Source organism: Rhizobium ruizarguesonis (assembly GCF_017357285.1).
GTDB lineage: Bacteria > Pseudomonadota > Alphaproteobacteria > Rhizobiales > Rhizobiaceae > Rhizobium > Rhizobium ruizarguesonis.
Genome location: NZ_CP071679.1, coordinates 343,692 through 459,034, shown reverse-complemented (window position 1 = coordinate 459,034; position 115,343 = coordinate 343,692). Strand labels below are relative to the sequence as shown.

At 60.9% G+C, this 115,343-nt stretch carries 105 protein-coding genes and 1 pseudogene (2 of these 106 cut by a window edge); 38 read left to right on the top strand and 68 right to left on the bottom strand.

The features are described from left to right. The 15 genes from J3P73_RS26665 to J3P73_RS26595 all read right to left on the bottom strand — a co-directional run. A protein-coding gene (locus J3P73_RS26665; protein ID WP_130687326.1) for an ABC transporter permease crosses the window boundary here: on the bottom strand, positions 1-562 show its 5' portion. 287 nt of this gene lie to the left of the window's left edge; only the first 562 of its 849 coding nucleotides appear in the window; its start codon is at positions 560-562; its stop codon lies off the left edge, out of view. Between the two features lie 5 nt (positions 563-567). Next, positions 568-1,674 (bottom strand): quaternary amine ABC transporter ATP-binding protein, encoded by a 1,107-nt coding sequence (locus tag J3P73_RS26660; RefSeq protein WP_397465652.1) that lies wholly within the window; start codon positions 1,672-1,674, stop codon positions 568-570. Positions 1,675-1,812: 138 nt separating this feature from the next. Then, positions 1,813-2,664, bottom strand: a complete 852-nt coding sequence (locus tag J3P73_RS26655; RefSeq protein ID WP_027687961.1) for a glycine betaine ABC transporter substrate-binding protein — start codon at positions 2,662-2,664, stop codon at positions 1,813-1,815. A gap of 79 nt (positions 2,665-2,743) precedes the next feature. Further along, positions 2,744-4,090 carry an NAD(P)/FAD-dependent oxidoreductase gene (locus tag J3P73_RS26650; protein WP_207580018.1) on the bottom strand — a complete coding sequence of 449 codons (1,347 nt, stop codon included), beginning with the start codon at positions 4,088-4,090 and terminating at the stop codon, positions 2,744-2,746. Then, positions 4,087-5,604: an aldehyde dehydrogenase gene (locus J3P73_RS26645; protein WP_130687327.1), complete on the bottom strand. Its 1,518-nt coding sequence runs from the start codon at positions 5,602-5,604 to the stop codon at positions 4,087-4,089. The genes J3P73_RS26650 and J3P73_RS26645 overlap by 4 nt, the downstream gene beginning before the upstream one ends. Beyond that, a complete protein-coding gene (locus J3P73_RS26640) occupies positions 5,597-6,508 on the bottom strand; it encodes a dihydrodipicolinate synthase family protein (protein WP_018071452.1) in 912 nt (303 codons plus the stop codon). The genes J3P73_RS26645 and J3P73_RS26640 overlap by 8 nt, the downstream gene beginning before the upstream one ends. Beyond that, the gene (locus tag J3P73_RS26635) at positions 6,505-7,221 is read right to left on the bottom strand and encodes a GntR family transcriptional regulator (protein WP_024322964.1); all 717 of its coding nucleotides are present in this window, start codon (positions 7,219-7,221) and stop codon (positions 6,505-6,507) included. Before J3P73_RS26635 ends, J3P73_RS26640 begins: the two co-directional genes overlap by 4 nt. A gap of 400 nt (positions 7,222-7,621) precedes the next feature. Continuing rightward, positions 7,622-8,194 carry an S-(hydroxymethyl)glutathione synthase gene (gene gfa / locus J3P73_RS26630; protein ID WP_018494240.1) on the bottom strand — a complete coding sequence of 191 codons (573 nt, stop codon included), beginning with the start codon at positions 8,192-8,194 and terminating at the stop codon, positions 7,622-7,624. A 54-nt stretch (positions 8,195-8,248) separates the two neighbouring features. After that, positions 8,249-9,085, bottom strand: coding sequence for an S-formylglutathione hydrolase (fghA, locus tag J3P73_RS26625; protein WP_131619124.1), 837 nt, complete (start codon positions 9,083-9,085; stop codon positions 8,249-8,251). Between the two features lie 3 nt (positions 9,086-9,088). Then, positions 9,089-10,216, bottom strand: coding sequence for an S-(hydroxymethyl)glutathione dehydrogenase/class III alcohol dehydrogenase (locus J3P73_RS26620; RefSeq protein WP_018071448.1), 1,128 nt, complete (start codon positions 10,214-10,216; stop codon positions 9,089-9,091). 152 nt (positions 10,217-10,368) lie between these two features. After that, positions 10,369-11,064: a dimethylsulfonioproprionate lyase family protein gene (locus J3P73_RS26615; RefSeq protein ID WP_024324051.1), complete on the bottom strand. Its 696-nt coding sequence runs from the start codon at positions 11,062-11,064 to the stop codon at positions 10,369-10,371. A gap of 15 nt (positions 11,065-11,079) precedes the next feature. Continuing rightward, positions 11,080-12,009 carry an electron transfer flavoprotein subunit alpha/FixB family protein gene (locus tag J3P73_RS26610; RefSeq protein ID WP_207580017.1) on the bottom strand — a complete coding sequence of 310 codons (930 nt, stop codon included), beginning with the start codon at positions 12,007-12,009 and terminating at the stop codon, positions 11,080-11,082. Between the two features lie 23 nt (positions 12,010-12,032). Further along, positions 12,033-12,782: an electron transfer flavoprotein subunit beta/FixA family protein gene (locus tag J3P73_RS26605; RefSeq protein WP_130688748.1), complete on the bottom strand. Its 750-nt coding sequence runs from the start codon at positions 12,780-12,782 to the stop codon at positions 12,033-12,035. A 34-nt stretch (positions 12,783-12,816) separates the two neighbouring features. Beyond that, positions 12,817-13,419, bottom strand: a complete 603-nt coding sequence (locus tag J3P73_RS26600) for a dimethylsulfoniopropionate lyase (RefSeq protein WP_018071444.1) — start codon at positions 13,417-13,419, stop codon at positions 12,817-12,819. A gap of 48 nt (positions 13,420-13,467) precedes the next feature. Beyond that, positions 13,468-15,504, bottom strand: coding sequence for an NADH:flavin oxidoreductase (locus tag J3P73_RS26595; protein ID WP_018071443.1), 2,037 nt, complete (start codon positions 15,502-15,504; stop codon positions 13,468-13,470). A 146-nt stretch (positions 15,505-15,650) separates the two neighbouring features. Here J3P73_RS26595 and J3P73_RS26590 point away from each other — a divergent pair, with 146 nt between their 5' ends. The 7 genes from J3P73_RS26590 to J3P73_RS26560 all read left to right on the top strand — a co-directional run bounded on the left by J3P73_RS26590 (position 15,651) and on the right by J3P73_RS26560 (position 23,417). Next, positions 15,651-16,280: a TetR/AcrR family transcriptional regulator gene (locus J3P73_RS26590; RefSeq protein WP_018071442.1), complete on the top strand. Its 630-nt coding sequence runs from the start codon at positions 15,651-15,653 to the stop codon at positions 16,278-16,280. Positions 16,281-16,291: 11 nt separating this feature from the next. Then, on the top strand, positions 16,292-17,086 hold the full coding sequence (locus J3P73_RS26585; protein ID WP_018071441.1) for a pyrroline-5-carboxylate reductase family protein: 795 nt from the start codon (positions 16,292-16,294) through the stop codon (positions 17,084-17,086). Between the two features lie 67 nt (positions 17,087-17,153). Beyond that, positions 17,154-18,155 carry an ABC transporter substrate-binding protein gene (locus J3P73_RS26580; protein WP_018071440.1) on the top strand — a complete coding sequence of 334 codons (1,002 nt, stop codon included), beginning with the start codon at positions 17,154-17,156 and terminating at the stop codon, positions 18,153-18,155. Positions 18,156-18,363: 208 nt separating this feature from the next. Then, positions 18,364-19,251: an ABC transporter permease gene (locus tag J3P73_RS26575; RefSeq protein WP_018071439.1), complete on the top strand. Its 888-nt coding sequence runs from the start codon at positions 18,364-18,366 to the stop codon at positions 19,249-19,251. Next, positions 19,244-20,323: a quaternary amine ABC transporter ATP-binding protein gene (locus tag J3P73_RS26570; protein ID WP_018071438.1), complete on the top strand. Its 1,080-nt coding sequence runs from the start codon at positions 19,244-19,246 to the stop codon at positions 20,321-20,323. The genes J3P73_RS26575 and J3P73_RS26570 overlap by 8 nt, the downstream gene beginning before the upstream one ends. A 104-nt stretch (positions 20,324-20,427) precedes the next feature. Continuing rightward, positions 20,428-22,413 (top strand): oxidoreductase, encoded by a 1,986-nt coding sequence (locus J3P73_RS26565; RefSeq protein WP_018071437.1) that lies wholly within the window; start codon positions 20,428-20,430, stop codon positions 22,411-22,413. Then, positions 22,413-23,417 carry an Ldh family oxidoreductase gene (locus tag J3P73_RS26560; RefSeq protein ID WP_018071436.1) on the top strand — a complete coding sequence of 335 codons (1,005 nt, stop codon included), beginning with the start codon at positions 22,413-22,415 and terminating at the stop codon, positions 23,415-23,417. The genes J3P73_RS26565 and J3P73_RS26560 overlap by 1 nt, the downstream gene beginning before the upstream one ends. Positions 23,418-23,938: 521 nt before the next feature. Here the strand turns inward: J3P73_RS26560 and J3P73_RS26555 are convergent. Beyond that, positions 23,939-24,076, bottom strand: coding sequence for a hypothetical protein (locus J3P73_RS26555; protein WP_157629673.1), 138 nt, complete (start codon positions 24,074-24,076; stop codon positions 23,939-23,941). Between the two features lie 285 nt (positions 24,077-24,361). On the opposite strand from J3P73_RS26555, the gene J3P73_RS26550 reads away from it, so the two are divergent. Beyond that, positions 24,362-25,360 carry an AraC family transcriptional regulator gene (locus J3P73_RS26550; protein WP_018071435.1) on the top strand — a complete coding sequence of 333 codons (999 nt, stop codon included), beginning with the start codon at positions 24,362-24,364 and terminating at the stop codon, positions 25,358-25,360. A gap of 27 nt (positions 25,361-25,387) precedes the next feature. On the opposite strand, the gene J3P73_RS26545 is transcribed toward J3P73_RS26550, so the two are convergent. From J3P73_RS26545 to J3P73_RS26515, 7 genes are all read right to left on the bottom strand, one after another. Continuing rightward, positions 25,388-25,672: a hypothetical protein gene (locus tag J3P73_RS26545; protein WP_018071434.1), complete on the bottom strand. Its 285-nt coding sequence runs from the start codon at positions 25,670-25,672 to the stop codon at positions 25,388-25,390. Then, positions 25,669-27,963 carry an FdhF/YdeP family oxidoreductase gene (locus J3P73_RS26540; protein WP_130687332.1) on the bottom strand — a complete coding sequence of 765 codons (2,295 nt, stop codon included), beginning with the start codon at positions 27,961-27,963 and terminating at the stop codon, positions 25,669-25,671. Before J3P73_RS26540 ends, J3P73_RS26545 begins: the two co-directional genes overlap by 4 nt. A gap of 81 nt (positions 27,964-28,044) precedes the next feature. Further along, positions 28,045-29,973: a diguanylate cyclase gene (locus J3P73_RS26535; RefSeq protein WP_024321415.1), complete on the bottom strand. Its 1,929-nt coding sequence runs from the start codon at positions 29,971-29,973 to the stop codon at positions 28,045-28,047. A gap of 447 nt (positions 29,974-30,420) precedes the next feature. Further along, the gene (locus tag J3P73_RS26530) at positions 30,421-31,860 is read right to left on the bottom strand and encodes a coniferyl aldehyde dehydrogenase (protein WP_130687333.1); all 1,440 of its coding nucleotides are present in this window, start codon (positions 31,858-31,860) and stop codon (positions 30,421-30,423) included. Between the two features lie 21 nt (positions 31,861-31,881). Next, complete coding sequence (locus J3P73_RS26525) at positions 31,882-32,988, bottom strand: NAD(P)-dependent alcohol dehydrogenase (protein ID WP_130687334.1); 1,107 nt, start codon at positions 32,986-32,988, stop codon at positions 31,882-31,884. 56 nt (positions 32,989-33,044) lie between these two features. Further along, positions 33,045-33,869: a p-hydroxycinnamoyl CoA hydratase/lyase gene (locus J3P73_RS26520; protein WP_018071429.1), complete on the bottom strand. Its 825-nt coding sequence runs from the start codon at positions 33,867-33,869 to the stop codon at positions 33,045-33,047. 41 nt (positions 33,870-33,910) lie between these two features. Next, positions 33,911-35,497, bottom strand: coding sequence for an AMP-binding protein (locus J3P73_RS26515; protein ID WP_130687335.1), 1,587 nt, complete (start codon positions 35,495-35,497; stop codon positions 33,911-33,913). Positions 35,498-35,698: 201 nt separating this feature from the next. Here J3P73_RS26515 and J3P73_RS26510 point away from each other — a divergent pair, with 201 nt between their 5' ends. Further along, positions 35,699-36,184, top strand: coding sequence for a MarR family winged helix-turn-helix transcriptional regulator (locus J3P73_RS26510; RefSeq protein ID WP_018071427.1), 486 nt, complete (start codon positions 35,699-35,701; stop codon positions 36,182-36,184). A gap of 73 nt (positions 36,185-36,257) precedes the next feature. Here the strand turns inward: J3P73_RS26510 and J3P73_RS26505 are convergent, their stop codons facing one another. Beyond that, complete coding sequence (locus J3P73_RS26505; protein WP_018071426.1) at positions 36,258-36,602, bottom strand: ArsR/SmtB family transcription factor; 345 nt, start codon at positions 36,600-36,602, stop codon at positions 36,258-36,260. A 107-nt stretch (positions 36,603-36,709) separates the two neighbouring features. Here J3P73_RS26505 and J3P73_RS26500 point away from each other — a divergent pair, with 107 nt between their 5' ends. Further along, positions 36,710-37,456: a glucose 1-dehydrogenase gene (locus J3P73_RS26500; RefSeq protein ID WP_018071425.1), complete on the top strand. Its 747-nt coding sequence runs from the start codon at positions 36,710-36,712 to the stop codon at positions 37,454-37,456. A 210-nt stretch (positions 37,457-37,666) separates the two neighbouring features. Here J3P73_RS26500 and J3P73_RS26495 read toward each other — a convergent pair whose 3' ends face one another. After that, the gene (locus J3P73_RS26495) at positions 37,667-38,566 is read right to left on the bottom strand and encodes a helix-turn-helix transcriptional regulator (protein ID WP_018071424.1); all 900 of its coding nucleotides are present in this window, start codon (positions 38,564-38,566) and stop codon (positions 37,667-37,669) included. Between the two features lie 248 nt (positions 38,567-38,814). Here J3P73_RS26495 and J3P73_RS26490 point away from each other — a divergent pair, with 248 nt between their 5' ends. The 12 genes from J3P73_RS26490 (at position 38,815) to J3P73_RS26435 (ending at position 49,742) form a co-directional block, all read left to right on the top strand. After that, positions 38,815-40,278, top strand: a complete 1,464-nt coding sequence (locus J3P73_RS26490; RefSeq protein WP_024321420.1) for an aldehyde dehydrogenase — start codon at positions 38,815-38,817, stop codon at positions 40,276-40,278. A 68-nt stretch (positions 40,279-40,346) separates the two neighbouring features. After that, positions 40,347-41,666 (top strand): ABC transporter substrate-binding protein, encoded by a 1,320-nt coding sequence (locus J3P73_RS26485; RefSeq protein ID WP_018071422.1) that lies wholly within the window; start codon positions 40,347-40,349, stop codon positions 41,664-41,666. Between the two features lie 6 nt (positions 41,667-41,672). Next, positions 41,673-42,428, top strand: coding sequence for an ABC transporter ATP-binding protein (locus J3P73_RS26480; RefSeq protein WP_024321421.1), 756 nt, complete (start codon positions 41,673-41,675; stop codon positions 42,426-42,428). Further along, positions 42,425-43,153, top strand: a complete 729-nt coding sequence (locus J3P73_RS26475; RefSeq protein ID WP_018071420.1) for an ABC transporter ATP-binding protein — start codon at positions 42,425-42,427, stop codon at positions 43,151-43,153. The genes J3P73_RS26480 and J3P73_RS26475 overlap by 4 nt, the downstream gene beginning before the upstream one ends. Next, positions 43,150-44,064 (top strand): branched-chain amino acid ABC transporter permease, encoded by a 915-nt coding sequence (locus tag J3P73_RS26470; protein ID WP_024321422.1) that lies wholly within the window; start codon positions 43,150-43,152, stop codon positions 44,062-44,064. Before J3P73_RS26475 ends, J3P73_RS26470 begins: the two co-directional genes overlap by 4 nt. Continuing rightward, positions 44,061-45,098, top strand: coding sequence for a branched-chain amino acid ABC transporter permease (locus tag J3P73_RS26465; protein WP_130687336.1), 1,038 nt, complete (start codon positions 44,061-44,063; stop codon positions 45,096-45,098). Before J3P73_RS26470 ends, J3P73_RS26465 begins: the two co-directional genes overlap by 4 nt. 40 nt (positions 45,099-45,138) lie before the next feature. Beyond that, positions 45,139-45,924 (top strand): coniferyl-alcohol dehydrogenase, encoded by a 786-nt coding sequence (locus J3P73_RS26460; protein WP_027687985.1) that lies wholly within the window; start codon positions 45,139-45,141, stop codon positions 45,922-45,924. A 23-nt stretch (positions 45,925-45,947) separates the two neighbouring features. Then, positions 45,948-47,393, top strand: coding sequence for an aldehyde dehydrogenase (locus tag J3P73_RS26455; RefSeq protein WP_027687986.1), 1,446 nt, complete (start codon positions 45,948-45,950; stop codon positions 47,391-47,393). Positions 47,394-47,643: 250 nt separating this feature from the next. Further along, positions 47,644-47,991 carry a DUF488 domain-containing protein gene (locus J3P73_RS26450; protein WP_024321426.1) on the top strand — a complete coding sequence of 116 codons (348 nt, stop codon included), beginning with the start codon at positions 47,644-47,646 and terminating at the stop codon, positions 47,989-47,991. 141 nt (positions 47,992-48,132) lie between these two features. Continuing rightward, on the top strand, positions 48,133-48,654 hold the full coding sequence (locus J3P73_RS26445) for a DUF4142 domain-containing protein (RefSeq protein ID WP_024321427.1): 522 nt from the start codon (positions 48,133-48,135) through the stop codon (positions 48,652-48,654). A 9-nt stretch (positions 48,655-48,663) separates the two neighbouring features. Beyond that, entirely contained in the window at positions 48,664-48,984 is a 321-nt protein-coding gene (locus J3P73_RS26440) for a cupredoxin domain-containing protein (RefSeq protein ID WP_018071414.1), read from the top strand. 44 nt (positions 48,985-49,028) lie between these two features. After that, complete coding sequence (locus tag J3P73_RS26435; RefSeq protein ID WP_130687337.1) at positions 49,029-49,742, top strand: RNA polymerase sigma factor; 714 nt, start codon at positions 49,029-49,031, stop codon at positions 49,740-49,742. Here J3P73_RS26435 and J3P73_RS26430 read toward each other — a convergent pair. Both J3P73_RS26430 and J3P73_RS26425 read right to left on the bottom strand, forming a co-directional pair. Next, a pseudogene (locus J3P73_RS26430) lies at positions 49,711-50,091 on the bottom strand (aconitate hydratase AcnA); the annotation flags it as partial. The gene J3P73_RS26435 and the pseudogene J3P73_RS26430 overlap by 32 nt on opposite strands. Further along, the gene (locus J3P73_RS26425; protein WP_245002745.1) at positions 50,061-50,336 is read right to left on the bottom strand and encodes a hypothetical protein; all 276 of its coding nucleotides are present in this window, start codon (positions 50,334-50,336) and stop codon (positions 50,061-50,063) included. The gene J3P73_RS26425 and the pseudogene J3P73_RS26430, both read right to left, overlap by 31 nt. A gap of 1,120 nt (positions 50,337-51,456) precedes the next feature. Between J3P73_RS26425 and J3P73_RS26420 the strand changes: the two genes are divergently transcribed. Next, complete coding sequence (locus tag J3P73_RS26420) at positions 51,457-52,410, top strand: sulfonate ABC transporter substrate-binding protein (protein WP_207580036.1); 954 nt, start codon at positions 51,457-51,459, stop codon at positions 52,408-52,410. 50 nt (positions 52,411-52,460) lie between these two features. Continuing rightward, a complete protein-coding gene (cysE, locus tag J3P73_RS26415; RefSeq protein WP_018493616.1) occupies positions 52,461-53,309 on the top strand; it encodes a serine O-acetyltransferase in 849 nt (282 codons plus the stop codon). 108 nt (positions 53,310-53,417) lie between these two features. Here the strand turns inward: cysE and J3P73_RS26410 are convergent, their stop codons facing one another. The 6 genes from J3P73_RS26410 to J3P73_RS26385 are packed head-to-tail and all read right to left on the bottom strand — an operon-like array spanning position 53,418 to position 58,448. Further along, positions 53,418-53,714 carry a YciI family protein gene (locus J3P73_RS26410; protein WP_018071408.1) on the bottom strand — a complete coding sequence of 99 codons (297 nt, stop codon included), beginning with the start codon at positions 53,712-53,714 and terminating at the stop codon, positions 53,418-53,420. Continuing rightward, positions 53,711-54,559: an intradiol ring-cleavage dioxygenase gene (locus J3P73_RS26405; protein WP_130663167.1), complete on the bottom strand. Its 849-nt coding sequence runs from the start codon at positions 54,557-54,559 to the stop codon at positions 53,711-53,713. The genes J3P73_RS26410 and J3P73_RS26405 overlap by 4 nt, the downstream gene beginning before the upstream one ends. Before the next feature lie 18 nt (positions 54,560-54,577). Next, a complete protein-coding gene (locus J3P73_RS26400) occupies positions 54,578-55,636 on the bottom strand; it encodes a maleylacetate reductase (RefSeq protein WP_024321433.1) in 1,059 nt (352 codons plus the stop codon). Position 55,637: 1 nt separating this feature from the next. Next, positions 55,638-56,618 carry a gamma-resorcylate decarboxylase gene (gene tsdA, locus J3P73_RS26395; RefSeq protein ID WP_130656457.1) on the bottom strand — a complete coding sequence of 327 codons (981 nt, stop codon included), beginning with the start codon at positions 56,616-56,618 and terminating at the stop codon, positions 55,638-55,640. A 47-nt stretch (positions 56,619-56,665) separates the two neighbouring features. After that, a complete protein-coding gene (locus J3P73_RS26390; protein ID WP_130663168.1) occupies positions 56,666-57,898 on the bottom strand; it encodes a flavin-dependent monooxygenase in 1,233 nt (410 codons plus the stop codon). Positions 57,899-57,908: 10 nt separating this feature from the next. Continuing rightward, the gene (locus tag J3P73_RS26385; RefSeq protein WP_130663169.1) at positions 57,909-58,448 is read right to left on the bottom strand and encodes a flavin reductase family protein; all 540 of its coding nucleotides are present in this window, start codon (positions 58,446-58,448) and stop codon (positions 57,909-57,911) included. Positions 58,449-58,648: 200 nt separating this feature from the next. Between J3P73_RS26385 and J3P73_RS26380 the strand changes: the two genes are divergently transcribed. Both J3P73_RS26380 and J3P73_RS26375 read left to right on the top strand, forming a co-directional pair. Continuing rightward, a complete protein-coding gene (locus J3P73_RS26380; protein ID WP_207580016.1) occupies positions 58,649-59,101 on the top strand; it encodes a MarR family winged helix-turn-helix transcriptional regulator in 453 nt (150 codons plus the stop codon). A 182-nt stretch (positions 59,102-59,283) separates the two neighbouring features. After that, positions 59,284-60,585: an MFS transporter gene (locus tag J3P73_RS26375; protein ID WP_197726925.1), complete on the top strand. Its 1,302-nt coding sequence runs from the start codon at positions 59,284-59,286 to the stop codon at positions 60,583-60,585. Between the two features lie 193 nt (positions 60,586-60,778). On the opposite strand, the gene J3P73_RS26370 is transcribed toward J3P73_RS26375, so the two are convergent. The 7 genes from J3P73_RS26370 to ligD form a co-directional block, all read right to left on the bottom strand. Next, the gene (locus tag J3P73_RS26370) at positions 60,779-61,678 is read right to left on the bottom strand and encodes a carbohydrate ABC transporter permease (protein WP_020397497.1); all 900 of its coding nucleotides are present in this window, start codon (positions 61,676-61,678) and stop codon (positions 60,779-60,781) included. A gap of 40 nt (positions 61,679-61,718) precedes the next feature. After that, positions 61,719-62,651: a carbohydrate ABC transporter permease gene (locus J3P73_RS26365; protein WP_130687340.1), complete on the bottom strand. Its 933-nt coding sequence runs from the start codon at positions 62,649-62,651 to the stop codon at positions 61,719-61,721. An 85-nt stretch (positions 62,652-62,736) separates the two neighbouring features. Further along, on the bottom strand, positions 62,737-64,041 hold the full coding sequence (locus J3P73_RS26360; protein ID WP_130687341.1) for an ABC transporter substrate-binding protein: 1,305 nt from the start codon (positions 64,039-64,041) through the stop codon (positions 62,737-62,739). A 148-nt stretch (positions 64,042-64,189) separates the two neighbouring features. Further along, the gene (locus tag J3P73_RS26355; RefSeq protein WP_128403326.1) at positions 64,190-65,257 is read right to left on the bottom strand and encodes an ABC transporter ATP-binding protein; all 1,068 of its coding nucleotides are present in this window, start codon (positions 65,255-65,257) and stop codon (positions 64,190-64,192) included. A 162-nt stretch (positions 65,258-65,419) separates the two neighbouring features. Continuing rightward, on the bottom strand, positions 65,420-66,406 hold the full coding sequence (denD, locus tag J3P73_RS26350; RefSeq protein ID WP_130687342.1) for a D-erythronate dehydrogenase: 987 nt from the start codon (positions 66,404-66,406) through the stop codon (positions 65,420-65,422). Between the two features lie 94 nt (positions 66,407-66,500). Then, positions 66,501-67,229 carry a FadR/GntR family transcriptional regulator gene (locus J3P73_RS26345; protein WP_130687343.1) on the bottom strand — a complete coding sequence of 243 codons (729 nt, stop codon included), beginning with the start codon at positions 67,227-67,229 and terminating at the stop codon, positions 66,501-66,503. Positions 67,230-67,351: 122 nt separating this feature from the next. Then, entirely contained in the window at positions 67,352-69,997 is a 2,646-nt protein-coding gene (ligD, locus tag J3P73_RS26340) for a DNA ligase D (RefSeq protein ID WP_207580015.1), read from the bottom strand. 177 nt (positions 69,998-70,174) lie between these two features. Between ligD and J3P73_RS26335 the strand changes: the two genes are divergently transcribed. After that, positions 70,175-71,941 carry an SLC13 family permease gene (locus tag J3P73_RS26335; RefSeq protein WP_130687345.1) on the top strand — a complete coding sequence of 589 codons (1,767 nt, stop codon included), beginning with the start codon at positions 70,175-70,177 and terminating at the stop codon, positions 71,939-71,941. Positions 71,942-72,002: 61 nt separating this feature from the next. Here J3P73_RS26335 and J3P73_RS26330 read toward each other — a convergent pair whose 3' ends face one another. The 7 genes from J3P73_RS26330 to araD form a co-directional block, all read right to left on the bottom strand. Further along, positions 72,003-73,064, bottom strand: a complete 1,062-nt coding sequence (locus J3P73_RS26330; protein WP_130687346.1) for an Ldh family oxidoreductase — start codon at positions 73,062-73,064, stop codon at positions 72,003-72,005. 70 nt (positions 73,065-73,134) lie between these two features. After that, positions 73,135-74,655 carry an ABC transporter substrate-binding protein gene (locus J3P73_RS26325; RefSeq protein WP_024321444.1) on the bottom strand — a complete coding sequence of 507 codons (1,521 nt, stop codon included), beginning with the start codon at positions 74,653-74,655 and terminating at the stop codon, positions 73,135-73,137. Positions 74,656-74,840: 185 nt separating this feature from the next. Continuing rightward, entirely contained in the window at positions 74,841-75,746 is a 906-nt protein-coding gene (locus tag J3P73_RS26320) for a 5-dehydro-4-deoxyglucarate dehydratase (protein WP_130687347.1), read from the bottom strand. 17 nt (positions 75,747-75,763) lie between these two features. Then, positions 75,764-77,281 (bottom strand): aldehyde dehydrogenase (NADP(+)), encoded by a 1,518-nt coding sequence (locus J3P73_RS26315; RefSeq protein WP_130687348.1) that lies wholly within the window; start codon positions 77,279-77,281, stop codon positions 75,764-75,766. A 179-nt stretch (positions 77,282-77,460) separates the two neighbouring features. Further along, positions 77,461-78,171: a ribonuclease activity regulator RraA gene (locus tag J3P73_RS26310; RefSeq protein ID WP_130687349.1), complete on the bottom strand. Its 711-nt coding sequence runs from the start codon at positions 78,169-78,171 to the stop codon at positions 77,461-77,463. Positions 78,172-78,193: 22 nt separating this feature from the next. Further along, on the bottom strand, positions 78,194-79,384 hold the full coding sequence (locus J3P73_RS26305; protein ID WP_130687350.1) for an L-talarate/galactarate dehydratase: 1,191 nt from the start codon (positions 79,382-79,384) through the stop codon (positions 78,194-78,196). 9 nt (positions 79,385-79,393) lie between these two features. Continuing rightward, entirely contained in the window at positions 79,394-81,130 is a 1,737-nt protein-coding gene (gene araD, locus J3P73_RS26300) for an L-arabinonate dehydratase (protein WP_130656443.1), read from the bottom strand. Positions 81,131-81,273: 143 nt separating this feature from the next. On the opposite strand from araD, the gene J3P73_RS26295 reads away from it, so the two are divergent. Then, positions 81,274-81,993, top strand: a complete 720-nt coding sequence (locus J3P73_RS26295) for a GntR family transcriptional regulator (protein ID WP_018480299.1) — start codon at positions 81,274-81,276, stop codon at positions 81,991-81,993. 26 nt (positions 81,994-82,019) lie between these two features. Here the strand turns inward: J3P73_RS26295 and J3P73_RS26290 are convergent, their stop codons facing one another. The 8 genes from J3P73_RS26290 to J3P73_RS26255 all read right to left on the bottom strand — a co-directional run bounded on the left by J3P73_RS26290 (position 82,020) and on the right by J3P73_RS26255 (position 89,008). Beyond that, positions 82,020-82,967, bottom strand: coding sequence for a 2-hydroxyacid dehydrogenase (locus J3P73_RS26290; protein ID WP_024321451.1), 948 nt, complete (start codon positions 82,965-82,967; stop codon positions 82,020-82,022). Then, the gene (locus J3P73_RS26285) at positions 82,964-84,598 is read right to left on the bottom strand and encodes an ABC transporter ATP-binding protein (RefSeq protein WP_130687351.1); all 1,635 of its coding nucleotides are present in this window, start codon (positions 84,596-84,598) and stop codon (positions 82,964-82,966) included. Before J3P73_RS26285 ends, J3P73_RS26290 begins: the two co-directional genes overlap by 4 nt. Further along, positions 84,591-85,517, bottom strand: a complete 927-nt coding sequence (locus J3P73_RS26280; protein WP_197726881.1) for an ABC transporter permease — start codon at positions 85,515-85,517, stop codon at positions 84,591-84,593. Before J3P73_RS26280 ends, J3P73_RS26285 begins: the two co-directional genes overlap by 8 nt. A 3-nt stretch (positions 85,518-85,520) precedes the next feature. Further along, positions 85,521-86,435 (bottom strand): ABC transporter permease, encoded by a 915-nt coding sequence (locus tag J3P73_RS26275; RefSeq protein ID WP_130687353.1) that lies wholly within the window; start codon positions 86,433-86,435, stop codon positions 85,521-85,523. A 160-nt stretch (positions 86,436-86,595) separates the two neighbouring features. Then, positions 86,596-87,438 (bottom strand): DMT family transporter, encoded by an 843-nt coding sequence (locus J3P73_RS26270; protein WP_130687467.1) that lies wholly within the window; start codon positions 87,436-87,438, stop codon positions 86,596-86,598. A 461-nt stretch (positions 87,439-87,899) separates the two neighbouring features. Beyond that, positions 87,900-88,181 (bottom strand): hypothetical protein, encoded by a 282-nt coding sequence (locus J3P73_RS26265; protein ID WP_026238468.1) that lies wholly within the window; start codon positions 88,179-88,181, stop codon positions 87,900-87,902. Between the two features lie 170 nt (positions 88,182-88,351). Next, complete coding sequence (locus tag J3P73_RS26260) at positions 88,352-88,816, bottom strand: NUDIX hydrolase (protein ID WP_027688013.1); 465 nt, start codon at positions 88,814-88,816, stop codon at positions 88,352-88,354. 24 nt (positions 88,817-88,840) lie between these two features. Next, positions 88,841-89,008, bottom strand: a complete 168-nt coding sequence (locus J3P73_RS26255) for a hypothetical protein (RefSeq protein ID WP_165418050.1) — start codon at positions 89,006-89,008, stop codon at positions 88,841-88,843. Positions 89,009-89,206: 198 nt separating this feature from the next. On the opposite strand from J3P73_RS26255, the gene J3P73_RS26250 reads away from it, so the two are divergent. Next, positions 89,207-89,887, top strand: a complete 681-nt coding sequence (locus tag J3P73_RS26250; protein ID WP_130687354.1) for a redoxin domain-containing protein — start codon at positions 89,207-89,209, stop codon at positions 89,885-89,887. 99 nt (positions 89,888-89,986) lie between these two features. On the opposite strand, the gene J3P73_RS26245 is transcribed toward J3P73_RS26250, so the two are convergent. From J3P73_RS26245 to melA, 9 genes are all read right to left on the bottom strand, one after another. Continuing rightward, the gene (locus tag J3P73_RS26245) at positions 89,987-91,057 is read right to left on the bottom strand and encodes an ABC transporter ATP-binding protein (protein ID WP_027688015.1); all 1,071 of its coding nucleotides are present in this window, start codon (positions 91,055-91,057) and stop codon (positions 89,987-89,989) included. 67 nt (positions 91,058-91,124) lie between these two features. Next, positions 91,125-92,423, bottom strand: a complete 1,299-nt coding sequence (locus tag J3P73_RS26240) for a D-tagatose-bisphosphate aldolase, class II, non-catalytic subunit (RefSeq protein WP_130687355.1) — start codon at positions 92,421-92,423, stop codon at positions 91,125-91,127. After that, positions 92,420-93,373, bottom strand: coding sequence for an SIS domain-containing protein (locus J3P73_RS26235; protein WP_027688017.1), 954 nt, complete (start codon positions 93,371-93,373; stop codon positions 92,420-92,422). The genes J3P73_RS26240 and J3P73_RS26235 overlap by 4 nt, the downstream gene beginning before the upstream one ends. A gap of 11 nt (positions 93,374-93,384) precedes the next feature. Further along, positions 93,385-94,218 (bottom strand): carbohydrate ABC transporter permease, encoded by an 834-nt coding sequence (locus J3P73_RS26230; RefSeq protein ID WP_024321462.1) that lies wholly within the window; start codon positions 94,216-94,218, stop codon positions 93,385-93,387. Between the two features lie 23 nt (positions 94,219-94,241). Beyond that, positions 94,242-95,159: a carbohydrate ABC transporter permease gene (locus J3P73_RS26225; RefSeq protein WP_018493585.1), complete on the bottom strand. Its 918-nt coding sequence runs from the start codon at positions 95,157-95,159 to the stop codon at positions 94,242-94,244. After that, positions 95,156-96,412 (bottom strand): ABC transporter substrate-binding protein, encoded by a 1,257-nt coding sequence (locus J3P73_RS26220; protein WP_130676365.1) that lies wholly within the window; start codon positions 96,410-96,412, stop codon positions 95,156-95,158. Before J3P73_RS26220 ends, J3P73_RS26225 begins: the two co-directional genes overlap by 4 nt. Positions 96,413-96,443: 31 nt before the next feature. Further along, complete coding sequence (locus tag J3P73_RS26215; protein ID WP_130687356.1) at positions 96,444-97,403, bottom strand: N-acetylglucosamine kinase; 960 nt, start codon at positions 97,401-97,403, stop codon at positions 96,444-96,446. Further along, positions 97,400-98,194, bottom strand: coding sequence for a DeoR/GlpR family DNA-binding transcription regulator (locus tag J3P73_RS26210; RefSeq protein WP_024321466.1), 795 nt, complete (start codon positions 98,192-98,194; stop codon positions 97,400-97,402). The genes J3P73_RS26215 and J3P73_RS26210 overlap by 4 nt, the downstream gene beginning before the upstream one ends. Positions 98,195-98,385: 191 nt before the next feature. Beyond that, complete coding sequence (melA, locus tag J3P73_RS26205) at positions 98,386-99,702, bottom strand: alpha-glucosidase/alpha-galactosidase (RefSeq protein WP_207580035.1); 1,317 nt, start codon at positions 99,700-99,702, stop codon at positions 98,386-98,388. A gap of 99 nt (positions 99,703-99,801) precedes the next feature. Between melA and J3P73_RS26200 the strand changes: the two genes are divergently transcribed. Continuing rightward, complete coding sequence (locus J3P73_RS26200; protein WP_130687358.1) at positions 99,802-100,668, top strand: helix-turn-helix domain-containing protein; 867 nt, start codon at positions 99,802-99,804, stop codon at positions 100,666-100,668. Between the two features lie 43 nt (positions 100,669-100,711). Here the strand turns inward: J3P73_RS26200 and J3P73_RS26195 are convergent, their stop codons facing one another. The 3 genes from J3P73_RS26195 to J3P73_RS26185 form a co-directional block, all read right to left on the bottom strand. Next, positions 100,712-100,921, bottom strand: coding sequence for a hypothetical protein (locus J3P73_RS26195; protein WP_130656971.1), 210 nt, complete (start codon positions 100,919-100,921; stop codon positions 100,712-100,714). 28 nt (positions 100,922-100,949) lie between these two features. After that, positions 100,950-101,909 (bottom strand): HD-GYP domain-containing protein, encoded by a 960-nt coding sequence (locus J3P73_RS26190; protein WP_171481059.1) that lies wholly within the window; start codon positions 101,907-101,909, stop codon positions 100,950-100,952. Positions 101,910-101,993: 84 nt separating this feature from the next. Then, positions 101,994-103,808, bottom strand: a complete 1,815-nt coding sequence (locus tag J3P73_RS26185; RefSeq protein WP_130687359.1) for a putative bifunctional diguanylate cyclase/phosphodiesterase — start codon at positions 103,806-103,808, stop codon at positions 101,994-101,996. Positions 103,809-104,170: 362 nt separating this feature from the next. Between J3P73_RS26185 and J3P73_RS26180 the strand changes: the two genes are divergently transcribed. The 8 genes from J3P73_RS26180 to J3P73_RS26145 all read left to right on the top strand — a co-directional run bounded on the left by J3P73_RS26180 (position 104,171) and on the right by J3P73_RS26145 (position 112,817). Next, on the top strand, positions 104,171-105,706 hold the full coding sequence (locus J3P73_RS26180; protein WP_130687360.1) for a sensor histidine kinase: 1,536 nt from the start codon (positions 104,171-104,173) through the stop codon (positions 105,704-105,706). 173 nt (positions 105,707-105,879) lie between these two features. Next, positions 105,880-106,203 carry an antibiotic biosynthesis monooxygenase family protein gene (locus J3P73_RS26175; protein WP_024321472.1) on the top strand — a complete coding sequence of 108 codons (324 nt, stop codon included), beginning with the start codon at positions 105,880-105,882 and terminating at the stop codon, positions 106,201-106,203. A gap of 146 nt (positions 106,204-106,349) precedes the next feature. After that, complete coding sequence (locus J3P73_RS26170) at positions 106,350-107,360, top strand: LacI family DNA-binding transcriptional regulator (protein ID WP_018493574.1); 1,011 nt, start codon at positions 106,350-106,352, stop codon at positions 107,358-107,360. 42 nt (positions 107,361-107,402) lie between these two features. Beyond that, entirely contained in the window at positions 107,403-108,677 is a 1,275-nt protein-coding gene (locus J3P73_RS26165) for an ABC transporter substrate-binding protein (protein WP_130687361.1), read from the top strand. 72 nt (positions 108,678-108,749) lie between these two features. Next, positions 108,750-109,601, top strand: a complete 852-nt coding sequence (locus J3P73_RS26160; RefSeq protein WP_130687362.1) for a carbohydrate ABC transporter permease — start codon at positions 108,750-108,752, stop codon at positions 109,599-109,601. Further along, positions 109,598-110,455 (top strand): carbohydrate ABC transporter permease, encoded by an 858-nt coding sequence (locus tag J3P73_RS26155; RefSeq protein WP_018071360.1) that lies wholly within the window; start codon positions 109,598-109,600, stop codon positions 110,453-110,455. The genes J3P73_RS26160 and J3P73_RS26155 overlap by 4 nt, the downstream gene beginning before the upstream one ends. A 13-nt stretch (positions 110,456-110,468) precedes the next feature. Next, positions 110,469-111,527 carry an ABC transporter ATP-binding protein gene (locus J3P73_RS26150; RefSeq protein ID WP_130665658.1) on the top strand — a complete coding sequence of 353 codons (1,059 nt, stop codon included), beginning with the start codon at positions 110,469-110,471 and terminating at the stop codon, positions 111,525-111,527. A gap of 21 nt (positions 111,528-111,548) precedes the next feature. Beyond that, positions 111,549-112,817, top strand: coding sequence for an MGH1-like glycoside hydrolase domain-containing protein (locus J3P73_RS26145; protein ID WP_130687363.1), 1,269 nt, complete (start codon positions 111,549-111,551; stop codon positions 112,815-112,817). A gap of 12 nt (positions 112,818-112,829) precedes the next feature. On the opposite strand, the gene J3P73_RS26140 is transcribed toward J3P73_RS26145, so the two are convergent. Beyond that, positions 112,830-115,343, bottom strand: the 3' portion of a protein-coding gene (locus tag J3P73_RS26140) for an AAA family ATPase (protein WP_130687364.1). 114 nt of this gene lie beyond the right edge of the window; the window shows 2,514 of its 2,628 coding nt (coding positions 115-2,628); its start codon lies beyond the right edge, outside the window — the gene reads right to left on this strand; its stop codon occupies positions 112,830-112,832.

The following is a 115,343-nucleotide window of genomic DNA, read 5'->3' as shown; positions in this document are numbered from 1 at the left end:
CTCCGAGTTCGATGAACTCCTTGGGCGTCATCCGGATACCCAGAGAGGTCAGGCGGATCGCCGGCGGCACGGCGACGATCACCGTCGCGATCAGTGCCGTCGCCGGTCCATAGCCGAGCAGAGCGATCGCCGGCAGCAGGTAGATGTATGGCGGAAGCGTCTGGATGAGATCGAGGCCGGGTTCCATGAAGCGGTCGAGGCCGGTGAAGAAGCCGGCGGCGATTCCGATCGGGATGCCGATCGCCAGGGCGAGCGCGGTCGCGGTCAAGACCAGCGCGAGCGTGCTCATCGTCTCCGGCCAGAGTCCCATGGAAAAACAAAGCGCCAGCGCTGCGCCGCTCAGCACGGCGAACCAGACATTGACCAGCCGCCAGCCGATAAGCGCTACGATCAGCGCGACCAGGTAGAATGGTGGAAGCTCGAGGAGCCATAAGATCCCGTCATAGAGCCCTTCGAGAACCTGTCTGATGGTATCGAAGAGGAATTCGCCATTGTCGCTCACCCACTCAAGCGCGGCGTCCGTCCATTCGTCAAAAAGATCGGTGAGGCCTGAACTATCCATGTCAATCAGCTCCAGTTGTGGGACGCCGCCGTCAGATCGTGGGTGGACGTCCCCTTGACGCCCATAAGCAGGCTGCGTGGCGTGACCACGCCGACGACCTGATCGTTATCGACGACGGCGATGGCGTCGCGCTCCGATTGCATCGTCAACGTGATGAGTTCGTCGATGTCGGCGTCCGGCGTCGTGCGCGCCAGCGACGCGATGTCGGAATTCGGCTGGCTCTGCTGGAATTCGGCGACGCTGCGCATGACGGAGTGCGCCTTGATCAGATGGAGGCGGGATATGCCGGCGACGAATTCGGCGACATAGGCATCCGCCGGGTTGAGGATGATTTCCTCGGCCGTGCCGGTCTGGATGATGACGCCGTCCTTCATGATCGCAATGCGATCGCCGATCCGGATCGCCTCGTCGAGATCATGGGTGATGAACACTGCAGACTTGCCCAAGGCCTTCGTCAGCTGGCGGAATTCGTCTTGAAGCTGGCGCCGGATGAGTGGATCAAGAGCGCTGAACGGCTCGTCCATCAGAATGATCTCGGGGTCGGAAGCGAGCGCGCGGGCGAGCCCGACGCGTTGCTGCATGCCGCCGGAAAGCTCGTTCGGATATCGGCTCACCCAGTCGGCGAGACCGACCTTCTCGAGCGCCGCAGCAGCGGTCTTGTTTCGCTCCGGCTTGGCAATACCCTGAACCTCGAGGCCGAAGGCCGCATTTTCCAGGACTGTGCGATGCGGCAAAAGAGCGACGCTCTGAAACACCATGCCGATGTTCCTGGCGCGCATCTGCCGGAGATCAACCGGCGACAGGGCGGCGAGGTCGCGTCCCTTGACGAGGACTTTCCCGGAGCTCGGCGTGATCAGCTTGTTGAGAAGGCGGATGAGCGTCGATTTTCCGCTTCCCGACAAGCCCATGATGCAGAAGATTTCACCGCGCCGAACCTCAATGCTCGCATCGGATACGCCGACGACGCAGTTGAACTCCTTCAAGACCTCTTTTTTGCCGAGGCCGCGTTCCTTGATCGACTTCATTGCCGCTGCGGACTTGTCACCGAAGACTTTCCAAAGGGATTGGCAGTCGATCAGGACATCATTGATATCGGCATTTACGGTTTTCATAGCGATCCCCTTGAGCCAATCGGCGCTGGCTTCTCTCATTATGCAGCCATTCAAAGTGCGACAGCGTCTCCTTTGCGCATCTGAAAGACGAGCGGCGCTGCAGGTGGCCGCCCGACGGATCGGACGGCCACGACGCGTTTAGTTCTTCTTGATGTTTTCCCAACGCTTGATCAGTTCGGCATGGGCGCCGATCCAATCCTGCACGGCCTGGTCCATGGTCTTGCCTTCATTGACTGCGCCGTTGATGGCAGTGATGTCGGCGATCGGCACGTAGACGCTGGCCATCACTTCACGCGCATGCGGGTTCTCTGCGGAGAAGCCCTTGTGGCCGATCCAGTAGTAGCTCTGCGGCGGCGGGAACACGCCCTTCGGATCCTTGAGGTACTTGACCTCGTACTTCTGGACCATCCAGGACGGCTCCCAGATCGTCACCGCAATCCACTCCTTGCGATCATAGGCGGACTTCAGCGCCGCCGTCATCGCGGCGGTGCTGCCCTCGACGAGCTGGAGCTTGAGACCGTAGTCCTTGACCGCGTTCGAGGTATCGCGCATCAGGCCGGAACCCGGTTCGATACCGATGATCTTGCCGCCGAACTTGTCGGCGTTTTCATTGAGCTGTTCCAGCGAGTCGATCGGGACATATTTGGGAACCGCGACACCCTGATAGAGGCCATGCGAAACGGGTGAGATCTTCTCGAGCCGGTTCTTGTTCTTGTCCCAGTAGTCCTGAGCGACGTAGTCCGTCTGCGAAGTGAGAGCCTGGATATCGCCCTTGGCGAGAGCGGCATAGGCGATGCCCCATTCGGAGAACTCGGTCACCTTGACGGTATAGCCGGCGTCTTCGAGAACCTTCTTGGTAATGCCGGTGATGGGTGTCAGGTCCTCCCACGACATCGTGCCCAGATTGATCGTCTTTTCTTCCGCGCGAGCAGGAAGGATGCTGACCCCGATCATCGCAGCGGCGCAGAGCGCCTTCCACAAAGTCTTCATTGTTCTTACTCCTGTTTTTCGTTCCCATTCTCATTGAAGTCTGCAAGCGGGCAGTCTTCATATTGCGCGGGCCGAGGGATCATCCCTCGCGGCCTGCACGCAATTCCTGTAGGCGGATGACCGAGTTGACGCCGAGCCACGCGATGGGCTCGGGCGGCAATCTCACCGGTTCCGGCTGGTTCTTGTATTTGTCGAGTTCGGGGCTTGCGGCTCCTGTGGCGAGATCGGCTGCCATCATTCCCGCAAGCGTGCTCTTGACCGTGCCGAGACCATTCTCGCAGCAGGCAGAAAAAAGCCCCTCTTCGACTTCGCCGAATGCCGGCACATGGTTTCGGCTGAGGCAGAGAGCACCCGCCCAGCTATATTCCATCGGCAGGCTTTCCAGTCCGGGAAACCGCGCCTCGAACGACCGGCGCTGCTCGGCCGCCACGCCGGCGACCCGCCTCTCCGACACCTGGAGGCTCGGGTCGTAGGTGAACCTCGTCCTGATGACGATTCTCGAACGACCATCGGTGGTGATCTTTCGGACCGTCGCTCCCATCGGGTCGGCCGGCAGCAGCGCCCAACGATCTGCGCCGGTCACATCGCCGCCGAACTCATTCTGGGAAAAGGCTGATGTCATCGACGCGTAGGTAAAGATGTGCATCAGCCGTCCGCGAAAATGGCCGAAGCTTTGAATATGGCCGTTCACACCCAGAATGACCTTCGGCGCGGAAACAGATCCGCGGCCGGACTTCGCCTTCCAGGACATGCCCTCGCGCGAAAGCTCCAGCACCGGCGAGTGCTCGTGGATGGCGACCTTTGAGCTAAGTCCGCGCGCCAGTCCGCGGATATAGTCTGCGGGCTGGATCATCACGGCGCCTGGCGTATAGAGCCCTCCGCGATAATAGCGCGAGCCGGTCATCTCCCGCATCTGATCGGCATCGAGAACGCGATGCTCCTCGCCGATCTTTTCGAGCGACTTCCTGTAGTTGTCGTTGAGCCCGAGCCCCCGCTCGGAGGCGGCCGCATTCACCTTGCCCGACGGATCGAAGGTTTCCTTGGACAGGCCGTATTCCGCCGCGACATCGGCTGCGAAGGAAATCGCCAGACGGTTCTGTCTGATCTCGTCCTTGGTCGCCTCTTCGTCGGCCACCGAATATTCGCCCGAGGACAGATTGTGCGGCACGTCGATCATGAAGCCGGAATTCCTCCCGGCCGGTCCCTTGGCGACTTCGCGAGCCTCGAGGACGACGATCTTGTCCTCAGGGCGCAATTGCGAAAGGCGGCGCGCCGCCGACAGGCCGGCGAACCCCCCGCCGACGATTAACCAGTCCGCGGTAATGTCGTGCTCAAGCGCTGTTGCGGGAAAGGCGCGTTCGCTGATCGCCTCCCATCCCGAAACGCCGGTGTCGATCGGCAAGCGCTTGATCACATGGCGGGTCATCGGATGGTCTCGTCGACCGAGCGTTCCGAGACATCGATCCAGATGGTCTTGAGTTCGCAATAATTATCGTGGGCGAAGACCGACTTGTCGCGGCCGCCGAAGCCGGACTCCTTGTAGCCGCCGAACGGCGTGGTGGCGTCTCCTTCGCCGAAGCAGTTGACCGTGACGACGCCGGCGCGGATCTCGCGCGAGAGCTTGATGGCGTTTCTCAGGCTGCCGGTATAGACGGACGCCGTGAGACCATAATTCGTGTCATTGGCAAGAGCGATTGCTTCGGCAAGCGAATTGAAGGTCGTGACCGAAAGCACCGGCCCGAAGATCTCTTCCTGGAAGAGGCGGCTGGCGGGCGTCACGCCATCGACCACCGTCGGCTCGATGAAGATGCCGTTATAGGTTTCGCCGCCGTGGGCGACCGACAGCTTCTCCTTCCTGGCGTCGTCGAGGAAGGATTTCACCTTCTCGAAATGGGCCTTGCTGACAAGCGCGCCGATGCGGTTTGCCGGGTCGAGCGGATCGCCCGTCTTCCATTCGCGCATATAGGCGCCGATGCGCTTCAGCAGCTCGTCCTTGACCTTGGAATGAACGATGAGACGCGACGTGGCCGAGCAGTTCTCGCCCATGTTCCAGAAGGCGCCGTTGACGACCTGCTCGGCAACGAGGTCCAGGTCTTCGGCATCGTCGAGAACGACCGCGGGGTTCTTGCCGCCGCATTCGAGCACGATTTTCTTGAGGTTCGAGTCCGCGGCGTAACGCAAGAAACGGCGGCCAGTCGGCGTCGATCCGGTGAAGGCCACCATATCGACATCCATGTGCAGGCCGATCGGCTCGCCGACCTCCTTGCCGCCACCGGTCACGACATTGAACACGCCGGCTGGAATGCCCGCTTCATGGGCAAGCTCGGCGACGCGCAACGTGGTGAGCGTCGTTTCCTGCGCAGGCTTGACGATGACCGAGCAGCCGGCAGCGAGCGCCGGGCCGATCTTCCAGGCCAGCATCAGCAGCGGGAAATTCCACGGCAGCACGCATCCGACAACACCGATAGGCTCGCGCACGATCATCGTCAGCGCGTTGGCGCCGACCGGAGCCGTGTTGTCATAGAGCTTGTCGATCAGTTCGGCATGCCAGCGGAGCGTATGAATGGTATCGGGAACATCAACCGTCTGGCATTCGCGGACCGGCTTGCCGCTGTCGAGGCTTTCCATGACGGCGAGCTCATGCCTGTTGCGCTCCAAGAGTTTGGCGAGCTTCAGAAGCACTTCCTTGCGCTCATTGGGAGAACGAAGCCGCCAACGGCCGTCGTCGAAGGCTTGCTTTGCCTTGGAGACGGCGGCATCGACATCGGTGGCATCGCATGCGGCGATCTCGGCGAGAACCTCGCCCGTCGCGGGATTCGTCGAGGTGAAAGTCTTGCCGGAATTTGCCGGACGAAATGCGCCATCGATGAAGGCATTTGTCGGAAACTGAAGCTCGGCGGCGATCGCCTTGTATTCGGCGACGGTCAAGGGTTCATGCATGATTGGCTCCCGACGTGATCTGGGCGACCGTGCGCTTCAATGTGGCGACGACGGTCTGAAGGGTTCGCTTTTCTTCGGAGTTGAGCGGACGCAGCGGCGCGCGGACCGATCCGACATTCAGCCCGATCAACTCGCATCCGTGCTTGATCGATTGGACGAACTTGCCGCATTCCAGGAAATCCATGAGCGGCAGCATCGCCATCATGATGGCGCGGCCCTTGTCGAAGTTCTTTTCGAGGACGCAGGCTTCGTAGAGGGCGACATGTTCGCGCGGGAGGAAATTGGAGCCGGCGCAGACCCAGCTCTTTGCGCCCCATGCGAAGAATTCGAGCGCCTGGTCGTCCCAGCCGCAGGACAGCGCGATGTGCGGAAATTTACGGGCGAGCAGGTGAAGATTGCCCATGTCGCCGGAGCTCTCCTTGATGGCGATCACGTTCTTCGACTTGCCGACGCGGGAGAAATACTCTTCACCCATCACGACACCCATGCGGGCGGGATAGTTGTAGAGCATGATGGGCAGGTTCGCCGCGCGATCGACCGTCAGGGCATGGACCGCATTCTCGCGCTCGGTCGGCAGCGCGTATGGCGGTGACGACACCAGGATCGCATCCGCGCCGATTTCCTTCGCCGCCTTGGCGTATTCGACTGAATCTTCGGTGCGCGTGGCGCCGGTCCCGATAATGAGCGGCAGCCGCGTACCGATCACTTCTTTCGCATAGGTCGCGAGCTCGAAACGCTCCTGACTGCTCTGGGCGTAGTACTCGCCCGTCGAGCCGCCGACGATGATGCCGTGAACACCCGCCTCGATCAGCGACTCGAGCACGGCGGCAAATCCAGCCCGGTCGATCTGGCCATTTTGATCAAGCGGCGTCACCGCCGGCGTATAGATCCCCTCAAACTTCACGACGATTTCTCCAAGAGTTGCGTGGCGGGGCCGCCGAGGAAGGCGTCCGCCTTGAGGCCTTGTGGGGCGATGAACATTTCCATGTTCTCGCGGGACAATTCCCAGTGTTCGAAGACGAGGTCGACGACGGCATTCTCGTCGTGGGCGCCGAGCGCATCGATGAATCCGTCATGATGGTCGGCAGCCACTTGAAGCCGCCGCTTCATGTCCTCGTTCCTCGGCCGGAAGAAGGTGTGGCCGATGCGCGCGTGGTCGATCAGCAGCCGGCCAAGACTCGGCTGCAGATAGACGTTGCCCGACATCTCGCCGAAAATTTCGTGAAAGCGGTTGTTCTCGAGAACCATCGCCAGAGGGTCCATGTTCTCGCTGGCAGCGCGGAACCGCTCCTGGGTCTGCTTCAGGTCTGAAAGCTGGGAGGGTTTGAAGTTCTGTACGGCGAGACGACCGATCGCCGCGTAGATCATCGGCGCGACGAGAAAGAAATTTCGCAGGGTGGAGTGGTTCATCGGGATGACCCGCGCGCCCCTGTTCTCGCGGATGTCGATATAGCCCTCACCGGCAAGGCGACGGAATATGTCGCGAACCGGCGTCCGGGAGAGCCCGTATTTTTCGCTCAGACTGGCCTCGTCCAGATCGGCGTCCGGATCCAGCTCCATCGTCAGAATCTGCCGTTTCAGGTCTTCGTAGAGATTGCTCTTGGGGGTCTTCGCCATCGTCGCTCTCCGGCCGCTCGTTGCTCTACGCCGTGAAGATGGCACGCCTCTGGGGGCGAGTCAACAATTGTGTACTTTGCGTACACAATTGGTATTTCTTAAATACACCATTGCATCGAGCAAAGCGGCCTGGTGCCCGCAAGGCGTCATTTCAAAGCGCTGTCCAGGATCGGGCGTCCCGCGGCGGCGGCCATCGCGGAGTTTCTTTCCAAGCGGATTGTCGTGGCAGGTCGGTGAGGATTTCTCGGCAGTCGAGGCTGATGCGGTGCGCATCGACATTGATCATCAGGCGTCGGAAGCCTGGCCGCCCGCAAGCCGGTGCGCGGCCATCACGGAAAGCTCGATATCCGGTGGCGGCGGTTTTGTCGGGGAGCGCCGGCTCGGCGCTCCCCGGGATCGATCACGCGGCCAGGACGCCGCTCTTCTTGGCCATCCAGGTTGCGATGTAGTCCATCAGGCCGGGGTTTAGGCAATCGTAAGGCTCGATGCCGGACGTCCTTAGCTGCGCTCTGACGGCGTCCATCTTCGCGGGGTCGAAGCCGCTCTCGATGATCGACGACACGAAGGCTGCAAAGCCAGGCTTCGCCCAGCCGCTTTCCTGAAAGCGCTCCGGATGGACGAACGACAATCCCTGGAACGGATGTTCGCGCACGACCGGCCCGTACATATGGACGCCGCATTCCTTGCAGGCGTGGCGCTGGATCAAGGCTGTGGAATCGACGACGGCGAGCTTATCGCCATTCTCCAGGACTTCGACGCTTTCGGTCGGAGCGACGGCCACGACCGAAAAGACTGCGCCCTCGGGCTTCCAGCACTTCGTGCAGCCGCACGCGTGATTGTGGGCGATATCGCTCTTGATCCTCACCTTCACAGGATTGCTGGCGCACTTGCAGACGAGCGTCCCGCCTGCGAAAGCAGCGTCAGTCGCCCGAAAGCCTGAATCCACTGCCGGATGTATGGCTATGCTGGTCATGGGTTTCTCCTCCCCTTCTGGGCCGTTTGCGATATGCCCGGCCAAGCTCTGCAATCAGTCTCCCAATCTCCGCGCGTGCCAGCGCAGATGGTCTTCCATGAATGTCGAAATGAAGAAGTAGGAGTGGCCGTAGCCTTCCTGCATGCGAAGCCGCAGGCTGATGCCGGCCGTCTCGCAGGCTTGCCTGAGCTCTTCGGGGCGCAATCCATCCTCCAGGAAGCTATCCGCTGTCCCTTGGTCGACCAGGAATTCCGGGAAACGGTGCCCGTCTTCGATCAGCGAGCAGGTATCATATGCCCGCCAGCGCGCTTCATCCGATCCGAGGTATTTCTGGAATGCCGGCTTTGACCAGCCGGAGACCGAGGGATGGCTGATCGGCGCGAAGGCCGAGCAACTGCCGAAGCGTTCGGGGTTCTTGAGCGCGATCGTGATCGCGCCATGTCCCCCCATCGAGTGACCGAAAATTCCCTGTCGCGTCATGTCGACCGGAAACTCGGCCGCGATAAGCTTCGGCAATTCATCGACGATGTAGCTGTACATCCGATAGTTCTGTGCGAACGGCGGCTCGGTGGCGTCGACGTAGAAGCCGGCACCCTTGCCAAACTGCCAATTATCCGGTTCGTCCGGGATGGCATCGCCCCGCGGACTGGTATCGGGGCAGACAATGATAATGCCGAGTTCTGCGGCAAGACGCCGATACTCGCCCTTGTCCATGACGTTCGCATGGGTGCAGGTCAGACCGGAAAGGTACCATAGAACTGGCAGCTTGCGTCCTTTGGCCTGCGGCGGCAGGAATACCGCAAAGGTCATGTCGCAGTCGCAGACATCCGAGCGATTGACGTAAACGCCCTGTGTGCCGCCGTGAGAATTTTCGGTCGAGATCGTTTTCATGGCTCAGTACACCACGACGCCGCGGATGCTCTTGCCCGAATGCATCAGCTCGAAGCCCTTGTTGATGTCTTCGAGCGGCATGGTGTGGGTGATCATCGGATCGATCTGGATCTTGCCTTGCATGTACCATTCGACGATCTTCGGCACGTCGGTGCGGCCGCGGGCGCCGCCGAAAGCGGTGCCCATCCAGTTGCGGCCGGTGACCAGCTGGAACGGACGGGTGGAGATTTCCTGGCCGGCACCGGCAACGCCGATGATAACCGACTTGCCCCAGCCGCGGTGCGAGGCTTCCAGTGCCTGGCGCATCACCTTGGTGTTGCCGGTGCAGTCGAAGGTGTAGTCGGCGCCGCCGATCAGGTCGCCGTTGCGTTTGGTCAGGTTGACGAGGTAGGGCACGATGTCGTCACCGACCTCCTTCGGATTGACGAAGTGGGTCATGCCGAACTTTTCGCCCCAGGCCTTGCGATCAGGGTTGATATCGACGCCGATGATCATGTCGGCACCGGCAAGCTTCAAGCCCTGAAGCACGTTGAGACCGATGCCGCCGAGACCGAAGACGATCGCCGTGGCGCCGATCTCGACCTTGGCGGTATTGATGACCGCGCCGATGCCGGTGGTCACGCCGCAGCCGATGTAGCAGATCTTGTCGAACGGCGCGTCCGGGTTGACCTTGGCAAGGGCGATCTCCGGCAGCACGGTGAAGTTCGAAAAAGTCGAGCACCCCATATAGTGGTGGATCTTGTCCTTGCCGATCGAAAAGCGGCTCGTTCCATCCGGCATCAGCCCCTGGCCCTGGGTTGATCGAATCGAGGTGCAGAGATTGGTCTTGCGGGAAAGGCAGGAATAGCACTCGCGGCATTCCGGGGTGTAGAGCGGAATGACATGGTCGCCCTTCTTCACCGAGGTGACGCCGGGGCCGACATCGACGACGATGCCGGCGCCCTCATGGCCGAGAATGGCCGGGAAGAGGCCTTCGGGATCGGCGCCCGACAAGGTGAAATCGTCGGTGTGGCAGATGCCCGTCGCCTTGACCTCGACCAGCACTTCGCCGGCCCGCGGCCCCTCCAGCTGCACGGTCATCACTTCCAGCGGTTTTCCTGCCTGAACGGCAACGGCGGCGCGAACGTCCATCTTGATATCCTTCCTCTTAAATTGAATTCTGATGCTACATATTCGAAGGGACCGGCTTCTCACCGATCTGCTTTGCTGCGTCACAGCCGAGATTTTATGCTCTCGCCGTCGCGCTTTTCGTTCATCTCATGCTCATCGTCGCCAAAGATCCATCAGGTCTCCGGCTCAACCTGGCACCAGACCGCAAGCAGCGGCCGCGCCGTGCATCTTATCGCGAAGGATTGGCCGGCATCGTTCGCAAAGACCGTCCCGATAGCGGCAGAGAACCACTCGGAATCGCCAAGGCGGATTTCGCCCGGCGAAAGCAGAATGAAGGCGCGGGGCTGGGTCTGAACATGATCGGGGAACCGGGTGTAGCGATCCATGTAGATCACGCCGACCCTCAGATCGGCGCGCTCCTCCATGCCGCTGGGGCCGACCACGACCGCATGGGAATGCGTATCGCCGAAATTCAGGCTTGCAAACGGACCGGAGCGGCCGCGTCTCCACAGCAGCTTGTCGGCGAGACTACGGAACTGGCTGGCGATCGCCTCGTATTTCCGTCCCGACTTCGCAAGATGGTTGATGGCGTCATCAAGCCCTTCCGGCGCGCCGGGAAGAGACCCGCCCTCCGGGCGCACCTTGCCGGTCTTGAGCAGTCTCTGGAGAACCTTGCCCGCGACGAAGCTGGCAACGGCAGGAGCCTCCGCCGACAACATCAGTCCGCCGACATCGTTGAGGAATTCCTGCAACGGTCGCGAACGTCTTTCCCTCCCGATGTCGTGCAGCCGTATGTATGCCGGCTTCTCGTCATCGTTCAGAAGAAGGTCGGCACCAGGTTTGATTGGACGTCCCACGACGCGCGCCACGTTCGGTCTCCCTCGCTAGAGCGCCTTTTGCAATTCCGGCAGGGCGTCGAAGAGATCGGCGACCAATCCGTAGTCGGCGACCTGGAAGATCGGTGCCTCTTCGTCCTTGTTGATGGCAACGATCACCTTCGAATCCTTCATGCCGGCCAGATGCTGGATGGCGCCTGATATGCCGCAGGCGATATAGAGCTGCGGCGCCACCACCTTGCCGGTCTGGCCGACCTGCCAGTCGTTCGGGGCATAACCAGCATCGACGGCAGCTCTGGATGCGCCGACGGCAGCCCCCAGTTTGTCGGCGAGCGGCAGGATGACCTCCTTGAATTTTTCCGCTGAGCCGAGCGCGCGGCCGCCGGAGATGATGATCTTGGCAGAGGTCAGCTCCGGCCGGTCGGAGTTGGAGAGCGCGTCCCTGACGAAGGTCGACAGCCCCGGATCGGAAACCGCCGGGATCGCCTCGACGGTGGCCGAGCCGCCTTCGGGCGCAGCAGCAAAGGAGGCGGTGCGCACGGTGATGACCTTCTTGGCGTCCGTTGCCTGCACCGTCTGGATGGCATTGCCGGCATAGATCGGCCGCTTGAAGGTGTCGGACGAGATCACCTCGATGATCTCCGAGACCTGGGCGACATCGAGAAGGGCTGCCACCCGCGGCAGCACGTTCTTGCCGACCGAGGTGGCGGCAGACAGGATCGTGTCGTAGCTTCCCGCCAGCGAGACGATCAGATCGGCCAGCGGTTCGGCCAGATTGTTGGCGAGTTCATCGCTTTCGGCCAGCAGCACCTTGGAGACGCCGGCAAGCTTGGCGGCGGCATCGGCGGCAGCCTTGGCAGCCTTGCCGGCGACGAGAACATGAATATCGCCGCCGATCTTGGTGGCGGCCGTCAGCGCTTTGGCGGTCTGATCGGACAGGCTGGCATTGTCGTGGTCAGCCAGAAGAAGAATGGCCATGATGATATCTCCCTAGTTCTGGCTTAAAGCACGCCGGCTTCGTTCTTGAGCTTGTCGATGAGTTCGGCGACCGACTTGACCTTGACGCCGGCCTTGCGGCCGGACGGCTCTTCCGTCTTCAACACCTTGAGGCGCGGCGTGGTGGAGATGCCGAAGTCTGTCGGGCTCTTCTTGTCGAGCGGCTTCTTCTTCGCCTTCATGATATTCGGCAGCGAAGCATAACGCGGCTCGTTCAAGCGCAGATCGGTGGTCACAACAGCCGGCAGCTTGATCTCGATCGTCTGCAGGCCGCCATCGACTTCGCGGGTGACCTGAGCCTTGCCGTCGCCGATCTCGATCTTCGAGGCGAAGGTCGCCTGGGGCATGCCCAGCAGTGCTGCCAGCATCTGGCCGGTCTGGTTGCTGTCGTCATCGATCGCCTGCTTGCCGACGATGATCAGACCGGGCTGTTCGGCATCGGCCACAGCCTTGAGGATCTTGGCGACGGTGAGCGGCTCGATTTGATCGTCGGTCTCAATGAGGATCGCCCGGTCGGCGCCCATGGCGAGTGCCGTCCTCAGCGTCTCCTCGGCCTTGGCAGGACCGATCGAGACGACCACCACTTCCTCGCACTTGCCGGCTTCCTTCAGCCGCAGCGCCTCTTCCACCGAGATCTCGTCGAACGGGTTCATCGACATCTTCACATTGGCAAGCTCGACACCCGTGCCATCCGGCTTCACCCGGATCTTCACGTTGTAGTCGACAACCCGTTTGACGGGCACGAGAATTTTCATGGGCAACCCCCCTTTATTTCTAAACTGCTGGCCGTCAGTTCGGCCGTTCGGCAAGCAATGCCCAGAAGGCGAAGAACGGCGTGTCAAGCGACCTCATCGCATGCTTGATGCCAGGGACATTGTAGAAGGATCCGCCGATACCTGGCGAAAACCAGTCCCCTTTCCCCTGCTGGAACTCTCCCTCGGAAAGCACGAGATAGACTTCCTCGGGCGCATGGTCGTGATCGGGATAGCGCACGTGAGGCGCCATCAACGTCACGCCGATCCACAGGTCGCTCCGCTCCTCCAATCCTCCCGGGCCGATAATCATGGCGTTGGCATGCCCATCGACAAAATTGTCGCTGGCCGTGTGGTCATACTTGGTGCGCCGATGCCATTCAAGCATTGGCTCGATGCCTTTGAACCCCTCGATCAAACGCGTCAGCGAAGGATAGGACGTATCGACGGAAAGCGCCACATCAAGGAGAGCGCACACAGGCAATCGGCTTCCCTCCCCCGCACGCGCGGTTCCCGGGCGCTCCAGCGCCGCAGAAATCTGACGAATCGAGCGGCGGGCCTCCGGGGCATTCGCGAACTGGTCGAAAGCCACGAAAACCGCATCCAGGAAAATCTGGAGGCTTTCATTGCGTAAACTCATGTCATCACCTCCCGAGACGATCGGCCGACAAGCGGTCCACTCGTGCGATCAGATATCTTTCGCGATGCGCAGCCCGTCATAGATGGCTGCATGCGTGTTGCGTGCGGCGACCGCATCGCCGATCCGGAACAGCTGGAACTTGCCGTCCGGATTGCGGATGATGGACTGGGGTTCTCCGGAAAGAAGCTGGTCGTGCGACATTTCGCCGAGATTGCTCGAGCCGGGTTTCAGTTCGAAATAGAGCTCGTCGAGCGGAATGGTCCCGTGATTGACGACGATCTGGTCGAAGCTGTGCTGCCTGGCAATCCCGCCGTAATCGCTGCCAACATGGGCAACGAGCTGGTTGCCGCTCTTTTCGACGGCTTCCAGACGGTAGGTGACGGTGAAGGTCACGTCATGCTTTTGGAGAGACCGCATATAGGGCACGAGATTCATGGCCATGACCTCGGGCGCGAAGGAGCGGTCCGGCGTCATGATCTCGACCTTGGCGCCTGCCTTGGCGAGAAACTCCGCCGCCTGAAGGCCGGCATGGTCGCCGGCATCGTCGAAGATCAGCACGTTGGTTCCAGGTTTCACGTCGCCGGAGATGATGTCCCATGAAGAGACCACTAGCTCGTTGCCGCTGGCGAGAACCTCGGTATGCGGCAGGCCGCCTGTCGCGATGATGACGACATCGGGATTCTCGGCCTCGATGGTATCGGCTTCCGCCCAGGTGTTGAAGTGGAAGGTGACGTCGTATTTCTCGCACTGGCTCATGCGCCAGTCGATGATGCTGATCATTTCCTTGCGGCGCTCGCTCTGGGCGGTGAGGCGGATCTGACCGCCGGGATGGTTCGCCGCTTCGAAAACCACGACCTGGTGGCCGCGTTCTCCGGCGACGCGCGCCGCTTCCAGACCGGCCGGGCCGGCGCCGACGATGACGACCTTTTTCTTGGCGTCGGCCTTCGCCACGATATGCGGCATGGTCAGTTCGCGGCCGGTGGCGGCATTGTGGATACAGAAGGCGGCCCCGCCCTGGTAGATGCGATCGAGACAGTAATTGGCGCCGACACAGGGACGAATATCGTCTTCCCGCTTTTCGATGATCTTGCGGACGATATGCGGGTCGGTCATGTGGGCGCGGGTCATGCCGATCATGTCGACCTTGCCGGAGGCGATCGCATGGCGCGCGGTGGCGACGTCCGGGATTTTCGCCGCGTGGAAGGTCGGGAAGTTGGTCGCGGCGCGAATTTCGCCGGCGAAATCGAGATGCGGTGAATTCGCCATGCCCTGGATCGGGATCACGTCGGTGAGACCCGCATCGGTATCGATGTGACCGCGAATGACGTTGAGGTAATCGATGAGGCCGCTTTCCTTCAGGCGCCTGGAGATTTCCAAGCCTTCGGCCTTGCCGGTGCCGCCCGGAAGACATTCGTCGGCGGTGTAGCGCACGCCCAGAATGAAGTCGTTCCCCACTCTTTGCCGGATCGCTTTGAAGACATCGAAACAGAAGCGCAAACGGTTATCGAGCGAGCCGCCATAAGGACCGTCGAGCTCGTTGGTGAGCGGAGACGTGAACTGGTCGATCAGATGGCCGTAGGCTTCCAGCTCGACGCCGTCCATGCCGCCCGCCTTCATGCGCTCCGCAGCGTCGGCAAAATCCTTGATGATGCGCTCGATATCCCAATCTTCCATCTTCTTCGGGAAGGAGCGATGGGACGCCTCGCGATGATGCGATGGCGCCACGACCGGCAGCCAGTCGCCCTTGTCCCAGCGCGTGCGCCGGCCGAGATGGGTGAGCTGGATCATGATCGCCGCACCCTCTTCATGCACGGCGTCGGTCATTTCCCTGATCCAGGGTACGATCTCGTCCTTATAGGCAAGCAGGTTGTTAAAGACCGGCGGGCTGTCCCTGGACACCGCGGCCGAGCCGGCCGTCATCGTCAAGGCCACGCCGCCCTTTGCCCGCTCCACCGTATAGGCGCGATACCTCTCCTTCGGCATGCCGTCTTCCGGATAGGCCGGCTCGTGGGAGGTCACGATGATACGGTTGCGCAGCGTCAGATGCTTGAGCTGATAGGGCTGAAGAAGGGGATCGTTCGACATGGGCCGTGGTTCCGGATTAAAACATCGGAGGGAACGCTAAGCATAATGTACATATGTGTCAACATTGAAAACAACTGGGTCGTTACTTTAGACACAGATGTACATTTTTCTTGTGCGCGGCTGCGCAATTTGATAGGAGATTATCCATGGATCAGGCTTTGAATGACACTGGCTGGCGCGGATCGCAGGAGGGATGGCTGGAAGCAGCTTACCACTCGCTGCTGGATTCCGGCGTGGATTCGGTGAAAATTCTGCCGCTGGCGAAGAAGCTCAACCTTTCGCGCACGAGCTTCTACTGGTTCTTCAAGGACCGGGAGGAACTGCTGGCCGGGCTCGTGGCGCGGTGGCGCGACAAAAACACCGGCAACATCATCAAGCAGTCCGAAGCCTACGCGGAATCGCTTGCCGAGGCGATGCTCAACGTCTTCGACTGCTGGCTCAACAATGATCTGTTCGACGCCCGGTTCGAATTCGCCGTGCGCAGCTGGGCGCTGCAGTCCGACGAGATTCTCGCCGAGGTCCGGCAAGCCGATCAGCTTCGACTGGAAGCCCTCAAGCTGATGTTTATCCGGTTCGGGCTACCAGAAGCGACATCGGATGTCCGAGCGCGAACAACTTACCTCGTGCAGATCGGATATATCTCCATGCAAGCTAGGGAGGAACTCGCCGTCCGCATGAAACGGATCCCCGAATATATCGCGATCTACACCGGCGAAGTGCCGCAACAGAGGGAGCTCGATCGCTTCTTCTCGCGGCATGGCTACAGGCCGGGTTAGGGAAGGATGGGATGAGCGTTTCCTTGAGGATCGGTATCATCGGCGGCGGCGGTTGGCTTGGCGGAGCAATCGCCGGCTCGATCCTTGATGCCGGCCTGGTCGAACCTCGAAATCTCTCCCTCTCCTATCGTAGTGAAGAGCCGCGCCGTTTCCCGAATTCTTTCCTGACCACCGACAGTCAGGCGCTTGCCGACCGCTCGGACGTGATCGTTCTTTCCGTCCGTCCTGATGACTGGCGTGCTCTTGATGTCGATGCCGGCGGCAAGCTGGTCATCTCGGTCATGGCGGGCATCCGCCTGGACGCACTTTCCGAATGCCACAACACCAGTCGCGTCGTGCGCGCTTTGCCGAATGCCGCTGCCGACGTCGCCAAGTCCTATACGCCGTGGATTGGCGCGAGCGACGTCACCGAAGACGACCGGGCGCTCGTCCGCGCGATTTTTCAGGCATGCGGATCTGAGGACGAGGTCGCAAGGGAAAGCGACATCGATTACCTCACCGGCCTTTCCGGGTCTGGACCGGCATTCCCGGCGCTGCTCGCCGCCGCCATGATGCGCGACGCCGTCGCCAATGGCCTGTCGGCGGAGATTGCGCGCCGCGCCGTCAACACGGTGATCACGGGCGCCGGCCGCCTGCTGGAGCGCCAAGACGAATCTCCTGACGATGTCGTTCAAACCTTTCTTGCCTATCGCGGCACCACTGCGGCGGCCATTGAAGGCATGCGCGCTGCCGGGTTCGACGCTTCGGTTGCGGAGGGACTATCGGCAGCATTCAAGAAATCGGTGAGTATGGGAGACGCTTCCTGACAACCGTTGGAGTGGGTCCTGCGGCGCCCCGCTCAGCAAAACCGGCCGCTAAACAGAGGGAACGAGAATGAAAAAACTACTCGCATCGACATGTCTGACGTTCGGCCTGATTGGCGGGGCGTCTTTCGCCAGCGCCGCCGAATGCGGCACGGTGACCATCGCCAGCATGAACTGGCAGAGTGCAGAGGTTCTCTCCAACCTCGACAAGTTCATCCTGAACGAAGGTTATGGCTGTGATGCCGAAATCACCGTCGGCGATACAGTACCGACGATTACCTCGATGGCCGAAAAGGGCCAGCCTGATATCGCGCCGGAAGCCTGGATCGACCTGCTGCCCGATGTCGTCAAGAAGGGAACGGATGAAGGCCGGATCGTCCAGGTCGGCTCGCCGCTGCCCGATGGCGGCGTCCAGGGCTGGTGGATTCCCAAATATCTGGCCGACGCCCATCCCGACATCAAGACCATCGGCGACGTGCTGAAGCATCCGGAACTCTTCCCCGCTCCTGAGGATGCGAAGAAGGGCGCCATCTATAACGGTCCGCAGGGCTGGGGCGGCACCGTGGTGACCACGCAGCTCTACAAGGCCTTCGAAGCCGACAAGGCGGGCTTCACCCTCGTCGATACCGGTTCGGCTGCCGGCCTCGATGGTTCAATCTCCAAGGCTTACGAACGCAAGGAAGGCTGGGCCGGCTATTACTGGGCGCCGACCGCTCTGCTCGGCAAGTACCAGATGGTCAAGCTGGAAGCCGGCGTGCCGAACGACGCCGCCGAATGGAAGCGCTGCAATACCGTCGCCGATTGCCCCGATCCGAAGCCGAATGCATGGCCGGTCGATCACGTGGTGACCCTGGTTGCCAAGCCTTTTTCGGAAAAGGCCGGGCCGGAGGTCATGGACTACCTGACGAAGCGCTCCTGGAGCAATGAGACGGTCAACAAGCTGATGGCGTGGATGACCGACAACCAGGCGACCGGTGAGGACGGCGCCAAGCACTTCCTCAAAGAAAACAAGGACCTGTGGACCAAGTGGGTCTCGCCTGAGGCAGCCACGAAGATCGAAGCTGCTCTCTAGAACAGGATGATTTCAGGCCTGTTCGGCCTAAAATCTGAATCTTGTTCTGAGTTAAATAGTGAGAGCATGATGTCGTCCGAAAACCGTTCACACTTTTCGGCATCATGCTCTAACGCCGACCACTGCGGTGCGCTTAATGCGCACCGCCTCTCGCTGCCGATAAAATCAAAAAGACTGCCACGGCTCTTTGAAGAAAAAGGGGAACCGAATGGAATGGTTTTATAAATTCCCGCATATGGATGACGATGCCCTTCGCAATCTGAAGAAGGCGATCGATGACGGCTTTCGCACATTTACCCGCACCTATGGCGACGCGATCGAAAGCCTCTTCTCCCCGCTGCAGCATTTCCTGATCGCCGCCGACCGCTTCATGACGCAGACGCCGTGGCCGATAATTACGGCGATCATCCTTGTCATCGCATGGTTTGCGAGCCGCAGCCTGAAGATCGTCTTCGGCTGTCTCGTCACGCTGCTGCTGATCGGCTATTTCGACATGTGGGACGATACGATGCGGACGGTCTCGATGATCTTCGTCTGTACCGTGCTCTCCATCGCCATCGGCATCCCGATGGGGATATTCATGGCGCGTTCCGACCGGCTGCAACGCGTCATCAATCCGATCCTCGACGTCATGCAGACCATGCCGAGCTTCGTCTATCTCATCCCTGTCGTCATGCTGCTCGGCATCGGCAAGGTGCCTGGACTGATCGCCGTTGTCATCTATGCCATCCCGCCGATGATAAGGCTGACCGACCTCGGCATCCGTCTGGTCGACAAGGACGTGCTCGAGGCGGCCGACGCCTTCGGGACGTCGAGCGCGCAGAAGCTGTTCAAGGTCCAGCTGCCGCTGGCGCTTCCCACCATCATGGCCGGCATCAACCAGACCATCATGATGGCGCTCGCCATGGTGGTCGTCGCCTCGATGATCGGCGTCCAGGGCCTGGGCCAACCGGTTCTGAAGGCCATCGCCAACCAGTACTTCACCCTGGGTATTTTCAACGGCCTTGCCATCGTCGGCATTGCCATCATCTTCGACCGGGTCAGCCAGGCCTATGGCAAGCGGCTCCAGAAGCATCGGGAGATCGTCCATGGCTGATCATCGGTTCGGCGGCATCAAGATCCGCAATCTCTATAAGATCTTCGGTCCCAATCCCGGCGCTCATGTCGATGCCGTCCAAAAGGGATTGTCGAAGACCGAGCTCAACGCAAAGCACGGCCACGTGCTGGGCTTGAAGGATATCAATATCGAGATACCCTCGGGCCGCATCCAGGTCATCATGGGCCTTTCGGGTTCGGGCAAGTCGACGCTCATCCGCCACATCAATCGCCTGATCGATCCGACATCAGGCGAAGTGCTTGTCGACGGCGTCGATGTGGTGAAAATGAATGAGACCGAATTGCGGACGTTTCGCCGGCACCAGACGGCCATGGTGTTTCAGAAGTTCGCGCTTCTGCCGCACCGGAATGTTCTCGACAATACCATCTTCGGCCGCGAAGTGCAGGGCATGGAGCGCTCGAAAGCCGTCGACGTCGCCATGGGCTGGCTGGAGCGGGTCGGCCTGAAAGGCTTCGAGAGCAAATATCCCAACCAGCTGTCGGGCGGGATGCAGCAGCGCGTCGGGCTGGCACGCGCCCTCTCGAACGATGCGCCGGTTCTGCTGATGGACGAGGCCTATTCGGCGCTCGACCCTTTGATCCGCACCGATATGCAGTCGGTCCTTCTCGACATTCAGAAGGAGATCAAGAAGACCATCGTCTTCATCACCCATGATCTCGATGAGGCCCTTCGGCTGGGCGACCAGATTGCGATCCTGCGCGATGGCGAAGTCATCCAGCAGGGCACCAGCCAGGACATCGTTCTGCGTCCGGCAGACGCCTACATCGCCAACTTCGTCAAGGAGGTCAATCGAGGGCGGGTCATTCAAGTCGATGCCATCATGACATCCCTGCACTCCGGCGCGGTCCCAGGCGGATTGACGATCGCATCAGGCACGACCGTCGAAGACGCCGTCCGGATCCTGGCATCGGCGGCGCACGACGATGCCAGAGTGGTTTCACCATCCGGGGAAGCATTGGGGCTTGTCACGTTCCGCCAGCTCGCGGGCGCAATGGTCAACTCGCAGGAGGTGGCTCCCCGACGCGACAGCGCCCTCTCGGTCGCACTTTGAAGCTCCAAATGCGGCCGACTTTCCGGTTCGTTGGCGACACCGATATCAGGCACGTCGCCATCTCTGGAACTGGAAAGTCCGCCGCCTGACGCCTGTGGATCACCATGTCAAAACTCTTCCCGCGTCTGTTTTCGCCGATCGGCCTGCGCGGACACACCTTGCGCAACAGGATCGTCTTCGGAGCGCATACGGCAAACATGGCGAGCGACGGTGTACCCGGCGAACGCCACGTCGCCTATTATGCCGAGCGCGCGATCGGTGGCGCCGCAATGATCGTGGTCGAACCGATGCCGGCGCATCCCGCGGCCGTGCTGACGCGCGGAAATTTTCTTCCCGGCGACGACAGCGTGATCCCTCACTTCAGCAAGGTCACGACCGCGATCAAGGAAAACGGTGCGGTCGCCATCCAGCAGCTCTACCATGTCGGCGCGCATGGGGATTCCGATAATTCATACCACCCGCATTGGTCTCCTTCCGGCTTGCCCAGTTATCACGACAGCGATGGCTCGCATTCCATGAGCGAGGCTGAGATTTGGGAAACCATCGACGGCTTCGTGCAGGCGGCGCGGCGCTGTCGCGAGGCCGGTTTCGATGGCGTCGAAGTCTGGGCGGCTTATCTCGGCCTGATCGAGCAGTTCTGGACGCCTTGGTCGAACCGGCGAGAGGATCAATGGGGTGGTTCGCTGGAGAACCGGACCCGCTTCTCACGGGAAATCATGAGCCGCATCCGGGCAGTGTGCGGTCAGGATTTCATCATCGGGCTTGCGATCAGCGATGAGCCCGATCATAGCGTTGCGCTGACGCGGGACAAGCTTGCCGAGATCCTCGCTCTCCATGACGATCTCGGCCTCGTCGACTATGTGACCTGCGGTTCGGGCGGCTATCTCGACTTCCACAAGCTGATGCCGACATTCCTCTACCAGGAGAAGCTCGGCGCCGATCTTGCCGCAACGATCAGGCGATCCGTCAAACATGCGCTCGTCATTGCCGAAAGCCATATCAGAACGCCGGAGAACGGCGAGACCGTTCTTGGAGAAGGAGCGGCGGACCTCGTCTCAATCGTGCGCGGCCAGATTGCCGATCCGCATCTGGCTCGAAAAGCCGGCGAGGACCGCCCCGACGATGTTCGTGGCTGCATTTCGTGCAACCAGATGTGCTGGGGCCGGCGTTCGCGCGATTATTGGATAAGCTGTCTCATCAACCCATCGGCCGGACGGGAATACCAGTGGGGCGGCGACCGCTTCGCACCGGCCGGCCAGCCGAGGACGGTGCTGGTGGTCGGCGCCGGGCCTGCTGGCCTGGAAGCCGCCCGCGCCGCCGCTGAAAGGGGCCACCGGGTCATCCTCGCCGAAGCATCCAGCCGGCTCGGCGGCAATTTCCTGCTTGCTGGAAAGCAGCCTCGCCGGGCGCAGATCCTCGAGCTCATCGGCTGGTACGAGCGGCAGCTGACGAAGCTCGGCGTCGATATCCGGCTCAACTCTTATGTCGAAGCATCGGATGTCGAAACCATCGGCGCAGACGCCGTCATCCTGGCAACGGGTTCCTATTCACCCGAAACCGGCTTCCAGAAGGCTCTGCCCTCAGTCGCGACGCTGCCCGGCATCGAAAAAGGAAACGTCTTCACCGTCGAGGCCGTCATGGCGCGGCAGTCAAGGCCAGGGAAGAGAGTTCTGCTGCTGGACGAGGGCGGCGGCTGGCGCGGCTGCGGAACCGCCTGGAAGCTCGCCGAAGATGGGCACCTGGTGACGATGCTCTCGCCCGACCCGTTCATCGGCAAAGAACTTCAGCGCACCACCGCCGACGTCCCGCTGCGCCGGACGTTGAAGACGCTGGGCGTCAAATGGCTTCTGGAGGTCAGCGTGCTGGAATGGCACGGCAATGGCGTCACCCTGCTGGATCACAATACCGGCGAGCGTTTCTTCGAGGAAGGCGACAGCCTGGTGCTCGCCACCACCAATGCGGCAGCAAATTGGTTGGGTGATGAACTGCGTTCAAACGATCGTCAGGTGGTGGAGATCGGGGACTGCGCTGCGCCGCGCCAGGCGCCTTATGCCTTCTATGAGGGCAGACGAGCGGCATTGGAGCTGTGATGGCCGGGCAGAGGATAAGAATGCCAATCGACGAACTCCGTCACCTGGCGCACGACGCCTGCCTTGCCTGCGGCAGCAGCCCGGCCATGGCGAAAGCGCTCGTCGATGCAACGCTGTCGGCCGCCTGCTTCGGTCGCACCGAGCTTAGTTTTCCGCATTTCGTCGATTATCTCACCAGCCTGCGCGATAGGCGGATCAACGGAGATGCCAAGCCCCGGTTCGACCATGTGCTGCCGGCCCTGATTCGAGCCGATGCGGATGGCGGCATAGCGCAACTCGGGTTTGATCTCATTTACGACGACTTCGTAAAGTGCGTGAAAACCTTCGGCATCTCAGTCCTCACACAAAGAAACAGCTATACCGCCGGGGAATTGGGATATTACGTCCGACGCCTGGCCCAGGACGGGTTGATGTCCGTCGCCGCCGCCAACGGACCGGCATTGATGGCCGCCGCCGAGGGCGGGGAGCGCGTCTACTGCACCAATCCGCTCGCTTTCGGCGTGCCCCTGCCGGAACCCTTGCCGCCTGTCGTCATCGACCAGGCGACGAGTGCGACGGCGTTCATAACGCTTGCCGAGGCGGCAAAGGCGCAGTCGCCGATTGCTCACGGCATAGCCATCGACGAGACGGGCGCCATCACCACCGATCCGGTCAAGGCAATGCTCGGTGCTCTCCTGCCCTTCGGCGGTTATAAAGGCGGCAATATCGCCCTTATCGTCGAGATGCTGTCCGCGGGTCTTTCGGGGGCCGCCTGGTCGCTCGATGCCGGCCACTTTCTCTCGGGCGAGCACCCGGTGAATGCGGGAATGACCGTGATCGCCCTCTTTCCCGCGGCTGCGGATTCGGAATTCCCGGAGCGCGCCAAGGCCCAATTGCAACGGCTGCGTTCCAAGGGAGTCCGTATCCCCGGAGACAGAGCGATGTCCGCGAGTGTCGCGGAAGCAGATCATCTTGACGTCGACATAGGCGTGTTGGAAACGATCCGTCGCTTGTGCCTTCAGTAAGAAAATCATTGCTCAGCCCAAACCGAATGCATCGCACCCGGCAGCATCATGCCGGCGTTCATTGCGCGCAACAGGCGGCTTCAGCGGGGCCGGTTGATGTACATTTTGCGCAAGGTCAGTCCAGACTGCGTCACGAAAAGCCGATTGGTCGACAATATCGGGGCCCGACAATTGCTCCATAGCTAAGGAACAGTAAGATGAAATCCGACCAAGACCATGATGGTTTGCGGTCCCAAAGCCAAGCCCGTCCATCCCATGACCCCCCAAAGGATGGAAGGGATCGTACATACGCACTCCATCCCGTGCGTATGCTTGCATGCCTGTCTGCCTGCCGAAGGCCATCTTTAAGCGGTCCACTAAGACCCTTCGGCAGGCGACTGCGCGGCTTTCGAACTGGGGGCGCTCTCGACAAGCTTCAGATGAATGCATCTCGGCAGGATCGCCGCGGTTGAACCTGTGGCGTGGCGGATACAGCCGTAAAATCGCTCTTTCAGCGTAATCGTTTTATCAGCGGGTTGTCGTCATAACCGGTAGCGTGACGTCTTGCCAATGGCCGCGGATTCTGTCAGTTCCTGATCTGGATGGGAACTAATGCATTCAACGGGCTGGTCTTTTTGCTGTTTACCACGCCCGGCTTCGGCCTGCATCAGCTGGCGCATGCCGCCGATCTCGATGCCGATACCACGCGGAGATTCACCTGCTCCGCTGCAAGCAGCTGCACACTATCCAACAATCGTCTAATATACGTCCAAGCCCCGCTCACCCATTCCGTCTGCAGGCTCTGATGAAGCCCCGCAGCGCAGGACGACTATCCATGACGACTGGCAATGCTGGCACAGGTACGTGCACCAATCCGACACTCTCGCCGGCCGCGCGTCGCGCTGGCACCTGCGAGCGGCGGAGAAGAACATGTCGAAACAGCCGCATCGAACTATGGGAGCAGGATGACAGAAAATAGCACTGCGCCATTTTCATTTCGATTTAGCGGTTCGTCCTTCGACAACATGGTCGAAACGCTGGGCGGCGCTTTTGGCGCATTTGATGCCGAGCCTGTCGGCCGCGCCAAGGACTTCCATTGGGGACTGGATTTCTCGGTAGGTGACAACGCCGTCCTGCTCACCGGTTATCATGAGGCGGAGTTTCAGTTCAATATCGAGCCGACGGTCGATACGGCGGAGTATCTGTCGATCGTCGTGCCGCGCAGCGGCGGCATGGGGGTCACCTATGGGTCCCGCGTCGCCGAGGCCGGGCAAGGAAAATTGCTTCTCTATAACAATTTCGAACCCAACAGCGTTATCATGCATGGGCAATCGAACGTCATCGACGAGTTGCTGATCAACTGGCCTCTCATCCTGCAGACGATCGGCCAGACTTTCGAGATGCCGTTCAGCGGCTCCCTCGACCTGCTGCCGGAACTGGATCTGTCGAAGCCGGAAGGCCAGCTGATCGGCAACCTTACGGAAACGATCATCCTAGGCATGCGCGACGATGGCCCCTTGCTGCAGTCGCCGATCGCCATGGCGCATATGACGCAGGCGCTCACCGATCTGGTCGTGCGCCTAGTACCGCACCGGCTGTCGCATTTCCTGGAGAATAGGCCCGCCCTGATCGCGCCCCGGCATGTCCGCAGGGCGATCGAATTCATGCATGCCAATATTGATCAGCCGATTACCATGCCGAAGGTGGCCGAAGCCGCCGGCGTATCCAGCCGGGCGCTCGAGACCGGTTTTCGTGCGTTCAGGGGAACCTCTCCCGCCGTCTATCTGCTGACGCTTCGGCTGCGTGCCGCGCGCCAGGATCTGCTCGATCCCGAGAGCAAGGAGACCATGAAGGCCATCTGCCTCAAATGGGGCTTCTTTCATTTCGGCCGGTTTTCCGCAGTCTATAAAACCACCTACGGAGAATACCCTTCCGACACCAGGAAGCGCGTGATCCGCCGCTAGCGGCCGTGGCTTGCGGCGCAGGGGTGTTTACGCCTCGTCCCGCGGCGGCAATGTGTAATGCACTCTCATCGTGCTTAGATCCCGCTTCACGATCTGCAGCACCCCTTCGCGTTCCGCTAGGACGTTGAGTTCCCTGAGCACGAGAGAATGCGCGATCCCCAGCAGGCGCGCAAAGGCGCGGCTGTCACGGGCAATCCCCAGATCCGCGGCGACCAGGAGACCGGCCTGTATGGATGTCAGCCTGATATCCCTGACTTGCGCCGCAGCGACGAGAGCGAGAAAGCGATCGGCGTCGGAGGCCTCTTCGCTCACGCGGCTTTTCGCCGGCGGAAGGACACCATGATGGATTTCGAGGTGGGCGTATCGCTTTCCACGCCCGCGCTGCCAAGCGGCACAAGCACGTTCAGCTCGGGATAATAACCCGCGATGCTTCCTCGCGGAATGTCATAGGGCACAAAGCGAAAATTCTCAGCGATGCGCTCGATACCGTCATCATGCTCGCCGACCACGTCGACCCGGTCACCGGCCTCGGCATTCATCGCCTTCAGGTCGGCTGGATGAATGAAGATGACCTGCCGTTCCCCATACACGCCGCGGTATCGGTCATCGAGACCGTAAACCGTCGTATTGTATTGATCGTGCGACCGGAACGTCTGCAGGGCGAAACGCCCCTCGCCCTTTCGCGCCCGCTGATGCACCGTCTCGTCGGGAAGCGCTTCCGAAGAGAACGATGCCTTGCCTGCCGGCGTATCCCACTCCCGATGGGCGGCCGTGTTGCGCAGGTGAAAACCGCGCGGCTTGCGCAGGCGCGCATTGTAGTTTTCGAAACCTGGAATGGTCGCCTCGATATGATCGCGGATACGGTCGTGGTCGTCGGCGAGCTCTGCCCAGTCGACCACGGCGGAGCCGACCGTCGCCTGGGCAATGCCGGCGATGATGGCGACTTCCGAGAGGAGATGCGGTGAGGCCGGACGATTGATGCCGGCGGAACCATGCACCATGCTCATCGAATCCTCGACGCTTATGAGCTGTGAGTTGCCCGCCGCATTCAGATCGATCTCGGTGCGCCCGAGACACGGCAGGATGAAGGCCGTCTCGCCGGGCATGAGATGCGAATGATTGGGTTTGGTGGCGATGTGAACCGTCAGCTTCAGCCGCCGCAGCGCCTTTTCAACGAGTGCGCTGTCGGGCGTGGCGCGGGCGAAATTGCCGCCAAGCCCGATGAAGGCCTCAGCCGAGCCATCGAGCATCGCTCCGATCGCGGCAAGGACATTGTGGCCATGTTCGCGGGGAACGGTGAAGCGAAAATGCTTCTCCAGCGCATCGAGGAAATCGTCCGATGGCTTTTCGTTGATGCCAACCGTACGGTCGCCTTGCACGTTGGAATGGCCGCGAACCGGGCAAAGGCCGGCACCCGGCCGGCCGATATTGCCGCGCAGAAACACGAAATTGGCGATCTCGCGGATCGTCGCCACGGAATGCAGATGCTGGGTCACGCCCATCGCCCAGGTGCAGATGACCCGCTCGGCGTTGACATAGACATCGGCCGCCCGTTCGATCTCCTGCCGGCTCAGTCCCGACTGGTCCTCGATCTCGGCCCAGCTCGTCGCCTCGACCGCTGCCCGGTAGTGCGCAAAGCCCACGCAGTGTTCGGCGAGAAATGCGTGGTCGAGAACGGAGGGTAGGCCGGCGGCGACCGCTGCGTCCTCCGCGGCCAGCACGGCCTTTGCCATCCCGCGCACCGCGGCCATGTCGCCGCCGAGCTGTGGCTGCAGATAAAGGCTGGCGATATCGGTCGAACCGCCGCGCAGCATCTCGACCTTATCCTGCGGGTCGGAGAAGCGTTCCAGGCCGCGTTCGCGGATGGGATTGAAGACGACCACGCGCGCGCCGCGGATCGCCGCCCGGCGCAAGTCGCCGAGCATCCGTGGATGGTTGGTGCCCGGGTTCTGCCCGATCACGAAGATCGCGTCGGCCTCTTCGAAATCCTCCAGCAGCACGGTGCCTTTGCCGACACCGACCGCCTGGCGCATGGCGATGCCGCTCGCCTCGTGGCACATGTTGGAGCAGTCGGGAAAATTGTTGGTGCCGTAGACGCGCACGAACAGCTGGTACAGGAAGGCGGCCTCGTTGCTCGCCCGGCCCGAAGTGTAGAATTCCGCCCGGTTGGGGCTATCGAACCCCCTCAGAATGCTGCCGATCTCGGCAAAGGCATCCTCCCATGCGACCGGCAGGTAACGGTCGCTCGCCGCATCGTAGCGCATCGGATGCGTCAGGCGGCCGTTGAGTTCCAGTTCATAGTCCGTCAGCTGGCGAAGCTGCGATAAAGTGTTTTCGGCGAAGAAGGCGGGCGTTGCCCGCTTCTCCGTCGCTTCCCAGGCGATGGCCTTCACGCCGTTCTCGCAGAACTCGAACGACGATCCGTGCTCCGGATCGCCCCAGGCGCAGCCCGGGCAATCGAAACCATCCGGCTGGTTCGCCTTTAGCATCGTCCGCGCCCCTGAAATCGGCATGCCGCTTTGCAGCAATCGCTTGCCGCAGCTCTTCAAAGCGCCCCAGCCGCCGGCTGCTGCCGATTTCTTACCAATGAATTTTGTGTCCATGCGCCCTGTATTGTCGAAGCGGGGAAAACATCAAGGGCGCACGCGCGATGGCTCGATAGGAAAAACCTATCAAGGATTCGACTAGCCGACGTCCTTGATGGCGTGCCGCTCCTCGGGCGAATGTGCCAGGATGCGATTGCGGCCTTGCGTCTTGGCGTCGTAGAGCGCGGCATCCGCCTCGCTCAGGAGGCGGTTCGGGTTGATCCTCAAGGTGGCTCCCGTCGCACAGGATATGCCGATGCTGGCGGTCACCCGGCCGAATTCGCTGCCGGTATGAACGATATTCTCCTGGCTTAGGAGACGCGCGAACTGTTCGGCAACGATCATCGCCCCTTTCGCACTGGTTGCAGGCAGCAGAACCACGAATTCCTCTCCGCCGTAGCGTGCGACGATGTCTGCCGGGCGGCTTACGGACTGGCGCAGGCACCTGCTGACGACACGCAGGCATTGGTCTCCGGCGGGATGACCATATGTGTCGTTATAGGCCTTGAAGCGGTCGATATCGACCATCAGAAGGCTGAACGGCGTGTTTTTCCTGGCGCTGCCTGCGGTCTCGCGGGCGAAAGCCTCGTCGAAGGCCCGGCGGTTGACCATGCCGGTGAGCCCATCGGTCTCGGCGAGATTCTTCAGCTGCTCCGCCGACAGCCGGAGGGCGATTTCCGCCTGCTTGGTCGCGGTGATGTCCGAGACAACGGCCATCGCTGTGCCGTCTTCCGCTAACCTTGTCCGGATGCTGCGCCAGTCGCCGTTGTGAAGCTGAACCTCTTCGTCCTTGTTGCTGTGCAACGTAGCACTGACGGACCTGATCCACTCTTCGCGGTCAGCGTCCGGGATACCCGTGCGCTCGCCGGTTTCGGCAACGCGGCGAAGGATGTCGCTGATATGAGCGCCAACCACGCGGGCGTCTCCGGATAGCGGAAAGGCGGCGCGATACTGGTCGTTGCAAAAAACGAGAAAACCCTTGCTGTCGTACATGGCGATGCCATCGGACATGCCGGCCATCGCATGTGACAGCAGGTTCTTGCTCTTGCGCAATTCCCGCTCCAGAGCAGTCCGCTCCGTCACGTCACGCGTGACGCCGGCAAGGCCGATCACCCGTCCCTGCCTATCCTTCAGCGGCACCTTGGAGGCGAGCAGGTATCTGTCTTCGATACGCTCGACGGAGTCGATCAGGGGCACCCCGGTGTCCATGACCTGCTGTTCGAGATAATAAAATTCTTCGGCGCGCGGCCGCGAGATAAGATTGAAATCCGACAATCCGGTCATCTCCGCCGTGGTTCTGAAACGAAAAAGGCGGATCATATTTTCATTGACGGTGATGAACCGGCTGTTTCGGTCCTTCACGTAGAGATAATCGGGCGACTGCGAAAATGCGGTCACCAGGATGCTTCGCTCCAGCTCCCATTGTTGCGTCTTCAACAGAACGAAACCACACAGCACCGTCGCCAGGCAGTTCAATACCGTCATCGGCAGACCGATGATGGCCAATACGCGGGCGTGCACCAGGGTGGGAAGCACCGCCATCAAAACAATAAGTGCGCCGCCGAGCGCGAGGCTCAGCAGCGCAACGTCTATGAGCTCGGGAGATCTCTTCCGGATCCAGACGTTGGCAGCCAGGCCGATACCGGTCGCGACAGCAATTGCGATCAGACCGTCGATCATTGCCGCGCCGCCGACCCAGAAGCGGAAGACCATCGCCAGCGACGCCGCAAAGGCGGCCGCGATCGGTCCGCCGAACATGCCCGCCAAAGCAAGCGGCGAAAAGCGGATGTCGATATAAATGCCGGGATTGACTTCGACGGCCAGCAATATGGACCCGATGGAGGCGCCGCCGGCTATGATTCCGAAGGCGATTTTTTCCTGTGTGACCGAACGACGCTGAAATTGGATCGAGAAATGCGCCCAGAGCGAAATCGCCAGGCACACGAATGACAGGTTGCCACCGAATTGCGTCCAGATGCCATTCACTGCGTTGGATCCACCTTCCAATACATGTACCGAGCCAATCATAGGGCAACACTGGTTTGAGCTTCGTTAAATCGCAGACCCATCAGGCTATATTCGTCAGCAGTTGCGTCTCCAGGCCGGTCGGCAGCAATGCGACGACAGGAAAGCGGCGACTGCCGCGATGATGAGGTATGGGCACGCACGGCCTGCTGCCAGATTTGACGACATGAGAAATACGCGAAACCGGAATTGAAAGGTCATGCCCCAGGACGGCAGGAGACCTCATGTCCGCAATGCCCTGCGGTTCAACGGCTAGCACCCGATGCATAAGGCATGTTTAATATCGGCATCCTCTGCATCAGGACACGTAGCCTGATGACAAAATATAGCGTTATCCGGATAAGTCTGCGCAATCGGGCCATTCCCTGAGCCGAGCGGTCGCGAACCCACAGCGCTGCGCGTCATGCCGTCAGCAGCCGAGGCTGCCGACGGCATCGCCCGCCGCTTCTTCTACTTGCAGATCGCCGCCGCCAAGAAGCCGCGCATCGCCTCGCCATAAGGCGGCCGCATCATGTATTCCGCCTCCACCATCCTGCTCTGATGATAGACGGCACGCGGATGCGAGAAGGCGAGGAAGCCGAACTTGCCGTGATAAGCGCCCATGCCCGAATGGCCGACGCCGCCGAAGGGCAGGCCTTCCGCCGTGACGTGGCTCATGCAGTCGTTGACCGTCACACCGCCGGAGGTCGTGTTGTCCAGGACGCGGGCCTCCTCTTGCTGATCCTGGCTGAAGTAATAGAGAGCGAGCGGGCGCGGCTTGGCATTGATACGATCGATGACGTCGGCGATATCGCGATAGGGAAGGACCGGCAGCACCGGTCCGAAGATTTCTTCCTGCAGCACGCGCATGTCTTCCGTGGGATCGAGGATCAGGGCCGGCGGCATGCGGTGGGCCGATTGCTGGGAGAAATTCTCTGCCGCCGGGTTGATCTCGACGACACGGGCGCCCTTGACCCTGGCATCGTCGATCAGGCCCTGGATGCGGGCGAGATGGCGGGCGTTGACGATCGAGGTGTAATCAGGATTTTCCTTCAGCGCCGGATACATCGCGCCGACCGCCGCGACCGCGTGCCCGGCAAAGGCCTCGACGCTTTCCTCGGGCACATAGACATGATCCGGCGCAAGGCAGATCTGGCCGGCGTTCAGCGTCTTGACGGTCATGACACGGCGCGCCGCGTCGGCGAGGTCGGCCGAGCGGCCGACGACGACAGGTGATTTTCCGCCGAGCTCAAGCGTCAGCGGCGTCAGGTTTTCCGCCGCGGCGCGCATGACGTGATGGGCGATTGCGGTTCCGCCAGTGAAGATCAGATGGTCGAAGGCAAGTGACGTAAAGGCCGTGCCCGTGGCCGGTCCGCCCTGAACGACGGCGATTTCCGTTTCGTCGAAAGCGCCGGCGATGAGTTCCGCCATCAAGGCGGCCGAGGCCGGCGTCACCTCAGACGGCTTGATCATGGCGCGGTTGCCGGCGGCGAGAATGCCGGCAAGCGGCGCAAGGGCGAGCTGATAGGGGAAATTCCACGGGCTCAGGATTCCGACAACCCCCTTCGGCTGATAGACCACTTCGGCCACCGCGTCCGGGAACAATGCTTCGTGCTGCTCGGGCTTCAGCCATTCGGCAAGATGGGCCTTGGCATATTTGAGCGAACCGACGCATGTAAAGACGTCGAGAAGCAGGCTCGCCTCGACACTGCGGCTGCCGAAATCCTCCGACAGGGCAGCGGCAATCGCATCCTTATGGTCGACGAGAAGAGCGATGACGCGATCGATACGATCGATGCGGGTGTCGATGCCTGGCGGTCCTTCCCTCAGGAAAGACGCCCTTTGCCGGCCAAGCAGCGCCTTCATCGCATCGGAACTGGTATCGGTGGCGATTGGGGTGACGGTGTTCATTATTTCCTCCCTTGAACGGTGTCAGGCGGCCGGCTGACGCACGACCGGTTTCAGCACGATGCCCTTTTCCGAATCCTCCACCGCCTGGTTGATGTCGGCGAAATCATAGAAGGTGATCAGCCGGTCGAAGGGGAAGCGGCCCTGGCGATGGAGGTCGATCAACAACGGGATCAGCACGTCGGGATTGGAATCGCCCTCGACGATCCCGCGGACCCGGCGCCCGCCGGACAGGATATGGGTGAGGTCGAGCGTCAGCGTCGCGCCATGGGGCGAGGCCCCGACGATGCCGCAGGTGCCGCGCGGCGCCAGCACCCGCACGCACTGGTCGATGACGGCGGGCACGCCGGAGGCATCGATCGAATAATCGACGCCGGCGCCGGTCAGCGCCATGATCGCGGCAACCGCGTCGCTCGCCTTGCCGTTGACGATGTCGGTCGCGCCGAGTTCCGCTGCAAGTGCCAGCCGCGCCTCGTTGACATCGACGGCGATGATCCGTGAAGCGCCGACGATCCGCGCCGCCATCACGGCGGCAAGACCGACGGAGCCCATGCCGAAAACCGCAAGCACTTTACCCGGCTCGACCTTCAGCGCGTTCATGACCGCGCCGGCGCCGGTCTGGATGCCGCAGGCAAGCGGCCCGAGCAGCGTCAGATCCGCATCCTCAGGCACTTTCACGATATTGCGCTCATGGCACAGCGCGTGGCTGGCGAAGGAGGATTGCCCGAAAATATTGCCGTGAACCCGCTCTCCCTCGCATGAGAGTCCGCTCGAACCATCGGCGCGCGCACCGAAGAAGTTGCGCGGGAAGAATTCGTGGCAATAGGTCTCCTCGTGATCGTTGCAGCTCGGGCAATGACCACAGGAATTGAAGGTCATGACCACGTGATCGCCGGGCTTGACCTTGGCAACGCCCGGTCCGATACGCTCGACGATGCCGGCGCCTTCATGGCCGAGCACGACCGGCTGCGGCACCGGCAGATGCTGGTCACGCATGACGATATCGGTGTGGCAAACCCCCGTTGCCACGACGCGAACCAGGATTTCACCCTCGCGCGGCTCCTCCAGATCGAGACTTTCCAGCGAAAACGGCGTATGGGGCGCACGCGCCACCGCAGCATGGATCTTCATTGCTTTCCTCCTCCCTATGATCGGCTCGCGAACGGCCCGGCGATCCGGGCTCGTCCTCAGCGGCCGCGCTTGTAGGCGCCGAGCCCCGGCTGATAGGTCTTGTCATCGAGGAACTGCTTCAGCCCCTCGTCGCGCCCCTTGGTCTTGTCGAGAAACAGCATCTGCTCCAGCTTGGCGTAGATGTAATCGTCGGCGAGATCCCAGGGCAGGTCGCGCACACGCTTGTAGGTGTCCTTGGCGGCCTTCAGCGTCACCGGGTTCTTTTCGAGCAGGCTGGCGCAGATCTTGCGGACCCGGGTTTCAAGCTCTGCCAGCGGCACGGCCTCGTTGACGAGGCCCATTTCCGCGGCCTTGCGCCCGCCGAACAGTTCGCCGGTCATGATGTAATAGAGAGCGTCGCGATGGCGCATTACTTCGGCGACCGCGCGGGTGACGTTGCCGCCCGGCAGAATGCCCCAGTTGATCTCGGAAAGGCCGAAATTCGCCTCCTCGGCGGCGATGGCGAGATCGCAGGAAACGAGCGGCGTAAAGGCGCCGCCGAAGCACCAGCCGTTGACCATGGCGATCGTCGGCTTTTCGAAATACATCAGCCGGCTCCACCAGCCGCCGGACTGCCGCCGCGCCTTCAGCGTCGCATTGCGCGGCTTGTCGTCATTGTCGCGGAAATATTCCTTCAGATCCATGCCGGCGGACCAGGATTCGCCGGCGCCGCGCAGGACGAGGACGCCGCAACGCTCGTCGCCCTCGAGCTCGTCGAGCACTTCGAGCATCCGGGCATTCAGAGCCGGATTCATCGCATTGCGCTTTTCCGGACGATTGAGGGTCACGAAGGCGATGCCGTTATCGAATTCGACCAGAACCGGTGATTGCATGTCAGTCATGAGTTTACTCCATTGGTTTCGGCGTGAATGCCGGGGCCGCTTCACAGGGCCTGTCGTTGAAGGGTTTCGTCGGAATGGAACTGGCGCAGGACATGTTTCTGCACCTTGCCGGAGGCGGTGCGGGGAATGGCCTCGACGAAGAGGATGCGCGCCGGGCGCTTGAAGGCGGCGAGCCTTGCCGCGCAATGACCGGCGATCTCATCGCCCGTTGCCACGGCACCCGGCCGCAGCACCACATAGGCGAGGCCGCATTCGCCCCACCTGATGTCGGGAATGCCGACGACTGCGGCGTCGAGGATATCGGGATGGCTTGCGAGTGCTGCTTCGACCTCGGCGGGATAAACATTCTCGCCGCCGCTGATGTACATGTCCTTCAGCCGGTCGACGATGCGATAGAAGCCGTTCGCTTCGCGTCGACCGAGATCGCCGGTGCGGTACCAGCCGTCGGTGAAGGCGGCAGCGGTTTCCTGAGGCTTGTTCCAGTAGCCCGGTGTCACTGCCGGCCCGCGCAGCCAGAGTTCGCCGATCTCGCCTTCATCAACCTCCCGGCCGTCCTCGTCGACGATACGAATGTCGAGCAATGGCGCGGGAAGACCGACGCTGCCGGGATTGTCCTGCACGGCGCGCCGATCGATCGGCACGTGCAGCACCGTTCCGGCTTCGCTCATGCCATAACCGTTGACCAGCGCAACGCCGTCATCGAGATAGCTTTCGATCAGCGCCTGCGTCAGCGGCGCGCCGCCGACGAAAAGCGCATGCAGGCCGGCCAGAGCCGCGGCGCTATAGGCGGGATCGTTGCGCAAGGCGAGCGCGATCTGCGGCACCGCGAAATAATGGGTGACGGCACGCTGCCGGTCGGCAAGGGCTGCAAGCGTCCGCGCCGGCGTGAAGCGGTCGGAGACGACGAGCGTGCCGCCCAGCATCAATGTGGTTCGCGCCACCGCGATCAGCCCAATCGTATGGAAGAACGGCAGATCGCACAGGGCGACGGAGCCCGGCCCGATCTCTCCGACGACGGAAAAATTGATAGCGGCAAAGAAGGCGTTGCGGCGGGTGATGACGACGCCCTTCGGCTGTCCCGTCGTGCCCGAGGTATAGAGAAGGACACAAGGGCCATCGGCATCGGCGGGCACCGGAGCGGTCGCAAGGCTCGCCTCGATCCGCGCGGCGAGCCCGGCCGGACCGCCGGCCGTCGATATCACCGCCATCTCAGGATCAGCGCTCACCAGGCTGGCAACGGTTGCCGCGAACTCCTCGTCGTGAACGAGCAGCGCCGGCGCGCAATCGGCAAGGATCGGCCGAAGTTCGGCGGCGTTGAGGCGCCAGTTGAGCGGCACGTAAACGGCGCCGGCACGCTGGCAGGCAAAGGCAAGCACGATCGAATCCATGGAATTGCGCGCCAGCATGGCGACACGTCCCCCGTTGCGGCGCGCTCCGAGCACATCGCTCAGCAAGCCGGCGCAGCGGGCAATCCGCGCATCGAGCTCGGCATAGGTGAGCTGTCGGTCGGTGGCGATCTCGAACAGAGCCGGACGGTCCGGCGCGACGCGGGCGCGGTAAAGGATCGGATCATCCGTCACCAGTCCGCAATCCGCCGACGAAGCCATCCCGGAAATGGAATGCGCCATTTTCTCCTCCCATGCCACCGCTCCCCGCGGCAGGCATCAAATTTGTATGCAACACATACTAATATCTTTTCCCAGCAAGATGCAAGAGGCTGTTTAAGGCAAATCCGATCGCTCGAATGGCGCGGGGAAATCCGCAATACGGATATTGACTAACCTGCTGATTTTGATGGTTATGGCGCCTGGACGAGGCGAGAACGAACGATGAGCACAAAACCACCGATGGACGATTTCGAGGGCGAAGATGCTCCCGCGACGCCGGGCCTCGACGTCGGCCGGCTTGGCGATCTGATGGGGTTTCATCTGCGCATGGCGCATGTCGCAGTCTATCGCGACTTCGCCGAAACCATGGAGGAGCTGGCGCTGACGCAGAAGCAGCTGGCGGTGATGGAACTCGTCGCCGGCAATCCGGGCGCATCGCAGATCGACCTTGCCAATACGCTCGGCACCGACCGGGCGACGATGATGGCCCTCGTCAATAGGCTGGCCGCCCGCGACCTGATCGAGCGCCGCCCCTCCGCGGCGGACCGCCGGCGCCAGGAACTTCATCTGACGAAGGCGGGACGCGCAATGCTCGCGCGGGCGCGTGAGCTGATCAACAAGCACGAGCAGCGTTTCATCGACCTGTTTTCGCGCGACGAAATGGATGCGCTGCTGGCAGCGTTGAAGCGGATATACAAGGCAAGCTGAGCCCGCTTCGCTGTTGCCGACCTGCCTGCGGCCCCACGCGTTTTTCTGATGCGCAGAGGGCTGAAGAGGGTCGTCAATCCGTCTTCGGCTGCCCTGGAAGCTGGCCGTAAGCCGTCAGAATGGCCTTGATCAGGCCCGGGAAGCGTTCGTCCAGCTCGGTGCAGCGCGTTTGATTGCGCATCTCCACACCCTGGCGCTCGCTCATGATCAGCCCGGACTCGCGCAGCACCTTGAAATGGTTGGACAGCGACGACTTTGGAATGATGCGGTCGCCGAGATCGGCAAGCGCAGAGCACGTCCCGCCACCGCTGGCGCCGGCAAGCTTTGCATAAATGGCAACGCGCTCCGGATCGGACAGCGCATAGAGGATCGCCTCGGGCTTGATGTCCTCCAGGGCTGGGTGAAAGAGCGGTCTCATGAATTTTATATAGCGTCCCTTGACATCGAGATCAATAGTTCCGAATTTCTGAACTATGGAACAAGCTTGCCAATCCCGGCGGCTATCCAGATCGGAAGGAACGATAAATGGCTAAGCTCACAGGAAAGGTCGCTGTCGTAACGGGCGCCTCCAAAGGCATTGGCGCTGCGATTGCCAAGGCGTTCGCAGCAGAGGGTGCGCAAGTGGTGGTCAACTACGCCTCGAGCAAGGCGGGAGCGGACGCCGTCGTTCAAGCGATCAGCGCGGCCGGTGGCAAAGCCATCGCGGTGCAGGGCGATGTTTCGAAGGCCAGTGAGGCACAGGGACTGGTCGATGCTGCGGTCAAGGAGTTCGGCAAGCTCGATGTGCTGGTCAACAATTCCGGCGTCTATGAATTCGCGCCGATCGGTGAGGTGACCGAGGAACAGTATCGTCGCATGTTCGACGTGAATGTTCTCGGCGTTCTCTTGACCACCCAGGCAGCGGTCAAGCATCTCGGCGAGGGCGGCAGCATCATCAACATCTCCTCGGTGGTCACCAGTCTGGCGCCGCCGGCCTCCGCCGTCTATACCGGGACGAAGGGAGCCGTCGAGGGCATCAACAGCGTGCTTGCCAAGGAACTCGGCCCGCGCAAGATCCGCGTCAACGCCATCCTGCCAGGGATAGTCGAAACCGAGGGCACGCACTCGGCCGGCGTCATCGGCTCGGATTTCGAACAGACCCTGGTCGCCCAGACGCCGCTCGGCCGCATCGGCCAGCCGGACGATATCGCCGGTGTCGCCGTCTTCCTCGCTTCCGACGATGCCCGCTGGCTGAGCGGCGAACGATTGGCCGCCAGCGGCGGTTTTCGCTGATAGTTGTGTGACGGTGTGCGTCTCCTCCATGGAGCGCGCACCCCTCGCGGCTATTGCGGGCGACGGCTTAAAAGCGGATTGCTGCGATCTCGGCGACCAACGGTTCTCATTGGTCTTCTTGCTTTTAAATATAGATGAAAACAGCCTTTGATTTTAATTCCAATGCACACGCTCTCTTTTAGGCTCCCATTTAGTCGACGAGTTCTGAACTTAAGGCCAATCGGCATAGCCCGAAGACAGCATGCTGTTTTCCAAGCCGGCTGAAGCGCGGGCGATCTCGCGGTAGCCGGCGGGCGAAAGCCCGGTCTTGCGCTTGAAGAAATGGCTGAAATAGGTCGGGTCGCGAAAGCCGAGGCTGTCGGAGATTTCCTGGATATTGCGGGCCGACCGCTCCAATCTCAGCTTTGCCTCCTGCACCACGCGCTCATGCAGCAGCTGGATCGGCGAGCGGCCGAGCGCCCTTTGGCAGATGGAATGAAGCCGGTCGGCCGTGACGCCCAACTCCGCAGCATAATCGCTGATCGGCCGGTGCTGGCGGAAACCCGCCTCGACCAGCTGCCGATATCTCTGCAGAATCGATCCCACTTCGCCCTGCCCGCGCTGCTCGCTTCTTTCGCCATCGGACCCACGCCAAAGCGCCATCAGGATGAGCCTGATATAAGCGGATGCGACCATCCAGGAGGAGCGGGAGGGATCGCCGAGTTCCCGCACGAAACCAGAAATCAGCGGGCTGATTTCGGCCACTGCCAACGGATCCAGTGCCTCGACCAGCTTGCGCTGTTCGGTGAAGATGCGCAGCGAATAGGATTCCACCTTGTCGCCGATCGCATCAACCATGATCTGCGGCGAAGCGCCGACCAGATGAGCCGCGGTTCCAGCTGATATCGACAGGTCGCATCGCGCCTGCGGCGGCAGGAAGGCAAGCAACGGTCCGTGCAGCGGCCGATGCTCGCCATTGTCGAAGTGAAGCTCCCCGCTCCCCTCCCCGAGCAGAAGGAAATGGTGGAAATCTGAATACAGTCCTTTTTGAAAACGGATGCGCCGGTGCGACAGTGACGGCCCGTGCCACTCGCCCCTGGCATAGTGATGAATCCCCCCGTCCGTTGCCAACGCTTTTCCTCCATTCCCGCAGCAAACAATGCGGTAATCGCCGGATAATTACAATATTAACCCAATAAATCGCATTCCATCCACACTCGATCGGCGTAACCTTATCTCCATCAGCCTTTGGGAGGAGGCACTTCAACAGATGCAGGAACGGTGAGGCAGCCCTCGTGGCGCCGCGTCCGCTCGTTTTCTCCCATGGCAACAACGCAAACCAGCATCTGGCGCCAACACGTGGCGCCAATACGTGGCAAATGGGTGGAACAGTGTTCGCGGCAAAGCTGATGATCAACAACGAGGCGATGGACGCTTCCGAAGGGGCCACCTTCGAACGCATCGATCCGTTGACCGGCGACGTCGCAACGATCGCCTCGGCAGGATCCGTTGCCGACATGACGAGGGCAGCCAATGCGGCAGCAGCAGCCTTTCCGGACTGGTCGCAGACCGGCCCGGGCGAACGGCGCAGGCTTCTGAATGCCGCAGCCGACATCCTGGAGGCCCGCACATCCGAACTCGTTGCCGCCATGACCGGCGAAACCGGCGCCACCGCGCAGTGGGCGGCGATCAATTGCGGCCTTGGCGCGGATATTCTTCGAGAGGCGGCGGCGATGACCACGCAAATATCAGGCGAGCTCATTCCTTCAGGCATTCCGGGAAGCCTCGCCATGGCGGTCCGCCAGCCGGCAGGCGTCTGCGTCGGCATTGCCCCCTGGAATGCACCTATTATTCTCGGCACCCGCGCCGTTGCCATGCCGCTTGCCTGCGGTAACACCGTCGTCCTCAAGGCTTCCGAACTCTGCCCGAAGACCCATGGCCTGATCGGCGACATTCTGTGTGACGCCGGCTTTCCGCGCGGCGTCATCAATGTCGTTTCCAATGCGCCGAGCGATGCCGCCGCTGTCGTCGACGCCCTGATCGCCCATCCCGCGGTGCGCCGCATCAACTTCACCGGCTCCACCCGTGTCGGCCGGATCATTGCCGAGTCCGCGGCAAGGCATCTCAAGCGCTGCCTGCTCGAACTCGGCGGCAAGGCGCCGTTCATCGTCCTTGCCGACGCCGATATCGACGAGGCCGTCAGTGCTGCCGCCTTCGGCGCGTTCATGAACCAGGGCCAGATCTGCATGTCGACCGAACGGATCATCCTGATGGACGAGATCGCCGACGGCTTTGTCGGCAAATTCCGCACGAAAGCGGCAACCCTCGTCGCCGGCAATCCCACGGACGGCAACACGCCGCTCGGCACGCTGATCAACACTGAGGCCGTCCGACGCGTCCGGTCGCTCGTCGATGATGCCCTGCAAAAGGGCGCGGTGCTCGTCTGCGGCGGCCAGGCCAACGGCACGCTGATGGACGCGACCGTCATCGATCACGTGACGCCTGCCATGCGCATCTACCGCGAAGAGAGTTTTGGACCGGTCGCCGCGATCATCCGGGTCGGCAGCGTCGACGAGGCCGTGACGGTTGCCAACGACAATGAATACGGGCTGTCGGCCGCCGTCTTCAGCGCCGACGTCAATGCAGCACTTGCCGTCGCCATGCGGCTCGAATCCGGCATCTGTCACATCAACGAAGCCACAGTTTCCGACGAGCCGCAAATGCCCTTCGGCGGCGTCAAATCAAGCGGCTACGGCCGCTTTGGCGGCAAGGCCGCGATCGATGAATTCACCGAGCTCAGATGGATCACCATGGCCTCGGGAAAACGGCACTACCCGATCTGAATTGAGATCGGCCGACATGAACAATGGGAACGGGCTGGGAGGCCCGATCAAGAGGGAGGAATGATTTCATGAACGGCATTTTCCGCAACGGTAAATTCAACGCGGCATCGCTGAGCCGCCGGTCTTTCATCGCATCGACCGTGGCGGGCGGCGCGGCGCTGGCGCTTTCCGGCCGCACGGCCTTCGCTGAGAGCGGCGATACGTTGAAGGTCGGCTTCATCAGCCCGCGCACCGGCCCTCTCGGCGGCTTCGGCGAGACGGACGGCTACGTGCTGGAACTGGCGCGCAAGGCGCTGGCGAACGGCCTGCAGGCAGGCGGCAAGACCTGGAAGGTTGAGATCCTCGACCAGGACACCCAGTCCGATCCATCGCGTGCCGGCCAGTTGGCGAAGGACCTGATCAACAACCAGGCGATCGACCTGATGCTCGCCGTCTCGACGCCCGAAACCATCAATCCGGTGGCCGATGCCTGCGAAGCGGCCGGCATTCCCTGCCTCTCGACGGTCATGCCCTGGGAAGCCTGGTATTTCGGCCGCGGCGCCAAGCCGGGCGCGCCCTCGCCGTTCAAGTGGACCTATCATTTCGGCTTCGGCGTCGAAGAGTTCCACAAGGCCTATGTTTCGCAGTGGAACCTGATCGAGACCAACAAGAAGGTCGGCGTCATGTATCCAAACGACGCCGACGGCAATGCGATCCGCACCCATCTGGCGCCGGCGCTTTCCAAGTCTGGCTTCACCATCGTCGATCCAGGCGCCTATGAAACCGGAACCACCGACTTTACCGCGCAGATCGCTCTCTTCAGGCAGGAAGGCGTGGAGATCTTCAATTCGTTCCCGATACCGCCTGACTTCGCCGCCTTCTGGCGTCAGGCCGCACAGCAGGGCCTCACCCAGCAGATCAAGATCTGCCAGATCGCCAAGACGGGCCTGTTTCCGTCCGACATCGAGGCGCTCGGCGATCTTGGCCTGAACATCGGCAGCGCCGCCTACTGGCACAAGGCCTTCCCCTATAAATCCACGCTCACGGGTGTCTCCGGAACCGAACTCGCCGACGGCTATGAGACGGCAAGCGGCAAGCAGTGGACGCAGCAGCTCGGCGCCAGCCTTGCGCTTCTCGACGCCGGCTTCGATGCGCTGAAGGCGAGCACCGACGTCAAGAGCAAAGAGGCCGTCGCCAAAGCGATCAGCACGCTGAAGACCACCACGATCGCCGGCAAGGTCGACTTCACCAGCGGCCCCGTCGCCAACGTCTCTCCCGGACCGATCATCGGCACGCAGTGGGTGAAAGCGCCGGAGGGCTCGAAATTCGCGCTCGACTACGTCGTCACCGAAAACGCCACCGACCCCAATGTCCCGGTCGGCGCCAAGCTCACCGCCTATAACGGGTAACGCACAGTGCTGCAGCGGGAAGCTCATAATCGGCCGGGGGGAGCCTTTCTCTCGGCCAAGGGAATCCACAAGCGGTTCGGCGCGCTGGTGGTGCTGGAGAATCTGGATTTTTCCATGGGCGATGGCGAGGCGGTCGGCATTGTCGGGCCGAACGGCGCGGGCAAGACGACCCTGCTCAGCGTGCTTGCCGGCGCCTTCCCGCCGAGTGAGGGAAGCATCACCTTCGACGGCGTCGACGTCACGCGCCGGACGGCGGCGGAGCGCTGCCGGTCCGGGCTCGTCCGGACCCATCAGATTCCCAAGCCCTTCGGCGGCATGACGACTTTTGAGAATGTTTTCGTCGCCGCATCGCACGGCAATGCCGCAAGCCGCGACGAGGCCTATGAGCGCGTGGTGGATTCGCTTTCGCTCTGCGGCATGCTCGGAGTGGCCAACCGCCCCGCCGACACGCTTGGCCTGCTGGATCGCAAACGGCTGGAGCTTGCCCGTGCGCTTGCCACGCAGCCGAGGCTGATGCTGCTCGACGAGATCGGCGGCGGCCTGACCGATGGCGAGGCGAGCGAACTCGTCGAAACCATCCTCGAATTGCGCCGCCGCGGCATCGGCATCGTCTGGATCGAGCATATCGTTCATATCCTCCTGCAGGTGGCGGAGCGGCTGATCTGCATGGACGCCGGCAGGATCATCGCCGATGGCGAACCGAAAACGGTCATGAGCAATGCGGAGGTGGTCAAGGCCTATCTCGGAGGGACACCCGCATGAGCCTTCTCTCCATCCGCGACCTCGATGTCCGCCACGGCCTGCTCCAGGCGGTGCGCGGGGTCAGTTTCGATCTTGCCAAGGGCGAGGTACTGGCGCTGGTCGGCGCAAATGGCGCGGGCAAGACGACGCTGCTGCGCTCGATTGCCGGCGCTCATCTGCCATCCTCCGGCCGCGTCCTTCTCAACGACGAAGATCTGGCCGCCGTCCCGTCCCACAAGCGGATCGCCAAGGGCATCGCCCTGGTGCCGGAAGGCCGGCGCCTGTTTTCGCAGATGACGGTGGAAGAGAACCTGCTTCTTGGAAAGACTTCCGGCCGCAAGGGCGAGTGGAGTATCGATCGTGTCCTCGACGCCTTTCCGAACCTGAAACCCCGCCGTTACGCCAAAACAGGACATCTCTCGGGCGGGGAACAGCAGGCGACTGCGATCGGCCGGGCGCTGATGAGCAATCCCGATATTCTTCTCCTGGACGAGGTCTCGCTCGGACTTTCGCCTCTGGTCGTCGATCGCGTCTACGCCCAGCTGCAGGCGCTGCTCACCTCGGGAACGACCATCGTGCTCGTCGAGCAGGATCTCGCTCGCGCCATGAGCGTGGCAAGCCGTGTCATCTGCATGCTGGAAGGACGCATCGTCCTCGACCGGCCGGCCGCCGTCGTCACGCGCGAGCACGTCACCCAAGCCTATTTCGGATTGCACCGGGCAGCCGGCGAAAGGAGCGCACCGTGATCAACACCCTGCTCCAGGGCATTCTGCTGGGCGGCTATTACGCCGTCATCGCCTGCGGCCTGTCCTTCATGTTCTCGGTCATGCGGATCATCAATCTCGCGCATGGCAGCCTGGCGGTCGCAGCCGCTTACGGGCTGTGGCTGCTGGCCGCCAAATTCGGCATTTCGCCCTTCGCTGGCCTGCTGATCGTGTTGCCGGTCATGGCGGCGGTCGGCTGGCTGTTGCAGCGCTTCGTTCTGGAACGTAGCGCCCGCGGCGGCACGCTCTTGCCGATCCTGACGACCTTCGGCCTGTCGATCGTCATCGACAACCTGCTGTTCGAGCAGTTCGGCGCCGACACCCGGTCGCTCGCGCCGTTCATCGGCAACTTGTCCTATGCATCCTGGCAACTGCCGGGCCACATCTTCGTCGGCAAGCTTGCCGTCCTGATGATGGTGACGGCAGTCCTCATTCTCGGCGGGCTGCAGTTCTTCCTGAGCCGTTTTGCCCTTGGTCGCGCGATCCGCGCCACGGCGGAAGATCCCGACACGGCAGGACTGGTCGGTATCGACGCCCGCAGGGTCAACGCCGTCGCCACCGCGATCACCATGGTCACGGTCGGGATCGCCGGTGCTTTTCTCGGGATGCGGGCAACCTTCAGCGCTTATTCCGGCGGCCCGCAGCTTCTCTTCGCCTTCGAGGCCGCCGTCATCGGTGGAGCGGGATCGCTATGGGGTACGCTGGCCGGCGGCATCGTTCTCGGCCTTGCCCAATCGCTCGGCGCGCAATTGCATCCGCAAGGCTTCCTGATCGGCGGCCATGCCGTGTTCCTGCTGGTGCTTTTCGTCAGGCTATCCCGGTTCGGCATGCCGGTTCTCGACAAACTTGGCGCCTCTCTCAAACTGCGCACCCGTCTCCGGAGCCCGACATGAGCCCCAACGCGACCCTTGCCTCCAATGGAATATCGATAGAACGCTGGACGAAATCGTCGCGGGTGGCGCTTGGCTGCATGGCCGCGGTGCTCGTCCTCTTGATGTTTGCCCCCACTGTCCTCGGCGCCGGCGCGATCGACCGGATGACGGCCCTGTTCATCTACGTGATCCTTGCCGCCATGTGGAATGCGCTTGCCGGTTTCGGCGGGCTCGTCTCGGTCGGCCAGCAGGTGTTTTTCGGCCTCGGCGCCTATTTCACCATCCGGCTTGCGGATGCGGGGCTCAATCCCTTCGTCGCGCTGTTTGCCGCCGCGGTCGTGACCGGTGCGCTGTCGATCCCGCTATCGCTGTTCATGCTGCGCCTGAAGGGCGGCGAGTTCGCGATCGGCATGTGGGTCGTCGCCGAACTCGCCCATCTGCTCGTCAACCTCGACCGGCTGATCCAGGGGGAAACGGGCACCTCGCTGATCTCGCTCAATGTCTATGACGGCGCAACGCGGCGGGCAACGATCTACTGGCTCGCCTTGATAGCCATGGCCGCACTGCTCGGCGCTCTCTTCATGCTGATGCGCAGCCGCGCCGGTGCGGCCATGCAGGCGATCCGCGACAATGAGGAGGCGGCAACCTCGGTCGGCGTGCGCGTGATCGCGACCAAGAGACTGCTCTTCGTGCTCGCCGCCTTCGGCATCGCGGTCGCCGGAGGCCTGTGGCTGGCGACCGCCACGACCTTCCAGCCGAAGACCTATTTCAGCGTCCAATGGACGGCCTACATGATCTTCATGGTGCTGGTCGGCGGGATCGGCAAGTTCGAAGGCGCCATCCTCGGCGCCATCCTATTCTTCGTGATCGAGACCGTCTTCGGCGCAGCCGGCGTCTGGTACCTGATCGGCCTCGGCGCCACCGCCGTCATTTTCTCGCTCTACCTGCCGCGCGGCCTTTGGGGCGAAATCGAGCGCCGCTTCGATTTTCAACTTCTGCCCGTCGGCTACCGGCTGAAATTGCCCGGCCCGCATAAAATCAAATGGGAAGAATGAGCCGGCTTGCATCCGGATTCTGTTGCGAAAGGTGACGTTCATGCTTTTTGGTAAAACAATCCTGGTGACCGGCGTCGCTTCCGGCATCGGCGCCCGCACGGCGGAACTGGCCGGCCATATGGGCGCCGAGGTCATCGGCGTCGATGTGCGCGAGCCGCTGGGTGGAAGTGTCGCCTTCATCAAGGGGGATCTCTCGACTGCATCAGGCGTAGCCGACATCGTCGCGCAGCTTCCGGCGCGCCTCGACGCACTCGCCAATGTCGCCGGCCTTTCCGGCAACACCGGTGTCGTCTCGACGCTCGCCGTCAATTTCTACGGGCTTCGCGCCCTGTCCGAAGCCGTGGCACCCCGCCTTCGCGAAGGCGGCGCCATCGTCAACGTCGCCTCGATTGCCGGCTACGGCTGGCGCGCCAATCTCGAGCGGGCAAAATCCTTGGCCGGAATCGAAGGCTTTCCCGAGGTGGCGGCGGTCGTCGCTGAGCACCATCTCAAGGATGAGGAAGGTTACCCGCTCTCCAAGGAGCTGCTGCTGCTCTGGACCATGCGGGCAGCCCATCAGCCGCTGTTCAAAAACCGCGGCATCCGGGTGAATGCGGTCAGCCCCGGGCCAGTGGAAACGCCGATCCTCAAGCAGTTCCGCGCCGTGCTCGGCGACGCCAAAGTCGATAGCGACATCACCCGCGTCGGCCGGGCCGGCACCTCCGCCGATATCGCCCCCGCCGTGCTCTTCCTCTGCTCGGATGGCGGGCGCTGGATCAACGGCGCCAACATTGCCGTCGACGGCGGCCTCGAAGCTTCCATCAACGCCGAAGTCCTCGGCTTCTAGTTCTTGTCCCCAGGAGACCCACGATGAATATTTCCCTCCTCATAAACGGCGCCGACCGCGCAGCCTCCAGCGGCCGGACTTATGATCGTCTCGATCCCTTCACCGAAAAGCTCGCAAGCCGCGCTGCCGCGGCAAGCCTGGAGGATGTTGCCGCGGCCGTTGATGCCGCCTCCGCTGCCTTCGGCGCCTGGTCGAAGACCGGCCCCGGCCAGCGCCGCGCCATCCTGATGAAGGCTGCCGATATCATGGATTCCAAAGTCGGCGAGTTTACGCGACTGATGATCGAGGAGACCGGCTCAACCGCACCCTGGGCCGGCTTCAATGTCATGCTCGCCGCCAACATCCTGCGCGAGGCCGGCGCCATGACGACGCAGATATCAGGCGAAATCATCCCTTCCGACAAACCCGGCACGCTCGCCATGGGTGTTCGCCAGGCTGCCGGTGTCTGCCTGGCGATCGCACCCTGGAACGCGCCCGTCATCCTCGCCACCCGCGCCATCGCCATGCCGCTCGCCTGCGGCAACACCGTCGTCCTCAAGGCATCCGAACAATGCCCCGGCACGCACCGGCTGATTGCCACAGTGCTGACCGAAGCGGGCCTGCCGGCCGGCGTCATCAACGTCCTCACCAACGCGCCGGAGGATGCGCCTGAGATCGTTACCGCGCTGATTGCCCATCCGGCCGTCAAGCGCGTGAACTTCACCGGCTCGACCAAGGTCGGCAAGATCATCGCCGAGACCTGCGGCAGACATCTCAAACCCGCCCTTCTCGAGCTCGGCGGCAAGGCGCCGCTCGTTGTCCTCGACGACGCCGATATCGACGGTGCCGTCAATGCCGCTATTTTCGGCGCCTTCATGCATCAGGGGCAGATCTGCATGTCGACGGAGCGGATCATCGTCGACGAGACGATCGCCGATCAATTCGTCGCCAAACTGGCCGCCCGCGCCAGCCAGCTGCCGGCCGGCGACCCGCGTGGCCACGTCGTTCTCGGCTCGCTGATCAGCCTCGACGCAGCGAAGAAAATGGAGGGGCTGATCGCCGATGCGACGGCCAAGGGTGCAAAACTCGTGGCCGGCGGCAAGCGCTCCGGCACCGTGGTCGAGGCGACGCTGCTCGATCATGTCACGCCCGAGATGCGCGTCTATGCAGAAGAATCCTTCGGCCCGGTCAAGCCGATCATTCGCGTCTCCGGCGAGGAAGAGGCAATCCGCATCGCCAACGATACCGAATACGGCCTCTCATCCGCCGTCTTCAGCCGGAATGTCCAGCGGGCAATGGCGGTTGCGGCGCGGATCGAATCCGGCATCTGCCACATCAATGGCCCGACCGTGAACGACGAGGCGCAAATGCCCTTCGGCGGCGTCAAGGGCAGCGGCTACGGCCGCTTCGGCGGCAAGGCGGCGATCGCCGAATTCACCGACCTGCGCTGGATCACGGTAGAGGATTCCGCCCAGCACTATCCCTTCTGAGCAGGTTTGACAGGCGTCACCGTGCCACGACGCCATTGCGGTCGTGGCACGGCCTATGCTCAGACCGGCGAAAGTGATTTCGCACCGCCCCTAGGAAGATGCTTCAGCGCTTCGATATGCCGTGGGCGGCGAAATAGTTCGGTGCCCGTTTGAAGAGGTTCTAGCACCTGTATCTCGGGCGCCAGTCTGGAACCAAACCCTTGTCACACCTATTCGGCCGAATTGGCTTCGCACATATGGGGTGAGACACATGGCCTTGCACATCAAACGAATCTACGAGTCGAAAGACGACAAGGATGGCTTGCGCATCCTGGTCGACCGGCTATGGCCGCGCGGGTTGAGCAAGCAGGATGCAGCAGTCGACATCTGGGTGAAGGATGTCGCACCAAGCCCGGCGCTGCGCCGGTGGTTTGGCCACGATCCCGCCAAGTGGACCGAGTTTCAGCAGCGGTATCGGGACGAGCTGGAGAAGAACCCATCCGCCGTCGAGGAGTTGAAACGTCAGATCCGGCAAGAGGACGCGACGCTTCTCTACGCTGCGAAAGACCTGCAGCACAATCATGCCATCGTACTTCAGCGCTTTCTCGGCAAAGACTGACCGCCGCTGATGATACACGCTCTCTCCGTGTCCGAAATTTCCGGGAACCTTTTCGACAAACCTGCATCCAATGCTCGCTTTCGAAGGCGCATCACCGTTGCCGCCGGAAGGCATTCGGTCACGACACAAGGGAGACAGATGATGTTGAAACGAATTCTCGGCGCCACCCTGATGGCGGCATCGCTCGGCACGGCTTCGATCGCCGCCGATGCAAAGCCGACCGATCCTCAGATCGCCCACATCGCCTATACGGCGGGACAGATCGATGTCACCGCGGCAGAGCAGGCGTTGAAGAAGAGCAAGAATACCGAAGTCATTGCATTCGCCAAAACCATGGAGCGCGACCACAAGGCTGTCAACGATCAGGCGCTCGCTCTCGCCAAGAAGCTGAAAGTGACACCCGAAGACAACCCCGTCAGCCAGTCCTTGTCGACACAGGCGACCAAGGAACTGACGACGCTGGAGGCGCTCGACGGCGCGGCGTTCGACAAGGCCTATGTCGAAAACGAAGTCGCCTATCACAGATCGGTCAACGACGCGCTTGCCAACATCTTGATCCCGTCGGCTCAGAATAAAGATCTCAAGTCGCTGCTGGAAACGGGCCTGACCCTGTTCAAGGAACATCAGATGCATGCCGAGCATCTGGCTTCCACGATCAAATAGGCTTGAGGAATGGACTCGCTACTGAAATCGCTCCCGCTGCTGTCTGCACTGCTTTGGGCGGGCGACGGGGTTGCCTCAGCGGCGGACTATCAGATCACCATCACCGGCATGAAATTCGGCTCGCCGCCTGCCGAGCTGCATGTCGGCGATGTGATCGTCTGGAGAAACGATGATATATTCAGGCACACGGCAACCGCTCGCGACAAGAGCTTCGATATCGACCTGCCGCCGAAATCGGAAGGCCGCATGACTGTCGCCCAGGCGGGAGCGATTGATTTTTATTGTCGTTTTCATCCCGCCATGACGGGCAAACTGGACGTCCGGCCGTAGGCCGGGCTCCAATCGACAGACGGGCAAGCAGACGGAGAACTCCCATGGCAGCCATTCCGGTTCCGGCCGAGCGACACCGGCAGCAGATGTCGATACTGTCCGACGCCGATCTCGTGCCCCTGGCGAAAATGGGCGACGAGCCCGCCATCCGCACCATCGTTCAGCGTCACAATCAGCGCCTGTTCCGGACGGCGCGCGCCATCATCCGCAACGATGCGGAGGCGGAAGACGTCGTCCAGGCCGCCTATGTCAAGGCCTTCACCAATCTGGCGACGTTCCGGGGCGACGCACAACTTTCGACATGGCTGACCCGCATTACGCTCAACGAGGCGCTCAGCCGCGTGCGGGCCCGAAAGAACACCACCGGGCTCGAGGAAATCGAAATGCAGACGACGGCGCGGGGTGGCGAAGTGTTACAGTTTCCGTCCTTCCTGTCCGCAACCGATCCGGAAACCGAGCTCGCCAGGAGCCAGGCGCGGCATCTCCTCGAAAATGCGGTCGACGAACTCCCGGACGATTTTCGTGCCGTGTTCGTGCTGCGGGATATCGAGGGCATGAGCACGGACGAGGCCGCCTCTTATCTCGGCATAAGACCCGAAACAGCCAAGACCCGGCTGCACCGGGCGCGCAAGATGATGCGCCAGTCGATCGAAAAACAGCTCTCCGGCGCATTCTCGGCCCTGTTCCCGTTCGATGGCGCCCGCTGCGCCTTCATGGCTGAGCGCGTCATCGCCGCCGTTCGTCAAAAGACGCCATGATGTTCCGCAATATAAGCGGGAGAATCCCTCCGGCCTTCAGTGTTTCGACCTCGGCCATCGTCTCGATCGCGGCCGTTGCCGCAAATGAGATTTCATCGCCGCCAGTCGGCTTGATGGTCACGCTGACGGGGCAACGGGATGCGACGAGATGATCGTCCGCGCGGATCTCCAGGACATCGCCAGTCAGCTTCAATAGCTCAGGCCCATATTCGGGCGGAAGCCGTAACGGCAATATTCCCATACCGATGAGGTTGGAGCGGTGAATTCGCTCGAAGCTTCGTGCCAACACGGCGCGGACACCCAAAAGCGAAACGCCTTTCACGGCCCAGTCACGCGATGAACCCATGCCTCGGGCGCATCATCGGCCCGGGGCACGACCCTGACACCCCGCAATTCCCGCCGCACATCGAGGCGCGAGAATGTCTGCGCTTCGGCGTCGCGGGTCAGGATGATGGTATGGGGATCGCCCCAGCGCGGGCCGCCGATCAATAGCGCAAAGTACCGATCGTCCGCCATACCCGCAGCGTGAAGCGTCGCCTCCCATGCTCCGTAGAGCTCCTCGAAATCTTCGTCGTCGTCGACAGCGTCGGTCATCGAGGCTTGGACGGCAGCCCTTTTCCGCTGCGCGCTCCTCTTCCTCTTCGGTCAATTCTCGTTTCGTGCTTGTCGGCGAAAGGTCACGTTCATGTAAAGATCGCTCTCAGTCGAGCCATTCAGATCACCGAAGACGAGATAATCGTAGGTTTCCGGTGCCTGCGGCAGCTTTTCCTTATGAAACCAGCCCAAGTCGTATCGGTCAGTCGGTAAAGCTGCGAATGATAGCCCGTTACGAACAAGGCATCACCAATCAGCGCTATTGAGTTGACGTATCCAGGGTCGGTCGAATCGTCGGAATAGACTCCTGCGCCCTCTATTTTTCGATGGGAGGAATTCTGCCCCATCGGTAGGGTATAAACATCACCTTCGTCACTGAGGGCGTAAATGATCGGTCGTCCATCCGCCCCTATTTTGCCAGCAAGATCATCGATCTTGCGTGGGACGTCGGAACGAGACCAAGGTTGTTCCTTCGCCCCTCGTAAACGAGGATATACGAGTGCATATCCTCGTAGTCCTTGCCGCTGAACACGACGCAGAAGGTGTCCTTCGCCAGGGCAATGGCTGCATATTTCCTCACTTCAATAAGTCCCAGCTTTTAGCACATCAATCAAAGGCTGACCTCCAGGTAGTTTCGGAGGATTGGTCGTCGTTCGTCCAGGTTGACGGAATTTGCTACCGACTTGAATGGTCGCGGCGTCTTTTGCCATTTTTTTGCATTTTTCAGGTAGCTCTTCGATCTGATCGATCGCCTTATGCGCCTCATCTCCGGTTTTGCCGAGCGGAGCCGTTCCCTGAGCGCTTCGTGGGCGAAGACTGACACGTCGGTGTGGCCGCATGGACCTAGGTTAATTCGCTCAGGGGAGCGATATGTCCCGCGAATACCGTGAATATCGCCGGACTGCAGCCGATGGTTGGAAAAGCTCTACTCAATCCCCGATCTCCTGAAACGCGGAAACGACGTGCGCGGGGAACTGAATCACCAGGCGCAGTTCTTTTTGCTCGCTGCCGGGACAGAACAAAAAAGCGAATCCCGGAGAAGCGGGCTCAGGAGCACGTATAATCTAGTAAAAATGTAGAGACACTTTAATTTTGGCGTCGTCTTATTCCGGAGGGTATGATGAAGATCACAAGACGAGCTTTCACCGCACTGGTCGCAGGTGCCATCGCGACACCTTTGACGCATGTTCGACCGGCCGGCGCGGCTGAGAAGGTCGTGCGTATCGGCTACCAGAAATATGGAACTCTGGTGCTTCTCAAGGGCAAAGGGTTGCTGGAGAAGAAACTTAAATCCATCGACTACACGGTTGAATGGACCGAATTTCCGGGCGGTCCCCAGCTCCTCGAGGCCCTGAACGCTGGTGCTGTCGATTTCGGATCGACCGGCGAAACGCCACCGATCTTCGCCCAGGCCGCAAACGCTCCGCTTGTCTATATCGCACACGAGCCGCCCGCCCCGCGCGGCGAAGCCATACTGGTCCCTAGGGATAGTCCCATAAAGTCGGTCGCAGAGCTGAAGGGCAAGAAGGTCGCCTTCAACAAGGGCTCGAACGTGCATTACCTGCTCGTTAAGGCGCTCGAAGAAGCCGGCTTGACCTATGAGGACGTTGAGCCATCCTTCCTCGCTCCAGCCGACGGCCGCGCAGCTTTCGAAAGGGGCGCGGTGGATGCATGGGTCATCTGGGATCCCTTCCAGGCAGCTGCGGAAGTGGCGATCGAAGCGAGAGAGCTCAGAAACGGCGAGGGCATCGTTCCCAATCACCAGTTCTATCTCGGCACGAGTGCGCTGGTTGACGGCCACGCCCAGGCGATCGATGTCTTGATCGACGCCATTTCCGAGATCGACGAATGGACCAAGTCCGACACCGCGGCTGCGGCTGCAGAGCTATCACCGTCGGTCGGCATCCCCCAACCTGTCCTCGTCAAGGCGCTCGAACGTCAGTCCTATGGGATCAAGCACCTGGATGACTCCGTCGTCGCGCAGCAGCAGAGCATCGCCGACACCTTTTTCAAACTCAAGCTCATTCCCAAGGAGGTGACGATTGCGGACGTTGTCCGCAAGGGCAAGGCGTAGCGCTCATCGACATGGAAGACGCGGATGTCCGCCTGTAGAAGGAAGGTAGCATGACGGTTCCACTGGTCAGCTTGAGCAATCTGTCGACCGAGCCATCCCCCTCGCCTCAGGTTGCCGCGATATGGGCGGCTCTTTGCGCGGAGGCCGTCAATGCTTCCGCCAAGGATGCAGCACTCACGCGCGCCATGAATTCAGCAGTGCTTTATCATGCGAGTTTCGCCCAGGCGCTGGCTCAGCGGGTCGCGATCAAACTGGCCAATCACGATCTCGACCATGACGAGCTGCTGGCGGTGATTGCACAGGCGTTCGTCGGCAATCGCAATATTGTCGCCGATGCCGCCGCCGACCTGACAGCGATCAAGGCACGTGATCCGTCGAACACGGAAATCCTGACGCCATTCCTTTATTTCAAGGGCTTTGTGGCTTTGCAGGGACAACGGGTCGCCCACTGGCTTTGGCATCATGACCGGCTCCATTTGGCGCGCCACATCCAGAGCCGAATTTCTGAAGTTTTCGGCGTCGACATTCATCCCGCCGCGAAGATGGGAAAGAGCATCATGCTCGACCATGGGAGCGGCCTGGTGATCGGCGAGACGGCGGTCGTCGAAGACGACGTATCCATACTCCAGAATGTCACATTGGGAGGAACGGGCAAGGAGGCCGGCGACCGGCACCCCAAGGTACGGCGCGGCGCTCTTATCGGAGCGGGAGCCAAGATTCTCGGCAACATCGAAATTGGCGTCGGCGCCAAGGTGGGTGCAGGCAGCGTGGTCATAAATGCTGTTGCAGATTACACATCGGTCGCCGGCATTCCGGCGAGGCAGGTGGGCAAGCGCCACTTCAACCTCCCGGGCATCACGATGGACCAAACCTTGTCCGAACCGGAGTATACGATCTAAGGCGTGGGTATGCTTGTCCTGGGTATCACCCTTGCAGCGCCGGTCGCGCCAAGCTTTCCGACGGCGCATCCTGCTGGCTCTGATCAGTTGTGACGGTCAAAACGTGGATCAGAGCCCCTCTAGAAGGAGCCCCAAAGTGGGCCGCCATTCGAATAGATCGATGCTGCGGTAGACACCGGAGCGGACGAAGGGATCTGCTGCGCTGAACGCCTCGAACTCGGCGAGCGTTTCGACTTCGGCGATCACGACGGCGGTCGAACCCTTGCCCTCTGCCGGCGGCGCAGAAGGTCCGGAAAGCAAGATGCGGATCGCCGCGCCATGCAGATAGGCCTTGTGCTCCTCGAGCAATCGGGAACGTTCGCCAGCCTTGCCGGGGTCGGATACCGCATAGCGTGCAACGATCATTGTCTATTCTCCACTGGCGTCAGCACGAAATCGAAATCGGAGCGCCAGACCGTCGCACGATCGACACGCTCGAAAGGCGCGACCAGGCTGCTTTTCACACCAAACACCGTATCGGATTCCAAATAGGGATCGTCGCCGACAAAAGTGTGGGTTACGAGCTTCTGATAGCCTGAAGCCGTGATCAGGTAATGAGTATGGGCAGGACGGTAGGGATGGCGACCGAGGGACGTCAGCATCTGGCCGACCGGGCCGTCATCCGGGATCGGATAGGAAACCGGCTTTATGCCGACGAAACTATAAGTGCCATCCGCACCGGTGACGAAAATGCCCCGGTTGTTCCACTTCGGCTGGATATCCGGCTGCTGGACGTCGTAGAAGCCATCGGAATTATCCGACCATACATCGATCCGGGCTCCCTCGATCGGATTGCCGTTAAGATCCAGCACTCGCCCGATGAAGAGACAGCTCTCGCCCTTGCCATCGAGCGAGATGTTTTCGCCCATCTGCCGTACGGGCGCACCTTCGACATGGAACGGTCCGAACACGGTATTTTCGGTGGCGCCTGGCGGACGCCGGTTGTTGATTGCATCCACCAGCATCGACAAACCCAGCGTATCGCTGAGCAGGATGAACTCCTGTCGCTCGTCATGACAGAGATGGCCGGTTCGGGTCAGGAAGCCGATGGCCAGCTCCCATTCCTCCTGGGTCAGGCTGATATCCTTGGCAAAGGCATGCAGGTGCTTGACAAGCGACGCCATGATTTCGGCCAGACGTGGATTAATGTCCTGCCCCATCCGCGAGTTGACGGCTTCGGCGGATCTCTCTTCGCTGAAATATTCAGGCACGTGGCATCCTCCTAAGCATTAACGCGGCCGTGCGCCCTCCCAGGCGCTCTGCAACAAAGCCCGGATCGCTTCCCGTTCGATCGGGCGCGGGTTCCAGTAGGGGTTCTGGGCGGCGAGTTCCGCCGCACGGTCCAGATCGGCTTCCTTCATACCCAGATCTCGCAGCGCCATGGGGGCGCCGATCGAAGCGGCAAAATCATAAAGACCGCTGCCCAGCGAGCCGCCGAAAAGATCGGCAGCGGGCTTTAGCGCATCCGCTGCGGCCTGCGCGTTGTAGGCGGCAGAATGGGGAAAAATGACCGCATGGGTTTCTGCATGCGGCAGATCGAAGCTACCGCCCAGCGTATGGCAAAGCTTGTGATGCAAGGCCATTCCAACCGCTCCCAGCACCGTGCCGCACAGCCAGGAGCCGTAAAGCGCTTCACTTCGCGGCTCGATATCCCCAGGTGCATTGACGATTTGAGGTAAAGCCAGCTTCAGCGCGCGCAGGCCCTCGACCGCCATCATCGACGAAATGGGATTGCGATCCTGTGCGTAGAGACCTTCGACCGCGTGCGCCATCGCATTGAGCCCACTGCTGACGCTGATGTTGACCGGCAATCCCAATGTCAATTCAGGGTCGTAGATCACCACTTCGGGCAGGATGCCGGGCCCGCGGACCGTCGTCTTCTGCCCGTTCTCTGTCTGGCCAAGGATCGGTGTAACCTCCGACCCTGCATAGGTCGTCGCCACGACGATTTGTGGCGCGTCGTTGCGGTAGGCGATCGCCTTGCCGAGACCGATCGTCGATCCGCCGCCGATCGCGACGACGCAATCGGCATCGGCTCCGTGGTATGCCGCCATCGCGCGCTCGGTCACATCGACCGGCGTATGCATCGTCGCATCGTGGAACAGTCGCGCCGCAAGCGGGCCGAGGGAAGCAGCGATCCGTTCAGCCTCCGCTTTCTGGTGCGGGGTCGAAAGGATCAGGGCGCGCTTGCCGCCCTGCCCTGCAATCGCCTCGGCGAGACGATTCAACGAGCCGCTCCCGAAGAAGATCTGGGCCGCGCTGGCCGTGTATCTGAAAGGTGCAACCATGCTATCGATCGAGTTTGAAGAGTGAAACTGCGTTGGTGCGACCGATCTTCAGACGGTCGGCTTCGGAGATGGTCGTGTTGTCGAACCAGTTTGCAGCATGGTCGACGTTCTCGAATGGCCAGTCTGTCGAGAACAGAATTCGGTCCGCGCCAATTTCCAGCATCGCATCGATAAGCGATTGCGTGCGGAAGTTCCCCGACGTCGTGATATAGAAATTCTCGTTGAAATAATCGGCAATCGGGCGTTTGGCCGGATAGTTCTTTTCCACTTTGACCCACGCATTCCGGTTGTCGATGCGCCACATCATGTAGGGCAGCCCCTCGCCCATGTGACCAACGATGATCCGCAAAGCCGGATGTTCGTCAAACAAGCCGGATCCCATCAATCGCAGCGCATGGACAGCGGTCTCCTGGGCGAACGCCCATGTCGGACCCATCAGCCAGGAATGGCCAGCATAGATCCGGCTATCCTGCGGCAGCGGGTTGCGCGGATGCAGATAGAAGGGAACGTTGAGTTTTTCGACTTCGGCCCAGAACGGACGATATTGCGGCAGGTCGTAGTAAAGCGGCGTCGTTCCGTCGCCTTCCTGCGAGAAGCCATTGACCAGTGCGCCGACGAAACCCAGCGTTGTCACGCAGCGCTGCAATTCCTGCGCAGCCGCATCCGCATCCTGCAGGGGCAAAGCTGCAAATCCCAGGAAACGGTTCGGGTTCTTGACGCATTGCTCTGCCAGAAAGTCGTTGGCGCGCCGGGAAATCTCCAGGGCCTTTGCCTTATCCGGGATCGCCTGCACGGCCGGAGCATTCAGCGACAGGATCATTTTCTCGATGCCGTGGGCATCCATCAGCCGCAGACGCTTGTCCTGGATATCCAGAAGACGGGCGGACAGTTCAGTCCAGTAGTCGCCCGGCACGAATCCAGCCGAATCCTGCAGCGTCTCGGGAATGGCGAAATGTTCTTCAAGCGCGATCTTGCCTTGCACGATATGCTCTCTTTCCTGTCTTAAATCGAAGTAATGCGGATGGCGGATCAGAATTGTCCCTTGGGCGGAAGGCCGAGCAGCTGCTGGCCGACCATGGTGCCCACGGCATCCCAGTTCATGGAAATGTGGCGCCCGACGGCATTTGCATCGCGCCATGCCCGCTGGACGGGGTTGGACATCTGGAGGCCGAGGCCGCCTGTCGATGCATTGAGTGCTTCCACCGCCCGAAGGGCCAGGCTGACCGCAAAAGACTGGCTGCGACGGGCGAGAATCCGATCTTCTTCGGTGATCTCGCCGGTGCCATCCTCGCGGGCCTGGGCCAGTTGCTGCGCCCGGGCAATATCCCGCAGAATGATTTCGCGGGCGGCATCCACGGATGCGGAGGCTTCCGCCACGCGAAGCTGGATCGTCGGAAATTCAGCAATCTTGTTGTTGCCGCCGGCCACTGCACCGCGTGTCACACGGGCCCCCATGTGGTCGATATAGCTCTCCAGGGCGCCCTTCGCCGCACCGACGGCTGCACTGCCGAGGCAGAAAGGAACCCCCATGAGCAGCGGAATATTGAAAAGGCCGATACCCTTGTAGCCACGTCCGCCCGGCGTTCTGCCGGAGGTCGCATCCGGAAAGCTCAGCATGCGGTATTCCGGAACGAAGACATCCTTGAGGATCAGGCTTTTTGAACCGGTGCCCGCGAGGCCGACCACATCCCAGGTCTCGGCAATGGTATAATCGCTGGCGGGAACCAGAAGGAACGCCGGTACAGGACGCTCCTCCCCGCCGTTTGGCGGAACGATCGCCGCACAGAGCGCCCACTGGGCATTTTCGCATCCGCTCGCAAAGGCCCAATCGCCGGATAGCCGGAAACCACCCTCGACGCATTCCGCCATACGGACCGGCGCATAGGAACCGCAGAGCAGCGCATCCGGATCGCTGCCCCACACCTCCTGCTGAACCCTTTCATCGAACATGGCGAGCAGCCATTGATGCGCGGAAAGGAGGCCGGCAACCCAGCCGGTGGAGGCGCAAGCTGACGACAGTTCGATATTTGCATCGACAAGCTCGGCAAACGATCCTTGGTCGCCACCGAAACGGGCAGGCTTGACGACATCGAAATAGCCGGCGGAGCGCAGCAGATCGATATTGCGCGCCGGCACGCGGCCGGATTTTTCGGTATCACGCGCGCCGGCCCGGATTTCGTCGAGCACCGGGGCGATACGATCTGCAAGACATGCGGTCTCAACCCGCGCCGCGGCGGGAAACAGGGCAGCTGTGTTGTTCATGGAACTACCTTCAGTTCTGGGATGCGGGAAGCGCGTGCTGTGGCGCGCAATATTTTGAATTCTCGTACATCAGCGCGGTCGTGTCGTCGGAATGGCATGTATCCACCACCTGCCCGATGAAGATCGTGTGCGTTCCATAGGGAACTGCGCCCATGCGGCGGCAGACAACCGAGGCATGAGCGGAGCCCAGCACCATCATGCCGCGCTCATGGCGAACCCAATCGGCAGCGTCGAAGCGACGCTCAGGCGCAATCTTGCCGCTGAAACCTTCCGACACGGCGGCCTGCCTGTCGGTCAGAACGCTGACGGCGAATTCCGGTACCTCAAGCAGCATGTCATGCAGGTAGGTGCGATTGTTCAGGCAGATGATGAGAGATGGCGGATCCATCGAAAGTGATGTGACGGCAGTCGCCGTCATTCCATGATCCGCACCGTTGCGACAAGCAGAAATGACCGTCACCGTTGCCGGGAAACGGCGCATGGTCGATCGAAACGCATCGCTGATGGGTGCGGGGGCCGGCGCTATGCCGAGGGCAGCAGTGGCAGACATGATTTCCTCCCGTGTCTCCTTGGCATCTAGATTATTGCATTTGCAACTGTTGTCAACGCAAATTTATAAATCAGCGGGAAAATGCTTGATCTACCCAGCCGTTCTCGACGACTGAAAGCCAATCGTGTTGTCATCCCGGTCATTTAGGTGCATGTCGGAGAGAGCCCTCAGCAAGCCGAATCCTGCCAGCAGACAGAGACATGTACAAACTTACCGATTCCGTTCCGTATCTTCTCAATCGCGCCGGCGTTCGGATAGCCGAAGTGTTCGCGCAGAGAATCACCGAGGACAATCTCAGCGTGGCGATGTACCGGGTTCTGGCCATGCTCAAAGAGCGCCGGGAGAGCACCCTTGGAGATCTCGCCGACGTCGTCTCTGTCGAGATTTCGACGCTTTCGCGCCTCGTCGGCACACTGGCCAAGCGCAAGCTGGTGTCGAGAACACGTCCGGAAGATAATGGCCGTATCGTCATCGTCAGGCTGACCCCGCAGGGCGAGGCGCTGACGGAAAGGCTCATGCCGCTTGCCGTCGAGCTTGAACGCACCGCGGTTCAAGACATGTCGGACGAGGAGGTCGCAGCATTGAAGAAGGCGCTGCGCCGCATGCACAGCAACCTGCCGGCAATATCCGGAAAGGGAAAAGTTGCGAGCTGAAAAGTTTGCAGTTGCAAATATTTTATTCGCAAGTATTTAATAGCGTGTCATCGTTGTCTTGACATCGTCCGCCCGCGGGTGAGTCTGGCGCTGGGAGGAACCACGCCGGCAACGATCCAGGAGGATTTGTACATGGATCGACGCGGACCTGCCGCTGGCAGGAGCGTACTACCTGTACTCAAATGTATGGGGAGGGAAAATTGGCCATACAAGATCTCGCTATTATCAACGAACGGGTTCGCAGCCCGAATATCATCATCGCCCTTTGCGGTCTGCTGATCCTGTTCGACGGCTATGACCTGATCGTCTACGGCGCAGTCGCGCCGGCATTGCTCGGTGAAGCCAGCTGGGGCCTGACGCCCGGTCTGGTCGGACGAGCGGCCTCCATCACCCTGTTCGGGATGTTGCTGGGCGCCCTCGTCGCCGGAACACTCGCTGACAGGATAGGTCGTCGCAAGGTCATCATAGGCAGTCTGCTGAGCTTCTCCGTGATGATGATCGGGAGCGGTCTTGCGCCGAACTTTCTTGTTTTCGAGGGAACACGCTTTCTCGCCGGTCTCGGCCTCGGAGCTCTTTTTCCCACGGTAACCGCTTTGATCATCGAGTTTTCTCCGCCGAAACGGAAGGCAATAGCCTATTCGATTGCGCTTCTGGGTTATCTGGCCGGCGGCATCATCTCGGGTATCCTCGGAATGCTGCTGATACAGACATACGGATGGCGCCCACTGATGATCATCGGCGGCGCACCGATCTTGCTTCTACCTTTCCTCATCCGGCTCATACCCGAATCCCCTGAATGGCTGGCAACGAAAAACCGCCAGACCGAAGCCAATCAGATCGCAAACCAGTACGGGCTGCCCGATCCCCTAGCCAGGCCTGCGGCGCAACGCCAGGTCGGCATCCGGTCGCTGTTTTCCGAAGGTCGCCTGCTGCCGACATTGAACGCATGGGGCATCCATTTCTGTTCGCTTCTGCTGACATTCGGCATGGTCAACTGGCTTCCGACCATCATGAACAAGATGGGCTATGACCTCGGTTCTGCTCTCCTCTTCTCCGTAACGCTCAATCTCGGAGCCGCCGTCGGACTGCTGATCGGCGCAAGGATTGCCGACCGCGGAAACGTCAAAATTGTCGTGGCGGGCATGTTTCTTCTCGGAGCCTGCTCGATCTGGTTGCTGACGCAGGTGGATCAGGGCCTCCAGGTCTATGGTCTCGTCGCACTTGCCGGTACGGGAACGATCGGCACGCAGATCCTCGCCAACGTTCTCGTTGGAAATCTCTATCCCGTCGAAATTCGTGGAACCGGCCTTGGCTTCTCGCTCGGCATCGGCCGTATCGGAGGCATGATAGGACCGGCTATCGGCGGTGCGGTTCTGGGTGCGGGCCTGGCTCCGCAGTGGAACTTCTACATCTTCGCATCGGTAGGAGCCTTGGGATGCGTACTCGCACTCATGACGTTGCTATATCGCAAAAAGCCTGATTGACGGCCAGAATGTCGGCAGGTCTGGCATTCAGAACCTGCCGACAATGCAAACTTTGTGAAGCCAAATTCAGCTTGTTTTCAAGGAAGCGAGCTTGCGGCGCTGGAATGCCAGTCAGCAAGCGGCGCGAGCAGTCGGTGCGGCCGTGTCCATACTGCGGGCAGTGCGCCGACCGGCAACAAAATCCAGCCACCTGTTATTCCTTCACCGCACCAGTCATCGATGAGACGTAGTAGTCCACGAAGAACGAGTAGAGGATGACCACCGGAAGCGAGCCGAACAGCGCGCCCGCCATCAGCGATCCCCATTCGAAGACGTCACCGCGCACCAGTTCGGTCAGCACGCCGACCGGAATGGTTTTGTTTTCCGACGACTGAATGAAAGTCAGCGCATAGATGAATTCGTTCCAGGACAGCGTGAAGGCGAAGATGCCGGCGGAAATCAGCCCGGGTACAGCGAGCGGCAAGATGATCTTGGTGAGAATCTGCCATCTGTTGGCGCCATCCACCAGCGCGCTTTCCTCCAGCTCGAAGGGGATCGAGCGGAAATAGCCCATCAGCAGCCAGGTGCAGAAGGGAATGAGGAAGGTCGGATAGGTGAAGATCAGCGCCAGACGCGAATCGTAAATCCCGAGCTTGAAGACAATGAAGGCAAGCGGGATGAAGAGGATCGACGGAGGCACGAGATAGGCAAGGAAGATCACCAGGCCGACCGAACGGGAGCCGGTGAAGCGGACGCGCTCGATGGCATAGGCGCCGAAGACTGAGGCCACCAGCGAGAGAAAGGTGGAGCAGACCGCGACCAGCATCGTGTTCCACAGCCAGCCCGGATAGGATGTCTCGAGGAACAGGTATTTGATGTGCTCGAGTGTCGGTCCCACCACCCAGAAGGGGCTGTAGTTGCTATAGTCGGTCAGCTGGTCGTTCGGCTTCACCGCGGTGATCGCCATCCAATAGAACGGGAAGAGCAGCACGAAGACGAAGACGGCCATCGGCAGGTAGAGCATCACGATCCGCCGCGGCAGGCGGTTCAGATAGCTCATGCCTTCGGCATTGTCGGTCACGACCTGATCGGCGGCGTTTGAATTTATCGACATCATCACTCTCCCTAACCCCAATTTGGCTCTAACCCTGGCCTTAATCCTGGCCGCCCTGTTGCCATTTGCGCCGCTGCAGGCCGAAGAAGCTGAACATGATCGCGCCGAGCAGGAAGGGCACCATGGCGACCGCGATGGCCGCCCCCTCGCCGAGTTGCCCGCCGGGAATGCCGCGCTGGAACGATAGCGTCGCCATCAGATGCGTCGCGTTGACGGGACCACCCTTGGTCAGCACGTAGATGAGCTGGAAATCGGTGAAGGTGAAGAGCACCGAGAAGGTCATGACGACGGCGATGATCGGCGTCAGCATCGGCAGCGTCACATAGCGAAAACGCTGCCAGCTCGTGGCGCCGTCGAGCGAGGCTGCCTCCTGCAGCGATGCCGGAATCGTCTGCAGGCCGGCAAGCAGCGAGATCGCCACAAAGGGAATGCCGCGCCAGACGTTGGCGACGATGACGGATATGCGCGCATTGATCGGATCGCCGAGGAAGTTGATCGGCCCGCTGATCAGTCCCAGCTGCATTAGCGACCAGGAGATGATCGAGAATTGGGAATCGTAGATCCACCAGAAGGCCAGCGCCGAAAGCACCGTCGGCACCACCCAGGGAAGCAGCACGATCGCCCGGAAGAAGGATTTGAACGGCAGGTGCTGGTTGAGCAGCATCGCCAGCCAAAGGCCGAGCGCGAATTTCAGCACGGAGGCGACGGAGGTATAAAGAATGGTGTTGAAGACCGACAGCCAAAAGACGCTGTCGTCCATCAGGAACTGGTAGTTCTCCAGCCCGATGAAGACGCCGTCGCGGCCGATCCTCGTATCGGTGAAGCCGAGCCAGACGCCAAGCCCCAGCGGATAGGTGAGAAAGCAGACGAGGAAGACGGCCGCCGGTAGCATGAACAGGAAGCCGAGCACATTGTTGTTCTGCAGGAGCGAAGAGATCGGCCCACGCCTGTCCTGCGAATTCACCATCGACATTGCCTATCTCCCAGATTGCGTTTGAACTCGCAGAGGACTTGCGGCATGCCGAGGGGCCGGCATGCCGCTTGTTTTGAGGCGTGGGTCAGACCCGATAGTAGCGGTTTGCCCGCCGTTCAGCTTCCTTCATCGCATCTTCGGGTGACATCTGGCCGGTGACGGCGGCCGCATACATGTCGACCAGGACGTAGTCGGCCATGGTCGCAGCCGAGGCATAACCGAGGGGTCCGGCATAGCCGTTCGGACGCAGCTTTTCCGAGGCACGCGCGTAAGGCGCGTGGATTGGGTCGGAGGTCCAGATCGGGTTCTTGGCGAAAGCCTTGAGCGGCTGGCAGCAATAGGCGCTGGAGCCCTGGATCCAGGCATTCATCTGGTCGGCTTCCATCATGAACTTGATGTAGGCCTTCGCCGCTTCCGGATACTTGGTGTGCTTGAAGAGAAGCAGTGAGCTCGTCTGGAAAAGCTCGACGCTCTGGCCAACCGGGCCGACGGGGAAATTCGTCGTGCGGATGTCCTTGGCGATCTCGGCGAGCTTCGGGTCGTTTTTGGCCGTGTAATAGACCGACACGCCGTTGGCGATCAGCGACACCTGGCCCGCAAGGAAGGCGCGGTTGTTGTTGACGTCCTGCCAGCTTTCCGTGCCCGGAATGAAGGTCGCATAGAGCTCCTTGGCGTAGTTGATCGACGCCAGCGTTTCCGGGCTGTTGATCGTTACCTTGCCGCCTTCGTCGACCATCTTGCCGCCATGGCTCCACAGCAGCCAATGGGCGTAGTTGTTGCCGTCGCCGACGGCCTTGCCATGCGGGAAGCCGGCCGGCGTGCCCTTGGCTTTCATCGCCTTGCAAAGCTCGAGGAAGCCTGCCGTATCCTTCGGGAACTCGCTGAAACCGGCCGCCTTCACGTGAGTGTCGCGATAGACCACCGCATTACCGATTGCCGTCAGCGGCATGGCGATGAAGGTGTCGCCGCGCGCCGCATAGCCCTTCACACCGTCATACCAGCCGCCATATTTGTTGCCGAGATAGTTGGCGAGCTCGGTCAGGTCGACCAGCTTGTCGGGATACTGGTGAGCGTCGTCGAACCAGCACATGATGAGGTCCGGGCCGGAGCCGACATTGGCCGCGACGGCCGCCTTTGGGCGGATATCTTCCCAGCTTTCCTTGTCGATACGCACCTGGACGCCGGTCGCGTCTGTGAATTTCTTGGTGTTTGCAAGCCAGGCCTGCTCGTCGCCCTTGACGAAGGGTGTCCAGCGCAGCAGCCGCAGGCTGGCGCCGCTTTCCGGTGTATAGGTCGGTTCGGCCTGCGCGAAGGTCGGCCGGATGCCGAGGCCGGCGGCGCCGGCGACGGCAGCCGAGGCGGCAAGAAAGTCACGTCTCTTAATCCTCATGATACTCCTCCTCTTCAAAACAGCGGGTGCGAACTCTCCGGCATTCACCTCCCGCTTGGTGAACGACGGTCCTTGCATCCCTGAACCGGGGTGCTGCCAACCTGCGGGCGACGGGGGCTCCTCCGCCCCGTGCAGCCGCCGGTCGGCGTCAGTCGGTCAATCTCCGGCCGCTCTCGGCATCGAAGAGATGAATATGCGCGGCGTCGATCGCAACGCGCAGGGTCTCGCCCGGCCGCGCGCTGACGCGTTCGCGGAAGACGCAGCTGAGGTCGCTGCCGCCGAGCCTGAGGATGAGATGCGTCTCATAGCCGGTCGGCTCGATCACCACGATTTCACCGGGCAGGCCATTGGCATCGAGCAGGATGTATTCCGGGCGAAGCCCATAGACGAGGTCACGGCCCATGGCGCCGGCGGGCGGATTGGAAACCGGGAGCGCCGTGCCGTCGGGCGCCTTGAAACTTGTCGGGTTTTCGGGGTCGAGCCGGCCCTTGATCATGTTCATCGCCGGTGAACCGATGAAACCGCCAACGAAGAGATTGGCGGGCTTGTCGTAAAGCTCGAGCGGTGTGCCGATCTGCTCGACGACGCCGTCATGCATGACGACGATCTTGTCGGCCATGGTCATGGCCTCGATCTGGTCGTGGGTGACGTAGACCGTCGTCGTTTTCAGCCGCTGGTGCAGTTCCTTGATTTCGGCGCGCATGGCGACGCGCAGCTTCGCATCGAGGTTGGACAGCGGTTCGTCGAACAGGAAGACTTCCGGATCGCGCACGATCGCCCGCCCCATGGCGACACGCTGGCGCTGGCCGCCGGAAAGCTGGCGCGGATAACGGTCGAGCAATTTGTCGAGACCGAGGATGCCGGCGGCATATTTCACCCGCTTCTCGGCTTCCGCCTTCGGCGCCTTGTTGAGCATCAGCGAGAAACCCATGTTCTGCTGCACCGTCATATGCGGATAGAGCGCATAGTTCTGGAACACCATGGCGATGTCGCGGTCCTTTGGCGGCAGCGTGTTGACGACACGCCCACCGATCTTGATCTCACCGCCGGAAATGTTCTCAAGTCCCGCCAGCATCCGCAGAAGCGTGGATTTGCCGCAACCCGACGGGCCGACCAGGATCACGAATTCCCCGTCGGCAATGTCGATATCCACGCCTTTGATGACCGGAAATGCACCGAATGATTTCCGCACATCCGCGAATTGAACGCCTGCCATACTCACTCCTCCCAGAAATCGAGCGCTACATGCTATGTATTCGTATTTTCGTATATCTCGGCCGCGGCCGTCATCTCCTCAGGTCCCTCGGTCGCTGCAATCCCGCATCTGTGGGCGTGCCCTGGATCCTCCTCCCATGCGACGGTGTGGCCCAGCTTGATCTCATCTGGGCGCACCCGGAGCGTCTTCGGCGAGGTACACCTCAATCAACTCATCGACGGTGGTTTCGGCGACGAAACCCAGTTGCACCGCGCGTTCCGGCACAAAGGATTTCGGCCATCCGGCGACGATCCCTTCGATGACCTCGTCGCGGCGGCGATCGATCAAGTCCGCCGCCTCGGGACCAGCAGCACGGCGCAAGGCGGCAATCTGGTCGGCAACGGTGGCGGCAACGCCCGGCATGGTGAGCGTGCGCCGAACACCCAGAGCCGATGTGTCGAGCGTCGCAGCATGGATCAGGAATTTGATGGCGGAACGCGGGCTCGCCAGCCAGTGTTTGACGGTCTCTTCGACCGGAAGAACAGCCCGCTGGCCCGCGAGCGGTTCACGCAGGATTCCCGAAAAGAAACCTGATGCGGCGGCGTTCGGCGCACCAGGCCGGATCACGATGGTCGGCAGCCGAATTCCGACGCCGTCAATGAAGCCGCGCCGCGAATAGTCGGCAAGCAGAAGCTCGGATATCGCCTTCTGGACTCCGTAGCTGGTGAGAGGTGCGAGCACGTAGTCGTCGGGAATCGGATCCGGAAATGGCGAACCATAGACCGCGATCGACGAGGAGAATACGAACCGGGGAATATAGGCTTGGCGGGTTCCTTCCCGGCGGATCGCTTCCAACAACGATCGCGTGCCATCGAGATTGACCCGGTAGCCGAGTTCGAAATTGCGCTCGGCTTCGCCGGAAACGATCGCCGCGAGATGGAAGATCACGTCGGCCCGGCGAGCCACCAGGGCTTCCGCCATACTGCTTTCGGAAATATCGGCAGCCAGCGCTTCCACCGGCCAGGAGACGCCTGTGGGTACCGGCGGAGGCGTGACATCGGCGAGCGTCATCCGCGTGATCGCATGGCCGTCGAGGGACCCGCTGCGCCCCAGTGTGGCAGCGAGCTTGCGGCCGATCATTCCTCCCGCCCCGATGATGAGAATATGCATTGTGTTCCGTTCCTGTCTTGGACGTCTCGGTCCCCGGCTCAGCGGCCGGAGCGTTTCTTCATGCAAAGCAGATCGCGCTTCGCCTTGCTGCGCGCTACGAAAAGAGCAGTTTGGTCGTCGTATAAATACGGGTTTCGTGGATCGCGAAGGCGGCGGATGCGGCGTCAGGATCCCGCGTCTCCAAGCCAGCGAGGATCATCCAGTGATCGGCAATGCTCGAGGCGATGCTCCCGGGCTGCGAAACGACCCGCCTTCGATGGCTCAACAGATAGGAGTAAAGGTCGGCGGCCACATCAGCCAGCACCGCGTTGCCGCTGGAACGGTAGATAGCCGTGTGAAATTCCCGGTCGCAAATCAAAAAACGGACAGGATCGTCACACGCGGCCTCCTGTGCTGCAATCGACTTTCGCAGATACTCAAGCGTTGAAGGCTCGATCTTGACGGCTGCAGCCCTTGCGACCTGTGCTTCGATAAGAAGCCGCGCCTCATGAACGTCGTCAAGATTGTAGGCCGCAATGTCGCGATACCGCGCAGCTTGGACAGCCAGTTCGCCGACGTCCACCGATGCCACCACGGTTCGCATTCCATGCGCAACGGAGAGGATTCCGCGGGTGGAAAGGATGAGGATCGCGCCACGGACGGTTTCGCGGCTGACCGAGAGCGCGGAAGCCAGTTCGCGCTCACCTGGCAGCGGATCGCCCACCTTGAGAATGCCTGTTGCAATGAATGTTGTGATCTTCTGGACGACGAAGTCTTTCGTCGAGGTCTTCGGCGCCCCGCCCAGCGTCGCAACGTCGTCTTCGAGCATCGCTCGGACATCCATTGCTTTCCCCTCCTCGCCCATGGCTCTACTGGTCCGGTTAGTGGACCAGTAGAGCTGAGCTTACGAAGGTTGTCAACGCTTCATGTCCGCAACCTGGTCAATCGATATCATCAGCACCGAGTTCAAGCCGCTTTGGAGATTCTGCCGAGGCGCTTGATCGCCTGTTCCAGCGGTCGTTTGCCGTCCCCGTAATTTTCCCAGGCAGAGGACTTCGACAGCAGCGCCGGGACGGTGCGGATGGTGAACCGCTTGGGATCCAGATCCGATTTGACCTGTGTCCAGGTCAGCGGCATCGAGACCGTGGCACCGGGCCGGGCACGCGGCGACAAAGGTGCTACTGCCGTGGCCATGCGGTCATTGCGCAGGTAGTCGAGGAAGATCCGGCCATCCCTCAGGCTCTTCGTCATCTTGATCAGATAAAGCTCGGGATTGTCGCGCGCCATTTGCTGGCAGACGTCATGCGCAAAGCCCTTTGCTTCCGCCCACGAAAGCGGCTTGCGCTTATTGATCGCAAGCGGAGTGACAACGTGTAGACCCTTGCCGCCGGTCGTCTTGCAAAAGCAGATCAGGCCCAGCGCGTCGAGACGGTCCCGCATTTCCCGGGCCGCTGAAACGACCGCGGAGAATGGCACGTCCGGACCTGGATCAAGGTCGAAGACGAGCCGGCCCGGCACCTCAGGCTTATGCGGTTCGCAATTCCAGGGGTGTAGCTCGACGGCGCCGATCTGCGCGACGGCAGCAAGGCCTTCGACACGGTCGATCTGCAGATAGGGCTTCTTGTCGCCAAAGACCTTGACCAGTTCGAGAAGGTTCGAGGTGCCGGGCATCGCATGGCGCTGGAAAAATTGCTCGCCGCCGATCCCGTCGGGCGTCCGGATGATGGAACAAGGACGTCCCCTGATGTGCTCGATCAGCCAGGAACCGACGGCTTCGTAGTAGCGGGCCAGTTCCTCCTTTGTGACGGGTTTGCCGTCATTGGCATCCGGCCATAGCGGCTTGTCCGGATTGGAGATCAGCACGCCCATGACCTCGGCCTTGGCGCCTTTTCCGCGAACCGCCCTGGCCGTCACCTCCGCCGCCGGCTGCGGCAGGTCAGTCCGTGCGGGCTTTGCCGGCCGTTCGGCCCTGACCTCCCTGGCCGGCTTGTCTTCCCGCAGTCCCTTGAAGGCCGCCTGCCGGACAATGCCATCAGCGGTCCAGCCCGCGAATTCGATTTCCGCCACGAGCTCGGGCTTCAGCCAGGTAACCTCCGGCTCTTTCTTCGGCGCGCCGTTGCCGGTGAAAGGCGACTTGGTCGTCTCCAGCGCCCGCAGCTTCGGAAGCAAGGCCTCCACCTTGTTCGCACCATAGCCGGTGCCGACGCGGCCGACATAGGCGAAGTGATCGCCGCGGTAGACCCCGACCAGCAGGGATCGGAATTTCCCGCTGGTCTTGGCATAGGCGCCGATCACCACCTCATGGCCGACGCGACATTTCGACTTCGCCCAGCTTTCGGTACGGCCGGATTGATAAGGTGCATCCGCCTGTTTGGAGACGATGCCTTCCAGTGAGAGCTTGCGGGCAGACCGGAGGACTGCATCACCGCCGGCATCGAAATGCTCGACGAAACGGATGCGCAGATCATTGCCGGCATCGGACAGAAGGCTTTCAAGCCGCGCCTTGCGCTCGACGAGCGGCAAAGATCGCAAATCATCGCCTCCCTCATAGAGAAGATCAAATGCGAAATAGACGAGTTCGCCGGTCTTGCCTTCCGACAGAGCCGCCTGCAGGGCTGCGAAATCCGGAGCGCCGTTATGGTCGAGGGCGCAGATCTCGCCATCGATGATCGCATCGGGCAGTCCCGATGCCGCCTCGGCGATCTCGGGATATTTGCCCGTCCAGTCGAGTCCCTTCCTCGTCTTCAGTGTCACCTCGCCATCCAGCACACGCAACTGGATCCGATAGCCGTCGAACTTGATCTCATGAATCCAACCTGTGCCGGCGGGCGGACGCTCCAGAGTCTGGCAGAGCTGCGGCGCAATGAAATCCGGCAGATCGACCGTGGTGGCCGGTTTCGATTTCCGGCCGGCTCTGGCGTCCTCTTTTCGCTCTTCGGCAGCCAGTCCGCGGTTGCTATCCCAGACCGCATCAGCCTGAACATCGCCGTCCTCGACCATGAAAGGCTTGGGCTTTCGGCCCTTGCCGGCGGCAATCTTCTCCATGGTACGGCCGGAGGCAACCGAGGTGTCATTCTCCTCCAGGATCGCTTCACCATTGTTTTCGACAGAGAACGCATCGTGGTGTTTGATCAGCAGCCAATTTGTCCGCTTGCCGCCGTTGCGATCATTGCGCATGCGCACCAGCACGAAGCTGCCGTGCAGGCGCTTGCCCTCCAAGGTGAACTTGAAGTCGCCTTTTGCCAGCGCCTGCTCCGGGCTCTTATTTCCTTCCGGTTCCCAATAGCCCCGATCCCAGAGCATGACCGTGCCGCCGCCGTACTGACCTTTCGGAATGGTGCCTTCGAAGTCGCCATAGTCCAGCGGGTGATCCTCGACCTCGACTGCCAGCCGCTTGTCGTGCGGGTCGAGGGATGGGCCTTTGGTGACAGCCCAGGATTTAAAGACGCCATCGAGCTCGAGCCGCAGGTCGTAGTGCAGCCGGGTGGCATCATGTTTCTGGATGACGAAGCGACGGCGATTGCTACCGGCGAGCTGCGTATCGCCGCTCGGCTCCGCCGTCTTTTGAAAGTCGCGCTTCGACCGATAGGTCGATAGTTTATCACTGGCCATGGTCGTTCCCGAAAGCAGCCCCGACAGCGAAATGCCGGCTGGCGGCTGGAAGTTCCATCAGGGTGCTCCTCCAGCCGTCAGCGGATGAAACGGCTGGGATAGACGAGAAAAAATTTCTCGGCCTCGCCGCATCGTTCTCTTGCTTGAAACGTTAATTGCTACCACCGGGATGCAAACATGCGCGCTGATCAATGGCTTTCTCTTCTCATCATCGCGCTGATGATGGGCGCGTTCCTGTGGGGTCGTTATCGATACGATATAGTCGCCGTAAGCTCCCTTCTCGCTGCAATCATTGTCGGCATTGTCCCCGCCAAGAATGCTTTTTCCGGCTTTTCCGACGACATTGTTATCATCGTTGGCAGCGCGCTTATCGTCAGTGCGGCGATATCCAGATCGGGGATCATGGATGTCGCCTTGCGCAGATTTTCTCCCGAACGACGCGGGCCACGGATGCAGCTGATCATTCTGGTTGCCATTGTCGCAGCCCTGTCGGCTTTCATCAAAAACATTGGTGCGCTGGCGATCATGATCCCGGTCGCTGTGCAAATGGCCCGGAAATCACGCGTATCACCGTCGATGTTCCTGATGCCGATGTCTTTCGCCTCTCTGCTCGGAGGACTTATGACGCAGATCGGCACGTCGCCAAACATCATCGTTTCCCGGGTGCGCGAGGAGATCACCGGGCAGCCGTTCATGATGTTTGACTATACGCCTGTCGGCCTGGCGCTCTCGGTCGCCGGCATTGTCTTTCTGGCGCTGTTCTACAAGCTGCTGCCTGAAAGATCACGGGTCGAAACGTCGATGGATGAGGCGGTGGCGATCAAAAACTACACGACCGAGGCCAAGGTCACCACGCCATCAGGGGCGATCGGGCGGTCCGTCAGCTGGCTGCAGAAGCCGGCGGGCGGCGATGCGATGGTGACTGCGATTATCGGTGGCAACGGCCAAAGACGAACGCCCCTTCCCGACACGGTGCTTAAGGATGGCGACCTTCTTATTATCGAGGGGGAGCAGAGCGCCCTCGACAAGATCGTCAGTGAAGCCAAGCTTCAACTGTCCGACCGTAAACACGAGCCTGAGACACGCCAAGATATCAGTTCTGTTGAAGCTATCGTTGGCGAACATTCCCGATTGATCGGCGTCAGCGCAAAAGACGTTTCTCTCTTCCACAATACCGGGCTCAACCTTCTTGCCGTCAGCCGCCGCGACAGGCGCTTCACCGAGCGCCTGGGTGAGATCAAGATCCGCAATGGCGACGTCGTGGTCTTGCAGGGCGACTTGCAGAAACTACCGGATCTTCTTCGCGAATGGGGATGTTTGCCGCTGGTCGAACGAGATATGAAGCTCGGCAACGCCCGCAATGGCATGATCCCCGTCATTATCCTGATGGCAACGATGGGGGCGACAGCCTTCGGGGGCATTCCCGTCGCGACAGCGTTTTTCGCCGCCGCTTTTCTGATGGTGATCACCGGATCCGTTCCTTTGCGGGAAGTTTATCAGCATCTCGATGCGCCCATTCTGATCATGCTGGCCGCTCTCATTCCGATCAGCGACTCGCTTAGGACCACAGGAACCACCGACATCATCGCGGACCTCCTCTCGCGAACCGCCGAAATGCTCCCGCCCTTCGGTGCTTTGGCTCTGATCCTGGTTGCGGCCATGGCCGTAACCCCGTTTTTGAACAACGCAGCGACGGTTCTGGTCATGGCACCGATCGCCGCGACCTTTGCCGAGAAGCTGGGCTTCAGGCCAGATGCCTTTCTGATGGCGGTGGCAATTGGAGCCGGCTGCGACTTCCTCACCCCCATCGGACACCAGTGCAACACGCTGGTGATGGGACCGGGCGGATATCGATTTGGTGACTACGCCCGACTGGGCCTGCCGCTGTCGCTCATTGTGGTGCTCGTCAGCGTGCCGATCTTGTTGTTGGTCTGGCCGATCTGATTGCACCTGACACCGGACGTTGCGGTGACCGATAGGAAGTTTCGAAGCAGAGATGTGTTCCTCACGCGGCGACGTCGGGAATAGGCAAGCCTAGGATCTCGGCATGTTTGCAAAGCTTTTGCCAAGCTGCATCGCCGACCGGCACGCCCTCTTCCAACGCCGAGCGGCGCTTTCGCGCTGCGCTGTCGCCCGGCATGCGAACGGGGCCATTGTTCCAGGGCGCCGGAGGATTGCTGCGGCAGGCAGAGGCGAGAAAGTCAGATTGCGCCGTAAAGGCATCGAGCCCGGCAAAAAAGGCGGGATCGATGACCTGAAGGAAAGCGCTTTGCGAAAACACACCGGACGGCGTGTTGGCCCGTCCCTTGCCGGAAAGCCCCTGCCCCAGCAACTCGACGATCAGTCCGAGCCCAAAGCCCTTGTGTCCCTTCAGCTGACCGCCGAGAGGCATCATTGTCCCACCGCGTTCGGTCACCTCGCGCGGATCATCGGTCGGCTCGCCTGCGGCAGTGAAAGCCCAGGCTTCAGGAAATTTCTTGCCGGCCTTCGCCAGGTTTTGCGTCATGGTCGTGGTGGTGATCGAGGCCGAGACGTCGATCAGGATCGGATCCGCAGATGTCGGGAATCCGGCCGCCATCGGGTTGGGCGTCAGAAGCGGCTTCGTGCCGCCATAGGGCGCAACGCGGCTCGCCGCGGGATGCGAGACCGACAGCTGTACGATGAGGCCCCGTTCGGTCACCTGCCGCATGAAGGCTGAAAGCGCGCAGGTATGGTGGCAGTTGCGGATCGCGGCGGTGACGACGCCATGATCGCTGACCCGTTCGCAGGCCTGCTCGATCGCCTTCGTCAGCAGCCATGCGCCCGGCAGGTATTTGCCGTCCCAAACAAAGGCTGCGCCGCGGTCATTGACGACCTCATAGCTGCCGGACTTTGCCAGCGAGCCGTCTTCCAACGCCTCGACATACCAGTTCAAAAGACTGACGCCATGGGTATCGTGGCCGATCATGTCGCCTTCCACCAGGACGGTGGCAGTCGTTTCGGCCTTGTCGGCCTCCATGCCGGCGCGGGTCAATATCTGCTTTGCGAATTGAGTCAGGGCAATGCGGTCAATCAGGGGCATCGGCATTTCTCCCTCACGTCATGGAAAGCACGGGCCGCTATTTGCGGCGGCCCGTGGTTAAGTGCGGCATACCGGCTTACTTGAAGCGGATCTGCGACAGCTGCAGTTCGGAATTCGTCGCGATCGTCGGCTTGAAGTCGAGACGCGGCGAGACGCGGGTGAAACCGACCATGTGAAACATCGGGATGTCGGCGATGATTTCGGTGTTCACCTTGGCGAAAAGCTCCTTCCAGAGTTTTGTGCGCTCGTCGCCGGTGGCAGACGTCGCCTTGGCGATCAGCGCGTCGACGGCGGGATCGCGAACCATGGAGTGGGAACCGTCGGTCGCGTATTTCACGAATGCGGTGAAGACGGGGTCGCCGGTCGCATTGTCGTGCTGCGACTGGGTCAGCGTCGGACCGGAATCGGCGACAAAGGGTGCAACGAAGTAGCCGTTCCACACGGAAACGTCATACATGTCGAGCTTTACGTTCAAGCCGACGTCCTGAAGCATCGCCATCATCGCTTCCATCGCTTCGGTGGCGTTTGGATACTGCCCATTGCGACCGATGATGCGGATCTCCCGATCGACCGGGACGCCGTCAGCCTTCGCTGCTTCGACCAGTTGCTTTGCTTTTTCGGGATCGTAGGACCAGGCGGGGATATCGCCATTGTAGCCGATCGTGGTGGGTACGACGAGCTGTGTCGCGATCTTTGCCTGTTCGGGGAACAACGTTCCGAGCATCGCCTGACGATCGATGGCGAGGTTCATCGCTTCGCGGATGCGCCGGTCGTTGAGGGGTGCTGCGCGCGTATCGATGCGCAGCGATGTCGTCTCCGAATTCGGGTAGGCGAAATCGGTTTCCTTGTTGGTGGCATCCTGTACGGAGACGGCCGGAACGATATCGGCTTCGCCGGCATCGACCATGGCGGCAGCAACGGCGCTGTCGGAGCGGAACAAATAGGTCGCCTGTTCGACCTGCGGCTTTTCCCCCCAATATTCCGGATTGCGTTTCAGCACGATCGACTGGCCGATATCCCATTTGTCGAACGTATAGGGGCCGGTGCCAATCGGCTTGCGGGTGAATTCGTCTGCTGGCGTCGCATCGGCCGGTTCCACAGCCATCACCGTCATCAGAAGCGGAAGAATCGGTTGCGCCGGCTTTGTCGTAATCCGGATCGTGTTGGCATCAGGCGTCTCGAAGCTGAACTCCGTGCCGCCGAAATATTTGCCGCCGGTCTCACAGCTGAGCTTCTTGTTTTTGTTGCGCTCGATGGTGAACTGGACATCTTTAGCGGTGAACGGTTTGCCATCGTGCCATTTGACATTCGGGCGTAGCTTGAACTCCCAGGTGTCGTCGTCGATCTTCGACCATTCCGTCGCCAGGCGGGGTTTGAGGCCGCCATTGACGTAGTCGAATTCCACCAGCATCTCGTTGACGTTTTCAGAAATGACCCGGCCGACGTCCTGGCGCGCTGCCATACAGGGCTCGACGACATCAACGGTTTCGGCAAGCACAACAGTGACGTTGCTCTTGGCATCCTGCGCCAGAGCCGTGCCGCCGCTCAGCGCGAGCACCGTTGTTGAAAAGCAGGCAGCTAACAAATGTAGTTTCATTTCGTTCTCCTCCCATGCGCCTTTGGCGCTCCTCACAGTGAACTGCGTCCCGTTTCCGGTGCTCCGGCATCTATCTCCTCAGTAGTTCTCTAAAGCACAAGTGCACTAATATACTAGTTGGCGGCAAGCTTCAACTCCAGCGCTCCGAAGCGGGGAGCATTCAACCTTGGCCGGGACGCGAAATTTTACCTTGCCGAAGCAATCAGTTCGCGCATCATCTCGACTTCCTCGTCGGTAAGATCCGTCAATGGTGCCCGCACCGGTCCCGCTTCAAAGCCACGCAAACGCACGCCTGCCTTGACGGCGGAAACCGCATAACCGGCCTTGCGATCGCGAATACGGGCAAAGGGATAATAGAAATCGCGCAGCATCTGTTCACAGGCCGCGTCGTCACCGGCGAGGAATGCCTTGTGGAATTTCAATGCCGTTTCAGGCACGAAATTGAAGACCGCCGAGGAATAGGTCGGCATGCCGGCGCCGCGATAGGCCTGGGCAAACAGTTCGTGCGTCGGCATGCCGCCGATATAGGAAAGCCGGTCCCCGAGCGCGATCGTGACGCGGCGCACCGTATCGATATCACCGGTACCGTCCTTGAAGCCGATCAGATTTGGGCATTCGTCGGCAAGCTGAGCAAGCTGCTCGGCCGAAACCCGCGCCTGGCCACGATTATAAACGATAACGCCCATATTGGTGGCCTTGCAGACGGCCCGTACACGCGCAGCAATGCCATCTGCCGGCGCCTCGGTCAGGTAATGCGGCAGCAGCAGAATGCCGTCGCCGCCGGCCGCCTCGATCTCGCGCGCCATGTCGCAGGCAATCCGCGTGCCGTAGCCGCATCCGGCAATAACAGGCGCATCGCCAGACACGGCGCGGGCGGCCTTCACAACCTCAACCACCTCGCCGGGCGTCAGCGAGAACAGCTCACCAGTGCCGCCGGCAACGATCAGGCCGGCAACGGGGTAGGATGACAGCCATTCCAGATGCGCTGAAAACGGCCTGGCTGCAAACCGATCCTCGGCATCGAAAGGGGTGACGGGAAAGGACAGCAGGCCGTTGCGAATGATTTCGCGAAGTTCCGTCGGGGCAATCAATTTGGCACTCCTCGATTTCAGCTGCGCAGGTCTTGCGGCAGCAGGTCGGCGGGGAAATTCTGATAGGCGACGGGGCGCAGAAACCTGCGGATCGACATGGTCCCGACGCTGGTCGCGCCGAAATTGGTCGAGGCCGGGTAGGGTCCGCCATGCACCATGGAATCGACAACCTCGACGCCGGTTGGGAAGCCATTGACCAGCAATCTGCCCGCCTTCCTTTCGAGGACCGGCAGCAGGTCGCGGGCGAGGCCAAGATCGGCATCGTCCATATGAATCGTCGCGGTCAGCTGTCCCTGGAAGCTTTCGGCAAGGGGGAGCATCTTTTCAGGCGAGCCGACGCGTACGACGAGGCCGAGAGGGCCGAACACCTCTTCGCTGAGCGAGTGATCGGCAAGCCAGGCCGCGCCGTTGGTCTCGAACAGGCTCGGGGCTGCGTCGCGGCCAGCACTCTCTGCAGCGAGAACCGGCGCGACGGCATTGCTTGCCCGCATCCGGTCGACACCTTCGTGATAGGCCGTAGCGATGCCTTTGGTCAGCATCGTCTGCGGCGCCACCTTCTCAAGAGCCGACTTGGCAGCACTGGTGAACCTGTCCGCCTCCGGCCCGTCGACGACGACGGCGATACCGGGGTTGGTGCAGAACTGGCCGGCACCAAGCGTCAGTGAACCGGCCCAGCCGGAACCGATTGCCTCTGCCCTCGCGGCGGTAGCGGCCGGCAGCAGGAACATCGGATTAACGCTGCCGAGTTCCCCGAAAAAGGGGATCGGCTCAGGGCGCTGGGCGCAAAGGTCGAAGAGCGCACGGCCGCCGGCAAGCGAGCCGGTAAAGCCAACGGCTTTGATGGCCGGATGCGTCACCAGCGCCGTTCCGACATCACGGCGGCCCCCCTGGATCAGGCTGAAGACGCCGGCCGGCATTCCAGTGCGCTCGATAGCGGCTGCAATCGCCTCGGCAATAATCTCACCTGTGCCGGGATGGGCTGAATGTCCCTTCACCACGACCGGGCAGCCCGCGGCAAGTGCTGCTGCCGTATCGCCGCCGGCCGTCGAGAATGCCAGCGGAAAATTCGAGGCGCCGAAGACGGCGACGGGGCCGATCGGCCGTTGGACCAGACGGATCTCGGGCCGCGGCGCCGGTTGCCGATCGGATTGCGCCGCATCGACGCGAGCGTCGAGATGCGCGCCCTTGCGGATATGGTCGGCAAACAATCTGAGCTGGCCGGTGGTGCGAGCGCGTTCGCCGTTGAGCCGGCCCTCCGGAAGCCCGGTTTCCTGTGTTCCGATGTGGGTGACGGCCTCGCCGCGCTTGTCGATCTCCTCGGCGATTGCCTCAAGGAAAATGGCCCGCTCCTCGCGTGTCGTTGCCGAAAATGCTGCAAAAGCAGCTTCGGCGGCGCGGCAGGCGCGGTCGACCAGTTCCGTTGTGCCGACGGCAAAGTCATGTGCCTGCCCATGCGCCGGCTCGGACCGAAATGTCGTCGTTCCGGCGATCCACTCGCCGGCGATGAAATGCCTGCCTGAAGGGGTCCAGCTCATTGTTATTCTCCTTGGCGGAGCCTCGCTCCGTCCTGATGCGTGAAGTGTTGTCTAAGGTGCGCCGCCTTAGAACAGGATGATTTTAGGCCAGGTCGGCCTAAAATCTGAATCCTGTTCTAAATTATATAGTGAGAGCATCATGTCGTCCGAAAACCGCTTACACTTTTCGGCATCATGCTCTAGCGGCCTTTCACCTTCCGCCATTCGGCAAAGAGCGTCAGATTGCTTTCGTCGGTGGCCGGGTAGAGGCCAATGATCGTGTGACCTTGCTTGACGCGCTCGGTGACGAAATCCTCGTAAGCGGTCATCTCTACCGCTTCATCGGCGATCTCGTCGGCGATCTCGGCAGGGATGACGATCACGCTGTCGTCGTCGCCAACCATGATGTCGCCCGGGAAGACCGCCACATCGCCACAGCCTATCGGCACATTGATGTCGATTGCCTCGTGGAGCGTCAGGTTCGTCGGGCTGGAGGGACGATTGTGATAGGCGGGAATATCGAGACCACCGATGGTCATGGCGTCCCGGAAGCCGCCATCGGTGACGACGCCGGCGCCGCCCCGCATCATCAGGCGGGTAATCAGGATATCGCCGGCAGAGGCTGCGCGCGGATCCTTGCGGCTGTCCATCACCAGAACAGAGCCTTCCGGGCACGTCTCGATGGCAAGCCGTTGCGGATGTTTCGGGTTTCGAAAGACGTTCATCGCATTGCGGTCCTCGCGCGCCGGCATGTAACGCAGCGTGAAGGCCGGGCCCACCATATTGCGGCCCTTCGGCTGCACCGGCCGAACATCCTGGACCGTCTGGTTTCTCAGGCCGCGCTTGAACAGTGCCGAACAGAGCGTCGCGACGGAGACGCCCATCAGCTTTTCACGGGTTGCGGGGTTCATCTTTCCTTCTCCTCGTTCCAATTCAGACGCCGAAGCTGCGCGTTTCCACGGTCCAGTCACGGGCTTTGCCCGTCAGGCTGCAACCAAGCCCCGGACGGGCCGGCACGATCATTCGGCCGTCCTTGATCTCGAGTTGTTCGTTGAACAGCGGCGCCAGCCAATCGAAATGCTCTACCCATGGCTCATGCGCATAGGCAGCCGCCAGGTGCAGATGGATTTCCATGGCGAAATGTGGCGCCAGGCGCATGCGTTTCGCCTCGGCGTGTGTGCAGATGCGCAGAAAGGGCGTGATGCCGCCGACCCGCGGCGCATCCGGCTGAATGAAGTCGACCGCATCGGCCCGGATCAGCGCCATGTGCTCGTCGGCGCTGGCCAGCATTTCGCCGGTGGCGATCGGCGTGGCGAGTTCGCGTGCCAGTGCCGCATGGCCCTCGGCATCATAGGCATCGAGCGGCTCTTCGATCCATTCGAGGTTGAGCGGTTCGACCAGCCGGCCGAAGCGCAACGCCGTCGTGCGGTCCCATTGCTGGTTTGCATCGACCATCAGCGGAACACGGCCATCGATATGGCTGGTCACGGCACCAAGCCGGCGAAGGTCGATCATCGGGTCCGGCTGTCCGACCTTGATCTTGATGCCGCCGATACCGGAGGCGATCGAGTGGTCGATGGCATCGCGGATTTCCTCGACGCTCGATGACAGGAAGCCACCGGAGGTGTTGTAGCAGGCGACACTGTCGCGATGGGCGCCAAGCAGTTTTGCAAGCGGCAGGCCGGCGCGTTTCGCCTTCAGGTCCCAGAGGCAGATGTCGATGGCGGCGATTGCCTGGGTCGCAATGCCGGAGCGGCCGACCGAGGCCCCGGCCCAGCAGAGCTTGTCCCAGATGCGCGCGGTATCGTTGGGATCTTCGCCGATCAGGTCGTCGGCAAGCTCGCAGGCATGTGCATAAAGGGCAGGTCCGCCTGCCCGCTTCGAGTAACTGAAACCGAGCCCACTATGGCCAGCCTCGGAGACGATCTCGCAAAACAGAAAGGCCACCTTCGTCAGCGGCTTCTGTCGGCCCGTCAACACCTTGGCATCGCTGATCGGCCGCGCCAACGGCAGGTAGACGAGCGACAGGGTGACCGATCGGATGGCGTCCAGCTTGGACGGACCGGCAGCGAAGCCAGCCTTGGGAGGCTGTTCCGGGATCGTGCGTCGATTGGGATCAAACATCGTGGTGCCTCAGTTGATGGCCGGTTCCGGCGTCTTGCCACCGAATTCCGTCGTCAGGAAATCAAAGTCGCAGCCTTTGTCGGCCTGCTCGATATGGCTGGAGAACATGAAGCCGTAACCGCGCTCGTAATGCCGCGTCGGCGCCACCCAGGCGGCCCGCCGCGCTGTGATCTCTTCTTCGGAAACCAGCATATTGAGGCTGCGTGCCGGAATATCGAGCTCGACCATGTCCCCCGTTCTCAGCAGCGCCAGAGGCCCGCCAACATAAGATTCCGGTGCGACATGCAGCACGCAGGCGCCGAAACTGGTTCCGGACATGCGGGCATCCGAGATGCGCACCATGTCGCGCAGGCCGAGCTTCAACAGCGCCTTCGGCATCGGGATCATGCCCCATTCCGGCATGCCCGGTCCGCCCTGGGGGCCGGCATTGCGGAGCACGAGAACCGTCTCCGGCGTCAGCGGGTAGTCGGGATCATCGATGATCTTCTTCATCTCCGCATAGCTGTCGGCGACCAGCGCCGGGCCGCAATGGCGGTGGAATTTCGGGTCGCAGGCCGCTGGTTTGATGACCGCGCCGTCGGGACACAGGTTCCCCTTGAGCACGGCCAGCGAACCTTCGTGATAGACCGGGTTCGACAATGGCCGGATAACGTCGTCATTGTAGATCTTCACCTGGTCGAGGCCATCCACCAAGGGTTTGCCCGTCACGGTGATCGCGGTGGGATCCAGCTTGTCCCCGAGCTGCTTCATCAGGGCGCGCAGGCCACCCGCATAAAAGAAATCCTCCATCAGGTAGGTCGAACCGGAAGGCCGGATGTTGGCGAGAACCGGCGTCGTGCGACCGATGCGATCGAGATCATCAAGCTCCAGCGGGACGCCGGCGCGCCGCGCCATGGCGATCAGGTGAATGATCGCATTGGTGGAGCAGCCGGTCGCCATGGCGACCGTGACCGCGTTGTCGACGGCCGCAGGAGTGATGATCTGGTCCGGCGTCAGATCCTCCCACACCATATCGACGATGCGGCGGCCGCAGGCCGCTGACATGCGCTGGTGGTTGGCGTCGGCTGCCGGAATCGAGGATGCGCCCGGCAGCGTCAACCCCATGGCCTCTGCGATCGCCGTCATCGTCGACGCCGTGCCCATGGTCATGCAATGGCCATAGCTGCGGGCGATTCCGCCTTCGATGCCCTGCCACTCCTCCTGGGTGATCGTGCCGGCGCGGCGCTCATCCCAGTATTTGAAGCCGTCGGTACCGGAGCCCAGCGTCTTGCCTGCATAGTTGCCGCGCAGCATCGGGCCGGCGGGCAGATAAATGAAGGGAATGCCCATGCTGACCGCGCCCATGACAAGGCCTGGTGTCGTCTTGTCGCAGCCACCCATCAGAACCGCGCCATCAACAGGATGGCTCCGCAGCAGTTCCTCGGTCTCCATCGCCAGCATATTGCGATAGAGCATCGTGGTCGGCTTGACGAAGTTTTCGGAAAGGGAAAGAGCGGGTAGCTCCATGGGGAACCCGCCCGACTGAAGAATTCCCCGCTTCACCCATTCAGCGCGTTCACGGAAATGCATGTGGCACGGCTGGGCATCGGACCAGGTGTTGATGACGGCAATGATCGGCTTTCCCTGCCAATCCTCCGGCGCGTAACCCATCTGCATGGTCCGCGACCGGTGGCCGAACGAGCGCTGATCATCTGGCAGCATCCATCGGGCGGACCGCAATTGCTCGTAGGTTTTCCTCGCGGTCACGGCTTTCTCCCACCTTTTCGCTTGTTTATCTCAGCGTTTGTACAAACTGATATTTTAGTTTGCCATATATATCAATGGAAAGTTTGCGTTCTTGTGCATTAGGTCGTGCAAAGCTATGAATGGGACTGAAAAGGATGCCTCACATGAATTCCCAATTCGCCTCCACATTCGGCCTGACCGCGCCCGGCTTTCCGGTCGTTGCCGGCAGTACGGTCCAGCGGGTCTATGATGATCTGCGAAAGCGCATAATCACCATTCAGCTGCCGCCGGACACCACGCTGTCGCGCACCGAGCTCACCGAGACTTATGAAGTCAGCCAGACTCCCATCCGTGACGCATTGCAACTTCTCAAGCAGGAGGGTCTGGTTCGCATTTACCCGCAGTCCCGCACTGTGGTGACCAGGATCGACGTTCTGCAAATTTACGAGGCGCATTTCCTTCGCGTGGCACTGGAAACGGAAGTCTGCCGCCGCCTCGCAACAGATCCGGACCCGGATCCCAGCGTCATCACCCGCGCCCGGTCGATCATCAAGATGCAGGCGGCAGTTGCCGACGACGCCGATCAGATTGCGATCTTCCAGGAGCTCGACGAGCTCTTTCACCAGACATTGTTCGCAGGCGCCAAGCGTAGCAGCCTCCACCAGCTGATCCGCGAGCGGTCCGGCCATCTCGAGCGTATTCGTCGCCTGCATCTGCCCGAGAAGGGCAAGATCGTCAGCATTCTCGATGGGCACCACGCCATCATCGATGCGATTGCCGCTCGCAACGAACAGGGTGCAGTCGACGCGATCCGTGAGCATCTCAGCCAAACCGTCGCAAAAGTGGAAGACCTCAGGAAGGAGTTCCCGGATTATTTCGTCTGATCTGCAGCGCCGCGGGTTTGCCGGAGTCAATTGACCGGCGTCAGCAGCGGCCTGCCTGCGAAGAAGGCGGCAAGGTTGTCGACCGTCAATTGCGCCATCCTGTCGCGCGTTTCCTCGGTACCGCTAGCGTGATGGGGATAGAGCACAACGTTGTCGAGCGCTGCGAAGCGCGGATCGGGATTGGGTTCGTCGAGGTAGACATCGATGCCGGCCGACGCGATCCGCCTTTCCTGCAAGGCCTTAATCAAGGCCGGCTCGTCGACCACGGTGCCCCGGGCAATGTTGATGAAGCTGCCCGTCGGTCCGAGCGCATTCAGCACGTCCGCCGAAATCAACCCTTCGGTCGAGGCCCCGCCCGGCGTCGCGACGATCAGGATATCGGCCCAGTCCGCCAGTTTTAGCGGCGCGTCGAAATAGGCAAAATCGTTGCCAGCCTTCTTCGTCCGCCCATAATAGCCGACCGTCAGCCCGACAGCTTCGCATCGCTTGGCAATCGCCATCCCTATGCGGCCGAGGCCGACGATCCCGGCCTTCTTGCCCGACGTCGATGTCGTCAACGGCATCATGCCCTTCCGCGCCCAGTCGCCGGAGCGCACATAGCGGTCGCCTTCCGGCAGGCGCCGGCGTGCCGCCAGCATCAGAAGCAATGCCATGTCGGCAACGTCGTCGCACAGCACCTCGGATGTGTTGGTGAGCTTGATGCCGCGCCGTGTCATCGCTTCGACATCCATCTGGTCGTAGCCAGCCGAAGAACAGGCGGCAAGCTTTAATGCCGGCAATTTCGAAAGCAGGGCTTCGTCAATCGTCACATGGCCGTTACAGACCAGCGCGGAAGAGATCGGGCCGGCTTTCCGCAGGAGAGCATCCCGCTCTTCGCCTTTGACAAGATCCAGCCGGTGCAGCGTGTAGGTCTCCTCCAGCATCGCCATCTGACGGGGCCGGAGCGGATAGGCGACGATAACATCGGGCTTCATGCGGAAACGAGTCCTTCCTGTATGTGGCGGGCAGCGCGTCGGGTGGCCTGGACCTCCGGATCGGGATCGAGGCTCGCGGCAAGAAGCGCCTGCGTGTAGGGGTGGGAGGGTGCGTTGAAGATCTGTTCCACCGGACCCTCCTCGACAATCTCGCCGGCCTTCATGACGATGACACGATCGGCGAAATCGCGAACCACCGGCAGGTCGTGTGCGATGAATAGGTAGGACAGGCCGAATTCGCGACGCAGGCCCTCAAGCAAGGCAATCACCTGTGCCTGGATCGATACGTCGAGCGCTGAAACCGCCTCGTCGCAGATGATCAGTTTCGGCTCCATGGCCAGCGCCCGGGCGATCGCGATGCGCTGGCGCTGACCGCCGGAAAACTGATGTGGATACCTGTCGGCCATATCCGGCTTCAGGCCAACCTTGACCAGCAACTCGGCCACCCTCTCCTTCCATCTCGCTTTCGGCAGGATATCCGGGTGAATGACCCAGGCCTCGGAAATCAACCGGAACACGCTCATCCGCGGGTTCAGCGACTGGGTGGGGTCCTGAAAGACCATCTGCAAATCGCGACGCAGTCCGAATATTTCCCTCGGGGTCATCGCAAGCAGATCGTTGCCGCGGTAGAGAACCTGTCCCTCCTGCGGATCGTCGAGCCGAACGATTGCCCGGGCAAGGGTTGACTTACCGGAACCGCTCTCGCCGACAACGGCAACGGTTTCGCCGGGCATGATGACGAAGTCCACGCCCTTCAGCGCCTGGAATGCGCCAAAACTCTTCTTCAAGCCGATGGCGCGCAGCAGCGGTTCGCCCTGCCGGTCACGCTCCTGCGCCATTGCACCCTTCCCGGGTGCGGCGGCTATCAGCTTCTTCGTATAGGCGTTCTGCGGGTTGCGATAGACTTCGGCCGCATTGCCGGTTTCGACGACGCAGCCGGAATTCATCACCACGACCCGGTCGGCGATCTCGGCAACGACGCCCAAATCGTGGGTGATCAGCAACAGGCCCATTCCGGTTTCCTGCTGCAGCTCCTGCAGAAGTTCGAGCACCTGCGCCTGCACCGTAACATCAAGCGCGGTGGTGGGCTCATCGGCAATCAGGATATCGGGCTTGCAGGCGATCGCCATGGCGATCATCAGGCGTTGCCGTTGTCCGCCGGAGAATTGAAACGGATATTTTCGCATCGCCGCCTGCGGATCGGTTATGCCGACACGGCCGATCAATTCGAGCGCCCTCGCACCGGCACGCTCCGCCGACTGACCATGCGTCGTCATCATTTCGGTGATTTGCCAGCCGACCGGATAGACCGGATTGAGATGGGCGAGCGGATCCTGGAAGATCATGGCAATCTTGGCGCCGTTGATCGAGCGCCGCTCCTCGGGCGTCATTTTCAGCATGTCGCGCCCATTGAGGAGAATGGTACCGCTGGTGATCTTGCCGGGTGGCATGTCGATCAGGTTCATGATCGCCGAGGCCGACACGGACTTGCCCGAACCGCTTTCCCCGAGGATCGCCAGCGTCTCGCCGCGATCGAGATGCCAGCTGACATCCTGCACCGCCTTGACGGTACCGCTGACCGTGTGGAACTCGACCGAGAGGTCACGCACTTCCAAAAGATGTTCAGCCATTTTTCCTGCCCCTCATTTCAAGGCGCCAGCGTTGCGTCGGATCGAGTGCGATACGCAGCCAATTCGACAGAAGGTTCAGCGACAGCGTCGTCAGAATGATTGCAAGGCCCGGCCAGAATGAAAGCCACCAGGCATTGGTGAGGTAGGGTCGTCCTTGTGCAACCATCAGACCCCAGGTGATCTCCGGCGCCTGAATGCCGATCCCGAGGAACGACAGCGAGGATTCCGCCAGCATGACGAAGGCGAAATCCAGCGTCGCGATGGTCACCAGCGTGGGGAAGATCACCGGCAGGATGTGATGGAAGACAATGCGCCAGTACGATGCTCCCATGACCTTCGCTGCCTGCACGAACATCCGCTCGCGCACTTCCAGCACTTCGGCGCGCGTGGTGCGCAGATAGATGGGAATGCGGGTGATCGCCAGGACGAGGACGATATTGGTGACCGAGGGCTCGAGCATGTAGAGCACGATCACTGCCAGAAGCAGCGACGGAAAAGACATAATGACGTCGCCGAGGCGCATGATCCATTGAGCGGCGGAAGAGCGGCTGTAACCTGCGACCAGCCCGAGCGCCGTACCGACGACAGATGATGCGAGCACGGCTGCCGCGGCAACCAGGATGGTGTTTTGCGCCGCCACGATGGCGCGAGCAAGAAGCGGCCTGCCCAGCGCATCGGCGCCGAGGACATAAAGCGATCCGCGGGTGATATCGAACGGCGGCGCATTTCGGCCCCGCAGGTTCTGCTTGGTGGCGACGGCCTCCAGCAGGAACGGGCCAAACAGCGCACAGAGAAGAACGATCAAGAGGAACAGACCCGCGAAGAAAGCGAGCTTGTCCGCCCACAGCATCGTCAGCCAACGCTCGATCGGGCCGCTCGGTTTTTTCTCGGCAAGGATTTGTGTGTCGGTCATCGTCATCGCTCAATACCGGATACGCGGATCGAGCAGCGCATAGGCGATGTCGATCAACAGGTTCATGATGAAGATCGCCAGTGCCGAGACCATGATGACGGCCAGCACGACGGCAAAATCGCGAAGCAAAATGGAATCGATCATCAGCTTGCCGATACCAGGAAAGCCAAACACCGTCTCGACGACAACGGCACCATTCAAGATGGCGGCCGCCTGGTCGCCGATAACGGTGATCACCGGCAGCATGGCGTTGCGCAATCCATGAATGAAGATGATTGAGTTCGAGCGGACCCCTTTGGCGCGGGCCGTCTTCACATAGGCGGAAGAGAGAACACTGATCATCGAGCCGCGGACCACCTGCAGGATCAGGCCGAAGGGGCGGATGAACAGCACGCTGACCGGCAGGATCCAGTGCCAGAACGTTCCCGTTCCCGATGTCGGCAGGACATGCAGTTTGACGGCGAAAATGACGATCGCCACGATGGCCAGCCAGAAATCCGGTGCCGCAGCGCCGATCAGCGAGAAGAAAGTGGCAAGACGGTCGAAGACGCCGCCGACGCGAAACGCCGCCAGCGAACCGATGACGATCGCGGCGACCGTGACCAGCGCCATGGTGATGGCAGCTAGCCAGAAGGTCCAGACGAAGGCCTCCAGCACGACATTCATGGCCGGACGAGCCTGTCGCAGTGACTGACCGAAATTGCCTTGGGCAAGATCCGAGACATAACGGCCGAACTGCATGATCAACGGATCGTTGAAACCGTTCATCTCACGGAATTGCTGGCGCATTTCCGTGGTCGCATCGATCGGCAGATAGAGGTCGGTCGGATCGCCCGTCAGCCGGGAGAGGAAGAACACGATGACGATAAGCACCACGAGCGATACGCCACTGGCGATCGCGCGTTTGCCGATGAAACTCTTCATGCCACTCCTCCCGAGTGAACCCCATAGGGGCCGTGATGTCCGGTTTTCGTCTGGGCCGAAGCCGCCTGTCATACCCCTCCGGCAACAGGCACGGCTCGACTAACAGTCGCTATAACTGAAATATTAGTTCATCTAAAATTTTTGTGAACCCCAAAAATTGTCAGGGCTTATCAACCGGCGGCTTGCGTCGCCATGTCATGCCGCGGGTTCCAATAATGGCCGCGCCGATGATCACCACCGCGCCGATCCAGGTCTGTGCCGCCGGCACTTCCGAGAAAAATGAGAAAGCCATGAGAGCCACGACGGGCAGTCGGAGAAAGTCGAGCGGTGCCAGAACGCTTGCAGCCGCCATGCCGAAGGCACGCGTGATCAGCGTCATGTTCAGTGCGCCGAGGGCTCCTTGCATTGCAAGCAGCCCGAGTTGGCTCCAAGTAGGCATTGACCAGACCGGCAGCATAACGATCACGCCAAGCGGCACCGTCGTTATCAGATTCCACGCAACCAGCCGGTCGGCACTATCCCTCAATGCCATCCGCCGCAGCATCAATTGGCTGGCCGCCGTCAGGACCGCTCCTGCCAGTGCAAAAAGCAGCCACTGATCGAAACCGGACGCTCCAGGGCGAATAATGATCATGACGCCGACGAAGCCCGCGACAATGCCAATTACGCTGGACACGCCGACACGTTCCTTGAGCACCAGCCACGCACCGAGAACGAGAAACATGGGCATGGTGAAATTGATTGCCGTGGCATCTGCTAGTGGCGCGTGTGCAAAGGCGACGAACAAAGCAACCAACGAGGCAAGCTTAAGCCCCGCGCGCAGGACATGCAGAACACGATAGGGTGAGGCTTTCAGGTCGACCCGTGACACGATCCAGGGCGTGACGACAAGAAGTCCGAAAAACGACCGGAAAAAGCCGATCATCAATGGATGCACGTCGCCGGCCAGCAAACGTACGATGACTGCGTCGAGGCTATTTAAAAAGGCGGCGGCCACCATCATGCATACGGCAAGACCTTTGCGACCGGGCTGCGTCACGCTTCTTCCGATCGAACAAAGGCAAACCCTGCTATATCGGCCATTCGATAAAGCTGCACGTTGAACCGGCAATCCATGAGAAAAAAGAGCCTTCCTGGCGTGTTTGCCAATCTCCGGGCGCCCAGCGTTTGCCGCGCCGTAGACCGCGCCCCGCCAAGGGCCGGCAGCATCCATTATCCGTAACGCGAATAACGGCTTTATCTCAATCCATCAGCTACCGTCCACACTGACGGAGCGAATTGCTTGCCGGACCGCTCTTGCCCACTGGCGTCAATTCGCAAGACTGAGAACGCTTTCACGCGGAAAGGACGACTGCCAAGCTGAAGCATGCCGCACAAAAGTGCGCAGCCGTCTTGCGATAATGACATGTGTTGGAAATGAAGACCTAAAGTGCGAGGAGCGAATTTGGAAGATTACGGCGCGCTTTAGTGGATCACTTCCCTTGGCTTCGTCCTGTTCGAGAACTGGTGGACGAGCATGATGCCCTGCTCAAGCAGCAACTCGGCCGCCTGCAGATCGCGCGGCGTGAGATCGCCGGATAGTCCGCGAATCGTATTTGCGACGCAGATGGAGTTGGCGACGAAGCGGGTATCGCCCTCACCTTCTGCCTCCTCGGCCGTTGCTTCCAAGGCGTCGGCGACGGTGTCGAGTAGGCTTGAGCGTTCGATAAGTGTCATGTCGTTCAGGGTTTTGGAAATGCCGTTCATGATTGTCTCCTCGCGGGTGCCCAAGGCGGATCGCTGCGCCGATTTCTCCATTTCAGTCACATGGCGATGACTGTCAGATAGGATGGCTGTCTTCAGAAGCAACTCATGGCTGCCGCGCACCTCATGCATGAGTGCAGCGAGATGGGGACGGCTCAACGAACTTCGGCCGATCATTCCAGATGCTTCAGGAGACCGGCAAGTATTGGCCGCTGGCCTTTCAAGAGCTTTATGGCTGCGTCGGCTAGGGAAAACCACCCGGCGCGATCGACCTCCGGAAAGCTTTTTACCTGGCCGGACCGTGGCGGCCATTCCATTTGAAATTCGGAACTCTGTATCACATTCACGTCCAGTACCGGATCAGCTTCGATCGACCACGCGACAACTATCTTTCCGCCAGGTTGCCGGTATTCACCCAACGGGGTGAACCTGCCATCGACCGCTACACCCAACTCTTCGGCAGTCTCCCTGATTGCCGCCGCGAGCTCATCTTCTCCAGGCTCGATCAACCCCTTCGGGATCGACCAGGCAGCCTCGTCTTTCCTAGCCCAGAAAGGACCGCCCGGATGGACGAGAAGCACTTCGATGTCGCTGGAAAGGCGCCGATATATCAGAAGTCCGGCGCTGCGGATGACCATCGCATTGTGCCCTTCTTGCGTCGATCACGCGGCCAGGCATTCCTCACAGATGCCGCAGCCGTCATCGTCCATCCACCGACGCCGGCGCTTGCAGCAAAGGCAAGCACGACTGTCGGGGTGCTCTTTTGTGTCGTCCGGTGGAATGATCTCGATCGTCGTGTCGATTAGAGTGTCGGCCACAAGTTCCGCCATCTCGCTTCTCCATTAGTCTATCCTAAATAAGATAGGAGCGGCGGTCGATACCGGCAAGCTCTCGACGCCGGTCAGAGCGGCAAATGGCATGCCGAACCACATTCGGCGATCTCAACATCCAACGCTGGGCCTTCTTGCGACAAGTGTTATAGTTAAATTTCGGTCGTCCCCTAGACGATACGACAAAGGAATTATTCCATGGGAGACCAGAAACGCCCGCTGCAACCAGGAGAAACCGCCCCCGCATTCGCACTACCCACGGCCAACTTCGAGGGAACGGTCTCTTTCGCCGACTTGAGCGGACGCCCGTTCGTGATCGGGTTCTTTCGCGGGCTGCACTGCCCGTTCTGCCGGCGCCAGTTAGAACAGCTTGCCGGCGTACAGCCGACCCTGCGCGCCGCCGGGGTGGAGACCGTGGCTGTTATCAACACGCCGGTCGAACGTGCCCGCCTGTATTTCCGCCACCGGCCGACGCCGATAACGCTTCTGTGTGACCCGGACTGCCGCACGCATCAGGCTTACGGTGTGCCGCATGGCGAGTTCCTGCCCGAACGGAGCTGCGAGCAGCCCGAATGGCCCTATGGTGCAACGATGGCGCAGTTTCAGGCGGCACGTATCAACCCCACTGGCGAGCTGCCGGAACCGCTGCACCCCATGGAAGCCAACACGGTCCTCAACGCCAAGGACGGCTTCGAGCTTGACGAAGCCGATAATACGATCTTCGCCAACCATGCTACCCAGCTCGTCGGGCACTTCCTGGTCAATGCGAACGGCACCATCGGCTGGGCACAAATCGAGGCGCTCGACGGACCGAACAGCCTCTCCATCTTCCCGACCGCGGCGGAGATCATCGCCGTCGCAGGCAGCCTTGGACGCTGACCTGCAGCAAACTGTCCGCCAGCGTTGGCGAACTCGTCTCCGACCTGTCATCAGCTTGAACTCTACGTCACGTCCCGCCAGTCCGGAAAAATCGTCAGGTTAGACGGACCTCAACCGTTTCTCGGTTTTTGCGTCGAACAGATGCAGTTTGCTGAGATCCGGGGTAATGACGATCTTGTCGCCGGCGCGGAGATCAAGGCGCTCTCTTACCGTCGCAACGAGGTGATCCGCACCAAACTTCGCGGTTACCTGGATCTCGGCACCGGTGGGCTCGACGAGGACGACCTCAGCGGCAACAGGACCTTGTCCGATTGTAAGATGCTCAGGGCGAATGCCGTAAATGAGCCGTGCGCCGCGGTCCAATGACGCTGCTTCGGGCAGCGGTAATCTATCTCCGCCGTCCGTGATCAACTCCAGCGGTCCCGACGTGCTGATCTGCCCTCGAATAAGGTTCATCGCCGGCGAACCGATGAAGCCCGCCACGAAAAGGTTTGCCGGCCGGTCGTAGAGATCGAGCGGCGAGCCTATCTGCTCGACGAAGCCATCCCGCATCACAACAATCCGATCGGCCATCGTCATGGCCTCGATCTGATCGTGGGTGACGTAAATGGTCGTTGTCTTCAGTCGCTGATGCAGTTGCTTGATTTCCGAACGCATCTGGACACGCAGCTTCGCGTCCAGGTTCGACAATGGTTCGTCAAACAGGAAGACCTGCGGATTTCTGACGATGGCACGGCCCATCGCCACGCGTTGCCGTTGGCCACCCGACAGATTTCTCGGATATCTGTCGAGCAGATGCTCGAGCCCCAGAATTTCAGCGGCCTCACGAACACGCTGCTTGGTCTGTGCTTTGGGTGCTTTCGCCAGCTTCAGCGAAAAACCCATATTCGCCTCGACGGTCAGATGGGGGTAGAGCGCATAGGACTGGAAAACCATCGCGATATCGCGTTCTTTTGGCGCGACATTGTTCACGACCTTGCTGCCGATCGATATCCGGCCAGCTGAAATCTCTTCGAGGCCGGCGATCATCCGCAACAATGTCGACTTCCCGCAGCCGGACGGACCGACCAGGATCACGAATTCGCCGTCTTGGATATCAATATCCACCCCATGCAGAACCTCGAAGTGACCGTAGCTCTTGCGGGCATTCGCCACACTTACTGACGCCATAACTTTCTCCGGCTGAATGTTGATATCTTCGGGATGCAGCCGCTCGTCTGACACGGCTGTCGATTGCTCATCGGTTTGCCGTGGCGCCTGAATAAGGTGCCAATGCCGTGTCGATCGCAGCAAGGCAGAGCTCGCGGGCCTTCGGAGCGACCCGCTTTGACACCACGTCAGAATAGAGTCGGCCGAGATATTGGCTGATCAGAGTTTCGGGAATTTCATCGGGAAGCCGGCGGAACAATTCGCCGACCGCGGCGGATGCGCGAGGATCCGGCCAGTAATAGCGAATTCGATCACTATAGCTGAAATGCCGTTGCAGTCGCTCCTCATCCGGACTGCCGCCATAGTGGGCCGCCCAGCTTGCCGGTTGCTCGACCATGATCTTTTCCATGGTCGTCACCAGTCCGGTTCGCGGTGTCCTGCCTGCAAGCACATCAGCGATCGCATCGAGACCGTACAGCGCTTCGCGCAGCGCGAAAGTCAGTCCTGGTCCGACCTTGAGGATTGCAAAGCCGTCGTCAACGAGAGCAGACAAGGCTTCGGCCGGTTGGTAGTCGGTAGAATGTGCTTCGAAAACCAAACCCGGCATGTCGTCCAGCGAACGAATAAGGCTCTTGGCCCGTTCAGGCTTGTAAAGCGCCACGTCCGTGTTGCCAAATTCCACACCCGGCTGAACCACGATTCCAATGACCCGCTCCATCGCCGACGCCAAACCTGCTTTGGCAAACGACGCCCGGTGAACCGCCAGGGTTTTCATCGCCGCATCGGCCCGGGTGATTTCGATTTCTTCGAGTGCGTGCGTTGCGCCACCCGGAGGCGGCACCTCGGTTCCGATGATATAGACCGGCGGACGACGGCCTGAACGAAGAGCGGCCTCTTCCGCGGCCTTTGCCAATCGAGCGGCCCGCGACGCGGTCAATTCGTCATCGAGCGCCATTGGTTCACCGGCACAGCCCATCGACGTGTCCAGGTGAATCTTTTCGAACCCTGCCTCGACATAGGCCGTCACCATAGCCATGGCGCGCAGCATTGCCTCCTCGGCCGCCAACGTCCTCCATGGGTTGGGGCCGAGGTGATCGCCTCCCAGGATGATGCGTTCGGCTGGAAAACCAGTCGCTGCGGCGACGTCCTCGATAAACCGGCGAAAGTCGACCGGCGTCATCGCGGTATAGCCGCCCTCCTGATTGACCTGATTGCAGGTGGCTTCGATGAAAACCGCCCGGTGCTCCATGCCGGCACGCAGAAGGGCTGCCTCAATGACCAGCGGATGAGCCGAGCAGACCGAAGTGACGCCATGGGGAAAAGGCAGGTTTCGGGCACCGAAAAGCTTTCGCAGCGCGATCTGCCGGTTCTCTTCGATCCTCGTCATGCGAGCGTCACAACCTTCGTCAGGTGACGGGGAGAGACCGTATCGATTTGCCGAGCCTGCGCGGCCCGTTCGCCGAGGACCTGCAGCGCCGGAAGGACAACGAGACCCGCAAGCGACAGATCGACATCGACGGCGAGTTCGAGATCGCCTGGACCACCTACACCGATGACGACCGCGCCTTTTTCTCTCAGTTCTCCCACCAGTTTCGTCTCCGCTTCCCTCTGGTCGGAGCTGTACAGCATGACCGCAACCGTCTTCCCGTCAACGAGGCTGATCGGCCCATGCCGGTATTCCAGCGGGTGGAAGGCCTGGGTCATGATCTGGCTCATTTCCATGAGCTTCAGCGCTCCCTCCAGGGCAACGCCGAAGAGCGGCCCGCCACCGAGGAAGACGAAGTGCGACCGGTCCGCGATAATTCCAGGAAGCGCGGCATCAAGAGCGCTCGCGAGCTTGCGGGCCGAATTCACGACCGAGGCAGGAACCTTCTGCCCGATCATCTGCAAACCGAGAAGGACCATGAGGCTCGCCGATACCGTCATGACGATACCTTCGTCCGGATGGGTTTCGGCAGCGATCATCCGATCGCAATTTTTCGCGAGAGAGCTTTCCGGTTCGACGGTTATCGCCGTCACGAAAGCGCCGGCGGCCCGGCTTGCCTTTGCCGCGGCAACTGTCTCCGTCGTCTCGCCGCTGCGGGAAAGCGCGACGACGTGCGTGTTACGCCACTCCGGCCAGAAGGCCGACGGCCGGTTTTGCCATTCGGCACCGGGAACCGCGATTGCCTTGCGACCGGCCATATTCGAATAGGATGCTAGCGCAAGCGCCAGATTGAAGGAGGTGCCGCAGCCGACGAAGACGAGCAGCTCCGCGCTATCGATAGCTGAATTCGAGCCGATCGCCTTCTCCCAGTAGGGAAATTGCTCGAAAATGACTTTTTCGGTCGTGTTCATGAAGTCTCCGATTATTTGACTGAACCAGCCAACAGGCCGCTGACGAGGTAACGGTTGAGGAAAATGACGACGAGAGCGGGGATGACGATGGCGATCGAGCCGCTCGCGGTGATGAGCCCGTAGTCGATGAAGTTCTTCGTTACGAATTCCGGGATCAGAACCGTTAGGGGCTTCGTCGCCTGCGGCGAAAAAATGAGCGGCACGAGATACTGTCCCCAGGCGCCAAGGAAGGTGAGGATCGCCGCTGCCGTCAGACCGGGTCCGGCCAGCGGCAGGACGATATTGAAGAAGATGTAGAGCCGGCCCGCTCCGTCGAGTTGCGCTGCCTCTTCCAGTGCGATCGGAAGAGCTTCGAACACACTCCGCAGCAGCCATAGCGACAGAGGCAGGAAGGCCGAGACATAGATCAGCGAGACGCCCACATAGGTGTCGACGAGATGCAGCTTGATCATGATCTGATAGAGCGGGATCAAGACTGCGTAGGCAGGAATGGCCAGGGTCGCGACAACGGCGATAAAAAGCACTTTCCGGCCAGGGAATTGAAGCCTGGTGAACGCGTAAGCTCCAAGAGACGATATCGCGACGCAAAGCAGCGTGGCAGCGATCGATGTCACCACGCTGTTGAGCAACGCGGCCCGGAACTGTTTGAACACCTCCACACCTCCGATCCGCGCAATATTGATGCCAAGCAGCCGCGAGTAGTGGTCCAGCGTAAAGTGCTGCGGGAAGAAGTTGATCGGTCGGGTCGAGAAGTCGTCGCTTGGAGTAACCGAACTCGCGATGGTCCAGTAGATCGGCCCTAAAGACCAGATCAACAGGACGACGACACCGGCCCAAATCATCATTCGATAGGCAATAGTGGATTTCATCAGTCGAACCGTGTGTTGCGGTAGACACGAAGGACGTAGACCAGCGAAATCAGCAAAGACACGAGAGTGATCACGACCGACAGCGCCATGCCATACGAGAAGCGGAGATTCTGGAAAGTTTCGAGGTAGATCTGGACGAGCACCGGTCGGGTCTCGAGGCTGGCACCCGCCAGAACCCAGGCCTCGTCGAAAAGATTGAAAGCATTCACGGTTGCGTTGGTCATGGCGACAGCGATCGCACTGCGAACCAGCGGAAGGGTTACCAATGTGAACATCTGAACGCGCGTGGCTCCATCGATCCGCGCAGCCTCATAGAGATGGGCAGGGATACTCTGCATCGCGGCAAGGACGATGACGATCGTCAAAGGCATCATGCGCCAGACGTGGACGATTGTTACGGCGACGATGGCGCTGGTGCGATCGTTGAACCAGACGTGATTTTCGAAGGGCAGCCCGAGCGCCGAAAGAATGCCGTTCAACAGACCCGCGCCAGGTTGATAAATCCAAAGCCAAATGACCGAGTTCACAACGCCGGGCAGCGCCCAGGGCAAGATCACTGCTGCGAGGACCCACTGCCGCCCGACCTTGATCTGATTGATGAGAGCGGCGGCAAGAACGCCGAACACGGTTTCGGCGACGACGGCCAGAACAACATACATGAGCGTGTTGCTCCAGGTCGTCGCGAGCTGGCCATCCGATAGCATTCGGCTGTAGTTCTCCAGACCGACGAATGGAGTGCCGGCCTGCATGGGGTTGACCCTGTGCAGGCTGTCCCAGACGGTTCTTCCCATCGGGTAGAAGACCAAAGCTGCCATCGTGATAACGATGGGCGACACCAACAGCAAGCCGAGCGTAGCGTCGGCGTTGAAGCCGACCCCACGCTTGCTCCTGGCCCCTTCGGACACCAAAGCAGTCATTGCGCCATTGCCTGCTTGGCGGCGGCAGCGATAGCCTCCATCGCCTGGTCGACGCTCATCTGTCCCTTGGCAGCGCTATTGATTGCTGTGTTTACGCCGCTGGAAAATTGCGGATACCAAGGCGGCGTGCCTTGCGGGAACAGCGGCTCAACGGTTTTGGACTGCGCCACCAGAGCGTCGCCGCTGTTCAGCTTTCCGGACTCGTTGAGTTCGGAAAGCGCCGACGTGCGTGTCGGCAGGAAGCCGTTCACGGCATTCTTCTTCTGGAAGTCCTTGCTGGTGAACCATTTGACGAAAGCGATCGCCGCCTCCTTGTTGGGAGAGACATTTGGAATAGCCAGCGCTTCCGGAAGGCCGAAGCTGCGCGTTTCACCGCTCGCCGTCGGCACAAGGATCGCTTCTACCTGGCCGGCGACTTTCGACTGCTTGGGGTCGTTCATCTGGCCGAGACGACCGGGCTCTCCGGAGATCATGATGCTGGTGATGCCCTGCCCGAACATGCTCTCATTGATCTGGCTGTCTTTCAGGCCGGTAGACGCCGGATCGACCAGCCCTTCCTTGAGGAGCATCAGCTCGAAAGCAAGCGCCTTGTAACCAGCCGAATCCGGCGAGGTGAACAGCGGATTGAAGTCCTTGTCGAAGAGTTCGCCACCAAACGCCTTGGTCAGCAAATACCAGCTCGTTGACGCGCCTTCGGTTGCCGAAACCGGCAGGCCGATCGGATACTCGACAATGCCCTTTTCCTTGATTTTCTTGGCGGCAGCGACCAGGCCGTCCAATGTTTTCGGCATCTCGGTGATGCCTGCATCCGCGAAATGCTTCTTGTTGACGAGCATCACCCGGAAGTCGTTGGTGTAGGGAATTCCCAATAACTTGCCGTCGACCGTGAAGATCTTGGCAACGCCGATATCTTTCACCGTGTCGGCGTCGATGACGTCGTCAAGCGGCATATACCAGCCGGCCGCGCTGAACTGACCGGTCCAGGACCAATCGAACTCGGTCACGTCAGCTGGCGCTGTCCCGGCAACCAAGGCTGTCACCAGCTTCGGGCGGATGTCGTCCCAAGACAGGGTCTGCAGGTCGACGTGAATGCCGGTTTCGGCCTCGAAGTCAGAGGCGATGTTCGGTCCCTGCGGCGATGGCATGAGCACCGTGATCGACTGACCGGCAAGCGGCTTGGCGTCCTGGCCAAGAGCGGGTGCGGCGATTGCCAAGGCCGCTGATGCAAGTAGAGGCAAGATCAATTTATGCATGTTCCCATCCTTCATTATTCTTGAGCTCAATTCACTGGGATGCGCGGTCACCGCCTTCGGCCGTGGCCACGATTTGCCCGAACCAGCCATCGTCCAATGGCCAGTCGAGAAGCTGGGCGGCAGCCAGGAGCGCGCCGCCAATCGGGGGAAGTTTCGGCAAAGCCGGAGGCCTGCCAATTCGGCGTTCAAGCGCCTCCAAAAGCAGCCGGCTCGAAAAAGTGCCGCCAGCATAGGTCCAGTCGGCACCCGGATCGCAGTGGCCGGCAATTGCCTCATGATGCTTCGCCAGTTCATCGGCCGCTTGCTCGATCAACCCGATCGCCCCTTTGTCGCCGCCAAGTGCGATCTGATCGACGAGGGCCGAAATTGCTGCAATGTCCGCCCGTGGGTTCGCCAGGGAGCTGGCCCAATCGCCGAGCTCATTCATGGGATTGTTCGAGTCGATGCGAAGGTGGTCAAACAGGGCATTTGCGAGAGCCGTTGCCGGAGCACGCCCGTCCAAGCTTTGGCTGACGAGATTGAGCGCCTTCTGCCCGATCCAATGGCTGCTGCCCTCGTCACCGATGAGATCTCCCCAGCCGCCGGTGCGCGCCGACTGGCCTTTGGAATTACGCGCCCATGCCATTGAACCCGTGCCGGAAAGTATGAGGATACCCGGCTTGCTCGCAAAAGCGCCAAGGTGGGCGGCGTCGACATCGTTGAGGACGCGCCGGTGGACGTTTGGGAACGTGCGCTCGATCGCATCGCGCTGTAGAGCCGACAGGCGCTCAACCTCGCCGTAGGCGGGCAGTGCTGCTGCGACGGCCGCCAGATTTCCTTCATCGCGAAAGGGAAGGAGATGCTGCTCCAGCTCCTGGAGCCAATTCGGATTGTCCATGGGATTGACGCCATGGCCGCGGGAACGCCGCAATATTCGGCCACGCTTGTCCGCGAGGGCAACCAGCACCTTGCTTCCGCCACCGTCGATGCCGAGGATCAGCGCGTCGCTCACTCTTTCGCCCTCAGATCCGCGATCGTTGCGTCGACGCCGAAGTTGACAAGCTCGTCGCGCCAATGGCGCGAAAGCCCGGAATCGGTGATGACTTTCGCGTTGTCCAGCGGCGCGACCTTGTAGGTCGCCGTGGTTCCGAATTTCGAGGAATCGGCCAAGACGAAACGATTGGCCGACCGAGCCAGCATGCGCCGGTTGAGGCTCGCTTCCGCACTGTCCACGCTGTAGATCGCACCGTCGGCACTAATGGCGCTGGCGCCAAGAAAGAGCTGGTCGAACCATAATGTTTCCAGCATTGCCTCTGCCTGAGGTCCGACAAGCGATGCATTCTCGCTACGCAACTGACCACCGAGAAGCACCACCTCCAAATTCGGAATATTCAGGAATTCCTGCGCTACCGTCAGGCCGTTGGTGAATATCCTGAGCGGCATGGGGTTGATGCGAACGAGGCGCGCAAGCTGCAGGACGGTCGTTCCTGCGTCGAGAAAGATTGCCGTGCGCGGATGAAGCAGATCGTAGGCCGCGGTGGCAATCGCCCGCTTGGCCGATAGATGGCGTTTTTCCCGCTCCTGAAATGCAACCTCAACCGACGATCCTTCGGCAATGCGCGCTCCACCATGCACACGATCAATGGCCCCCTCCTGCTCAAGGATCTGCAAGTCTCTACGAACCGTGGCAAGCGATGCCCCGATCGCATCGGCAAGAGCCTGGATGGTCGAAAAGCCGTTCGCGTAGAGGTGGCTGCGAATGGCATCCAGCCGATCGACCTTCACTCCGACTGCTTGGCTCAACGAAAATCTCCCTCACGATCGATCCCAATTTCGATCACATTTTCATTTCAAATGATCAGTGTCAATCAATTTTATGACGTTTTTTGATTTATTGGATGATGGCTGGAATGAAAAAAGACGCGCCGTGAATTCACGGCGCGCCTGAAACGAATGAACTGCCATGCGCTTGTGGCTGGCTTATCCGCGGGATCTCACTGATATTTCGGCAGCAAATCGCCGTGCGCATCGATCAGGTCGTCGACAAGGTTCCAGATTTGGTCTGGAGACAATTCCGCAGACGTATGCGGATCGAGCAGAGCGGCTTGGTAGATGCGCTCGCGGTTTCTTGTAAGAGCCGCCTCGACCGTCAACTGCTGCACGGAAACGCTCAAGTTCATGACGGCGGAAAGCTGAGAGGGGATCCGACCGACCCGGACCGGCTGAATTCCGTTTCTATCGACATGGCAAGGCACTTCCACGATGCATTCATCGGGTAGATTCTCGATCAGGCCGTTGTTTGGGACATTGCCGTATATCAGCGCCGGGTTGCCAGTGACCGCGGCATGAATGATACCGGCGGCATATTCGTTGCTGCGGCACACCCCGATCGGCTTGTCGCCTTCCAGTTCCTTGCGCAGGGCATGCCACTCTTTGATCTGCACTTCGCAGCGCCGGATGTATTCGTCCAGCGGGATATTGAGCTGATCGATCAGATCCCCTCGTCCTTCCTTGATGTACCAGGAGGTATATTCGGAGAAATGCTCGCTGGATTCGGTGACGAAGTGGCCGAGCCGTTTGAGCACATCGAACCGCACCCGATCGTCCGGCGGAACGCGGCCATCGGCGGCGAGAGCGTTCAGTCTCGGATAAAGGTCTTCCCGTCGTCCGTCGCTGTGAACTTTCTCATATTTCAGGAAGAAGGCGATGTGATTGATCCCAGCCGAAACGTAATTCACGTCGGCAATGTCCTCGCCGAGGCATTGCGCGAGATGCGCGGCTGTGTGCTGCACACTATGACACAAGCCGACGGTGCGGATTTCCGGGGCCAGATCCTTGATTGCCCAGCAGTTGATGGCCATCGGGTTGACGTACTGCATCAGAAGAGCCCGCGGGCAAACCTCCTGCATGTCTCGGCAGATCGCCTCAAGGACTGGTATGGTCCGCAAACCGCGGAAAATGCCGCCGATGCCAAGAGTGTCGGCGATCGTCTGACGCAAGCCATATTTTTTTGGAATGTCGAAATCCGTGACGGTCGCCGGCTTGTAGCCGCCGACCTGCATCATGAGGATGACGAAATCAGACCCGCGCAGCGCTTCCCGCCGGTCGAGGGTGGCGTCGATCCTGACGCTTGAAAGCTTAAGCGACTCGCAGATCCGGCGAGCGACGATCTCTGACGTCTTCAGTCGCTCTGGATCGATATCGAAGAGGCTGATGACGTAGTTGCCGCCTCTCTGCGAGGACAGGACATCTCCCAGAATGTTCTGGGCAAAAACGGTGCTACCAGCGCCTACCAGGCAAATCTTCGGCATTGCAATCTCCCCATCGGTTGTGATTGCTTGTTGCTCCTTCTAGATCAGAATTTCTTCCTGGCATCGGGCCATTAATTCCGGGATTCGAGTCTTCTGCAAATGAAACATACCCAAAGGCGCGGCGAATGGATTGGATCCCGAGGGGAGTTCCTGATCGAGCGCCACATCGCTGATGCGATGGCCGCACCGCATTGGCACGACCACGTTGAATTAAACCTGCTCATGGAAGGCCGGATGACCTACCTTTTTAATGGAAGGCAGGAACAGGTGGAGGCCGGTCGCCTGGTTTTATTCTGGGCCGCAATTCCGCATCAGACGATCGCTGTTGCCGAAAACGCGCCACTCGTATGCCTCTATCTCCCCCTTATCGATTTCCTTGGTCTGCCGGTGGACAGAAAGGCCAGGCAGTCGATCATGCAGGGGAGGTTTCTGGCGCAAGCAAATCCGGAAACAATGGATGCGTTGACACTCCCACGTTGGGAAAAGGAATGGCAGAGCGGCAGTGCGGCAAGACGGAAACTGGTCGTGGAGGAAGTACGACTGCGAATACGACGTCTGATCCTGGACAATGCTGAAAGCGACAATTCGCCAACGTATGTCTCTCCGACATCGTTGGCCGGCCACGCGGTGCGACGCGTCGAGCTGCTGATCGATCTCATCAATTCCCGCTACGCAGATCCGACAAGCGTACCCGATCTCGCAAAGCTTGCGGGAATGCACCCAAGCACCGCCAACAGCGCTTTCCGAGAGGTTTTGGGAATATCGGTCAACGAATATCTGACCCGACATCGGATTGCCCGGGCGATGCAGCTTCTGACAGACACGGACGTTCCGGTCCTCCAGATCGGTTTTGACTGCGGGTTCGGTTCCAGCAGTCGCTTCTACGAAATTTTCAAGGAGCGAACGGGTACGACACCCCGTCATTTCCGAGAAGCGGTGAACTCCAAGAACACTCCGGCACCTTGATGGGACTCAAACCGATGAGGTCGTGATGGCTCTGGGTGCTCCCCTATTTCGGCTCACCACCTGAGCAGATGCGTGCGGCTTGCGCTTCGACCTCGCGCGGATCCAGCGTCGCCGTTTGGTCCCGGCGATAGATCTCGGCGGAAATAACCGCCAGGCATCGATCAAAATCGGAGGGACGGATGAGGATCGCGCCACCAACGATGATCGCGGAAAGCAAGATCGCCCCTGCCAGCAGAATATCACTTCTGACCATGGTCACCCAGTGCGACCGCCGTACGGCATTAGTGGAGCGTGCCGCTGATCACCATTTTTGACACGAATGCGGAAAGAAGCTGGCTATCGAAATGGCCCGGCGAATTCATCATCATGTTGATCGCCTCTGCTTGCGAGAAGGCGCGCTTATACGGCCTGATCGTGGTCAGCGCTTCGTAAACGTCGCAAATCGCCGCAAGCCGGGCGACGTAAGGGATCTTCTTTCCGGCGAGCCGGCCAGGATAGCCCGAGCCATCGAACTTTTCGTGGTGATAGCGACAAATGTCGAGCACCTGCTTTGGGACATGCGCGACATGAGAAACCAGCTCATACCCCCGCTGAGGATGCCCGCGCACAAGATCCATTTCCTCAGCCGTTAGTTTACCGGGTTTCGCCAAAATTTCGTCCGGAAGCGCCATTTTTCCAAGATCGTGAACCAGTCCACCCAGTCCCAATACCCGCACATCCTCTTCTCCATGACCGAGGCTGCGCCCTAGGGTGATCATCAACGCGCTTACCGCCAGCGAGTGGAGGAACGTCAGCTCATCTTTTTCCTTCAGCTTTGCGACTGCGATCAGCGCACCGGCGTTGTCGAAGGCTGCCGACATGATCCGCTCCACAGCTGCGCTTGCCGCATCACTGGCGAAAGAGGCTTTGATCCTGGCGTGGGCAAGCATTTGACGGATCTGCGGTCTTGTATCCTCGACGCATTCCCTCGCCTGCTTGATATCCTTTGCCGAAAACACGGCACGAAGCTGGGCGTCAAACGCAGTCCGGTCGATGTCCTGCGGCCCGCCCGGATCGACATCCGCGCCTTTTCCGACGTCGATAACGACCGTCATCAGACGGCTTGCCATCAAACTATCGACCTGACCGGCGGCCGAGATCAGGAACGGCTTGAACCGACGTGTCCTGTCTTCTCCCTCAATTTCGACGTCCTCGACATACATTCCGACCCGCAATTGGCTGACATGTATCCGTTTTCGCATCTCTGATCCGTTCAAAATGATCTTGGTACTCAAGCGTAGTCTCAGGTATCCGGGGCTGGCCCGAGCGCGAAAACCTCGCTCAGGCTATAGGGCTCCGGCACGGGTCTTGTCTTGGTTGAGCCGTTGTCCATGCTGCTCTAAAATGGCCGCGGCAACCGTTCGATCGACTGCTTTCGAAAACAGATAGCCCTGTCCGAGCTTGCAGCCGAGCTGGCTCAATTGAACAGCTTGGGGTTCTGTTTCAATCCCTTCTGCGACGACCCGGATTCCCAGCTTGTCAGCTATTCCGATCAGGCCCTCGACGATGAAAGTCCCTGCGTCGCCCGGCACCATGCGGTCGATGAAGGACTTGTCGATCTTGATGATGTCGACCGGCACCGTCAGCAGGTGGGTCAAAGACGCGTAGCCCGTGCCGAAGTCGTCGAGGGCAACCCGCAAGCCCTTGGACCGAAGAGCCTTTATCTCGTCCGCTACGACATAGTCCCGTTGCCCGAGATAAACCGATTCCGTCACCTCGAGGATGATGTGCTCGAGAGGAACCTCTGCTTCCCCGAAAATACGGCACAGCCTGTCTTGCAGATTACCGCCGCGAAAATCTGCGGCGGACAGATTGATGCCGACATGTTGGAGAGGAAGGCCCCGGGCGAGCCAGCTCCGGATGTCCCCTGCAACCCTGACCAACATGCGTTGAGTGAGCTCAGCAGCAATATGGGCGTCTTTCGTCGCCTCATGGAAATGCGCTGCGGCTATGATTTCGCCGGAAGGCGTGGTCATTCGACACAAGGCTTCGAAACCGACGATTTCCCGCGTATCGAGGCGCAAGATCGGCTGGTAATGCGCGTCGATCCGATCGTCTTCCAGGGCGACACCCACATCGCGAACCGCCCTGAAGCGTCGGGTCAGGGCAGTGCCCAGGCCGGGATAGTGTTGCACGTACCGACCACGGTTGTGTTCTTTCGCATGATAGAGCGCCACATCGGCGTTCTGGCGGATCTGGTCAGGGTTTGTTTCCGTCTCTGCCAACGCACCGCCAATCGTCGCGGCGGGAAAGACGACATGACCGTCGCACGTCGAAGGAGAGGACAACGCTTTGAAGATGTCTGTTGCCCTCGCATTCAGATCAAGGTCTTTGTCGTCCGACACAATGACAGCGAACTCATCTCCACCGAGCCTAAACGTGTTTTGGGAGCCTGCTGTCGTGGCGACCCGGTCTGCAACCACTTGAATCAATGCGTCGCCGGCTGCGTGCCCGAACGTGTCGTTCACGAGTTTCAAGTTGTCGATGTCCACCAGCAAGATGCCCCAGGCGCGCCGGGATCGAGGCAGCTCTTCGGCGAGAAGCTGGTTGAAACGAGCGCGATTCGACAGCCCTGTTAAAGCGTCGCTGTATGTCAGCCGCTGACGTTCCATCACCCGTTCTTCGCGATCGATGGCGATTGTGCAGAGATGGACACAAGCGTGGACGAGGTCCCGTTCGAGGGCCTTTGGACCGCGGTGGTCTCGATAGTAGAAGGCGAAGCTACCAATCACCCGCTCGCCACGCTTGATCGGGCTGGACCAGCAAGCCTTCAACCCCAGCGGAAGGACCAGGGACTTGAAATCCTGCCAACGCGGATCAGTCTCGATATCGGTGACAACGACCGCTTCTCCGAAATAGGCAGCAGCGCCACAGGAGCCCGCAAGAGGACCGGCTTCAAGATTGTCGACCGCCGCTGAATAGTGAGACGGAAGGGAGGGGCCAGCGAGTGTGTGAAGACGGCTCCCGTCGAACGTCAGCACCGAAGCGATGATCCCAGGAACGGCGGCCTCAACCTTGAGGCAAAGTTGCTCTATCGTAGTTGCCAGCGGTTCCCCTTTGGCAATCATTTCCAGAATGGCATTCTGCAACTCAAGGATCATGACGTCACTTCCCGGAAGGAGACCCTCCGTACCAAACCGACTTTCAAATCAGGTTACGCCGTTGATTAGATTTTGATCGAATAGACGCCGAATGATCAGTTCAGGACCTGTCGTGTCGAGCTTCGCGTGCGAAAGGTGTTCGCCACCATTCTGACCTCCTTCTCGAACGGAGTAAGATTGACCGATGTCACGGTCATTCTCTAAAGACGATTATGAAATACAATCCTCAGTCGTGCCCTTGAGGGCGCCGAGTCAGTGAGCACTGCATAATTTTCGAGAGTCAGAAATCAGCTTATCGGATATGGTTCGGAATGCGTTGCAATGTTTTGGCTATCGCCGCACAATGGAAATTGGCCTAAAAGATGATCGGTGGCGATAAATACGTTGGCTCCGTGGGAAAAGCATCGCTCGCGATCATCGCGCTGATGTTTCTGTCACTGACCACCCTCTTGTCGCTCTGGCTCATATCCAGTTACGAGACAGCTGTTCGCCGGGGCGATGAGCGTGTCAGCGCCGCTTCCAAAATCGTTGCAGCAAACGCGAATTGGTTGAATTCCCTTGCTCGGGAGACCCTGCATCGAATTGATGATGCTCTGGGGCCGAGTACATCTTTGCCCGGCCCGGACCGCGTGCGCGATCTCGACGCGGCCGTCTATGACCTTCCTCCTCAGGCGACTGCCTATATCATCGGGGCCGATGGAGAAACGCTCTATTCAAATGACCGCAATATCCGGCCGATCAACGTTACAGACCGCGACTACTTCGTTCGGCTGAGAAACGGTGCGGACGAATATACGTCCCCGCTGATCATCAGCCGCCTTTCCGAGCGGCAGATATTCGTCTTCAGCCGCAGGCTCGAACGAAATGGCGTGTTCGCCGGCGTCGCCGTGATTGCCTTCGACGCGAGCATCCTAAGGCCAATATGGGACGCAGTCGCGATCGGCGAGAACTCGATTGTCAGCCTCATAAGACGCGACGGGCAACTTATCGCCCGATACCCGGAACCCGCCGGACCAGTCGATATGCGAAACCACAAGCTGTTTACCGACTACATGAGGAAGGCGACATCAGGCACATATCGCTCCGTGTCGCCAGTCGACAATGAAGACCGCCTGGTCGGATACCGAATCCTCGAACGCACCCCTTTTGTGGCCATTGCTTCGGCAGATATCCATGTGATCATGCAGCCCTTTTGGGAGGATGCCAAAATCGCGGCTTTGCTGGTCGCTTTCGCCCTTGTCGGCGCATTGGCAGCTGCATTGTGGATTCAGAACCTCATCAAGGTGGACACATTGCACACAAGGCAGCTTGCCGATGCGTTGCGATCGAATGAAACGCTCATGCGCGAGATACACCATCGCGTGAAGAACAACCTGCAGACGGTGATGGCCCTGCTGCGCTTGCAGGGTTTTGAACCGGAGGCCGTTCAAAAATTAAATGAGCGGATCTCTGCGATGTCCGCAGTTCACGAGCAGATGTACGGCTTCGACCAGTTTAGCGGAATATCTGCTCGAGAATTCATTCCATCATTCGTCAGGACGCTCGTCGACGTCCATGGTCGCGCCGTTTCCGTTGACTTTGAAATCGACGACATCGTGATCGCAGCAGACAGGGCAACGCCGTTTGCCCTCCTGCTCAACGAGTTGATTGCCAACAGCATGAAATACGCGTTCGACGGCCGGGCATCCGGAAACATTCGCGTCATGCTGCGCATGACGGATGGAGAGGAATCCCAACTTACCGTCGCTGACGACGGGATTGGATTCGATGGCCGATCGGACAGCGCCGGGATGGGGACGCGGCTGATTAAAGCCTTCGTCAATCAACTGCATGGCGAGGCGAGATACAATCGCCTGGAAGGGACCCAGTTTACGGCAACGCTCAAGCTGACCGATTGAGCGAGAGCTCATTCGAAGCCACCTTGCTGCCCAAAGCAAGCCTTCGGTTATCCCCGCTGCATCGGGAACACTTTTCATCGAGCTGGGGCGACACATTTTCCAGGTGCCCTGCCGCTCGCGCGGGATTTCCTCGCGTCGGCTTTGCTGAGTTCAGATGTCACCGGGAGCAGAACATGACGAAAGTTCCAACCATAGCTCGTATCTGGCGTGGCCGCACGAAGCCGGAACTCGCTGATGAGTATGAAGCCTACAACAGCGCAGAGGGAATTCCTCCACTGCTAAAGACAGCACTCGACGTTCAACTGTTGCGCGAAGACCGTGAGGATGAGACCTGGTTCACGACAATTTCGTACTGGGCGGATATGGAATCGATGACCGCGTTTACGAAAGGCGATCCACGGCAGGTTCATCATCTGAAGCGAGACGCAGAACTACTTTGCGAACTTCCCGAGCGTATCCAGATCCACAAGATAGTGGTCCCGCCCAGGCTGCGCTGAAAATAGCCCGCCTCTTCGCATGTCTCTGCGAGCTCTCTGCTGGTGTTGGAAGATCATAGGCACGACGTCGGCACGACATCCGAAACGTTTTGGCTTGACTCCCAAAACGTTTTGGAGAATCTTTTTCTCACTTCGGGAGGAAGATCTTGGCTAATCTCAAACAACTCGCGCAATCGCTCGGACTGTCGATCACCACGGTGTCGCGTGCGCTCGACGGTTATGCCGATGTGTCGGCCGCCACGCGCGAACGGGTTCGTGAGGCCGCCGACAAGGTCGGCTACCGGCCGAATGCTTCGGCCCGTCGCCTCCGCAGGCAGCGCGCCGAGCTCGTTGCCGTCACGCTGCCGAGCGATCCCGGCCATATCGGTCCTCCGCATTTCCTCGATATGCTGTCCGGCTGTGCCGAACATCTTGCCGCTGCCGGCCTCAATCTGGTGATTGCGCCGGTGCCGCGTGGCGAGAGCGAACTCGACATCTGCCGCCGCTTCGTCGATGGCCGTCGCGTCGACGCCATGCTTCTCGTCCGCACCAAACGGAAGGACGAGCGCGTCGAATTTCTGCAGTCGCGCGGCATTCCCTTCGTCACCAACGGCCGCACGGAAAGCCTGCTGCCCCATCCCTATATCGACGGCGACGGTTTTGCCGGCTTCCGGGCCGCGACGCTGCGCTTCCATGCTGCCGGCCACCGCCGTATCGGCCACATCGCCGGCCCGCAGGAATATTACTTCGCACATGACCGCTGCCGTGGCTGGCGGGCGGCGATGGAGGAATGCGGCCTTGCCACCGACCTCTGCGCCGAAGGCGCGCCGTTGGAACAGGGCGGTTATCTCGCCGCACTCGAACTTCTGCGCCAACCCTCGCGTCCGACCGCACTCGTCTGCGCCACCGACGAAATGGCGATCGGAGCGCTCCGGGCGCTGCGCGAGGTCGATGGCGGCAACCAGATCAGCATTGTCGGCCATGACGACCTGGCGATGGGCGCGTTCACAAGCCCGCCGCTGTCCACCATGCGCATGACCGGCGAAAACCTCGGCGCGAGCTTCGCCTCGCTGCTGCTGCGCGCCATTGCAGGCGAACCTGCCGAAGAACTCCAGGAGCTTCACGCGATCGAATTCGTCGATCGCGACAGCCATCGCCGTCCCGCCAAGGCGGCATAGACAGCCGTGCATCTCAAACAAAGAACAATGAAGGAGGAGAAGATGAAACATATCCTACCACTTGGAATTCTGGCTTCGACGGTGCTGGCCTTCGCCTCGCCGGTGCTGGCCCAGACGGTTTTCGTGTCCACCCAGCTTCGTCCGATCGAGGAGGCGACCGTCGTCCGTGAGGAGCTCCTGAAGGACGTCGGCTCGGTTGACTACGTGGTTGAGGAACCACCGCAGTTTGCGGTGCGCATGGAAGCCGAACGTCAGGCCGGCAAGCACACCGTCAGCCTCGTCGGCGCGCTGCATGGCGAGCTCTCGCCGCTTGCCGACAAGGACACACTGGAACCGCTTGACGATCTCGCCAAGAAGCTGGCAGCGAGCGGCATGCCGCAGTCATTGCTCGACCTCGGCAAGCTCGGCAAGTCGACCCAGCAGTACATCCCGTGGATGCAGGCGACCTATGTGATGGCCGCCAGGAAGGAAGCGCTGCAATACCTGCCGGCCGGCGCCGACGTGAACGCGCTGAACTACGATCAGTTGATCGAGTGGGGCAAGAATATGCAGGAGGCCACAGGCCAGCCGCAGATCGGCTTTCCCGCCGGCCCGAAAGGCCTGATGGCGCGTTATTTCCAGGGCTATTTCTATCCCTCCTTCACCGGCGGCGTCGTGCGTACTTTCCAGAGTGCCGATGCGGCCGCCGGCTGGGAGAAGCTGAAGGCGCTATGGGCCTATGTCACGCCGAACTCGACCAGCTATGACTTCATGCAGGAGCCGTTGGCTGCCGGCGAAGTCATGGTCGCCTGGGACCATATCGCCCGCCTGAAGAATGCCATTTCCGCAGCACCTGACGATTATGTCGTCTTCCCGGCGCCTGCGGGTCCGAAGGGCCGCGGCTATATGCCGGTCGTTGCCGGTCTCGCCATTCCGAAGGGTGCACCCGACAAGGCCGGCGCCGAAAAGGTCATCGAGCACCTTTCGATGCCGGAGACGCAGCTCCTGACTGCCTCCAAGGTCGGCTTCTTCCCGACGCTGAACGTCAAGCTGCCGCCGGATCTCGATGCCGGCGTCGCCCTGCTCGCCGGTGCCGTCACCGCCACCCAGGCTTCCAAGGACGCGGTCATCTCGCTGCTCCCGGTCGGCCTCGGCGACAAGGGCGGCGAGTTCAACAAGGTCTACATGGACAGTTTCCAGCGCATCGTGCTGCAGAACGAGCCCGTCGCAGACGTGCTGAAGGTCCAAGGCGCGACGATGGCCAAGCTGATGGCCGATACGAAAGCTGCCTGTTGGGCGCCGGATGCCAAGAGCGATGGCCCCTGCCCGGTCGAATAAATCGGCCCATGAAGCGTCCGGACGAAATGCCCGGGCGCTCTTTCAACCCTCTGCTCGTCGAGGCGGGAGCCGATGACCAATAGCCGACCCTGGATCCCCTATCTGCTGATCCTGCCATCCGTCGCCTTCCTGGCGCTGCTGTTCGTCGTGCCGCTGGTGCAGACGATCTGGCTGGCCGTGTCGGATAATGGCGCGCCATCGCTCGCCAATGCCGAGCGCATGGTCACCGACATCAATTTCAACCGCTCGGTGAAGAACACCTTCCTGCTGACGATCGCGGTCGTGCCGGTGCAGATCGCCTTGGCGCTGGCCATGGGCACGATGGTCGCCAAGGTCGGCCGCGGGCGCGAGACGATCCTGTGGATCTGGACGATCCCGCTCGGCATTTCCGATCTCGCCGCCGGTCTCGTCTGGCTGTCGATCCTGCAGAATACCGGCTATCTGAATTCGCTGCTCTTTGGCCTCGGCATCATCAGCCGGCAGGCAAGCTGGCTCTCCTACCAGACGCCGGTCGCGCTCTTCCTCGCGATTGCGGTTGCCGAAATCTGGCGCGGCACGGCAATCGTCATGGTCATCATCGTCGCCGGCCTCAACCAGGTTCCGAAGGAGTTCAAGGAAGCCGCCGAGATCTTCGGGGCTGGTCCGTGGACGCGCTTCTGGCGCATCACCCTGCCGCTGATCCGCCCCGCCCTGCAATCGGCGCTGATCCTGCGCACCGTGCTCGCCTTCGAGGTCTTCGCGGTGGTCTATGCGCTCGGCGGGCGCAATTTTCCGGTCCTCGTCGGCGAGGCCTATAGCTGGCAAAACCAGAACCAGAATTACAGCGTCGCTGCTGCCTACGCGGTGCTGATCATGATCATCTCGCTTGCCGCCACGCTCATCTATCTCAAAGCCTTGAAGGTCGATCCGGAGCGCCTGCCATGACCACGGATACCATCAGCACTACCGCGGACACCCCCAACACCGCCGGCTTCGTCTCCTCACGGCGCTGGCTTTTGTGGAGCGGCATCGCCGCACTCTGCGCCTGGGTGCTGGTGCCGATCTATCTCGTCGCACTCGGCGCCCTCGGCGGACGCCAGGGCGTCTACATCTGGCCGAAGACCGGTCTTCCCACTGGCATATCGCTGGAGCCCTTCATTCTCTTCCTGAAGACCGAAGGCGTCGTCCAGTCCTTCCTCAATTCGCTGGGCGCAGCCGGCATCACGGTGGCGCTTTCGATCCTGCTCGGCGCGCCGGCCGGTTACGCGCTCGCCCGCTACGATTTCCGCGGCAAGGACAGCTACCGCCTTCTGGTGCTGCTGACCCGCGCTTTCCCGCTGGCAATCCTGGCATTGCCTCTGACGGTCTCCTTCATCCGGCTCGGCCTCTACGATACGATCCTCGGCGTCGGCCTGATCCATACGGTGCTGGCGCTGCCTTTCGCCGCACTCGTCACCCAGGGCATTTTCCTCGGCGTACCGAAGGAGTTGGAGGAAGCCGCCTGGGTATTCGGCTGCACCCGCATCCAGGCCTTCTTCAAGGTAGTGGCACCCTTGGCGCTTCCCGGCATCGTCGCAACCGCGGTCTTTGCCTTCGTCATCTCATGGAACGAGGTCTTTGCTGCCTCGGTGCTGACGGTGCGCAACCGCACGCTGACCGCCTACCTGCTGACCGTGCTGTCGGAAAGCCCGATGCATTACCGTTTTGCCGGGGGCCTCATGCTCATCCTTCCCTCGGTTGTCTTCATCTTCGCGGTCAGGCGCTACCTCTTCGCGATCTGGGGCATTTCCTCCAAGTAACGGGACCAGAGACATGGCCAACATTGTCATCGACCGCATCCGCAAGAGCTTCGGAGCCTTCCAGGCGCTGAAAGAGGTCTCGCTGACGATCAACGACGGCGAATTCGTCTCGCTGCTCGGTCCATCCGGCTGCGGCAAGACCACGCTGCTGCGCATCATCGCCGGCCTCGAGACGGCTACATCGGGAGATATCCGCATCGGCGACAAGTCGGTGATCGGCCTTGCACCCCGGGATCGCGGCCTTGCGATGGTCTTCCAGAACTACGCCGTCTTTCCGCATATGACGGTCTATGAGAACGTCGCCTTCGGGCTGCGAATGCAGAAGGTCGACGACGCCAGAGTGAAGGCGCAGGTCGAGAAGGCCGCCGGCCTCCTGCATATCGAGCCATATCTCGACCGCTACCCGAACAAGCTTTCCGGTGGTCAGCGCCAGCGCGTCGCGGTCGCTCGTGCCCTTGCCGTCGAACCAAAGGTTCTGCTGATGGACGAGCCGCTTTCGAACCTCGACGCGCTGCTCCGCCTGGAAATGCGCACCGAACTCAAGACGGTGCTGCAATCGGCAGGCACGACGACGATCTACGTCACCCACGACCAGACAGAAGCCATGGGCCTTTCCGACCGCATCGCCGTCATGCATGGCGGCGTGGTCGAGCAGGTCGGCCATCCGGTCGAGATCTACAATCACCCGGCAACACGTTTCGTCGGCGGCTTCATCGGCAACCCGCCGATGAACTTCATCAAGGTGCCGGTCGCAAACAGCCAGGTGGCGGCAGGCACCGAGCAGCTTGTCGTGCCGCAGGGGTCCGGCAATGAAGTGATCCTTGGCCTGCGCGGCGAAGCCGTAGAACTCGCGCCGCTGCCGCAGGGTCTCGAAATGAAGGTGCGCGTTGCCGAACCGATGGGCTCGCACCTGCTTCTGACCGGCTCGATCCATGACCAGCCGGTGCGCGTCATCCTGCCGGCCTCGGAGACCGTAAGGAGCGGCGACACGATCGGCCTGAGGCTCGACCAGAAGCGCATCACCTGGCTTTCCCCCGAAAGCGGCAAGTCCTTTCCGTCCGTCCTGGCCTAAAAATATACCGGAGCATCCGAAATGAACACGCATACCGACCAGGCGAAGCGCATCCTCGCCGCCAACGATCGCGGCGGCTATACCGTGCCGACCGACCGGCTCTATCCCTTCCAGTGGAACTGGGATTCCGCCTTCGTCGCCATGGGCTTCGCGCTCTACGATATCGATCGCGCCTATCGCGAGCTGGAACGGCTGGTCGAAGGCCAATGGGCTGATGGAATGATCCCGCATATCGTCTTCCATGCGCCGAGCGAAACCTATTTCCCGGGGCCGAACGTCTGGCGCACAAACCATACGATCCCGACCTCCGGCATAACCCAGCCGCCGGTCTTCGCGATCGCACTGCGCAAGCTGCACGAAGCTGCCGGCAAAGGCGCCGAAGAGCGCACCCTGCAACTCTACGAGGCGGCGCTGAAATGGCATCGCTGGTGGTATTCCGCCCGTGATCCCGATGGCACCGGGCTCGTCGCGCTTCTGCATCCGTGGGAAAGCGGCAGCGACAATTCTCCGGCCTGGGACATCGCGCTCGCCCGCGTGCCCACCACCACCGACACCCCCGTCGTGCGCAAGGATACCGGCCATGTCGATGCCGACATGCGTCCGCGCGACGAGGATTACCGCCGCTTCATTCATCTGGTCGATACCTATGCCGCCTGCGGCTGGGATCCGGCGAGACAATGGGAAAAGGCGTCCTTCAAGGTCGCCGAGATCCAGACAACCGCCATCCTGCTCAAGGCCGGCGAAGACCTCGAACACCTCGCCCGCCTCCTCGGCCGGACGCAGGACGCGATCGAGATCGCCGCCCTCAACGACCGCAGCCGCAAGGCGATGATGGCCCAATGGCGGCCGGACCTTGCCCGCTTTGTCTCGCGAGACCTGATCTCCGGCGAAGATGTCGAAGCCGCCACGCAAGCCGGCTTCATCCCCCTCCTCTCGCTGGACCTCGACAGGCAGGTTGCCGAAGCGCTGGTTTCGGAAATGAAGGTCTGGTCCAAGGATCTAAAGGTCGCCTTTCCGACGACGAAGCCTGGCATTGCGAGCTGGGAGCCGAAGCGTTACTGGCGCGGCCCCGCCTGGGCGATCATCAATTGGCTGCTGATCGACGGCCTCAAGCGCAATGGCTACACGGATGTCGCCGAAGAGCTGCGGCAATCCACCATCGCAGCGATCGAGACGGAAGGTTTTGCCGAATATTTCGACCCGGTCACCGGCCAAGGCTGCGGAGGCCTCGGCTTTTCCTGGACGGCTGCCGCCTATCTGTGGCTTGAGCGAGGAGCAGTCCCCGCCTGAGTGTGGAACCTTCTAATCCGGCTGCCATGGCTGCATGGTGAGCACATTGCCGCCCAGCTTGGCGAAGGCGCGCTGGCGACAGGAGAAGACGAGGATCTGCTGGTCGCGCGATTGGCGGTGCAGCGCATCGAACATTCGCTCGATCCGGTCGTCGTCGGAATAAACAAGCGCATCGTCGAGGATGACAGGCGCCGGCCGGCCGTCGCGGGCAAGCAGCCGTGCGAATGCAAGGCGGGTCAGCACTGAGAGCTGCTCCCGCATGCCGCCGCTCAGCCGGTCGACATCCTCGTCCAGGCCGTTGCGGCGCACGATCTGCGGCAGCAACGTGTCGCCGTCGAAGGTGATCGAGATGTCGTCGAACAGCAGGCCGAGCAGCGGGGCGAGTTCGTTCATGACCGGCTTGAGATAAAGATCGCGCGCCGCCGCCCGCGTCGCCGTCAGCGCCTTGCGCAAGCGATCGAGCACGCCGACCTCCGTTTCGAAACGCTTCACCTGCTCGCGCGCGGCTGCCAGAAAATCCCGCGTTTCCGACCAGTTTTCTTCCAGCGCACTGTCCGAGCGGGTGCGGATCTGACCGCCGAGATCGGCAAGCTCCTCGCGAAGCCTGGCAATTTCGCGGCCTGCGGCGTCGGCGACCGAGCGCGCCCTGGCAAGGGCAGCCTCGGCACCTGCGAGGTCTCGTCCCGCCCTGCGCAAAGGCTCGGCCCGCAGTTCGACAGCATCGACCTGCTCGTTGGCGCTGGAAAGCTTGAGAACAAGGTCCTGCTGCAATTCAGTTCGGCCGGACTCGGGGCCGATGACCGCTTCGATCGCCTCGCGTTCCTGGCCAAGCCTGGCGTGCTCGGTCTGCGCGCGCAATGTGGCATCGCCTGCTTCCGTGCGCATCACTGACGCCTCCCGCGCCCGGTTGCGCGCCAGTTCGATGCGCCGTGTCGCATCCCCGAGACCGGCACGCACCTCTTCCGGGTTGGCGACGAGTTCGACCGGACCCTGGCTGAGTTCGGCAAAGCGTGCGGCGTCGAGGTGAAGCTCGTCAATGCCATTCGGCGCGAGATCGGCGAGCCGCTGGCGCGCCCGCACCAGTTCCTCCTGCTTGTCCCGCGCGGCAATTTCGCGCTGTCGTGCCTGCCGCAGACTGTCGACACCGAGCTTGGCAAGCAATGTTTGGCGCGTGACTTCCGCGGCCTCCAGCGTCCCGTCCTGATCGGCCTGCCGGCTGGAATGGATGGTCAGCGTGCCGACGCCTGTTATTTCGAGCTTCGCCATCCCGGCAAAGCTTCTATCCTCGCCCCCAATCAAAGCCTGGCGGTCCATGCTCACTGATCCGGAGGCATCCTTCAGGTAATCGATCCTGAGCGTGGGAAGACCAACCGCGGCGGCTGCACGCAAGCCGACGATCTTGAGATCAAGCGCTTCAAGCTGTTCGATCGCATCGGCTGGAATGGCGAGCAATGCATGTGCGGCCTCCCCATCCTCGATCTGCTGCCGCGCGGCTTCCGCCTGTTCGAGACGCAGGCGAACCTCGGCCAGGCGCTCTGCGGCGTGGCGTGAACGTAGCGCTGCCTCCAGCCGCGCAAGCAGTTCACGGTTCAACCGCTCCTCCTCTTCGGCCGCCTGCACCTCCGCCGTTGCAGCCTCGCTTTCAACAAGCGATGCCGTGCGTCGCTCGGCTGCACTTGAAAGCTCCTTTTCTGCCAAGGCGAAACGCCGCGCGAGTTCGCCGCTGCGGTTCAATGCCGTGTGGAAGCGGTCGAATGCCTGCTGCGCCTCATCGCGGCGACTGGCGGCCAAGGCGGCCTCGGCATCGAGCGCTTTGAGTTCCCTGTCATGCAGTTTAGCGGCTTCGAGCACCGACTGGGCATTGGCAATCGCGGTCTTCCGGCCCGCCTCCTCATCAGGGTTTTCCAGTTCGCCGAGTCTCGCCTGCACTGAGCGGCGGCGGTCGAGTGCGCCGTGCAGCATCTCCACCTCCTTGGCCAGCCGCGCCTCCTCCTCCTGCAACCGGTCACGCTCCTCGAGCGCGGCGGCAAAGCGTCCTCCTGCCTTCGGTCGGAGCGTTGCTGTAACCAGGCGATTGAGTTCTTCCTCGCAGGCTTCGAGCACCGCCGACATGCGCCGTCCGCCCGTCAGCGCCTCCACCTCTCCCTGCACCGAAGACAGCAGGCTTTCGCGCACTCGCTTGTCGTTCTCTTCCTCGCTCTTGCTGCGATTTTCGATGCCGGTGACGCCCTGGCGCACCCAGAGCAGGCCTGCCGGGCCGGAGGTACCGCCGGAAATGAGATCGCCGATGAAAGCCTCGGCTTCGTCGGCCTGGGCGACGATCCGGCCGCTGCCGAGATCGGTGACGCTGGCGCGCCGTCCGCTATGGAACTGCTTGGTCAGGCGGTAGCGGCCGGCTTCGATCGTGATATCGGCCTCGACGATTGGATTGCCGCCGCTATAGGGGCGCAGCATCTGCACGCTCTTTGGGTTGCCGCTGTGCGGCTGGAAGAACAGGGCATGCAGCGCCTCGAAACAGGTTGATTT

Excerpts from the sequence above, each read along its gene's own strand:
- J3P73_RS26660 (WP_397465652.1), bottom strand. The coding sequence starts at position 1,674 with ATGAAAACCGTAAATGCCGATATCAATGATGTCCTGATCGACTGCCAA.
- J3P73_RS26655 (WP_027687961.1), bottom strand. The coding sequence starts at position 2,664 with ATGAAGACTTTGTGGAAGGCGCTCTGCGCCGCTGCGATGATCGGGGTC.
- J3P73_RS26650 (WP_207580018.1), bottom strand. The coding sequence starts at position 4,090 with ATGACCCGCCATGTGATCAAGCGCTTGCCGATCGACACCGGCGTTTCG.
- J3P73_RS26645 (WP_130687327.1), bottom strand. The coding sequence starts at position 5,604 with ATGCATGAACCCTTGACCGTCGCCGAATACAAGGCGATCGCCGCCGAG.
- J3P73_RS26635 (WP_024322964.1), bottom strand. The coding sequence starts at position 7,221 with ATGGCGAAGACCCCCAAGAGCAATCTCTACGAAGACCTGAAACGGCAG.
- gfa (WP_018494240.1), bottom strand. The coding sequence starts at position 8,194 with ATGACCAGCATAGCCATACATCCGGCAGTGGATTCAGGCTTTCGGGCG.
- fghA (WP_131619124.1), bottom strand. The coding sequence starts at position 9,085 with ATGAAAACGATCTCGACCGAAAATTCTCACGGCGGCACACAGGGCGTT.
- J3P73_RS26620 (WP_018071448.1), bottom strand. The coding sequence starts at position 10,216 with ATGGACGTTCGCGCCGCCGTTGCCGTTCAGGCAGGAAAACCGCTGGAA.
- J3P73_RS26610 (WP_207580017.1), bottom strand. The coding sequence starts at position 12,009 with ATGGCCATTCTTCTTCTGGCTGACCACGACAATGCCAGCCTGTCCGAT.
- J3P73_RS26605 (WP_130688748.1), bottom strand. The coding sequence starts at position 12,782 with ATGAAAATTCTCGTGCCCGTCAAACGGGTTGTCGACTACAACGTGAAG.
- J3P73_RS26600 (WP_018071444.1), bottom strand. The coding sequence starts at position 13,419 with ATGAGTTTACGCAATGAAAGCCTCCAGATTTTCCTGGATGCGGTTTTC.
- J3P73_RS26595 (WP_018071443.1), bottom strand. The coding sequence starts at position 15,504 with ATGTCGAACGATCCCCTTCTTCAGCCCTATCAGCTCAAGCATCTGACG.
- J3P73_RS26590 (WP_018071442.1), top strand. The coding sequence starts at position 15,651 with ATGGATCAGGCTTTGAATGACACTGGCTGGCGCGGATCGCAGGAGGGA.
- J3P73_RS26585 (WP_018071441.1), top strand. The coding sequence starts at position 16,292 with ATGAGCGTTTCCTTGAGGATCGGTATCATCGGCGGCGGCGGTTGGCTT.
- J3P73_RS26580 (WP_018071440.1), top strand. The coding sequence starts at position 17,154 with ATGAAAAAACTACTCGCATCGACATGTCTGACGTTCGGCCTGATTGGC.
- J3P73_RS26575 (WP_018071439.1), top strand. The coding sequence starts at position 18,364 with ATGGAATGGTTTTATAAATTCCCGCATATGGATGACGATGCCCTTCGC.
- J3P73_RS26570 (WP_018071438.1), top strand. The coding sequence starts at position 19,244 with ATGGCTGATCATCGGTTCGGCGGCATCAAGATCCGCAATCTCTATAAG.
- J3P73_RS26565 (WP_018071437.1), top strand. The coding sequence starts at position 20,428 with ATGTCAAAACTCTTCCCGCGTCTGTTTTCGCCGATCGGCCTGCGCGGA.
- J3P73_RS26560 (WP_018071436.1), top strand. The coding sequence starts at position 22,413 with ATGGCCGGGCAGAGGATAAGAATGCCAATCGACGAACTCCGTCACCTG.
- J3P73_RS26555 (WP_157629673.1), bottom strand. The coding sequence starts at position 24,076 with ATGCGCCAGCTGATGCAGGCCGAAGCCGGGCGTGGTAAACAGCAAAAA.
- J3P73_RS26550 (WP_018071435.1), top strand. The coding sequence starts at position 24,362 with ATGACAGAAAATAGCACTGCGCCATTTTCATTTCGATTTAGCGGTTCG.
- J3P73_RS26540 (WP_130687332.1), bottom strand. The coding sequence starts at position 27,963 with ATGGACACAAAATTCATTGGTAAGAAATCGGCAGCAGCCGGCGGCTGG.
- J3P73_RS26535 (WP_024321415.1), bottom strand. The coding sequence starts at position 29,973 with ATGATTGGCTCGGTACATGTATTGGAAGGTGGATCCAACGCAGTGAAT.
- J3P73_RS26530 (WP_130687333.1), bottom strand. The coding sequence starts at position 31,860 with ATGAACACCGTCACCCCAATCGCCACCGATACCAGTTCCGATGCGATG.
- J3P73_RS26525 (WP_130687334.1), bottom strand. The coding sequence starts at position 32,988 with ATGAAGATCCATGCTGCGGTGGCGCGTGCGCCCCATACGCCGTTTTCG.
- J3P73_RS26520 (WP_018071429.1), bottom strand. The coding sequence starts at position 33,869 with ATGACTGACATGCAATCACCGGTTCTGGTCGAATTCGATAACGGCATC.
- J3P73_RS26515 (WP_130687335.1), bottom strand. The coding sequence starts at position 35,497 with ATGGCGCATTCCATTTCCGGGATGGCTTCGTCGGCGGATTGCGGACTG.
- J3P73_RS26510 (WP_018071427.1), top strand. The coding sequence starts at position 35,699 with ATGAGCACAAAACCACCGATGGACGATTTCGAGGGCGAAGATGCTCCC.
- J3P73_RS26505 (WP_018071426.1), bottom strand. The coding sequence starts at position 36,602 with ATGAGACCGCTCTTTCACCCAGCCCTGGAGGACATCAAGCCCGAGGCG.
- J3P73_RS26500 (WP_018071425.1), top strand. The coding sequence starts at position 36,710 with ATGGCTAAGCTCACAGGAAAGGTCGCTGTCGTAACGGGCGCCTCCAAA.
- J3P73_RS26490 (WP_024321420.1), top strand. The coding sequence starts at position 38,815 with ATGGGTGGAACAGTGTTCGCGGCAAAGCTGATGATCAACAACGAGGCG.
- J3P73_RS26485 (WP_018071422.1), top strand. The coding sequence starts at position 40,347 with ATGAACGGCATTTTCCGCAACGGTAAATTCAACGCGGCATCGCTGAGC.
- J3P73_RS26475 (WP_018071420.1), top strand. The coding sequence starts at position 42,425 with ATGAGCCTTCTCTCCATCCGCGACCTCGATGTCCGCCACGGCCTGCTC.
- J3P73_RS26465 (WP_130687336.1), top strand. The coding sequence starts at position 44,061 with ATGAGCCCCAACGCGACCCTTGCCTCCAATGGAATATCGATAGAACGC.
- J3P73_RS26460 (WP_027687985.1), top strand. The coding sequence starts at position 45,139 with ATGCTTTTTGGTAAAACAATCCTGGTGACCGGCGTCGCTTCCGGCATC.
- J3P73_RS26455 (WP_027687986.1), top strand. The coding sequence starts at position 45,948 with ATGAATATTTCCCTCCTCATAAACGGCGCCGACCGCGCAGCCTCCAGC.
- J3P73_RS26450 (WP_024321426.1), top strand. The coding sequence starts at position 47,644 with ATGGCCTTGCACATCAAACGAATCTACGAGTCGAAAGACGACAAGGAT.
- J3P73_RS26445 (WP_024321427.1), top strand. The coding sequence starts at position 48,133 with ATGTTGAAACGAATTCTCGGCGCCACCCTGATGGCGGCATCGCTCGGC.
- J3P73_RS26440 (WP_018071414.1), top strand. The coding sequence starts at position 48,664 with ATGGACTCGCTACTGAAATCGCTCCCGCTGCTGTCTGCACTGCTTTGG.
- J3P73_RS26435 (WP_130687337.1), top strand. The coding sequence starts at position 49,029 with ATGGCAGCCATTCCGGTTCCGGCCGAGCGACACCGGCAGCAGATGTCG.
- J3P73_RS26425 (WP_245002745.1), bottom strand. The coding sequence starts at position 50,336 with ATGACCGACGCTGTCGACGACGACGAAGATTTCGAGGAGCTCTACGGA.
- J3P73_RS26420 (WP_207580036.1), top strand. The coding sequence starts at position 51,457 with ATGAAGATCACAAGACGAGCTTTCACCGCACTGGTCGCAGGTGCCATC.
- cysE (WP_018493616.1), top strand. The coding sequence starts at position 52,461 with ATGACGGTTCCACTGGTCAGCTTGAGCAATCTGTCGACCGAGCCATCC.
- J3P73_RS26410 (WP_018071408.1), bottom strand. The coding sequence starts at position 53,714 with ATGATCGTTGCACGCTATGCGGTATCCGACCCCGGCAAGGCTGGCGAA.
- J3P73_RS26400 (WP_024321433.1), bottom strand. The coding sequence starts at position 55,636 with ATGGTTGCACCTTTCAGATACACGGCCAGCGCGGCCCAGATCTTCTTC.
- J3P73_RS26390 (WP_130663168.1), bottom strand. The coding sequence starts at position 57,898 with ATGAACAACACAGCTGCCCTGTTTCCCGCCGCGGCGCGGGTTGAGACC.
- J3P73_RS26385 (WP_130663169.1), bottom strand. The coding sequence starts at position 58,448 with ATGTCTGCCACTGCTGCCCTCGGCATAGCGCCGGCCCCCGCACCCATC.
- J3P73_RS26380 (WP_207580016.1), top strand. The coding sequence starts at position 58,649 with ATGTACAAACTTACCGATTCCGTTCCGTATCTTCTCAATCGCGCCGGC.
- J3P73_RS26375 (WP_197726925.1), top strand. The coding sequence starts at position 59,284 with ATGTATGGGGAGGGAAAATTGGCCATACAAGATCTCGCTATTATCAAC.
- J3P73_RS26370 (WP_020397497.1), bottom strand. The coding sequence starts at position 61,678 with ATGTCGATAAATTCAAACGCCGCCGATCAGGTCGTGACCGACAATGCC.
- J3P73_RS26365 (WP_130687340.1), bottom strand. The coding sequence starts at position 62,651 with ATGTCGATGGTGAATTCGCAGGACAGGCGTGGGCCGATCTCTTCGCTC.
- J3P73_RS26360 (WP_130687341.1), bottom strand. The coding sequence starts at position 64,041 with ATGAGGATTAAGAGACGTGACTTTCTTGCCGCCTCGGCTGCCGTCGCC.
- J3P73_RS26355 (WP_128403326.1), bottom strand. The coding sequence starts at position 65,257 with ATGGCAGGCGTTCAATTCGCGGATGTGCGGAAATCATTCGGTGCATTT.
- denD (WP_130687342.1), bottom strand. The coding sequence starts at position 66,406 with ATGCATATTCTCATCATCGGGGCGGGAGGAATGATCGGCCGCAAGCTC.
- J3P73_RS26345 (WP_130687343.1), bottom strand. The coding sequence starts at position 67,229 with ATGGATGTCCGAGCGATGCTCGAAGACGACGTTGCGACGCTGGGCGGG.
- ligD (WP_207580015.1), bottom strand. The coding sequence starts at position 69,997 with ATGGCCAGTGATAAACTATCGACCTATCGGTCGAAGCGCGACTTTCAA.
- J3P73_RS26335 (WP_130687345.1), top strand. The coding sequence starts at position 70,175 with ATGCGCGCTGATCAATGGCTTTCTCTTCTCATCATCGCGCTGATGATG.
- J3P73_RS26330 (WP_130687346.1), bottom strand. The coding sequence starts at position 73,064 with ATGCCGATGCCCCTGATTGACCGCATTGCCCTGACTCAATTCGCAAAG.
- J3P73_RS26325 (WP_024321444.1), bottom strand. The coding sequence starts at position 74,655 with ATGAAACTACATTTGTTAGCTGCCTGCTTTTCAACAACGGTGCTCGCG.
- J3P73_RS26315 (WP_130687348.1), bottom strand. The coding sequence starts at position 77,281 with ATGAGCTGGACCCCTTCAGGCAGGCATTTCATCGCCGGCGAGTGGATC.
- J3P73_RS26310 (WP_130687349.1), bottom strand. The coding sequence starts at position 78,171 with ATGAACCCCGCAACCCGTGAAAAGCTGATGGGCGTCTCCGTCGCGACG.
- J3P73_RS26305 (WP_130687350.1), bottom strand. The coding sequence starts at position 79,384 with ATGTTTGATCCCAATCGACGCACGATCCCGGAACAGCCTCCCAAGGCT.
- J3P73_RS26295 (WP_018480299.1), top strand. The coding sequence starts at position 81,274 with ATGAATTCCCAATTCGCCTCCACATTCGGCCTGACCGCGCCCGGCTTT.
- J3P73_RS26290 (WP_024321451.1), bottom strand. The coding sequence starts at position 82,967 with ATGAAGCCCGATGTTATCGTCGCCTATCCGCTCCGGCCCCGTCAGATG.
- J3P73_RS26285 (WP_130687351.1), bottom strand. The coding sequence starts at position 84,598 with ATGGCTGAACATCTTTTGGAAGTGCGTGACCTCTCGGTCGAGTTCCAC.
- J3P73_RS26280 (WP_197726881.1), bottom strand. The coding sequence starts at position 85,517 with ATGACGATGACCGACACACAAATCCTTGCCGAGAAAAAACCGAGCGGC.
- J3P73_RS26275 (WP_130687353.1), bottom strand. The coding sequence starts at position 86,435 with ATGAAGAGTTTCATCGGCAAACGCGCGATCGCCAGTGGCGTATCGCTC.
- J3P73_RS26270 (WP_130687467.1), bottom strand. The coding sequence starts at position 87,438 with ATGATGGTGGCCGCCGCCTTTTTAAATAGCCTCGACGCAGTCATCGTA.
- J3P73_RS26265 (WP_026238468.1), bottom strand. The coding sequence starts at position 88,181 with ATGAACGGCATTTCCAAAACCCTGAACGACATGACACTTATCGAACGC.
- J3P73_RS26260 (WP_027688013.1), bottom strand. The coding sequence starts at position 88,816 with ATGGTCATCCGCAGCGCCGGACTTCTGATATATCGGCGCCTTTCCAGC.
- J3P73_RS26255 (WP_165418050.1), bottom strand. The coding sequence starts at position 89,008 with ATGGCGGAACTTGTGGCCGACACTCTAATCGACACGACGATCGAGATC.
- J3P73_RS26250 (WP_130687354.1), top strand. The coding sequence starts at position 89,207 with ATGGGAGACCAGAAACGCCCGCTGCAACCAGGAGAAACCGCCCCCGCA.
- J3P73_RS26245 (WP_027688015.1), bottom strand. The coding sequence starts at position 91,057 with ATGGCGTCAGTAAGTGTGGCGAATGCCCGCAAGAGCTACGGTCACTTC.
- J3P73_RS26240 (WP_130687355.1), bottom strand. The coding sequence starts at position 92,423 with ATGACGAGGATCGAAGAGAACCGGCAGATCGCGCTGCGAAAGCTTTTC.
- J3P73_RS26235 (WP_027688017.1), bottom strand. The coding sequence starts at position 93,373 with ATGAACACGACCGAAAAAGTCATTTTCGAGCAATTTCCCTACTGGGAG.
- J3P73_RS26230 (WP_024321462.1), bottom strand. The coding sequence starts at position 94,218 with ATGATGATTTGGGCCGGTGTCGTCGTCCTGTTGATCTGGTCTTTAGGG.
- J3P73_RS26225 (WP_018493585.1), bottom strand. The coding sequence starts at position 95,159 with ATGACTGCTTTGGTGTCCGAAGGGGCCAGGAGCAAGCGTGGGGTCGGC.
- J3P73_RS26220 (WP_130676365.1), bottom strand. The coding sequence starts at position 96,412 with ATGCATAAATTGATCTTGCCTCTACTTGCATCAGCGGCCTTGGCAATC.
- melA (WP_207580035.1), bottom strand. The coding sequence starts at position 99,702 with ATGCCGAAGATTTGCCTGGTAGGCGCTGGTAGCACCGTTTTTGCCCAG.
- J3P73_RS26200 (WP_130687358.1), top strand. The coding sequence starts at position 99,802 with ATGAAACATACCCAAAGGCGCGGCGAATGGATTGGATCCCGAGGGGAG.
- J3P73_RS26195 (WP_130656971.1), bottom strand. The coding sequence starts at position 100,921 with ATGGTCAGAAGTGATATTCTGCTGGCAGGGGCGATCTTGCTTTCCGCG.
- J3P73_RS26190 (WP_171481059.1), bottom strand. The coding sequence starts at position 101,909 with ATGCGAAAACGGATACATGTCAGCCAATTGCGGGTCGGAATGTATGTC.
- J3P73_RS26185 (WP_130687359.1), bottom strand. The coding sequence starts at position 103,808 with ATGATCCTTGAGTTGCAGAATGCCATTCTGGAAATGATTGCCAAAGGG.
- J3P73_RS26180 (WP_130687360.1), top strand. The coding sequence starts at position 104,171 with ATGATCGGTGGCGATAAATACGTTGGCTCCGTGGGAAAAGCATCGCTC.
- J3P73_RS26175 (WP_024321472.1), top strand. The coding sequence starts at position 105,880 with ATGACGAAAGTTCCAACCATAGCTCGTATCTGGCGTGGCCGCACGAAG.
- J3P73_RS26165 (WP_130687361.1), top strand. The coding sequence starts at position 107,403 with ATGAAACATATCCTACCACTTGGAATTCTGGCTTCGACGGTGCTGGCC.
- J3P73_RS26160 (WP_130687362.1), top strand. The coding sequence starts at position 108,750 with ATGACCAATAGCCGACCCTGGATCCCCTATCTGCTGATCCTGCCATCC.
- J3P73_RS26155 (WP_018071360.1), top strand. The coding sequence starts at position 109,598 with ATGACCACGGATACCATCAGCACTACCGCGGACACCCCCAACACCGCC.
- J3P73_RS26150 (WP_130665658.1), top strand. The coding sequence starts at position 110,469 with ATGGCCAACATTGTCATCGACCGCATCCGCAAGAGCTTCGGAGCCTTC.
- J3P73_RS26145 (WP_130687363.1), top strand. The coding sequence starts at position 111,549 with ATGAACACGCATACCGACCAGGCGAAGCGCATCCTCGCCGCCAACGAT.